Source organism: Mucilaginibacter sp. dw_454, assembly GCF_018449775.1.
Lineage (GTDB): Bacteria > Bacteroidota > Bacteroidia > Sphingobacteriales > Sphingobacteriaceae > Mucilaginibacter.
Map to the genome: position 1 here is coordinate 113,963 of NZ_JAAVVB010000004.1, position 115,343 is coordinate 229,305.

The 115,343-nt window shown below is 43.3% G+C and carries 88 protein-coding genes and 1 tRNA gene (2 of these 89 running past the window's edge); 42 read left to right on the forward strand and 47 right to left on the reverse strand.

Features of this window, described 5'->3' with window-relative positions:
• The 5 genes from HB679_RS13945 to HB679_RS13965 form a co-directional block, all read right to left on the reverse strand.
• A protein-coding gene (locus HB679_RS13945; protein WP_214072614.1) for a thioredoxin fold domain-containing protein crosses the window boundary here: on the reverse strand, positions 1-1,035 show its 5' portion. 768 nt of this gene lie to the left of the window's left edge; the window shows 1,035 of its 1,803 coding nt (coding positions 1-1,035); its start codon is at positions 1,033-1,035; the stop codon falls past the left edge of the window.
• A gap of 105 nt (positions 1,036-1,140) precedes the next feature.
• Complete coding sequence (locus HB679_RS13950; RefSeq protein ID WP_214072615.1) at positions 1,141-2,625, reverse strand: RagB/SusD family nutrient uptake outer membrane protein; 1,485 nt, start codon at positions 2,623-2,625, stop codon at positions 1,141-1,143.
• Between the two features lie 25 nt (positions 2,626-2,650).
• Positions 2,651-6,007 carry a SusC/RagA family TonB-linked outer membrane protein gene (locus tag HB679_RS13955; RefSeq protein ID WP_214072616.1) on the reverse strand — a complete coding sequence of 1,119 codons (3,357 nt, stop codon included), beginning with the start codon at positions 6,005-6,007 and terminating at the stop codon, positions 2,651-2,653.
• A 279-nt stretch (positions 6,008-6,286) separates the two neighbouring features.
• Positions 6,287-7,405 (reverse strand): FecR family protein, encoded by a 1,119-nt coding sequence (locus HB679_RS13960; RefSeq protein ID WP_214072617.1) that lies wholly within the window; start codon positions 7,403-7,405, stop codon positions 6,287-6,289.
• Positions 7,406-7,459: 54 nt separating this feature from the next.
• Entirely contained in the window at positions 7,460-8,023 is a 564-nt protein-coding gene (locus HB679_RS13965; RefSeq protein WP_214072618.1) for an RNA polymerase sigma-70 factor, read from the reverse strand.
• A 137-nt stretch (positions 8,024-8,160) separates the two neighbouring features.
• Here HB679_RS13965 and HB679_RS13970 point away from each other — a divergent pair, with 137 nt between their 5' ends.
• Both HB679_RS13970 and HB679_RS13975 read left to right on the forward strand, forming a co-directional pair.
• Positions 8,161-8,799 (forward strand): DUF998 domain-containing protein, encoded by a 639-nt coding sequence (locus HB679_RS13970; protein ID WP_214072619.1) that lies wholly within the window; start codon positions 8,161-8,163, stop codon positions 8,797-8,799.
• 82 nt (positions 8,800-8,881) lie between these two features.
• Positions 8,882-9,280, forward strand: coding sequence for a hypothetical protein (locus tag HB679_RS13975; RefSeq protein WP_214072620.1), 399 nt, complete (start codon positions 8,882-8,884; stop codon positions 9,278-9,280).
• Between the two features lie 81 nt (positions 9,281-9,361).
• Here the strand turns inward: HB679_RS13975 and HB679_RS13980 are convergent, their stop codons facing one another.
• The 3 genes from HB679_RS13980 to HB679_RS13990 all read right to left on the reverse strand — a co-directional run bounded on the left by HB679_RS13980 (position 9,362) and on the right by HB679_RS13990 (position 11,714).
• A complete protein-coding gene (locus HB679_RS13980) occupies positions 9,362-10,498 on the reverse strand; it encodes a S1/P1 nuclease (RefSeq protein WP_214072621.1) in 1,137 nt (378 codons plus the stop codon).
• Positions 10,499-10,741 carry a hypothetical protein gene (locus HB679_RS13985; protein WP_214072622.1) on the reverse strand — a complete coding sequence of 81 codons (243 nt, stop codon included), beginning with the start codon at positions 10,739-10,741 and terminating at the stop codon, positions 10,499-10,501.
• A 361-nt stretch (positions 10,742-11,102) separates the two neighbouring features.
• The gene (locus tag HB679_RS13990) at positions 11,103-11,714 is read right to left on the reverse strand and encodes an alpha-ketoglutarate-dependent dioxygenase AlkB (protein ID WP_214072623.1); all 612 of its coding nucleotides are present in this window, start codon (positions 11,712-11,714) and stop codon (positions 11,103-11,105) included.
• Positions 11,715-11,824: 110 nt separating this feature from the next.
• Between HB679_RS13990 and HB679_RS13995 the strand changes: the two genes are divergently transcribed.
• From HB679_RS13995 to HB679_RS14010, 4 genes are read left to right on the forward strand one after another with little or no spacing between them, the layout of a single operon-like run.
• The gene (locus HB679_RS13995) at positions 11,825-12,556 is read left to right on the forward strand and encodes an Error-prone repair protein ImuA (RefSeq protein ID WP_214072624.1); all 732 of its coding nucleotides are present in this window, start codon (positions 11,825-11,827) and stop codon (positions 12,554-12,556) included.
• An 18-nt stretch (positions 12,557-12,574) separates the two neighbouring features.
• On the forward strand, positions 12,575-14,056 hold the full coding sequence (locus HB679_RS14000) for a DNA polymerase Y family protein (RefSeq protein ID WP_346345155.1): 1,482 nt from the start codon (positions 12,575-12,577) through the stop codon (positions 14,054-14,056).
• A gap of 5 nt (positions 14,057-14,061) precedes the next feature.
• Positions 14,062-17,274, forward strand: a complete 3,213-nt coding sequence (locus HB679_RS14005) for an error-prone DNA polymerase (protein ID WP_214072626.1) — start codon at positions 14,062-14,064, stop codon at positions 17,272-17,274.
• A gap of 5 nt (positions 17,275-17,279) precedes the next feature.
• On the forward strand, positions 17,280-17,534 hold the full coding sequence (locus HB679_RS14010; RefSeq protein ID WP_214072627.1) for a hypothetical protein: 255 nt from the start codon (positions 17,280-17,282) through the stop codon (positions 17,532-17,534).
• A gap of 10 nt (positions 17,535-17,544) precedes the next feature.
• On the opposite strand, the gene HB679_RS14015 is transcribed toward HB679_RS14010, so the two are convergent.
• The 6 genes from HB679_RS14015 to HB679_RS14040 all read right to left on the reverse strand — a co-directional run bounded on the left by HB679_RS14015 (position 17,545) and on the right by HB679_RS14040 (position 26,473).
• Positions 17,545-20,334 (reverse strand): IS66 family transposase, encoded by a 2,790-nt coding sequence (locus HB679_RS14015; protein ID WP_214072628.1) that lies wholly within the window; start codon positions 20,332-20,334, stop codon positions 17,545-17,547.
• A 75-nt stretch (positions 20,335-20,409) separates the two neighbouring features.
• Positions 20,410-22,389: a conjugal transfer protein MobC gene (gene mobC / locus HB679_RS14020; protein WP_214072629.1), complete on the reverse strand. Its 1,980-nt coding sequence runs from the start codon at positions 22,387-22,389 to the stop codon at positions 20,410-20,412.
• 47 nt (positions 22,390-22,436) lie between these two features.
• Positions 22,437-23,687, reverse strand: coding sequence for a relaxase/mobilization nuclease domain-containing protein (locus HB679_RS14025; protein WP_214072630.1), 1,251 nt, complete (start codon positions 23,685-23,687; stop codon positions 22,437-22,439).
• Positions 23,672-24,079, reverse strand: a complete 408-nt coding sequence (locus HB679_RS14030) for a hypothetical protein (RefSeq protein ID WP_214072631.1) — start codon at positions 24,077-24,079, stop codon at positions 23,672-23,674. Before HB679_RS14030 ends, HB679_RS14025 begins: the two co-directional genes overlap by 16 nt.
• A 163-nt stretch (positions 24,080-24,242) precedes the next feature.
• Entirely contained in the window at positions 24,243-25,853 is a 1,611-nt protein-coding gene (locus HB679_RS14035; RefSeq protein ID WP_214072632.1) for a hypothetical protein, read from the reverse strand.
• A complete protein-coding gene (locus tag HB679_RS14040; protein ID WP_214072633.1) occupies positions 25,850-26,473 on the reverse strand; it encodes a hypothetical protein in 624 nt (207 codons plus the stop codon). Before HB679_RS14040 ends, HB679_RS14035 begins: the two co-directional genes overlap by 4 nt.
• 236 nt (positions 26,474-26,709) lie before the next feature.
• On the opposite strand from HB679_RS14040, the gene HB679_RS14045 reads away from it, so the two are divergent.
• The 8 genes from HB679_RS14045 to HB679_RS14080 all read left to right on the forward strand — a co-directional run bounded on the left by HB679_RS14045 (position 26,710) and on the right by HB679_RS14080 (position 38,049).
• Complete coding sequence (locus tag HB679_RS14045) at positions 26,710-27,885, forward strand: DNA cytosine methyltransferase (RefSeq protein WP_214072634.1); 1,176 nt, start codon at positions 26,710-26,712, stop codon at positions 27,883-27,885.
• Entirely contained in the window at positions 27,857-28,849 is a 993-nt protein-coding gene (locus HB679_RS14050; protein ID WP_214072635.1) for an HNH endonuclease signature motif containing protein, read from the forward strand. The genes HB679_RS14045 and HB679_RS14050 overlap by 29 nt, the downstream gene beginning before the upstream one ends.
• A 16-nt stretch (positions 28,850-28,865) precedes the next feature.
• Positions 28,866-29,285 carry a DNA mismatch endonuclease Vsr gene (gene vsr, locus HB679_RS14055; RefSeq protein WP_214072636.1) on the forward strand — a complete coding sequence of 140 codons (420 nt, stop codon included), beginning with the start codon at positions 28,866-28,868 and terminating at the stop codon, positions 29,283-29,285.
• Between the two features lie 112 nt (positions 29,286-29,397).
• On the forward strand, positions 29,398-30,852 hold the full coding sequence (locus HB679_RS14060) for a DNA cytosine methyltransferase (protein WP_214072637.1): 1,455 nt from the start codon (positions 29,398-29,400) through the stop codon (positions 30,850-30,852).
• Complete coding sequence (locus HB679_RS14065; RefSeq protein ID WP_214072638.1) at positions 30,822-32,300, forward strand: ATP-binding protein; 1,479 nt, start codon at positions 30,822-30,824, stop codon at positions 32,298-32,300. The genes HB679_RS14060 and HB679_RS14065 overlap by 31 nt, the downstream gene beginning before the upstream one ends.
• Before the next feature lies 1 nt (position 32,301).
• A complete protein-coding gene (locus HB679_RS14070; protein WP_214072639.1) occupies positions 32,302-32,829 on the forward strand; it encodes a hypothetical protein in 528 nt (175 codons plus the stop codon).
• Entirely contained in the window at positions 32,826-35,999 is a 3,174-nt protein-coding gene (locus tag HB679_RS14075; protein ID WP_214072640.1) for a Z1 domain-containing protein, read from the forward strand. Before HB679_RS14070 ends, HB679_RS14075 begins: the two co-directional genes overlap by 4 nt.
• Positions 36,000-36,003: 4 nt before the next feature.
• A complete protein-coding gene (locus HB679_RS14080) occupies positions 36,004-38,049 on the forward strand; it encodes an AIPR family protein (protein ID WP_214072641.1) in 2,046 nt (681 codons plus the stop codon).
• Here the strand turns inward: HB679_RS14080 and HB679_RS14085 are convergent.
• A complete protein-coding gene (locus HB679_RS14085) occupies positions 38,022-39,014 on the reverse strand; it encodes an HNH endonuclease signature motif containing protein (protein ID WP_214072642.1) in 993 nt (330 codons plus the stop codon). The genes HB679_RS14080 and HB679_RS14085 overlap by 28 nt on opposite strands.
• Positions 39,015-39,062: 48 nt before the next feature.
• A complete protein-coding gene (locus HB679_RS14090) occupies positions 39,063-39,296 on the reverse strand; it encodes a helix-turn-helix transcriptional regulator (RefSeq protein ID WP_214072643.1) in 234 nt (77 codons plus the stop codon).
• Positions 39,297-39,525: 229 nt separating this feature from the next.
• On the opposite strand from HB679_RS14090, the gene HB679_RS14095 reads away from it, so the two are divergent.
• The 4 genes from HB679_RS14095 to HB679_RS14110 are packed head-to-tail and all read left to right on the forward strand — an operon-like array spanning position 39,526 to position 47,607.
• Complete coding sequence (locus tag HB679_RS14095; RefSeq protein WP_214072644.1) at positions 39,526-40,671, forward strand: hypothetical protein; 1,146 nt, start codon at positions 39,526-39,528, stop codon at positions 40,669-40,671.
• Complete coding sequence (locus HB679_RS14100) at positions 40,672-42,621, forward strand: hypothetical protein (RefSeq protein WP_214072645.1); 1,950 nt, start codon at positions 40,672-40,674, stop codon at positions 42,619-42,621.
• Positions 42,614-45,628 (forward strand): DEAD/DEAH box helicase family protein, encoded by a 3,015-nt coding sequence (locus HB679_RS14105; RefSeq protein WP_214072646.1) that lies wholly within the window; start codon positions 42,614-42,616, stop codon positions 45,626-45,628. Before HB679_RS14100 ends, HB679_RS14105 begins: the two co-directional genes overlap by 8 nt.
• On the forward strand, positions 45,628-47,607 hold the full coding sequence (locus tag HB679_RS14110; RefSeq protein ID WP_214072647.1) for a DUF4365 domain-containing protein: 1,980 nt from the start codon (positions 45,628-45,630) through the stop codon (positions 47,605-47,607). Before HB679_RS14105 ends, HB679_RS14110 begins: the two co-directional genes overlap by 1 nt.
• A gap of 30 nt (positions 47,608-47,637) precedes the next feature.
• Here HB679_RS14110 and HB679_RS14115 read toward each other — a convergent pair whose 3' ends face one another.
• Positions 47,638-48,549 carry a hypothetical protein gene (locus HB679_RS14115; protein ID WP_214072648.1) on the reverse strand — a complete coding sequence of 304 codons (912 nt, stop codon included), beginning with the start codon at positions 48,547-48,549 and terminating at the stop codon, positions 47,638-47,640.
• A 173-nt stretch (positions 48,550-48,722) separates the two neighbouring features.
• Here HB679_RS14115 and HB679_RS14120 point away from each other — a divergent pair, with 173 nt between their 5' ends.
• Positions 48,723-50,210, forward strand: coding sequence for a hypothetical protein (locus HB679_RS14120; RefSeq protein ID WP_214072649.1), 1,488 nt, complete (start codon positions 48,723-48,725; stop codon positions 50,208-50,210).
• Positions 50,211-50,240: 30 nt separating this feature from the next.
• Here the strand turns inward: HB679_RS14120 and HB679_RS14125 are convergent, their stop codons facing one another.
• The 3 genes from HB679_RS14125 to HB679_RS14135 all read right to left on the reverse strand — a co-directional run bounded on the left by HB679_RS14125 (position 50,241) and on the right by HB679_RS14135 (position 55,156).
• A complete protein-coding gene (locus tag HB679_RS14125; protein WP_214072650.1) occupies positions 50,241-52,073 on the reverse strand; it encodes a UvrD-helicase domain-containing protein in 1,833 nt (610 codons plus the stop codon).
• The gene (locus HB679_RS14130; protein ID WP_214072651.1) at positions 52,058-54,286 is read right to left on the reverse strand and encodes an ATP-dependent endonuclease; all 2,229 of its coding nucleotides are present in this window, start codon (positions 54,284-54,286) and stop codon (positions 52,058-52,060) included. The genes HB679_RS14125 and HB679_RS14130 overlap by 16 nt, the downstream gene beginning before the upstream one ends.
• A gap of 796 nt (positions 54,287-55,082) precedes the next feature.
• A tRNA-Ala gene (locus HB679_RS14135) sits at positions 55,083-55,156 on the reverse strand.
• Between the two features lie 255 nt (positions 55,157-55,411).
• Here HB679_RS14135 and HB679_RS14140 point away from each other — a divergent pair.
• On the forward strand, positions 55,412-55,627 hold the full coding sequence (locus HB679_RS14140) for a hypothetical protein (protein WP_214072652.1): 216 nt from the start codon (positions 55,412-55,414) through the stop codon (positions 55,625-55,627).
• Positions 55,628-55,633: 6 nt separating this feature from the next.
• Here HB679_RS14140 and HB679_RS14145 read toward each other — a convergent pair whose 3' ends face one another.
• From HB679_RS14145 to HB679_RS14205, 12 genes are all read right to left on the reverse strand, one after another.
• Positions 55,634-57,391, reverse strand: a complete 1,758-nt coding sequence (locus HB679_RS14145; RefSeq protein ID WP_214072653.1) for an ATP-binding protein — start codon at positions 57,389-57,391, stop codon at positions 55,634-55,636.
• Positions 57,388-58,518 carry a sensor protein KdpD gene (locus tag HB679_RS14150; protein WP_214072654.1) on the reverse strand — a complete coding sequence of 377 codons (1,131 nt, stop codon included), beginning with the start codon at positions 58,516-58,518 and terminating at the stop codon, positions 57,388-57,390. Before HB679_RS14150 ends, HB679_RS14145 begins: the two co-directional genes overlap by 4 nt.
• Positions 58,519-58,622: 104 nt before the next feature.
• A complete protein-coding gene (locus HB679_RS14155) occupies positions 58,623-59,186 on the reverse strand; it encodes a K(+)-transporting ATPase subunit C (RefSeq protein WP_214072655.1) in 564 nt (187 codons plus the stop codon).
• A gap of 9 nt (positions 59,187-59,195) precedes the next feature.
• Positions 59,196-61,229 (reverse strand): potassium-transporting ATPase subunit KdpB, encoded by a 2,034-nt coding sequence (gene kdpB / locus HB679_RS14160; RefSeq protein ID WP_214072656.1) that lies wholly within the window; start codon positions 61,227-61,229, stop codon positions 59,196-59,198.
• Between the two features lie 10 nt (positions 61,230-61,239).
• Positions 61,240-62,958, reverse strand: coding sequence for a potassium-transporting ATPase subunit KdpA (gene kdpA / locus HB679_RS14165; RefSeq protein WP_214072657.1), 1,719 nt, complete (start codon positions 62,956-62,958; stop codon positions 61,240-61,242).
• Positions 62,959-63,571: 613 nt separating this feature from the next.
• Positions 63,572-64,921, reverse strand: coding sequence for a sigma-54 dependent transcriptional regulator (locus tag HB679_RS14175; RefSeq protein ID WP_214072659.1), 1,350 nt, complete (start codon positions 64,919-64,921; stop codon positions 63,572-63,574).
• A 178-nt stretch (positions 64,922-65,099) separates the two neighbouring features.
• Entirely contained in the window at positions 65,100-66,176 is a 1,077-nt protein-coding gene (locus HB679_RS14180) for an efflux RND transporter periplasmic adaptor subunit (RefSeq protein WP_214072660.1), read from the reverse strand.
• A gap of 4 nt (positions 66,177-66,180) precedes the next feature.
• A complete protein-coding gene (locus HB679_RS14185; RefSeq protein WP_214072661.1) occupies positions 66,181-69,423 on the reverse strand; it encodes an efflux RND transporter permease subunit in 3,243 nt (1,080 codons plus the stop codon).
• 6 nt (positions 69,424-69,429) lie between these two features.
• Positions 69,430-70,788, reverse strand: coding sequence for a TolC family protein (locus tag HB679_RS14190; RefSeq protein WP_255547615.1), 1,359 nt, complete (start codon positions 70,786-70,788; stop codon positions 69,430-69,432).
• 113 nt (positions 70,789-70,901) lie between these two features.
• On the reverse strand, positions 70,902-71,282 hold the full coding sequence (locus HB679_RS14195; RefSeq protein WP_214072662.1) for a hypothetical protein: 381 nt from the start codon (positions 71,280-71,282) through the stop codon (positions 70,902-70,904).
• Between the two features lie 131 nt (positions 71,283-71,413).
• Positions 71,414-72,814 (reverse strand): hypothetical protein, encoded by a 1,401-nt coding sequence (locus HB679_RS14200; RefSeq protein ID WP_214072663.1) that lies wholly within the window; start codon positions 72,812-72,814, stop codon positions 71,414-71,416.
• Positions 72,815-72,819: 5 nt separating this feature from the next.
• Positions 72,820-73,974 (reverse strand): glycosyltransferase family 4 protein, encoded by a 1,155-nt coding sequence (locus HB679_RS14205; protein WP_214072664.1) that lies wholly within the window; start codon positions 73,972-73,974, stop codon positions 72,820-72,822.
• 81 nt (positions 73,975-74,055) lie between these two features.
• Between HB679_RS14205 and HB679_RS14210 the strand changes: the two genes are divergently transcribed.
• The 10 genes from HB679_RS14210 (at position 74,056) to HB679_RS14255 (ending at position 88,326) form a co-directional block, all read left to right on the forward strand.
• On the forward strand, positions 74,056-74,757 hold the full coding sequence (locus HB679_RS14210; RefSeq protein WP_214072665.1) for a response regulator transcription factor: 702 nt from the start codon (positions 74,056-74,058) through the stop codon (positions 74,755-74,757).
• Between the two features lie 96 nt (positions 74,758-74,853).
• Positions 74,854-75,954 carry a DUF4856 domain-containing protein gene (locus HB679_RS14215; RefSeq protein ID WP_214072666.1) on the forward strand — a complete coding sequence of 367 codons (1,101 nt, stop codon included), beginning with the start codon at positions 74,854-74,856 and terminating at the stop codon, positions 75,952-75,954.
• Positions 75,955-76,034: 80 nt separating this feature from the next.
• On the forward strand, positions 76,035-77,144 hold the full coding sequence (locus HB679_RS14220; RefSeq protein WP_214072667.1) for an imelysin family protein: 1,110 nt from the start codon (positions 76,035-76,037) through the stop codon (positions 77,142-77,144).
• A gap of 3 nt (positions 77,145-77,147) precedes the next feature.
• Positions 77,148-78,512 (forward strand): HTTM domain-containing protein, encoded by a 1,365-nt coding sequence (locus HB679_RS14225; RefSeq protein ID WP_214072668.1) that lies wholly within the window; start codon positions 77,148-77,150, stop codon positions 78,510-78,512.
• A gap of 5 nt (positions 78,513-78,517) precedes the next feature.
• The gene (locus tag HB679_RS14230) at positions 78,518-80,947 is read left to right on the forward strand and encodes a TonB-dependent receptor (RefSeq protein WP_214072669.1); all 2,430 of its coding nucleotides are present in this window, start codon (positions 78,518-78,520) and stop codon (positions 80,945-80,947) included.
• 189 nt (positions 80,948-81,136) lie between these two features.
• Positions 81,137-85,744 (forward strand): PKD-like domain-containing protein, encoded by a 4,608-nt coding sequence (locus HB679_RS14235; RefSeq protein ID WP_214072670.1) that lies wholly within the window; start codon positions 81,137-81,139, stop codon positions 85,742-85,744.
• A gap of 624 nt (positions 85,745-86,368) precedes the next feature.
• Positions 86,369-87,580, forward strand: a complete 1,212-nt coding sequence (locus HB679_RS14240) for an MFS transporter (protein ID WP_214072671.1) — start codon at positions 86,369-86,371, stop codon at positions 87,578-87,580.
• Between the two features lie 203 nt (positions 87,581-87,783).
• On the forward strand, positions 87,784-87,963 hold the full coding sequence (locus tag HB679_RS14245) for a hypothetical protein (RefSeq protein WP_214072672.1): 180 nt from the start codon (positions 87,784-87,786) through the stop codon (positions 87,961-87,963).
• A gap of 22 nt (positions 87,964-87,985) precedes the next feature.
• On the forward strand, positions 87,986-88,141 hold the full coding sequence (locus tag HB679_RS14250; protein ID WP_214072673.1) for a hypothetical protein: 156 nt from the start codon (positions 87,986-87,988) through the stop codon (positions 88,139-88,141).
• 32 nt (positions 88,142-88,173) lie between these two features.
• A complete protein-coding gene (locus HB679_RS14255) occupies positions 88,174-88,326 on the forward strand; it encodes a hypothetical protein (RefSeq protein ID WP_214072674.1) in 153 nt (50 codons plus the stop codon).
• Between the two features lie 246 nt (positions 88,327-88,572).
• Here HB679_RS14255 and HB679_RS14260 read toward each other — a convergent pair whose 3' ends face one another.
• From HB679_RS14260 to acs, 5 genes are all read right to left on the reverse strand, one after another.
• On the reverse strand, positions 88,573-89,142 hold the full coding sequence (locus HB679_RS14260) for a dihydrofolate reductase family protein (protein WP_214072675.1): 570 nt from the start codon (positions 89,140-89,142) through the stop codon (positions 88,573-88,575).
• A 31-nt stretch (positions 89,143-89,173) separates the two neighbouring features.
• Complete coding sequence (locus HB679_RS14265) at positions 89,174-89,611, reverse strand: DUF1569 domain-containing protein (protein WP_214072676.1); 438 nt, start codon at positions 89,609-89,611, stop codon at positions 89,174-89,176.
• A gap of 457 nt (positions 89,612-90,068) precedes the next feature.
• Positions 90,069-91,178: a lipid-A-disaccharide synthase gene (gene lpxB / locus HB679_RS14270; protein ID WP_214072677.1), complete on the reverse strand. Its 1,110-nt coding sequence runs from the start codon at positions 91,176-91,178 to the stop codon at positions 90,069-90,071.
• Between the two features lie 2 nt (positions 91,179-91,180).
• Positions 91,181-91,954 carry a 5'/3'-nucleotidase SurE gene (gene surE / locus HB679_RS14275; protein ID WP_214072678.1) on the reverse strand — a complete coding sequence of 258 codons (774 nt, stop codon included), beginning with the start codon at positions 91,952-91,954 and terminating at the stop codon, positions 91,181-91,183.
• Positions 91,955-92,063: 109 nt separating this feature from the next.
• On the reverse strand, positions 92,064-93,965 hold the full coding sequence (gene acs / locus HB679_RS14280; RefSeq protein WP_214072679.1) for an acetate--CoA ligase: 1,902 nt from the start codon (positions 93,963-93,965) through the stop codon (positions 92,064-92,066).
• A gap of 230 nt (positions 93,966-94,195) precedes the next feature.
• Between acs and rpmB the strand changes: the two genes are divergently transcribed.
• From rpmB to HB679_RS14320, 8 genes are all read left to right on the forward strand, one after another.
• Positions 94,196-94,429: a 50S ribosomal protein L28 gene (rpmB, locus tag HB679_RS14285; RefSeq protein WP_144247620.1), complete on the forward strand. Its 234-nt coding sequence runs from the start codon at positions 94,196-94,198 to the stop codon at positions 94,427-94,429.
• A 106-nt stretch (positions 94,430-94,535) separates the two neighbouring features.
• Positions 94,536-94,718: a 50S ribosomal protein L33 gene (rpmG, locus tag HB679_RS14290; protein ID WP_214072680.1), complete on the forward strand. Its 183-nt coding sequence runs from the start codon at positions 94,536-94,538 to the stop codon at positions 94,716-94,718.
• 97 nt (positions 94,719-94,815) lie between these two features.
• Positions 94,816-94,977, forward strand: a complete 162-nt coding sequence (locus HB679_RS14295; protein ID WP_214072681.1) for a DUF4295 domain-containing protein — start codon at positions 94,816-94,818, stop codon at positions 94,975-94,977.
• Positions 94,978-95,157: 180 nt separating this feature from the next.
• Positions 95,158-96,123 carry a signal recognition particle-docking protein FtsY gene (gene ftsY, locus HB679_RS14300; protein WP_214072682.1) on the forward strand — a complete coding sequence of 322 codons (966 nt, stop codon included), beginning with the start codon at positions 95,158-95,160 and terminating at the stop codon, positions 96,121-96,123.
• Between the two features lie 116 nt (positions 96,124-96,239).
• A complete protein-coding gene (gene rimO, locus HB679_RS14305; RefSeq protein ID WP_214072683.1) occupies positions 96,240-97,574 on the forward strand; it encodes a 30S ribosomal protein S12 methylthiotransferase RimO in 1,335 nt (444 codons plus the stop codon).
• A gap of 46 nt (positions 97,575-97,620) precedes the next feature.
• A complete protein-coding gene (bshC, locus tag HB679_RS14310) occupies positions 97,621-99,240 on the forward strand; it encodes a bacillithiol biosynthesis cysteine-adding enzyme BshC (RefSeq protein WP_214072684.1) in 1,620 nt (539 codons plus the stop codon).
• Between the two features lie 66 nt (positions 99,241-99,306).
• Entirely contained in the window at positions 99,307-100,818 is a 1,512-nt protein-coding gene (locus HB679_RS14315) for an IPT/TIG domain-containing protein (protein ID WP_214072685.1), read from the forward strand.
• A 33-nt stretch (positions 100,819-100,851) separates the two neighbouring features.
• Positions 100,852-101,931: an Ldh family oxidoreductase gene (locus HB679_RS14320; protein ID WP_214072686.1), complete on the forward strand. Its 1,080-nt coding sequence runs from the start codon at positions 100,852-100,854 to the stop codon at positions 101,929-101,931.
• Between the two features lie 107 nt (positions 101,932-102,038).
• Here the strand turns inward: HB679_RS14320 and lepB are convergent, their stop codons facing one another.
• From lepB to HB679_RS14345, 5 genes are read right to left on the reverse strand one after another with little or no spacing between them, the layout of a single operon-like run.
• Positions 102,039-103,175, reverse strand: a complete 1,137-nt coding sequence (gene lepB, locus HB679_RS14325; protein WP_214072687.1) for a signal peptidase I — start codon at positions 103,173-103,175, stop codon at positions 102,039-102,041.
• 33 nt (positions 103,176-103,208) lie between these two features.
• Positions 103,209-103,955 carry a 4-hydroxy-tetrahydrodipicolinate reductase gene (gene dapB / locus HB679_RS14330; protein WP_214072688.1) on the reverse strand — a complete coding sequence of 249 codons (747 nt, stop codon included), beginning with the start codon at positions 103,953-103,955 and terminating at the stop codon, positions 103,209-103,211.
• Between the two features lie 37 nt (positions 103,956-103,992).
• Positions 103,993-104,685, reverse strand: a complete 693-nt coding sequence (locus HB679_RS14335) for a DUF5683 domain-containing protein (RefSeq protein WP_214072689.1) — start codon at positions 104,683-104,685, stop codon at positions 103,993-103,995.
• Between the two features lie 3 nt (positions 104,686-104,688).
• Positions 104,689-105,606 (reverse strand): ParB/RepB/Spo0J family partition protein, encoded by a 918-nt coding sequence (locus HB679_RS14340; RefSeq protein ID WP_214072690.1) that lies wholly within the window; start codon positions 105,604-105,606, stop codon positions 104,689-104,691.
• Between the two features lies 1 nt (position 105,607).
• A complete protein-coding gene (locus HB679_RS14345) occupies positions 105,608-106,411 on the reverse strand; it encodes an AAA family ATPase (RefSeq protein ID WP_214072691.1) in 804 nt (267 codons plus the stop codon).
• A 276-nt stretch (positions 106,412-106,687) separates the two neighbouring features.
• Here HB679_RS14345 and HB679_RS14350 point away from each other — a divergent pair, with 276 nt between their 5' ends.
• The 3 genes from HB679_RS14350 (at position 106,688) to HB679_RS14360 (ending at position 110,839) form a co-directional block, all read left to right on the forward strand.
• Entirely contained in the window at positions 106,688-107,209 is a 522-nt protein-coding gene (locus tag HB679_RS14350; protein ID WP_214072692.1) for an NADPH-dependent FMN reductase, read from the forward strand.
• 197 nt (positions 107,210-107,406) lie between these two features.
• The gene (locus HB679_RS14355; RefSeq protein ID WP_214072693.1) at positions 107,407-108,666 is read left to right on the forward strand and encodes a hypothetical protein; all 1,260 of its coding nucleotides are present in this window, start codon (positions 107,407-107,409) and stop codon (positions 108,664-108,666) included.
• A gap of 67 nt (positions 108,667-108,733) precedes the next feature.
• Positions 108,734-110,839 (forward strand): TonB-dependent receptor, encoded by a 2,106-nt coding sequence (locus tag HB679_RS14360; protein ID WP_255547616.1) that lies wholly within the window; start codon positions 108,734-108,736, stop codon positions 110,837-110,839.
• On the opposite strand, the gene HB679_RS14365 is transcribed toward HB679_RS14360, so the two are convergent.
• A complete protein-coding gene (locus HB679_RS14365; RefSeq protein WP_214072694.1) occupies positions 110,836-111,288 on the reverse strand; it encodes a hypothetical protein in 453 nt (150 codons plus the stop codon). The two genes, HB679_RS14360 and HB679_RS14365, sit on opposite strands and share 4 nt — an antisense overlap.
• Positions 111,289-111,421: 133 nt before the next feature.
• On the opposite strand from HB679_RS14365, the gene HB679_RS14370 reads away from it, so the two are divergent.
• Positions 111,422-112,066 (forward strand): LysE family transporter, encoded by a 645-nt coding sequence (locus tag HB679_RS14370; RefSeq protein ID WP_214072695.1) that lies wholly within the window; start codon positions 111,422-111,424, stop codon positions 112,064-112,066.
• Here HB679_RS14370 and HB679_RS14375 read toward each other — a convergent pair.
• The 4 genes in view from HB679_RS14375 to truB are tightly spaced (at most 58 nt apart) and all read right to left on the reverse strand, a layout consistent with a single transcriptional unit that may run on beyond the window.
• Complete coding sequence (locus tag HB679_RS14375) at positions 112,063-112,665, reverse strand: hypothetical protein (protein WP_214072696.1); 603 nt, start codon at positions 112,663-112,665, stop codon at positions 112,063-112,065. The two genes, HB679_RS14370 and HB679_RS14375, sit on opposite strands and share 4 nt — an antisense overlap.
• 20 nt (positions 112,666-112,685) lie before the next feature.
• The gene (locus HB679_RS14380) at positions 112,686-113,741 is read right to left on the reverse strand and encodes a DUF2157 domain-containing protein (RefSeq protein WP_214072697.1); all 1,056 of its coding nucleotides are present in this window, start codon (positions 113,739-113,741) and stop codon (positions 112,686-112,688) included.
• A 51-nt stretch (positions 113,742-113,792) separates the two neighbouring features.
• Positions 113,793-114,725: a bifunctional riboflavin kinase/FAD synthetase gene (locus HB679_RS14385; protein ID WP_214072698.1), complete on the reverse strand. Its 933-nt coding sequence runs from the start codon at positions 114,723-114,725 to the stop codon at positions 113,793-113,795.
• A 58-nt stretch (positions 114,726-114,783) separates the two neighbouring features.
• Positions 114,784-115,343, reverse strand: the 3' portion of a protein-coding gene (truB, locus tag HB679_RS14390; protein ID WP_346345156.1) for a tRNA pseudouridine(55) synthase TruB. 184 nt of this gene lie beyond the right edge of the window; the window shows 560 of its 744 coding nt (coding positions 185-744); its start codon lies off the right edge, out of view; its stop codon occupies positions 114,784-114,786.

Sequence of the window (115,343 nt, forward strand, 5' to 3'; positions counted from 1 at the left end):
ACAATTAACGATTAATTGAATCTCACTCTTTGTAAGTGTCCCGTTACAATATTTTAAATAAACCCCTCCTATAATTTTACCAATTTCTTTGTCTTCGGCTTGTTCCGCCGATGCAAGGAAATAAGAAAAAAAAGCAGAGTCTATTGAGGTTGCCTTCCATATAGCCAATTTAGGGTATCTAACCTTAACTATTCCTTCTAACTTTTTCCAATTTGTCTCAATACCGGTTTTCAGCACTTGTGGTTTTATATCTTCGCTATAAATAATAGGCGCAATAACAAAAAAAGTCGCCGCCGGGTTTTTCATTATAGCATTGATCTTTTCTTCATTACTAACAAAAATTTGGAAACCCGGGTCGTTACTAGAGGAAATGGTTTTGCGAATTGCAACCAGATTATCAATTGAGAAGGGGTCTTTTAAATTTTTTAAATATGCGTCACCTATCACCTTTGCCGCCCGTTCGTTGTAATTATCATGGGCCACATTCATTGCACGATATAAATAAGCAGAATCCGTAGTGTGTTCACTCCAATGCGCCATCATCGAATAATATTGTTTATCCGGATCTAATGCGTCTTTTGCCCGGCTGATAAATGTTTTCGTATCTCTTGCACCGACTACATAATGGACAGCATTCCCATCTGAAGAAAAAAATAAATAGCTGGGAAACGCGTGTATCTCGTATGTTGTTTCCAATTGCTTGGCGTCATTGTACCAAGCCTTTACGGCAGCGGCATCCTGTACAGTCCTGTCTATCTGTACCTTTACATTGATAAAATGAGCATTGAAATATTCACCTACTTCTTTTTTAGGGAAAACCTCTGCGTCCATAATTTTACAAGGTCCGCACCAAGTCGCATAACAATCAATAAATATGTATTTATTTTCAGCTTTTGCTTTGGCCTTTACCTGTTCCCAATTTAGACCAGTTTCAAACTTGATCCCGGTAGTTTGAGTTTGTGCCAGACTTAATGCTGGCAGCAGGAATACAATAAAAATTACTAAAATCCAACCACTTAATTTTTGCTGTTTCATCTTTTTAGTTTAAATTTTGAATAAAAAAGTTCCTATACCCATAAAATATAGGTGCTGTTTAGCTCAACATGCTAATAGCCTGCAGAACTGGTTAAAATGAATAATTTAGTATCCGGGATTCTGCTTTAAATTGGGATCAAGCAATAATTCCTGCTGTGGCAGAGGCACCAATATTGAATTGGAACTCCAGGTTCCACCTTTTGCAGCGCAAATATTACCCGGTGACCCCATAACGGAATTGATGTTTCCCGTACGGATAAGATCAAACCAACGATGGCCCCACTCTGTAAAAAGCTCGACCTGTCGCTCATGAAGCACCGCCGTCAACAAAGATGCCTGGTCGGTTGCTGTCGTATTCGGCAATCCTGCCCTTGTCCTGATAGTATTTAAATCCGCCTGTGCACCAGAAGCGTTGTTTTGTTGCGCTCGGGCTTCAGCACGGATGAGATATTGTTCTGCTAAACGCAAAATCACAAGATATTCGGACACTTGAGAACCTTGGACATTTGCCCGATACTTATAAGGATATAGATAAGTTTTTCCACCAGTTGTGAGCGAACCCACCCAATTACTGAAGCGCTTGTCATTGGGTTCGAAGGCATTTTGAAGCTGTGGACTCATGGCTACCCAAAAAACTCCAGTTCCGGGAGCTGAAGTTAATACAAAATAGTAAGCTAACTGCGTATTTGTAATGCCCGTTAAAACCGGATGAAATTGAAGTATAGCTTCTGAATTATTCATTTTAAATACTTGGGTCAAATCTGTGGGGAGACTAAAGGTTGTACTACCGATTACATTCGTAGCTTGAATTTCAGCATCTTTCCAGTCGCCTAAGTATAAATAAGCTCTTGCCAGAAGCGCAGTGGCTGCCCACTTATTTGGTCGGATTTTTTCTGTCGTTATATTTCCATTTTGATCAACATAATGGTCGCTTAAGGCTGACTGTGCATCCAAAAGATCTTGTATGATTTGTTTAAAAACATCGGTTTTTGATGCTCGACTGATCTGCTTATTAGTTTGATAATCAGTAGTTAATACCAAAGGCACATCACCGTATAGATTAACAGCATAGAAATAAAGAAAAGCCCGCATAAATTTGGCTTCACCGGTAAGTTGTTGTTTCATAGACTGAGTAACATTCGAAGATGCATTCAATCCTACCAATACAGCATTACAGGCGTATACTTCTTTGTATAACTCCGTCCAAAAATAGCCATTGGAACCTCCACCAATTGCTGCACTACTGGTAAGCGCGTTCTGATAAAATTGAACTTGAATTGTGTTGGTAGTATAATTAGTTAGTTCATCAGCCGCTAAACCATCAAGAAAACTGATGCTATTTGTTCCATCTGTTAATCCTGCTGAACTAATCATTTGATCGTATACACCAGTCATTACACTGGAGGCGCTTGCGTTGTTAGCATAAATACTGCCAGCAGACACTTGGGTAATCGGTGGATCAACTGCTATCCATTTTTTACAACCGGTAAAAGTTAGTGCTGTAAATAGCACGATTGATACGCGTTGTATATGTTTTTTAAGAATGCTTATTTGCTTTCGGACATTCTTACAAATAGAATAATTTTTCATAAATTACTTTTTAATTATTTATTATTTAAAACCTCACATCAAAACCTAAAGTAAAGATGCGCATAGGAGGAAGCGTAAATGCCTGGGTTTCTGGATCGATGCCGATATAGTTGGTAAACGTTAATAAGTTCTGCCCTTCTATAAATAATTGACCGCTTTGAAAATGTAAAGCTTTGTCCAGTTGTAGTGGTAATGTCCAGGAAAAGTGCAGAGTTTTCAACCGGATAAATGACGCGTCGCTATAACTAAAATCAGACTGTTGTGCATAGATAAAATCCCTATAAGCTTGGTTTGAACCACTTTGGCTCTGAGTATATAGTTCATATTTTGCCTGGTCGCCAGGTTTCTCCCAATGGTTTAAGAAATCTAAAGGCTGGTTGCTACCAAATTTACCTGGCATTATAGAGCCACTAAATAGGTTTTTTCCAGTTTGCTTGACAAATTGAAAAAGAAAATTTAAACTGAATCCTTTATAGTCAAAAGTATTGCCGAAGCCTCCAAAAAATTGAGGATTTGTATTAATATAACTTATTTTATCTACTGCAGAATTTGGATTATATGTCAGCTGGCCACTTGCATTTTCAAATTGATATAGTCCAGTCGCGGGATTGACCCCAATCATTTTAAATGCCTTGATAACAGTCAATGGTTCACCTATAACCAATTGACTAGAGTAAGTCGAAGTTGATAGACCGGGAAATGAAATTAATTTATTTCGATTTAATGTTATATTGAAAGAGCTTTGCCAGTTGAAACTACCTGATTTTATGTTAATGGTTTGCAATACATATTCCTGTCCGGTATTTTCGACTGATGCCGGTAAATTAGAATTGATTGTGCCAAAACCAGTCACAGAAGGCAGCGGAGTCGGTAATAATTGATTATTTGAACGATTGCGATAAAAGCTGGCTGATATATTGATCCGGTTATTAAAAAAACCCAATTCAATACCACCGTCCAGTTTTTTATCTATTTCCCACGCTAATGATGGATTTAAAATACCTGACGGATATGTACCTTTAACCCCATTGTAAGGACTCCCAGTAATACTATATAATTCTATGAAGCTATAGTCGGGTATTTGGTCGCTCCCGGTAACTGCATAGCTGCCTCTGATTTTACCAAAACTCAGAATAGGAAAATTATCTTCAATAAACTTTTCCTTTCCAAAGACCCAACCTGCGCCTATGGAACCAAAATTACCGAATTGCGAGGCTGGTCCAAAACGACTGCTACCATCCCTCCGAGCAGTTAAATTAATTAGGTATTTATCTTCTAATGTATATCCCAAACGAACATAAACCGATTCATACTTATATTGTGTTGCATTACTGCCAATGGTAGTTGTCCCAGCTGCCTGGGGATTTGCAAGCACAGCATCACTCGAAAAATTACTAGAGTTTAATTGATTTACAAACGCATTATTTGATTGAAATGTACCCCCAAGCAATGTATTAAGTCTACCATTCTTTATATTCAAATTATAATTAATTTGAGGTTCGATATTAAAAGAATGTGAATTGATTTCGTTAAATTTTGAGCTTCCTGAAGTCGGATTGGTGCCCGGGTCCATGCTTATTGTCGGCGTTGTTTGTACCTCATCTGTTTGGGTGTTTGTATAACCAATACTTGTACTTACTGTTAAGTTTTTCAATATCTGGTAACTTAAAACCGTATGGGCCACTAAACTAGATGTATTTCCCTTATAGCCAACATAAAGACCGGCATATGGATTAGTCCAAGTACCCGCTTGTCCGGGAATAAGCGGTGCCCAATTTAGAGTCCCATTGGAGTTAAATATCTCTGGTGCATTTGGTGGCAAAAGTCGGGACCCGCTTAGGTCGGCTGATTGCACTGTGTTTTTATCAGACACATAAGAGCCATTGAAAGTTATTTTTAACTTTTGATCAGACGAAGTGGTATTTAAGCCCAAATGGAAAGAAGCTTTTTGATCTGCACCGTCACCTGCGATTTGTGTTGGAAACGGGGTAGATTGACGGTAATAGTCTGTGCTGGCTATATACTGAGTGTTAGTATTGCCACCCGAAACTGAAGCTTGTGCGTTTAAATAAGGGGCTGGGTTTTGAGTCAACACTTTTTGCCAATTAGTGTAGCTGTTCATATCCCAATCCCCATTAATGTCATGGTCGGACGAAACGGGCAATGCGCCATCATTTTTGAATGCTTCCTGCCGCATCATTATATATTGTTGAGTGTTCATTACTGGTAAACTACGGGCTTGGCTGCTAAATCCGGAATTAAATGTGACGTCTGCCCGCATTGGGCCGGCCTTTCCACTTTTGGTTTTTATTAGAATTACACCGTTAGCTCCACGACTACCGTAAATCGCAGTTGCATCAGCATCTTTTAAAACTTCAACACTTTCTATATCGTAAGGATTAATGAAATTCAATGGATTGCCTTTATCAAGAGAATTATTTAATAGTCCATTACCGCTACTTGTAGTCGGCAAAGTTGAATCGAAAGGAACTCCATCAATTATATAATAAGGATTATTACCTTGTCTGATACTATTTTGACCCCGTATTTGTACTGTAAAACCTCCACCAGGCTGTCCATTTAATTGAGTGATTTGTAAACCTGGTACGCGACCTTCTAAGGCCTGTAATATATTGGTCACCGGTTGTTGTTCAATTTCTTTTGCTGTAACCCTGCTTGTGCTGCTGGTTGATAGTTCTTCTTTTTCGGTATAGGGTCCTTTATTTATATATACTTCGTGAAGGTTAGTTGCTGTTGCTTTCAGCATTATTGTAGAGCCGGATGAAATATCTCTTGCCCTTAGTTCTTGACTTTCAAAACCAATGAAGGAAAACACAATTACAGTATTATCATTAGGGACAGTGATGCTATAAACACCGTTTTTGTCGGTGGCAGTCGCTTGTTGGGTATCTTTGATCTTAATAGTGACACCGATCATCGGATTGCCCTGTTCGTCAGTGACTTTACCAGTAACGGCTACCTGAGCGAGTTCGGCTTTGATTTGATTTTTGAGTTTGTCAAGGAAGTTTGGTTCTGTTTTTTTTAATACGATATTATTGCCTACAATTTTATAGTCCACATCGGTATTGGTAAAGCAGGCTTTGAGTGCATCGTCGATGCTGGCATTATTTACCTGTACGGTGATGGTTTCTTTTTTGAGGTCCTGGTCAAGATACAGGAATTCATAGCCGGATTGTTGCTTGATGGTGGTGATGACCTTTTCTAAGGGCGCTTTAGTTTCATGAAGAGTAATCTTCTGACTGAAGCCTTTAGCGCTGGCCTGGACAAGGGCTATGATCAACAAAAATGTCGTTAGTTTCATAACCTTATAGATTTGGTGGGCACGCGATCGTATCGCTGCCTGAATAGCAGTAAAATTCATTACTTTTGTAACGTTTGGGTTAAAGCTGTAAATAGTTTGCACAAATTGTTTTCATCCACCTCGGTGGATAGGATTAACCCGGACTTTGCCGTAGGAGTGCTTCGAACCACTGCTGCGGCTTTTTTCGTTGTAGTCTCTTTTTCTCAAGGGTACTCAAGAGGGCTACGCCGTTTTTATGCGGGAAACCCTTAGTTTCGCCTTAGCCTTGTTGTCGTAAATATCTTTTCATTGTCTGGGGATTTAGGGTTCATCAATCTGTTTACTGCTATTTAGGTTATGTTATGGTTTAACCAGGATCTTCTTCTCTCCAGATCCTGCTACTATTTGAAAGTGTACTTTAAAGAAACTTAACAGGTCTAAGACCTGGGAGGCATTAATATTGCGGTGCATACCACCGCTGAATATTACGTTCTGCGGGATACCCTGCGGGTACTCGATCTTCACATCATACCAGCGCGATAACTGGCGCATGGCTTCAGCTACTGGCATATTGTCAAAATTGAACAAGCCATTTTTCCAGGCAATGGTTTGTGCGACATCTGCCTTCTCGATTTTAATATTGCCGTTAACAATAACGGCCTGTTGTCCCGGTGTTAAAGTTTTTTGGTCGTTAATTCTTACGCTACCTTCGATTAGCGTTGTTTTGATATTTGGCTCATCATCATAAGCATTGATATTGAAATGCGTACCCAAGTCTTCTATAGTCTGGCCCTTGACAATTACCTTAAATGGCATTTTTGAATTATGTGTTACTTCAAAATAGACCTGTCCTGTAATTTCTACCCGTCTTTCATTGCCTACAAAACTAACCGGATATTTAATTGATGAACCCGCATCCAGTATCGCTATCGTACCGTCCGAAAGCGTCAGCGGATAAAAATTACCGCGTTTGGTAGTCACCGTATTATAAACCAATTCGGTTGCCGGAGCACCCGCCTGGTAAATAATTTTATTATCAACCGTCTTGGTAATATTCGTATTACCCTGTTGGGCGATATTACCGGTCTTAGCGGTACTTAAATTAATTTGTTTACCACTCGACAATTGCAGTACCGCGGACTGGTTGCCCGGCAATACATCAACTTTTTGCACCTGTGCCACTTGCTCCGGCGCTTTGTCCTTATGTAGGATAAAATAACCGCCAGCCGAAAGGACCAGTAAAATGGAAGCTGCGGCGGCAATACGCGGCCATAAGGTAACTCGCTTAGCTTCCTGTTGAAGTGGCTGTACATTGTTACTGATGATTTGAAGATCCTCTGCAAGTTGCTCGGGTGAGAGTTTTATTGGAATTTTCTCATTCCATTGGGCATACCAGCTTTCCAGAAATGTCGCCTGTTCGGCTGAACACTCACCCGCATGGTATTTTTTCAATAAATCTTCAATGTCCTTTTGTTCCATATAGCCCTAAAGACGAAGAACCATGGCCCAGGGGGTAAAGGAAATTGAAAAAAATTAAAGGAGTGTGAACATTGTGCCTAACTTAACACGAAGCACTTTTAAGGCATTGTTTACGGTAGATTTAACCGTTTGCTCGGAAATCTCTAATTGTTCGGCAATTTCCCGATGGGTAAAGTGCCCTTTACGGCTTAATTCAAAAATCTCGCGGGTTCTCGGTGGCAGTAATTGGATCTCCTGTTCGATGATCGCGGCCAGTTGATTTTTTCTAACCCGGTAATCTGTAGTTACCTGACCATCCAACGCAAATTCCTGAATAGAAGTCAGATAAGATGATTTTATTTTTTTGCGTGCCAGCAAATCGAAAATACGGTTTCTTACGGAAGTATAAAGATAACCGGAAAGCTGACCGCTTAATTCGGTTTCTTCCCGCTTTAGCCAAAGATTAGTAAAAAGTTCCTGAATGATATCCCTGCACTCTTCTCTTTCCTGAAGGCGTTTAAAGGCATGGATGTAAAGGGCGGCATAATACCTGTTGTAAATCTCTTCATATGCAGCATGACTCCCAGACTTGAACAAGTCAAATAATTCTCCATCTGAAAGACTACTGAGCTTCGCCACGGTGCTTTTTTCTTAAAACGAATTTACATAAACTTCTGTGCAAAGTAAATAATCTATTGTAAATTAAGTGTTAAGACGTGGATTTTGAACAAACTTTTCAAATAAATCCAATGAGAAACAGGCTACCTTTGCGCAGTATGCAAGAACACATTACCACCGCATCCCGCCTGGCGGCCCTCATCTCGGGGGCTGCGGCATTGCTTTGGATGCTGCTTATCGTGCTGCTCCACTTCGTCAAGCCTCAGCTGAATCCGGCTGTCAGCATGTGTAGCGAATATGCGCGCGGAAAGCATGGTTGGATAATGCAGCTGGCTTTTTTAAGCATGGCGACGGGTTGTATTGTATTCGTCTTTGCCACGTGGCCGTATCTTCATCATTTTGGGTCAATCTTGCTTTCCATAATTGGCCTGAGCATTGCCGGTGCAGGAATATTTGTGACTGATCTTGTATTTACAGCCAATGAAAACACCACACGTAGTGGCAATTTGCATAACATTTTTGCCGCTATTGCTATATTGTTGTTTCCGGTAATGGTTACCGTTCTAAGTACAGATATGCTGCATACGGATATTTGGAGTCAAGCCCATAGCTGGATAATACTACTGGCGATATTGACATGGATTGGCTGCTTCGGCTTTATCGGGGCGACAGTCCGCACCGGACGTGGGCAAGGAGGACAAAACAAGCGCGTGCCGTTCGGGTATTACCAACGGTTTATGATTTTTACGCTTAGTTGCTGGCTTGTGAGCGTTACGTTCGCAATGGGATTGTATTGAAGTTCCCGCATTAGCTATTAGACAAACTTAGACAATACCTCTTTGGCTACTTCAGCATTTTGTGTAAATTTATGTCACAATCATGGATAGTTACTTTTCAACCATTGCCGAGGCGGCGGCGACATTGACCGGCCTGATCTTCGTCGGACTTTCGCTGAACCTGCAGCGGATCTTATCCATTAAACACTTACCCGCAAGAGCATTGAGTTCGCTGATGCTGATGACCAATATCCTGATCGTATCTTCCTTTTGCCTGATTAAAGAACAACCTTCGTTCTGGCTGGGGACTGAAGTGCTGGTTTGCGGGCTGATCATTTGGATCTCCGGTATCCGAATGGATATCCGGATGTACCCGGAAATGATCAAATTGTATAAAAACCATTTTTATCGCAACCTGGTCTTCACGCAGCTGGCCGTATTGCCTTATCTGGTGGCCGGTGTTTTTTTGCTCACCAGCGATCCTAATGGTTTTACTGGCTGATACCCGGCATTACCATGTCAATCATTAAGGCGCTGACCGATTCCTGGGTATTGCTGGTGGAAATCAACCGCTGAATTCCGGCTACCGGATGCTCAATTGGCTTTTATCCGTTACGACAATCTCCGGTTTGCCTTTATAATCAATCACCTGCCCGGTAACGGTGATGGCCTTGCCATCAATTTGTGTACTTAACGCTTTGGCGTCGCCTCTTAACACGACGGTTAAAGGGCTGTCCGGATAAGCTGCGCCTACGTTTACTAAGATCATGCTGCTGAAATCCTTAATGCCGTAAACCTTGGCGATAACCGTTACTGTTTCATTAAGATGATTAGCCACGTCTTTTAAATCGATAGTTTTTGCGGGGCCTCCGGTTTGAGCCGCTGGTTTTGCCTCTTCGCCCTGGGGCAATACAGGCGCTGCAAAAGTATAGCTATACACTTTGCCGCTGTAAATATCATTGAGGACACCCGCCAAGCGAATACCGCCCTGGTCGATCCGTTGTTCAATGATCCCAATATGAGTTTTATAGTAATCATCATCGGGGCTATTATTTTTTTCCACTTCTGCATAAAGTTTGGTGGTGATTTGATAGCTTTCCCATAGCCACTGCATGGGTTGATCGGCCTGCCATTGCTTAATCTCTGCTGGCGTGGCCTTATCGTATTGCTTGCTCATTTCGGTCACCGTTAAACCTTGATGATCGATCAGCTTGCTGTCCCAAAGCGAATGGAGATTGGTGCCCTGGTTATCAAAGCGTACCTGAATTGTGTTACCGCCTTTATCTTCCTTTCGGCTAACGTGCATGGGCTGGTGGGCATCGCCGACAAAATGGACGAGGAATTTCAGCGCTTCGATCTTTTGTTCTTTGGTGCTTTTCGGATGGGTTAAGATGATCCTTGCTTTTTGCATCGCTCCGTAAACATTATCCTCGCCCTGCCCTTTGACTTCGGCACTGAACTGCTCGAAGGTCAGTCCGAGCGGTAAATCCACAAAATGCCAGCCACCCGTGCTTTTAAAGGCAGGTTCATTCCTTACTTCATCGGCCCACGTAGCCACATCCGATAAGCTTTGCGTACCCAATAATTCTTTTACCGCGGCTTTCGCCTGCGGTGTTAAATGGTTTTCAGCAATGGTCGCTACGGCCTGGTGGCCTTTAAAGCCCCAGGAGATTAGAAATAAGGCGCCGATAGCCAGCGCATAAAAGAAAGTCTTTTTCATTCAGTGCAGATTAAATTTGATATGCGCCAGGTAAGGCGTGAGTAAATGCTTGGAAGTAAACGAACGAAATGACAATATCTTATTCGCTGCGGGATCATAAAAAACTTCGACGTAAAAGGTGGAAACGGCGTGCAATTGTATAATTAGCCCGTTTTCTTCGCGGTCAGCCAAAAAGCTACCCTGCCAAACGGCTTCAGCCTTTTCAGTTTCGGTAAGCGTATTAAAATCGTCGGGACTAAGCATAGAGCGAAAATACGGATAAGCTAACGTAGATTAACCACCATTTTATAAAACCAACCGAAAGAGCTTTGGGAAAGCAGTAGAGATTGCCAATGAAATATTATGAAAAAGCGGTGTTGAACGTGAAAAACTCTGAAGTCATCAACTTCAGGGAAATATTTACCACCACTCATGCTTTAGTGATGTTTCTTATTGTTCTTTAAAGGTGAGGACATCTGTTAGCATAAGCTATCTATTCGCAAACTTCAGTTGATCGTTCTGCTTTTAGATTAAATTGCAGGATAAACCATAAGTTATGGGAATGCAAAGGCCAGTTTTTCAGCATAAATAACTGCGAAGTAAGAAAAATAGCTGTTTCCCTGAATTAGATCACAACCCGGAAAGTAAGATTAACCCTTGCCTTCATCGGTTTAACGGATTTAGCGATCCGGTGTTCCCAATATTCCTGCAAACCCGCTTTCATGAGCAAAAAAGAGCCATGCTCCAGCCTGACTGAATATTTCTCACTGTGATCGGTTTTACTTCGGATATCAAAGCTGCGTACCTGTCCGAAACTCACCGAAGCAACGATTGGATTTCTGCCTAAAACACTTTCGCGGTCGCTGTGCCAGGCCACCGAATCATTACCATCTCGATAGTAATTCAGTAATACGCTGTTGAATCTGATACCTGCTAAGGGTTCGACTTTATTTTTGATCATCAATAATTCTTCCGTCCAGGGTAAGGGGTTGGATTTGCCGAGCACCGAATAATCGGTGCCGGGATCGCCGTACCAGGCGGTCAGCCGGGGCGTGATCACTTCCTTATCATATATTTTCTGTACCCTTTGTTTCCAGGGCGATCCCGCAATAAACTTTTGTAATAAATAGTCGCCTTCCTGTTTACCAAATAAGCCGGGATAGTATTCTAAAAAGTCGGTTGGCAAGCCCTTGCTTTGCCCGGCTTCGGGAAAAAAACATAATTGTTCTGCATTCATTTTCGCTGTTCCTTTCGATAAAACAATTTGCGCTGAATAATTTTTCAAATTTAATTAAAATACTAATATTTTTAGTATTATGTTTGTTGTCCGTTTTAGAATTAATGATAATGACCGCTGCGCCCGATAGAAAAGAACTGATCAGCCGGTTGCAAAAAGATATTTTGCAATGGGAAGGCTATAAGGCACCGGCTTCAGGTACACGGGAATTGGTAGGCTTAGGCCCGGTGGAAGGCGCTTTTCCGAATGGTGTATTTCCATTGGGCACTGTGCATGAACTGGTATGCGGCAATACCGAACAGGCAACAGCCTGCGGCGGCTTTGTAAGCGGATTGTTATCGGTATTGATGCAAAACGGCGGGGCCAGCTTATGGATAGGACTTTCAGGCAATGTTTTCCCTCAAACTTTAAAAGTATTCGGCGTTGACCCGGACAGGGTGATCTTTATAAATCTTTCAAAGGATAAGGATGTACTGTGGGTAATGGAAGAAGCGCTGAAGTGCGCGGGACTGGCGGCGGTTGTCGGTGAAGTACGGGAAATTGACTTTAAGCAATCACGGCGGTTACAGTTGGCGGTTGAGCAAAGCCATGTAACAGGGTTTATCCTGCGTAACTGGTCAAATAAAATGGGTACTACCGCTTGTGCCGCGCGATGGAAGATCAAGCCTTTGCCAAGCGAAACTTTGGACGGCCTACCGGGATTGGGTTTTCCCCGTTGGCAGATCGAATTATTACGGGTACGTAACGGCCAGCCGGGTAACTGGATCATGGAGTGGTCGCAGGGTAGGTTTAAGCCGGTGAGCAAGCCGGTAGTCAAACATCAGGAATTAATGGCCGGATGAGTTATGCAAAAACGCTTTATGGCTATATGGTTTCGTCATTTGACGACAGACTGGCTGACCCTGAAACAGCCGGAACTCAAAGACCTGCCTTTTGTTTTTGCCGCGCCCGAACGTAACCGGATCATCATTACCGCCGCTAACGCTGTTGCCGAAGCACAAGGCGTTTACAGATGCATGGCGGCGGCAGATGCCAAAGCGATTACCACCAATTTGCAGGTGTTGGATCATATTCCAGGCAAAGAAGCAAAGCTGTTACGGCAATTGGGTTTGTGGTGCATCCGCTATTCACCCATTGTGGCTGTTGACCTGCCGGATGGCCTGATCCTGGATATTTCCGGCTGTGCGCATCTTTGGGGCGGCGAAAGGGGCTATTTAAAAGAGATCGTTAACAAGTTGCGAGCATCGGGTTATGATGCCCGTGCAGCTATAGCCGATACCGTTGGCACTGCCTGGGCTGTGGCACGTTTTGGAAAAAAGACACCCATAATCGAAAGCGGTATGCAGGCACAGGCCCTGCTAAACCTGCCGCCCATTGCGCTTCGTTTGGAACCCATTATATTGGAAAAGCTGCAAAAGCTGGGTTTCAGCACTATTAAAAGTTTTATGCAGCTACCGCGTACCGTATTGCGCAGGCGTTTTGGTGAGGGATTTTTATTGAGGCTGGCCCAAGCATTAGGACTGGAAAATGAGCATATTACGCCTTTAGTGCCGCCGGTGCCTTATGCCGAACGGCTGCCATGCCTGGAACCCATCAGAACGGCAAAAGCGATAGAGATCGCTATCCAAAAACTATTGGAAGGCTTGTGTACCCGCTTGCAGTCCGAAGGCAAGGGTATTCGCAAAGCCACACTCAAATGTTACCGTATTGATGGCAAGTTGGTACAGGCTGGTATTAGCACCAACCGGGGATCGCATAGTGTATCCCATTTATTTAAGCTGTTTGAATTACAAATAAACAAGATTGAACCCGCTTTAGGTATCGAACTGTTTTTACTGGAAGCATACCGGGTCGAAGATGTTGATGTGCTCCAGGAGAAACTATGGGCAGGAAACCCCGGCCTGCAAGATACCGCACTCGCGGAACTATTGGACAAACTGGCGGGTAAGATCGGTGCCCATGCTATTCACCGTTACCTGCCTGCGGAACACTACTGGCCGGAACGCGCGGTTAAAGAAGCGGCTTCGTTAAAGGAAACGCCTGCAACCATATGGCGGACGGACCGGCTGCGACCGCTGCGAATGCTCCGTGAACCTGAACCCATTGAAGTGATGGCATTACTGCCGGATTACCCGCCAAAGGTCTTCACCTATAAAGGCAGGCGGCATGTAGTTGAAAAAGCGGACGGCCCGGAACGCATCGAGCGGGAATGGTGGCGGGATAAAGGCGAACACCGGGATTATTATGCGGTTGAAGATACCAGCGGCCAGCGTTACTGGCTGTTTCGTTTGGGGCATTATGATGCGGCGCCTCAATGGTATTTACACGGATTTTTAGCATAGACGATATGAGATACGCGGAATTACAGGCAACCAGCAACTTCAGCTTCCTAAGAGGCGGTTCACACCCCGGAGAACTCGTCGAACAGGCCGATTCCTATGGTTATGAAGCCATCGCTATTACTGACCGGAACAGCCTTGCCGGAATAGTACGGGCGCATGTGGCGGCAAAAAAATTGGCCGTTAAATTTATTCCGGCCTGCCGCCTGGATCTGTTAGACGGCCCAAGTTTACTGGCTTACCCGACCGACCGTGATGCTTACAGCAGACTCTCTGCTTTACTGACTGTAGGGAACCTGCGGGCCGAAAAGGGCAAATGCCATTTGTATAAAGCGGATGTTTACGCACACAAAGCGGGTATTCAATTTGTCGTTGTGCCGCCTGATGCGTTAAACGAGCTTTTTGACTATGAGGCCGATTTTAAACAGCAGGTAACCGAATACCGCGCAGCTTTCGGTAAAGCTCTTTATATAGCCGCAACCCGTTCTTATAGCGGGGATGATGCCAAAAGACTATACCGGCTATCGCAATTAAGGGTGCCAATGGTTGCCGTAGGCGACGTACATTACCATGAATCCGATCGCCGCGAATTGCAGGATATATTAACCTGTATCCGTGAAAAATGCACGATCCATGCCGCAGGTTTCCGACTTCATGGAAATGCAGAGCGGTTTATTAAACCGGTTGATGAGCTACACCGCTTATTCAGACAATATCCCGAAGCCATTGAAAACGCTTTAAAAATAGCCGAAGCCTGTACTTTTTCGCTGGATACGCTTAAATATATTGAGCCGGAAGAAAAAATGATGGATGGCCTGACACCGCAGGAACGGTTAATTAAATACACCTGGGCAGGTGCAAAAGAACGGTATGGCGAAAAAATACCAAAGAAAGTTGGCGACCAACTTGAATTTGAACTGGCTTTTATTGAGAAACGTAAGCTTGCACCATATTTTTTGCGGGTGTATAAATACACACAAAAAGCAGAGGAATTAGGTATTCTGCACCAGGGACGCGGTTCTGCGGCCAACTCAACGGTTTGTTATTGCCTCGATATTACCGCCGTTGACCCTATGAAGTCCCGGCTGTTGTTTTCCCGTTTTATGTCCGACGCGCGCGAAGAGTGGCCTGACATAGACGTTGACTTCGAGCATGAGCGGCGTGAGGAGATTATCCAATATATCTATGAAGATTACGGGCGTGAACATGCCGCTATTGTAGCTACGGTTACGCAGGAACGGCACCGGGGGGCGATCCGGGATGTAGGCAAAGCGATGGGTTTGTCAGAAGATACCATTAAACGTATTGGCGCCACCATTTGGGATTTCAGCGAGGAAGGCTTTGACGAAAAGCGGTTAATGGAACAGGGACTAAATCCGCGCGATCCGTTGATCTACAAGGTGCTGGAATTAACCTCGTTGTTGATGGGTTTTCCGAGACAATTAGGCCAACATACCGGCGGGTTCGTGATTACAGATAATAAGCTATCCGACCTTTGCCCGGTGATGAATGCGCGGATGGAAAACCGTACTCAACTGGAATGGAACAAAGATGATCTGGAAGATTTGGGCATCCTGAAAGTAGATGTATTGGGCCTGGGTATGTTGACCATGATCCGCAAGGCATTTGATACGGTTGAACAGCACTACGGTAAAAAGCTGACATTGGCCAATGTGCCGCAGGACGACCCGAAAGTTTACGAGATGATCTGCCATGCTGACACCATCGGGGTATTTCAGATTGAAAGCCGGGCGCAAATGTCCATGCTGCCACGCCTCAAACCAAACTGTTTTTATGACCTGGTTATTGAAGTGGCGATTGTACGACCAGGGCCGATACAGGGCGATATGGTGCATCCTTACCTGCGCCGCCGTAACGGTGAGGAGCCAGTAGAATATCCGTCCAAAGAACTGGAAGATATTTTGGGCCGGACATTGGGTGTACCGCTTTTTCAGGAGCAGGCGATGGAAATCGCCATTGTTGCCGCAGGTTTTACACCCGCCGAAGCAGACGAATTACGGCGAAGCATGGCCAGCTTTAAAGCCAATGGAAAATTAGGATTATATGAAAAGAAGCTGGTAGATGGCATGGTTGCGCGGGGTTACGAGAAAGGCTTTTCAAGGCGGGTTTTTAAGCAGTTGCAAGGATTTGAAGGTTATGGCTTCCCTGAAAGCCATGCGGCATCTTTTGCGCTGCTGGTGTATATTTCTTCATGGCTGAAATATTATTATCCCGATGTGTTCTGTGCTGCATTATTAAACAGCCAGCCTATGGGCTTTTACCAGCCTGCACAAATTGTCCGTGATGCAAGAGATCATCAGGTTAAAGTTGTGCCGGTGGATGTCAATTATTCTTTTTGGGATAATACATTGGAAGAAAAAGAAGGTGCTTATTATGTGGTACGTTTGGGTTTCCGGCAGGTCAAAGGTTTACGCGAGGAAGACATGCAGCTATTGATTGCGGGCCGGGATCAGCTTTATACGCATATCGATCAATTGCGGAGTGTTGGCGTTTCCGAAGCGACAATGGAGAAATTAACGGATGCCGATGCTTTCCGCTCATTGGGTGCCGACCGCCGACAAGCGTTATGGGAAGTGTCCGCTTTAGGTGACCGGCCCATAGCCTTGTTCGAGGGGCAACAATCAGAAACTGTAAAAGAAGTACAGATACAATTACCGTTAATGACCGAGGGTGAGCACGTAGTACAGGATTATTCGACTGTGGGATTATCCCTGAAAAACCACCCGGTAGCACTGGTGCGTGAAAAGCTGGAGTTGCTGCGCAATACAAAAATTAGTGATCTGAAAACGATGAAGGATGGAGATGCAGTTAGGGTTGCCGGTTTGATTACCGTTCGCCAACGGCCAGGCACTGCTAAAGGCATCTTGTTTATGACGCTGGAAGATGAAACAGGCGCGGCTAATATTGTTGTTTGGGAAAAGCTATTTGACAAATTCCGTAAAGAGATTATCCAGTCGCGGTTATTTATGGTGGAAGGCAAATTGCAGATCGAGGGAGAAGTGATCCATGTTGTGGCTAAACGTTGTTTTAATTTGAATAATTTGTTGTGTGGGTTGACTATTGCTAATGAAGATAATTTACCGTTGTTAACGCTGGCAAGGGCGGATGAAACAACAACGCCATCAGGTGGATCAAATAAAGGCGAGCAACAAGCCGTCAAACAAAAAGAAGTATTTTATAAAGGAAGGAATTTTAGATAATATTAATGAACACACCATATTTAAACAGGGTACTGATCTACTTACAGCAGGAATTACCGGAAATTTACCGGGAACATATCACATTAACAGGTGAAAAACTGGTGGTGTTTATTCCCGGCACCACAGATTTTAATAAGGCTTACGAAATTTTATATCAAACTATTGTAAGTTGTATTAACAGGGTCAGGAACCGGGAAATTGACCTGGAGTTCACCATCAAATCAAAAGTTCAGGAACGTGATTTTAAAGTTTTTAAATAATGACTTACTCTTAAAGACTACCTATGCCCAGGTAGTCTTTCAAACCGATCCATCCGGTATGCTGATACTCCTTTTCAGGTAATGTTGGGATAAATTTGGGCCGTTGGTCACTTGCTAACCATTCGCGGTAATCTTTCCCACTTTTTAATTGCTGTCTGCGTATAAATGTCCGTGCCTGTATAAAAGGAAGGAAGTCAAAACCGAGCCAGTCATGCCAATCCACCCAGCCATTATTTGAATAGGTTACCTGTGGATTTGAAGGTATAAATGGCGGGCGCTTACCCGATTGCTTCCATGCTGTCCATTGTATCTGCCGTTCAAAACCCTGGCGGTGAACATACAACTTAGCCTGTTCAAACGGCAAAAAACCCGTCATCACTTCCGGCGGCACATTTTCCCAAATACCTTTCTTTTTCTGCAAAAAGCTGAGAAAAGAAATATTACGGTAACGGCAAGTTTGCGCGACCGTTAACATTTCCAAATATTCTGTGATACCCCTAACGTGCATTTGACCCTTTACGCCCCGCCGGTGCTGGGCGAACGCTTTAACCGCAGCTTCCGCGTTGTTATTGTTCCACGGAACATTATCATGATGCAGAAAAGTCCATAGTTGCTCCCAATGCTTTTTAAATCGTCTGGCATATTTACCGGCTGTCTCGCTTTTGTAGTTCCTTTCAACAAACGCCCCATAAAAATACTCGGTATCCTTAATGTGCTTGTTCAAATGCGTTTGCTTTAGGCCATGCTTATCTATCGTCTCAACGATCCTGCGCATCAATTGATTAAAGGCAGGAACCAGTTTATTGTATTCCTGGTCAAATTGATTTTTAAAAAGATCATCATTCAAATCGCGGATCAGGTGGATAAGGCATTTCTGGCTTTTGACATTCAAGGTTTCATAGCCCGGATAAAAATCAGAAACGATGATGCCCTCGTAACCTTTTAATAGCTGCTGCAAAAAGCCGACCTCGCGGGTAGAGGCGTAATAATAAAATACGGTATGGGTAGTCGCAAATACCCATACATAACCCGATTCCCTGGAAAGCTTGATCGTGGTTTCATCAATATGGATAACCGGGCTGTTCAATACGATGCTCCGGATATAAGTTGCAACCGGTGCCCACGTTTTATTCCACCACCTGTTTTTATACATCACCAGGTACATCGGGCTTACCCAAATATGGTAGTGTTCCTGTATGAGTTTGCTGATTGCCTCGTTACTGATATGAAAATTGACATAGTAATCCAGTACCAGTGCAAACAAGTTATCGCCATAGTGCATGATGCGCAACGTTTTATTCATGGTTTTTTTGCCGCATTTCGCACACTTGGCCGTACCTGACCGGTATTCCGTTACGTGTGTCCTGATACCCGAAGCGGTAAACTTCAGGTCGGTTTGCAGAACCGAAGATTTGGTTTCATGGCTTTGATATAATTTATGGTGGCCACAACCAGGGCAGGCTTTAAGCGGCGGCATAATAACTACTTCGTTTATCTTTTTAGGCCGCCATGCCATGTGTCCCTGACCCAATTGTTCCGGTCTTTCCCTGGCCGAACTGCCAGACGGCGTTTGCTTTTTCAATTCGTTGCGCCAATATATTTTGTTGCGTTGGTAATCAAAATAAGATGCTTTGGTGATCAACTGGAAATCATCGCCAAACTCCTTGTTATGTTGCAGGCGGTAAGGGGTGTGTTTTTTCATTTGGGCGACCTGCTGCACATCGTCCCGGTTAGTGTCTGATGCCAATTTATCGAACCATTGATGAACAACACGCAATGCTCTGCAATCATCATGGTTATATTGAAGCAATTTATCTTTCCATTCGTCCAAGCCGGTTTCTTCCCATTTCTTTCGCCAGACCATGCTTAAGAACCCATCGGCTTGGGTATCGCTCCATTTAAAATCCAGGTAATCTCCCAACTCCTTTAAACCATTACCATAGGTCGGCGGGTAAACATGAGTTCGCAGAAAAGCCAGCAGGTTGACCATTCTTTTTTCAATGGCCGGCCAATATTTAAGAAACGGTGATTTTTTAACGGCCAGTCTCAGGACTTTGGTTTCGTAGCTTCCGTAATGATAAATTTCCGCATCTGGATATTCGTTAAATAGTTTGAAAAGCCGGTTAAAGTTGGCTTGTTCGCTTTCTTTAGTATACGACCAAAAGGAAAACTTTTCTTCCGGCTTTCCGTCTTGTATGACCAGGCCGCCTAACAGGTAAATATGTTGCTCATTCGCTGTACCCTCAAAGTCAAGGTAGATCGCGGTAGTGGTATTGTTCAATACCGGCGGCTCTATCACAAATGTTTTTTGTTCGCGGATCGCTAAAGCTTTCAGTTCCCATAAATAACTGCTTTGCGGGTTCGGCGCCCGCCGTCTTCGCGGTTTAAACAGATAGGAAAGTTGCGTTATAGTGGTAATTCCTTTGTTATGGTATTTTAATAACGACTTCAAACTCATGCTTGGCAGCAGGCTAATACAATCCCGTTCGACCAGCTTTCGATGGCAGTCATCCTTAAACCGGCATTCCGCACAATGGGATATTTTATAATAAGGCGGCGGCTGATCTTTGCTCAGAACAGCAATTGTATTATTTAATAATTGCTGAGCCTGAATGTGATTACGGGAAGATTTAATTAATTTACTTTGATCTGGTGAGTAACTCATCTCCCAGGCTGCTATGGCTATTGGATTATTTATTTTCGAGGGATCAGTATGCTGCTGAATTTCTTCCTTTGATATTTTCCATGCTTTGTATGAACAGTAAAGCATGGCCTCCAGGGCGTTGAATTGAAGTTCCATATTTTATCATTTGTGATAAAATAACGGCAACTGAGTTAATTATTTTATGTAAAAATTGGAAATTCCTGCCTGTATTTATTCTTCCCTGACCACTAACAGATGCGCCAGTTCCGGTGTATCATAAATCCTTTCCATTTCGGTATCGATGATCGCGACCACTTCCTGCTTGATGCGGATATAGTTCTCCTCTATCTCGGCTTGGCTGATCTCCCGAACCTTGGGAATGGGTACATAGGATTCTTCCTCGGCTTTTAAGGTTTCATGATCGTTTAATATTTCACAATGAAAGGTTTTTAATTCTATTTTTTCTGTGGGGTCATCCGCAACGGCACCCACAAACTCACCGGACGATAATGAGGCGATCCTCGATGGCGGTATGGCGGCTTCCAGCTGCTTTGAACGACTGATAGATGTGTCCTGGCTATTGATAGAGAGGCTTTCACGTTCCTGCATGATCTTGCCGAAACGTTCGCTTAATTGCTTGGCCGTATCACCAACGACCTGGCCGCTAATGATATTGCCGACGATATTGGCGATCACATCCGCCTGCTCGCGGCCGTAGTCCTTTCTGAGCTGCGAGAAATCCTGAACGCCCAGACAGGTAGCTACCTTATTGCTTCTGGCAGTTGCAATCAGACTGTCGATAGCATTAAAATAAATAGTGGGGAACTCATCAAATATCAGGCTGCTTTTAACCTGTTTCTTCCGGTTGACCAGCTTGATCATACGCGAGATATATAAAGATAGGACCGCACCATAAACCTGCTGCTTCTGCGGGTCATTGCCCGCGCAGATGATCTTAGGCGCTTCCGGATTATTCAGATCCAGCGTAAAATCATTGCCGCTCAGAACGTAGTAGAGTTTTGGCGAAGAAAGGCGAGCCATGCTGATCTTAGCGCTGGCGATCTGGCCTTCAAGCTGCTCCATCGCGCCGTTGACATAAGCGGTAACGAACGGGTTGATCAGCACTTCGATCTCCGGTTCGGTCCGCAATACCGGGAACAACTGCTCATAATTCATCTGCATCAGTTCAATAGCATGGGGCAGCGTACAGAACATGCCGTTCTTGTATTTTTTCAGAAACCAGATCACGCTGGTGACGAAGTTGATCGGAGACTCGACAAAGAAGTCGCCTTGTTTTTTAATCCACTCCCGGTTCAGACCAAGCATCGTTGTCCGGCTGCTTTCAGTGGCATCGGTGATATCTTCCATGCTTTCGGGGTACAGGGGGTTACAGCGGTGGTGGATGTCGTCAAAGTTGATCACATAGAATTTTGGCTCGACCGGGTACAGGTGTTTGTATTTTAAAAAGGTGTTATAGGCGATAATAGATAGGTCATCATACTTGAAATCATAGATGAACATCGTAAAACATTTTTTAATATGCTGGGTGATCACATGGCGGATGACGAAGTACGATTTACCGGCGCCGGGCGTGCCCGACACCAGCAATGCCCGGAAGGGATTAATGATATTGATCCAGGACTTCCTGATCTTGCCTTTAAGGTTATATTGCGCAGGCAGGTTAATGGAATATTCATTTTCCAGCAGCCGTTCTTCCTGCGGGAAGGTTTCCTGCAGGCGATTGAAGATGTCACCTGCTAATTGCTGTTTGATCAGCCGGGACAGCAATGCGCCGCCATTGAGCGTGAGCAGGAACCCAACAGAAGTTACCGTCATGTACAGCACAGCGATCAGTTCCGTCGGGCCGGATAATAACAACAGCAGATAACTCAGCCAGTAGGTCAGCAAACCGGAAATAAAGTAACGCAGCGCGGTAGCTAATTTCAGTTTCTCATCTTTTTTACCCCGCGTTCCGACCAGCGAGACCAGCAGCAGTATAAGCGCGGCGAGTTTGGAAATATAGAAATGTTTAAACAGGCCTGTCTTGGCCAGGTTTAATAAAATGCGCTGAACAAAAGGCTGCGTCAGATGCCAGCTTTCAAAAGCGGCGTAGCAGTAAATATAAAAGTGCAGGCATAATAAGATGATGCTGCATTTTCTCGTCAGGTCGGTTATCTTTCTTAAAGCTTCTGCGTTCTCTCCGGTATTCATAGCCCCTCCTATATCCTCCCCGGTAGGAAGGACTTGTTAAATGATTTTTACCCTGCCAATAATCTTCTTTTCTTTTTCCTGCGGAACGGGTCGGGCATGCTCTGTTCATTCCTGCTGCGGAATGCAGCATCGATCAGCCTTTGAATTACCGGCTGATCGTGGGCAGGATAGTTTTTCTGATCGGCAGGAATTGATTTTATCGTTGTGTCAGGCAGGATAGTCGCCTGTTGTTCTTTTTCTGTCGTGGCGCCGGATGGCAGTCTTCCCAGAAATGCTTTTGCACTGTAAGCTTTGCCGAGATCGGATCCGTTGTAAACTACCCGTGTGGCGTTGTCGATAAAGGTGACGCCATAAATATTGCCCTGCACGTTTTCATGCAGCAGGATGCGAATACCCTGCGCCTGCAATTGTGCTTTCAGTTCATCGGTACTACGAGCTTTTGCAATGGCTTTGTCCAGCAGATGTTTCAACCTTTGCCCGTATGGTTTCCGCGCGGTTTCATTCGGCGCAAACTTTTTTTCCAGGTTTTTGATAGTCGGGCTGCTGTAAATAGAACTGGCCTTGATCGGTACGCCGATCTTCTTTCCCTGTTCGTCCAGCAAGCTGTAAACCAATCCTTTGTTCTCATACATGCCGGTGCCCGGCGTTCCCCGGTCGGCCAGCACATTGAATTGCCGGAGCGCCGCGTTCAGCTCCGGCAGGGAGGTGAATTTATAACTGCCGGTCACCTCTCTGACAATAGCGGAGATGGCGGCTTTGGTCGCTGTTTTTCCGTACTCGATCTTTTGCAGGCTGACCGGCTTGAGCATATAAGCCATTTCTTTGTTCTGGTCTTCCGCTTTGATCAGCCCGTATTCAATCTCTAATTCCTTCCGCGCTTTCTCCGACTGGTTCCTGCCGATATTATGCGTTTCGATACGCTGTCCGCCATCGGCAATATTCACGGTCGCGATATGAATATGCGGGTGCGGGGCATCGAAATGCCGGTAGACGAGGAAAGGCTGACCGCCGAAACCGATACCCTTCATGTAATCGAATGCGATGCCTCTGAGCAGTGTATCGTCGAGCACATCATCCTTTGAAAAGTTAAGGCTGATGTGCACCGCGTTGGTTTTGGTCATGTCATTCTGCCGGGTTAGCTTTTCAAACCATTGTAGTTTGCTTTTAAAGGAAAGCTGTTCGGGTTGGTAAATGAAACCAGCGGCCAGTATTAATTCCGCTTCCGCGTTGGCTACCTTATTTTCATTATAACTGAGCACCCCCCTGATGCTTTTGCCGGTGATTATGCGGGCGACCATTTCCCGGAAAGATCAGCCATCATCTCAAACAGTTCGTTTGCTTTCCGCTCGTTTCGCAGCAAATGTTCGAGGACTTCTATGATCTTCGTTGCTTTATCTTCCGGCACATCTAGCTGGTGAATTGCCCGTGTGATCTGATTGATATTGACACCGGTGGCCTGCAGCTCTTTCTGGATGCCCGAGAATTTCTCGAGGATCTTGTCTATCGTAGCGTCATAATGCTGCACCACAATTTGCTGATGGTCGAGGATATGCCGCAGCAGTTCGCTGTGCGAACGTATGCCGGTACTCTGCTCCAGGATGGCGGATAGCTCATCATATTTCTCCTGCGTCAGCCGGGTATGGATCCGGCATGGTAACCGCTTCTCTGTTTCACTTGTTCCTTTGCTCATACGGTTAATTTTTATTGGTTAAAACTTGAAGAAACCGCGACTCCGAAGCGGTTTCCTATCCCGCACCCGTGGCGCGGGCCGGATGCGGTTGTCGACAACCGTACATCTGGCTAAACACACTGAAAAAAGGTGTTTGGTGCTTATAAACAGGCTTATTCCGGCTTTATAGTCCTCTTCCTTTTCGCTTTTGAGACCTTTTAACAGTCGGGTACTGGTTAGCTTTAATCGGCCTTGTTTGTTCGGTTTGTCTGATGTTCTTCTCTTCGTTTATTGCCGGTTTCCAGTCCGGATCAAGGCGAAGGTTAGCCGGCACCAGCCGCATATCCGGTGTGTACAGATTAAGCGTTTTCTGCTCCGGATTGGCTTCCATCAGCAGGCGGCTTCCGTTGCGTAAGGGAACGGAAGTGAGGTCGCCGCGCAATAGAGAATTTCTTACGCCATAATACCAGGATTGGTTGATCGGCAGCAGTCCTAACTGATCTTCCATATCCTGTTTGCTGAAGCCGGTGATCAGCTTTTCAGAGTACCTGCTCTGGTCATTTCTCCGGTTCAGATCGAGTCTCATCCACTCGTTGGACTCGTCTCGAGTCTCGCTCAGCGGCGTGGTCATGACCGCTCTTCCGCAGAGCAGATTAAACGCGGACCTGGCGTCCGTTTCAATTGGGAATTGATGTTCCCTTTTTGGAAAAGTTGTTTGTAAGTCCCATGCGCTCTCCAAAATATTATCGCTGAAAAATGTCGCATCCGACCAGTATTTTAACATTAACCGGTCTGCGATTTCTGCACCCACCATGTCCTGGCTTAACCGGTAGATCTGTTCCTGTACGTCATTAACCTTTGGTGGAAATTCCGGTTCGGCATCGCCACTGAAGATAAAGAGCTGCTTGTCATTATGCCAGTCAATCTGCTTCATCTGTTCCTCCAGCTTTTCACTGTCAATGCCATTGTAGGTTCCATGCACTATTGGCGGATGAGGTACGACGGTTACGTTGTATGGATGGACAGAATAATAACCATCCTTAAATGCAATAGGAATAAAGTATTCAACAGATGCTTCAGGTTCATTGCGGGGTATTATCAAATTGAATTGATCCGGTCTGCCTGACAGCGTACGTTCCAGTTGTCCGTATATATCTGCACCCGGATATTGCTCGAGTCCCAGGGGCGCTAATTTTTCGTGCAGGTCGTCAAGCTTGCCGGAAAGGAGATTGTAAGCTAAGTTAGTATTGCATACGCCATATTCCGATACAGTAAACGACCGGTTCCAGTCATATATCTGTTTTAAATCTCTCGCCGCGTCATCCCAGGCATGTTCAGGCCAGTAGCGGTATTGCAGCTGGTCCTGGATCTCTTTTCCTTTTTGCGATGGCTCGGCGGTCAGTTGCCAGAGATCGCTGAGCAGGGACTTGATCTCCTGCCTTTCATTTTCAGTCGACCTGCCCTTCGGATCGTTGAAATACTGGTCCCAGTTGACTGCTTTAAAACGTTGTTCCAGTTTCGCTGTGTCGATGCCATTGATGGCCGCATGTTCGATGGGCGGACCCTGCCGGAGCGTAGCCTGATAGCCGTCCAGGCGGTAGGCATCGAACTGCCGGTCTCTGCGGAACTGCAGGTTGAACAGCATCTTTTCCTCGCCGAAGGGTATCGTATGGCCCACGGTAAAGTTCGGTGTATCCAGCCTGATCTTCTCCTTCAGTTTATCTGTAAACTCCTGTCCGGCAAAACCAATACCTGCCAGGTAGTCGATCAGCTCCTTTTCCTGTTCGCTGTTCATATCCCACGTCCTTTCTTCCTTTGAATGTTTTTTTTCAGCGGCAGGGTTTCAGCTGGCTTTACATATCGTTCCGGCTTCAGTCCGGCATCCTGTAATACTTTTTCAGGAATATTGGTATTAAGTACCTGTTCCCTTTCCTTCAGATTCGGAATAATTTTCGTGGCGATCACATCTTTAAGGATATTCGGCCCGTTGGGATGAACCAGGAGCATGCCTATCGGCATTTTAAATGCCAGTGTGCGAAAGGAATGATCGGGTACACCGACCACAATGCTTTGTTCCATTGCTTTATCAACCTTCCTTCTGAATTTTTGCAGTTCCTTTTGTGACAGATGTTTATAAAGCAGGTTATCAATATACATGGTCAGGTTGTTATCCAGTGTGTATTCTTTTCCTGCTGATGTGAATTTTTCAGGCGGCAGGTTTTTACAATATTCTTCCGCCTCTTTGATCAGTTGTCTGTCGCGTTCATTGAAACCGTAATAATCTGTCGGGCCGCCATGGCCCTGGTTGGTAGCTGTTCCGACTTTGATATCATTAATATACAGCGTGGCGGAGAACGCATTGGTTTCCTGACTTAGCTGCTCACTGTGGTGTATGTTTTTTAATTCGATTTTCATAACCAGTACACGATTGTTCGACCCAAAATTGTACAACCTGAAAATCTGTTTTTGCTACTGCGGTATTAGCTAATAGTTTTTTTGCGTCAGGTATCAATAAGCCGCTTGCACGTCGTGGTATATTACAATATCAATATACTGCCTGGTATAAGGTTGGTTGTCATTCATTATTACTCATGGTTTTTAGCGATTAAATGACCGGATTTGCTTAGTTTTGAAGTTGGGATTGTTGTGAAATGAAATTAAAAATAATAGATTTATTTGCAGGTGCAGGTGGCTTTACGCTCGGATTCAGGCAGGTTAAAAACACGAGCGGAAAACCGGTTTTTGATACGGTCTGGGCAAATGATTTTAATAAAGATGCAGCTGAAACATATAACGCAAACTTTGGTGAGCATTGTGTGTACGGCGATATTGTCGATATACTGAACAATCCGCGGGTAAGGATACCCAGAGCAGATGTTGTAGTAGGAGGCCCTCCCTGTCAGGGCTTTAGTTTATTGAACCGGAACCGGGAACTGGATCCGCGGAAGGCGCTCTGGCTGCCTTTCATGGATATTGTTCAACGTTCACAGGCGTCGGTATTTGTAATGGAAAACGTACCGGAACTGCTGACTTCGGATGAATTTCTTGAAATAGAAAAGGTAGCGAACAGCCGCGGATTTACTATCCGGGCAGCTAAACTGATTGCCGCCAATTACGGTGTCCCCCAGTTAAGGACAAGGGCATTTATTATGGGTTCAAGACTTGCAGACCCTGAAAATGTTTTCCCGCCGTTACGGACTCATCGCGACCCCAGGAATACAAAAAAGACGGATGACAGTTTATATAAACAGAATGCAAGGCCGTGGAGAACAGTGCGGGATGCCATAGCTGATCTGCCTTTCCCGGAAGGAACGGATATCCGCGGAGAGAATGGTGCTGAAGCACTTCACTTTGGCCGTAACCCGACACAACTTAGTATAGACCGTTATCATGCTATTCCCGAAGAGGGAATGAATCGATTTGACCTTCAGCGGGTAGCGCCCGAACTTACACCCGACTGCTGGATAAATAAAAAAAGCGGCGGAACGGATCTGTTCGGCAGATTATGGTGGGATCGTCCGTCGGTTACTATCAGAACGGAATTTTTTAAACCCGAAAAAGGAAGGTACCTTCATCCGCAGCAGCACCGGCCGATAACACACCGCGAGGCAGCGAGGTTTCAGGAATTTCCGGATGATTTCATCTTTAAGGGAAGTAAAGTTGAGGTTGCCCGGCAGATAGGTAATGCCGTCGCTGTGGGAATGGCCCGGCAGATAGCCAATATCGTTTATGAACATTTTAAACGATACCGGCAGCAATTAAAGAAAAACAGAATTAATGCAAATACCGAGCAATTAAATGGCAAAAAAATCTCAGTCAGCGTTTGACCTGATCAAAATAAAGGAAGATCTGACCGATCTGCTGAATAACTTCAGTACCCTTGTTTCCTCTGAATCATCCGATATCAGGGAACGGGTATTAACGCTGATCCCTGCTTTTCACCTGCTGAGAAAGCTGGGTACTAATATTATTCCCCGCGGAGCTGCATTATCAGCGCGGGAGCGGATACTTGCTTATCTTCAGCGGTATCCGGAAAGAATTATCGACAGTGAGGAACTGCTGGTTGTTTCCGGAATTACCGATTATCAGCGACGTATAAGGGAATTGCGTTCGGAGATGGGCTGGCCGGTATTGAGCGGGAAAACCGTCAGGATGATGTTGAAGGAAGGTGAATGGGACAGCGCAACAACGGAAGACGTATCCGGAATGAAACCTGATCAGTATTTCTTTTTAACTTCGGGACAGGATAAGGAAGCGGCTTACCGCTGGAAACTCAGTAATGAGATACGCAATAAAGACATCTCCGTAAAAGATAAGTTGCTGGAGTATTTCAGAAAAAATACCGGAAGAAAAATAACCGGAGAGGAATTGAGCTACCTGGCGAAAGATGCCAAAGAATGGGCAAGACGTGTGCGGGAGCTGAGAACAGAGGAAGGCTGGCCGATAAAAACCAAAAATACCGGTAACCCTGAATTGCCAGTCGGAGTATACGTTCTGGAGGAAGATAAGCAGGCGGAAAAACATGACCGGAAAATTGATGATATAATCAGAGTAGCGGTGCTGGAGAGAGATGATTACAGTTGCAGAAAATGCGGATGGAGTCTGTCGATGCGAAGACCGGAAGATCCGAGACAGTTCCTGGAATTACATCATCTGGATTATCATGCAGATAAAGGCGCAAATGACCTTGACAACCTGATCACTATCTGCAATATGCATCATGATTATATTCATAAACACAAAATGAATAAAGCTGAAGTATTAAACTGGGTAAAGACCAGGGAGGATTAATAACGCGTGTTTGTATATGGCCGATGTTCATTCTAAGGAAACACGAAGTTATAATATGTCCCGGATACGCGGAAAGGATACCGGACCGGAAATCGTTGTAAGAAAATTTTTATTTGCGAAAGGTTTCAGGTACAGACTTTACGATAAACGGCTTCCCGGAAAGCCTGATATTGTCCTTCCGAAATATAAAACTGTCATTTTTATTCACGGCTGTTTCTGGCATGGCCATCAGGACTGCAGGTATTTTACAGTTCCTAAATCCAATACAGAGTGGTGGCTGAACAAAATACACAAGAATCAGCAAAACGATTTAAATGCCTTATCTTTACTGCAAGCGCAAGGTTATAAGGTAATTACGGTATGGGGGTGCCAGTTGAAAAAAAAGCAGATCGATACTACTTTACAGGATTTAATTATTACATTGCAATCAACCTGAATCCCGTATTTCATCGGGCACTGATTTTTTGTTAATTTTCAAAAAAATCAGAAAGCCCTTCTTATGCTCATTTTGAACGTAATGAAAGGTTTTTCATGGAAAAAATCTTTACATGCAATCTAAAATTAATCGTTTTATAAGTGGTGAAAAATTAAGAGTTCTTGATCTGTTCTCAGGTTGCGGCGGCCTGTCGCTTGGTTTTCAGCGGGCGGGTTACGACATTATCGGATCGGTGGAACTTGATAAGGAAGCTGCCAGATCACATGCTTTAAATTTCCACAAAGGGCACGAATTATTTGAGGAATATGCAAAATCACGCAATATAGAAGACACTTCTCCGGCAGATCTGTTTAAAGACCTTAAAATAAACGGAGCTATTGATGAACAGGTTGATATAATTATCGGCGGTCCCCCCTGCCAGGCATTCACACGTATAGGACGGGCCAAACTTCGCGAGGTCAAAGAAGATGCGATCGCTTTTTTGAATGATACAAGAAGCCAGCTTTATAAAAGATATCTTGAATACGTGAGAGAGCTGCGGCCGATGGCTATTCTGATGGAAAATGTTCCTGATATGCTTAATTATGGTGGTGCCAATATTGCCGAATTCGTATGTGCTGATCTGGAACAATATGGCTACAGATGTAAATACACCTTGCTGAATACTGCATATTTTGGTCTCCCGCAGATGCGTGAACGTATGTTTCTGGTCGCGGTACATAACACATTTAACGGAGAGATTTCTTTTCCTGTACCTACCACTTTCATTGAATTGCCAAGGGGGTATAACGGATCAAGAAATGTAGCATTGAAACATATAGATCTGGAGAATCCCGGTCATTTTGAAAATTTCCGGCCTGATGCAAATTTGCCTGTCGCAGTAAGCGCACAGGATGCGCTTTCCGATCTGCCTGTGATCACTGAACATCTGACGACAAAAATGAAGAGGGGTATCAAAAAACTGAATACTGAAGTTCCCTATTTATTGTGCGAACCGGCGAACGCTTATCAGCGGCTGTTGCGTAACTGGCCTGAGCACAGTGGCGGGCAAGGTGTTACAGCTTGCGTTACCCGTATTTTGCCTAGAGATTATCCGATATTCCGGATCATGGAGCCGGGAGACCAGTATCCGCAGGCGATTGCCCGTGCGGAACAGCTTCTGGCAGCAAAACTCGCCGAATCAGGTATTGCTGCAGACCCTGATTCTGATGAATATAAAAGAATCAGAAAGACTATAATACCTCCTTATGACGCCGGAAAATTCCCTAATAAATGGCGGAAAATGGAGCCGGACATGCCTTCCCGGACATTGATGGCACATCTGGGTAAAGACTGTTACTCACATATACATTACGACAGTGTTCAGGCCAGAACAATCACCGTCAGAGAAGCTGCCAGGTTGCAGTCTTTTCCGGATGGTTTTGAATTTTCAGGGGCAATGAACGCGGCGTTCCGGCAGATCGGTAACGCGGTACCTCCTCTTATGGCTGAAAAACTTGCTACCCGAATACTAAACCTTATTCAAACCGCAATCCCATGTCAGATACCGAACTGCCAGATGGTATAGGAGCTGAAATTGTAGCTCCGAAACCTGCCGCGCTTATTGAAACGTTCCGGGCAATTGGTTATAACCTGCCTTCTGCCATTGCTGATATTATTGATAACAGCATTTCGGCAGATTCAAAAAACGTATGGGTTAATTTTAACTGGGCCGCAGATAATTCCTCAGTTATGGTGAGGGATGATGGTAACGGAATGACAAAGGATGAACTTGTTGAGGCTTTAAGACCAGGGACCGACAATCCGCTCTCTGACCGCGATTCAGGTGATCTGGGCAGATTCGGTCTGGGACTGAAGACAGCGTCATTTTCGCAGTGCCGCAGATTAACTGTAATTTCTAAAAGTAAAATCACACAGGAAGTCAATTACCGCGCCTGGGATCTGAATTACGTTGAGAAGCATGATCAATGGCAGATTATAAAATATTTATCAGATCCGGGTCTGCTTGAAATATTAAGCCCGTATGCAGGTGGTACCATTATTCACTGGCAACTTCTGGACAGAATTGTTTATGATCAGAATAAGCAGGTAATAACTCAAAAAAAATTCTGGGAGTCAGTACGTGAGGTTGAACAGCATCTGTCGATGGTTTTTCACCGCTTTATTGAAAAAGGGAAATTAACACTCTTACTTAATGGTAATACTGTAGCGGCCTGGAATCCTTTTCTTACCACTGAACAGGCAACACAATCATTTCCTACGGAAACCTATGATAACGGAAGGATCAGTCTGACGGGATTTGTACTGCCTCATGTTTCAAAAATAGACACCGAAAAATGGAATGAAGCTGCCGGCAGTATGGGCTGGACGGCACAACAGGGTTTCTACATTTACCGGAAAGACCGTATACTGCTTGCTGGTGACTGGCTCGGCTTATTTAAGAAGGATGATTTTACCCGTCTTGCCAGGATCATGGTAGAAATAGATTCCTCGCTTGATTTCAGCTGGCAGCTTGATATCAGAAAATCCCGTGCCATTCCGCCTAAAATGTTTCAGGATATTCTTAAAAGATATGGTGCTGAAATCAGAAAGCTTGCTATTGATGTTTATCGCCACAGGGGCAAACAGAAACAGAGAAAAATAAACCACTCCCATTTTGAATTTGTATGGGTCACTGTAGAAGAAGGCGGCCGGGAGTATTTCAGGATTAACAGAAAGCACCCCTCTTACAGGATCGTAAAGGAACAGCTCGGTGCTGAAGCCAAAGATTTTGTGAAGTTCGCCAGGCTGCTGGAAATGACACTGCCTGTACCGGCCATTGTCTTTAATGAAAATCAATATGCAGACCAGCCTGTCCCGGCACTCTCTGCTGGTGATGCCCTTGTCCTTGACATGATGAGATCCGTTTACAAAAGGTTGTTGAAAGACGGGCTGACGCCTGAAAAAGCGGTTGAGGAATTATATTTTATTGAACCATTCAGCAACTACCCCCATCTTGTTGAACAATTGAACTGATATGAAACTGATCAATTTAAATATGCTTGAGGACGGTTCGACTGGTTTATCCCGGCGAAACGGCGCTTTTCTTGGCGAAGCTGCATCCGTCTGCCTTAAGCATAACGGGCACCCCGTTACCATTGCCATGCCGTCCGGCGGCCATTTTCAGGAAACTTATGAGCTTACCTGCTATGAGGTAGGCGATGATGCGGTGAGCAGCTTTGCCGATATGCAGGAAACGACCGAATATGGTGCCTGCGGAATTGCACTCTCTATCATCGCAACGGAATTATCTCTTCAGGCAGAAAGATCATGGAAGGGGACAGGCTTCGATTACTGGCTCGGCAATAAGGATGACGGCCTGCCGTTCCAGAACAGCGCACGACTGGAGGTCAGCGGTATAATAAGCGGCACCGAGGAGCAGGCCGTATACCGATTAGGGAAGAAGCTCGATCAGACCAAACTATCCGATGCTGATCCTTATCTTCCGGCATACGCTATTATTGTAGAATTCAGTAACCCAAGAACTTTAACCGGAAAAAGATGAACGAACTTGAAAACAAGGTAAACAGCCGTCACGGTGAGTCCATGGAGTTCGCGGAGATGGCATTCTTTGCGAAAAGGAGAAATGAATTTTATAATTACTGGAAATTTATTCAAAAGGCGCTCAATCTGGAAAAAGCTGCTGCGAGAGCATTGGAAAATGTCCGCGATGCAGAGCCCAGCCGCTCTGTTCTGTATAAAAGTGCGGCTTATCTGGCGCTGAGTCTGGACTCTTTTGACGAGGCCGAAAAATTACTGGAGGAAGGTCTCAACGGTAATCCGCCGGCCGAGATCCGGGTAGAGATGGAGGGGCTCCTGGCGACCATAGCCCGTAAAAAACGCATCAGGAAAAAAGTATTACATGATGCACAGGGATTTCTGGAATTGGAAGAAGAAGAACCCATCGATGATACAGGTCTCAGGCGGGCGCTCTATTCTTCTTTCAGAGGGATAGAAAATTATTTTCCGGGAGAAAACATAGATGATCTGCTGAACAGAATTGCGCTCGAAGTAACATTTGAAAGGATAAACAAGGTTAATGTTCCGGACTATCAGATATTTGACAGCATCAGTTTAACAGACCGCTGGGCAGATCAGCGGCCAAGTCAGGAGGGCGACTTCTGGGAAAGTTATAAAACTTTTCTGAGCGATAAGGAAATCGCCCAGCCTACTATAAAAAAGCTGGATTTGCTTACCAACGACATCCTGAACCGGCTTGGTAACCCGTTACAAGGCGGCTCCTGGGACAAAAGGGGTATGATAGTAGGAGATGTACAATCAGGTAAAACCAGTAATTATATCGGCCTGATCAATAAAGCCGCAGATGCAGGTTACCGGATCATTATCGTACTTTCAGGTCTGTATGAAACGCTGAGAAAACAGACCCAGCAACGGATAGATGAAGGCTTTACAGGTCATCATTCCATGACAGATAAACCGGGTCTGATCGGTTCCGGTAAATACAGAAAAACGACTTTGCCCCCGGTACACCCGATCACACACAGTGGCGAAGACGGCGATCTGAAATTACGGAACCTGCGTAACCATCCGCTGAACACCAATGATTATTATGCTCTGGTGATCAAAAAAAACCCGACAGTGCTGAAAAGCCTGCTGACCTGGTTCTGCAATAGTACCAATGCTGAAAAGGCTGGCGATACGTTGCTGATAAGAAACATCCCGCTGCTGGTAATTGATGACGAAGCCGACTATGCTTCTTTAAATATCAGCAAGGATTTTGTATCAACAATCAATGGTCAGATACGCGCGTTACTTGGATTATTTGACCAGAGTGCATTTGTGGGGTATACTGCAACTCCGTTTGCAAATATTTTCATTACTGACATTAATGAAACCCGCGAAAAGACTATTACCGTAAACGGTAACAGGATCAGACTCGGAGATGAACTTTTTCCGAAAGATTTTATTATTAATATTCCCCCGCCGTCGAATTATATCGGTTATACAAAAATATTCGGTACAGAACTGGATGAAGCAGAGGAAGGTGAAGATAAATTGCTTACGGTTAATATTATCGGTGGCGATGATGCCAGTATTCCAAAAAGCCACCGTAAGAACGATGAACTTCCCGTCAGTATTCCTGATGATCTGAAAACCGCTGTATGCTGCTTTGTAATTGTCTGCGCGACCAGAATGGCACGTGGCCAGGAAAAGGACCACAATTCAATGCTGGTCCATGTTTCCTGGTATGTGCGCTGGATCAATCACATCGCCGGCCTGGTAAATGAATACATGGAGGAGGTGCGTAATCTGATACGATATGACACCGATGGTGAATTCTCTGACAGAATGCGGCAGATATGGTCTGCCGAATTCTCCGGAAAAAGCGATGCCGTTATGAAGCAGATGGGCTACAGCGATCCCCGGGTAATGGAACATACCTGGGAGGAGATCAGCCAGTATCTGACTGCGGCGGCGGAAAAAATCGAAGTAAGGGCCGTACATGGTCCTCAAAAAGGCCTTTCCTACGAAAATATGCAGCCGTTGAATTATGAGGACCATGAAAATGGTCTTTGGGTCATCGCAGTCGGCGGCAACAAACTTTCACGCGGGCTGACGCTTGAAAGTCTTTCGATCAGCTATTTTCTGCGGGCCACCAAATTTTACGACACGCTGCTGCAGATGGGACGGTGGTTCGGTTACAGGCCCGGCTACGCCGATCTTTGCCGGCTGTTCACAACCAGTGAGCTTATTCTCTGGTATCAGTATATTGCCGGTGCTACCGAGGAGCTGAAAGAGCAGTTTGATGTTATGGAGCTGGCGGAGCGTACACCGCAGAACTACGGACTCAAGGTCAGAAAAACTCCCGGGAAAATGCTGATGATATCTTCAGCCATAAAAACCAGGGGCGCAACGGATCTTGAAATGAGTTTTTCCGGCGAACTTCTGGAAACTTATATCTTATCCAAGTCACCAGGTGTACTCTCACGGAATCTCGAAACAGCAGGAACGCTGCTCAAAAACCTCGGATTGCCCCCCGGAAAAGAACGTCAGGGGCAAAAGCTGATATGGGAGAATATACATGTTGATCTCGTGGACCAGTTCCTGCTGGCCTACAGAACGGAACAAACCAATATTTATCCGCAGTTTCTGCGGGGGTATTTCGCATTACAGGCGACCAGAGGACATCTGATCAACTGGACCGTGGTGTTTATCAGCAATACTCAGGATGAGGCTGCTTATCAGTTCCGGACGGATCACGGGAACTATAATATCGGCAGAACACTTCGTCAGCAAAGGGTTTTTGAAGATGCTGATGGCCGTGAATTCACTGATCCTGATATCTACTGGATCAGAAAATCTCATATTATCAGCCCGCCGCATGAATACCTTGATATGGATGCTGACGACAACAGATGGCAGCAGGCAAAAAAGCAGGCCGACACAGACGGAACCCGTTCGATAGGTAAATACGTGCGTAAGCATCGCGGCCCCCGGTACGGTTTATTGCTTGTCTATGTGCTGGACCCATCGGGCTTTACGGGGACCGATGATCTGCCAGCAATCGGATATGCTATCAGTCTGCCGGTTATTGACCATGACAAGGGAGTTTCTTATATGGTTAATCAACAGTATATTGATGAACTGACAACTATGTTCGGCGCGCCAGAAGATGCACAGGAAGATCCGGAAGCTTTAACAGACCAGCAATAACAGAATGGCAGCAGAGAATTTTGAGATCATTAATTTCAGTACACTTCTTTTTCAGGGAGTAGGAGAAATTATGGAAACCAGCCAGGACGGTGTATTCCGCGAAGCTGCCTTCACACAACTTGTTCTCGAATATCTTTCCGATGCGGATGAAACCGGTAACTGCCAGGTCTGCACGAGCATCAACAGGAATAAGGCAGGCAACCGGGTACGACAGATAAACGCATATGCGCTATGGGATGATTACGAAACACTCGATCTGTTTATTACTGACTACAGAGGTACCGGAGAAATTTATACGCTTGAAAAGAGCCGGATAGCCGGGTCATTCAATCTCGCTTTTAAATACCTGAAGTATTTGCAGAAAGGAGAGTTCAGCAACGTGGAAGAATCCGCCGCAGAAATGGAATTTATCAGCAATTTTAAAGAATTCAGCGGAAAGATCTTAAGGACCAGGATTATTCTGGTTACAGACGGCATTATCCGAACCGAATTACCTTCTGCCCCGACCCAGACCGATGGTCAGTTACTGATTTATGAAGTCTGGGATCTGCAACGCATTTATCAGGTCTGGTCATCACAGGGTAAAAGAGAGCCGATTGAAATTGATATTCCACATCAGTTTGGCCATCATATAGAATGTTTGTCCATAGGACAGCAGGAGGATCATTATTCTGCTTATCTGGCGGTGGTTCCGGCTGACCTCCTTGCAGATCTCTATAATATATACGGAACCCGGCTCCTGGAACAGAATGTACGCGTATACCTCCAGAATCTCGGAAAAGTTAACCGTGAGATAAGAAAAACCATTCTTGATAGCCCTGGGATGTTTATGGCGTACAACAACGGCATCTCCGCTACGGCCACTGATGTAATTTTTGAAACAAATAAGATCACCGGGAAGGTCTTTATCAGACATATAAAAGGTTTGCAGATCGTCAACGGCGGACAGACGACCTCATCAATTTATTATGCCCGGAAAAAAGATCGTGCAGATCTTTCGAAGATTCACGTTCAGATGAAAATTACCCAGGTCCACGACGACAGGCAAATGGAAGGGTTGGTTTCCCGCATATCAAAATATGCAAACAGTCAGAATAAAGTGAGCGAAATTGACCTGACCTCGAATCAGCCATTTCAGATTAAACTGGAAGAGTTGTCGAGAACAACCTGGGCCAATCCGGCAGGGAGTGGTAATCAGCAGACACGCTGGTTTTATGAACGGGTAAAAGGCCAGTATAAAGAAGAGCTGAATAAAGAGCATACCAATACCCGGAAAACCGCATTCAAAACAAAAAACCCGTCAGGACAGGTACTCCTGAAAGAGGAATTTGCGAAATACCGGAACAGCTGGAAGCTTTTACCTTACTGGGTGGCCAGAGGAAGTCAGAAGAACTATCTTCAGTTTATAGGTCAGGAAAAAGAGACAGAGCCCTCACGTCAGTATTTCAAGGAAAATGTCGCCATAGCCATTTTTTTTAAAGCTGCCGAGGTTATTTATGGAAAAAAACCAAACTCTATGGGTGACCTGCGTTATCTCGTGGTGCCCTATGCGGTGGCATGGATAAACCATCATACCGAAAACAGGTTGAACCTTTCAAAGATTTGGGATAACCAGCAGTTGTCCGGACCTTTTAAGCAATTAATACGGAGCGTATTACTGAAAGTAAATGAATTCTTTCAGCAGAAACCGGAAGAGTTTGCGCTGATCAGCGAATGGGCAAAACGCGAAGAGTGCTGGAACTCACTTTCCTCGATCGGGCCCGAAGAAATGGAAATTGACTTTGATCTTATTACTGCAGACCTTCATGACGCCGGCGTATCAGGAACAGTTATGAATAAGAGCGTGGATAGTCTGAATGGGTTGAAGATCGCAGACTGGGAAAGAATAGAAACAGAGGGCAGGGAAAGACTGGGCTTTGACCTGTTTCAGATTAATATCATAAGAAATGTGATCCGGCGCCTGAAACTTGGCCGGCCATTTACGGAACAATTGAGCGAACAGGCAGCCACTCTGCTGGAAATTTATCGTAATGCAGTCGTTTCTTCATGATTTTTTTCCTGAAACACATCCCAGCGTATTTGTAACGCCGCAATTGACGGCCTGCAGCCTGAGTTGTTAAAATCTAATGCTTTTCCCTGAAATTCCGCATATTCGGTATTCTGCAGTTCTGTATTAAGCACAATTGTTAGATCTGCGGGACATATTCCAAGCAGGTCTGCATCGAACAAAGAATGGACATCCCGACGGAGTAAGATACCATTTTCACAATGATTATCATCGGGGCCGCGATAATGACAGATATGACTGGCCTCAATCGCAGTTGCAACCGTGCAGCCGGTAAGCATACATTTTTCGCCGTAACGGTTAAAAAGATCATTTCTGAATTTGCTTTGCTCAGGTCTGTAATAGGATCTGCCTGTGCGGAAATCCCTTTCATCCTTTGCTGATGGTACATAGGGAGGACCATTACCTGGTCCGGTTAAACTAATCCCTGCAGGTGAACCGAGTTGGGTCAGCAGATCAGGAAACTTGTCCATGAGAAAGGACGCATTCGCCTGCTGAATAGAATAGTATGGGTTGCGGTTGATATAATAATTTTCAAGGAGATGCACACTGGTTTTCTCAGGCACACTTATAAATTTTCTGCTGTAATCGGCTGTGTATTCCTGAATTTCTGTTTCCACCTCTATAGGATTATCAAACTCATGTCCTTTCCTGCATTTATATTTCGGGGTTTTATTTTTCCTGGCCGAATGTTCTTTTATACCACAGATCGGGCAACTGTAGCGCTTCTTTTGCAATCCTCCTTTAATTTCTATCTGATCAACAATGCCAAATCCGCTGATATACATTTTATCAGCAATAACGACGTAATCACCCCGTTTTAATTTATTGTGATTTTTAACGAAATTATCATAGATATAATACGCATCCGGCTTATCAGCATACCCATCATTGCCTCCGAAGGCGCTTTTTTCTCCTTTTGACTTCAATATCCATAGTTTTTGTTCCATAAATGAGTGCAGATGATGTGTTTTGGATGGCCTATGATCGAATGATTATTAAACTATATTTTCATTTATTTTTCCTTCTACGATGGCAATAATTTCTGATGGCGTTTTATTTAAAGAGGGTGCCATTTTGAAAAGAGTAGTTATAGTTGGAGTTCTCAGGCCCCTTTCAAGTAAGGAAATATATGTGCGGTCAAGTTCACTGCTTAAAGCAAGTGCTTCCTGCGTAATACCTGCTTCTTCACGAACATTTTTTAAAACTTGACCGAATATTTTTTCCAGCATAATCTGTACAAGTTGAAGTTTTTAATCAAGCTCTTCAACGGACTATAGTCTGCAAGCTTCGATAGTGCCTATGGATCGTATTTTGATGATTGAACTTTGATCGAGCTGTATTTTGCGGATATTATTCCTAAGTAAGTGACGTTCACTTCTATGCTGCCCGGGAGATGTGATATATAATGACCGTAAGAATGAGGTATTTTGTTGTTATTTTAGCAGATATCTTTATCACATGTATTTTTTAACGCTGCAGGACCCTAATTATTTGGTTAAAGGATCCCGTGATCCGCTCGGCTTCCAGGTATTATGGCAAGATGCCGGGCGGGAGCTTATTCCGCATTTGTCGACCGTTTCGGGCAATATCCGTGACTTTCAGGTTATGGCCCTGGCTGACTATTGCCGGCAGGTTTTTCGCATTAATGACCGCGATTATCTTCCCTTTTTTTTGTGTTTCGAGCAGCTGATGGCCTATACCCGTTTTATTGAATCTAAGGGTTATGATGGGTTTAATGGCATCGACAAAGTCCGTCGGGTTATGTCAGGCAACGATAAACAACTATCGCTGTCATTAAACAACCGTGATCAGCTGCTATCCAGTCAAAAAAGCTACGGGATATGGGGTAAGTATAACCGGCCGTTCAGGGATATGGGTATCAGCTCGGATTTGCGCTTCTTCCAGACCCAGGAGGCAAAGCTGGAGACAAGCAAAGATTTCAAACAGACTGTAGAAAAACTGGTGGCGAAGAAAGGAGCTCCTTTGACTATAGCCAGAGAATGGCCGGGAGAATTTGAGTTTCTGTTTGCAAAGCCGGCCAATGACGAAAAAATCTGTTATATTCAATATCTGCTGGCAGACAATTCGCGTGGCGAATTGTTACGTTTAACCAACGAATCACCCGAGTTAGCCGGTATGGGTTTTTATGAACAGCTGGATATATTGGGCGTCCGTACAACTGATCCGGCGTTTCTTGAGCAGCTGGCTTCGTTAAGAAATACAGAACGGGTCTTAAGTCCGTTGAACAGGATATTTCGCTATTTGCAGAATAAGTCTCACTGGACATTTGCTGAATTAGATGAAGATATGCTCATAACTAACTGGTCAAAAAGTGCCCCGCTTAATGGCCCTGTTCCTTTAACCGCTGAACTGGCGGGTTTGCTTGATCTGGATAACCGGGAACTTGTGATAGGCTTGGTTAAAAGAAACAGTGAGGTCTGTGCACGCAGAGGTTCAGAACCCTGGATAACGGTCACCTCGGACGGTATAGATATTAATCATTTTGAAGGCGCGTTTACACACGAAGGTTATGACCCTCTTACTGATAATGATTATGGCTATTTCCTTAATACCTGGTTCCACATATACCGTCAACTGAATTAAATGGAAAGACATGTATTAAAGGAACAGCTCAAAACGCTTATCGGGGACCGGAAAGTCAAAGCTGCGTTGTTTTATACTTTCAATTTTGACCCCTATTTCTTTGAGAACTATGTGATGCCACTACTGCTGCCTGGTAAAGTTTTTCGGGATGAGGCGATCTACAATCATATTTTATGGCGTCGCTGTGCAAAAGAAGGACTTATCCCACCTGTAACGGTCTATTGTGACCATTACGCAAAAAACAACACCATGGCGCCCACATTAGGCTACCAGGTACGTTGCGTACGCTTAAAAGGTAAAAGAAACCTTGTGAATTTTCATCCGAAAGAGTGTTGGCTGCTACTGGAGGGAGGCGAGCTGATCCAGGTTAATGGTTCAGCGAACCTCACCTCATCCGGATGGTGCGACAATCTCGAATGTTGTGCGGTACAGCGATTTTATAAAAACTCTTTCCCAAAAACAGTTGCTCAGAATCAAAGGCAACGGATGCTGCAAAATATTTCCGACTTGTCCGCCGAACAACAATTAAGCGAAGCGGAGGCAGAGATCCAATATTTCTTACGTTACACGGATGAAACCGATGACTTTTTTTCCAGCCTGGAAACTTCTTTCCGGGAACGGATCAATGAGTTGGTTGACCGTTACCAGCCGGAACGAATCGAGGTCATTGCGCCCTATATGTATGGAGAGGGTGAGCTGATCGATGAGCTATGGCAAAAAGGGTTCAAACAGATTTGTTGCCTGGTGCCCTCCATGAAAACCAATGAAGTACTGTTAAGTAAAGAGGTTTTTACGGGCATGATGGAAAAAGGTGTGGCCTGGTGCGCCTGGAAAGATCAGGTTCTGGCACATGAACCGAGGAACCTGCATGCCAAAATCTACAGACTATACGGTTCCAGGAAAACAATTACGGTCACGGGTTCTGTTAATTTTACAGGGCCAGCCTGGCGCAAATGTACTAGTGACGATTTTAATGAAGCCAACGTCGAATCCGCCATGATACATGTTGAAGACTTTAAAACTCATTGGCTGGAACCACTGCACAATATCGATCTGGATTTGTTTCTTTTCCTTACTAAGGAAGATCTGGAAACAACAGAAAAAACTGACCATGCCGGTAGAAATGCCCCTTTACTGAATTTTACGATCAACTGGAAGACCAATCACTTGTCCTGTACAGGAAAGCTGCAAAAAGGGCAGCGGATACGTTTCAAAAGCCTGCTGCTGGAGCGGGAATTGACCAGGGCAAAGGAAACATTCACCTTGCAATCTGCAGATATTAAACAACTCTCTAAAAATGCTCTTATAGAATTAGTTGACTTGGCCGATCCGGGTCAGATATTTGCCTATTATCCCTGTCAGCTGGAGATCGAGCGCCGGCCGCTCAATTTCAAGCTCGATCCTGACACGATCCTCAATTTTTGGTTGTCGGGAGATGACCCTTATGTGGAAGACGAGTTAAGCGGCACGGTCGCTGAAGCGGTAACAGATGAGTCCGGAAATATCGATCCGGAGAAATTTGAAACACCTTCCCTCCTTAATATGATGGCGCGGCATTTTACAGCACTGATCAGCCTGGAGAAGCGGCTTTTTGATCAACAACACCGGGACCGGACTGAACAGTTTCATGCCTTACGATATTATTTACTGACTGAGAACCTTGACACATTGCCGTTTTACCTCAAGGGAATTCGGGAAATGGCTGAAAAGCAACAAGGGGTCAGTTTCCTCTGGATGATTCAACAATTACTGATGATTCGTTTTTATGAGCGGGCACTGGCCTGGCCTTACAAAAATGCCGCCGGAGGAGCATGGCGTTCTTTTAAAACGGCAGTAGCGGAAAAGCGCGCCGGATTGCTTTCGGAAACTGACCGGATTGCAGGGTCTGTAACGGGTTTAAAAGAAAAAGCAGAGTGGTTTACTGAACAAATACGAATCGATCATGGCTAAACAACGCGAAGAAATTAATGCGGTGATCGACCTGCAGTCTGAAGGAATCGCTGCTGTGATCGCCAACCGGCAACTGGCAGTCATCAGTAAGGCGTATGCCTATCTTTCACAGCCTGGCAACAATATCATCTATATTGCGGATGAAGTAGGTTTAGGTAAGACCTATATCGGCCTGGGTATCGCCGCCCTGCTCCGGCATTCCGGTCGAAATCCTGCAAAACATGTCGACCTGATGATCGTGCCTAAAAAAAATCTGCAGGATAAATGGTTAAAAGAGCTGCGGAACTTTGCACAAAACAATTATAAAGGCGGGGATTATTTCAGGAACGCTGCCAGTATTGATAATGTGATTCATAACCGGCTGAGACCAATATCTCCTGAACAGTTGTTCACTATTTTCAGGATGACATCCTTTAGCAGCCTGATCACTTCCAGGCACCGTGTCAGGGAATATTTACAGGATGAGGTTTTCAGTAATGATCCTTTTTGTAAAGGAATACTTTGGCAGGCTTATGACCAGGGATATTTCAACAAGCCAAATAAAGGCTTGTTAGTGCGACTGGTAGCGTGTCTGTTAAACGCGGTTTCTTCCAAAGTCGATTGCCTGATCGTCGATGAGGCACACAACTTCAAATACGGGCCAGGTGGAGAAAATGGTGACGGCGCTGTCCGCAACCAGGTCACCGCCCGCTTCCTGGGGGCGATAAAAGATAAGGATATCCTGAAAGCCTTTCCGGATTTGCAGGGAAAAATGAAATATCCATTGGCAAAAAAAATTATCTGCTTATCTGCCACGCCTAAAGACAGGCAGCTGTGGGAGATTAAGAATCAACTGGATTGTCTTATGTCCAGACATCTTTTAAAAGATGTCGCCACAACGGAAGATATCAAAGCTTTGCTCCCATCGTTTTTGATCCGCGGAAATATGGAATATCGGTTAAACGGAATAGATTATTCGCGCAATCAATGTCGACACGAACACCGTCAAGGCAATGTAACTAAGGACCCGGAAGGCAAGCCGATTACTTTAGAAGATAATTTGGATAATGTTTTCTGGCAACTATTGCAATATAAGTCAATCCGGCATCTTTCACAGAAAGCCAATGCCTCTTTTGAGATCGGGATGCTTGCAGGGTTTGAAAGTTATCAATTGGATATGGATAAGCGGGTCGCTGAACAGGGAGATGACGAGGACTCTGTCGATCCGGGCAAAGAATATGAGATATTACAAAGCCGTAGTCAAAAAATCAGCCAGGATGCCAATGTGGTAAGATCTCTGGTAGGATCTTATAAGGATGCTTTTGGCAATGAACCCCCACCGCATCCCAAACTGTCAAAGCTGGAAACGGAGTTGCTGCGACAGTTTGCAAATCAGGAAAAGGCCCTGATCTTCGTCCGTCGTATTGCGACTGTAGATGAGCTTTTAAGACATCTGCTGCAACGTTACGATCAGGAACTGGTTAATAGCGGCTATTTATCACTGGGAGGAAAATGGACGCGTTATCTGACCGAAAAGGTCAGAGCGTTACGAAAAGCATGCCAGAAATTTTATAATGACCGAAAACGTTCCGATACCCTGACTCTCTTGAATGAATCAGGGGAGCTGGATGCCTGGTGGCGAAAATTGGACCTGCCTGCATATCTGGAAAGGATCGAACTGCTTCGTTATGCATATGCTAATGAGAACGTGCCGTTAATTAACCTTCTGGATGACCATCTGGTCCATGGCAAATTCAGGCGGAGTCAGAAACAAACAGCATTGAACAGCCTTAAAGCATTGCTACCGGTCTGGCGGGAACAACTTGGCAGGACGGATGAAGATATCTCGGAAGATGAAGAATCAGAGATCCGCGCAGATTCCTTTTTTAAAGATTATTTTAAAAAAGGACGTCCCGGAGATGGATTTAATTTCAGAAAAAAAATATACCGGGAAAATTGGTATGACTTTAATTTTTACCAATTGCTTTTGGCCGACCAAAACTGGAAAACAGCTGCTCTTTCAGCTAAAAAAAGTCTTGGTACATTCCTTCCGGAACTGGAGGGAAAAAGGCCTCATCAGGTTTTTACAGCCTATCAGGATGCCTTCAATATCGCGCTTACAAAACCGGAAACACCGGCCTATCGGCTGAAAACGCACAAAGGTGGCAACCCTTTGTCGAAAGCAACCTTTTTAACAGAGTTACTTCTCAATTGCTGCCAGGAGGAATGGGAAGAGTGGAAAAATAAACACCGCAATAAAGAATGGCCTGAGCTTCTGAATGAACTCGCCGTACTTAACAGCTTGTTACAATCCGTTTTTCAGCATGGCAGCGGGTTGTTGCCCTCTTTTGTGGCCGACGCAAAAGAGGGAGATTTTACAAGAGATCTGATCGGTCTGTTGAAAGAGCCGGAAGCTCCGTTTCACTTTGTGTTGCAAGAGGTGAAGACGATCATTAAGGATTTCAGCCTCATCGTTTCGGTCAACTTCCAGGAAAGAGATCCCAAAAAGGTAATCGACAGGCTAAAAAACAGTTCTCCGGTAATCGGAGCCAGTGGTCAGGATAAAAACCGCAGTGCTATCGCTGCACGGTTCAGGATGCCGGGTTTCCCGTACGCCCTGGTCGCTACGGATATTTTCCACGAAGGTGAAGATCTCCATACTTATTGTCAGTCAGTTTATCATTACGGCATCGCATGGAATCCGAGCAGCATAGAACAAAGAACGGGTAGGGTCGACCGGATCAATTCGCTGAGCTACCGAAGGCTTATAGCAAGCCAGGATCTTAATTTCTCAAATAAAGTGCAGGTATTCTACCCTTACCTCAGTCGTTCGGTAGAAGTCAATCAGATTGTGAAATTACTTGGACATGTAAATCGCTTTCTTGAAGACTTTAATAAAATTGATTCGGTGCAACGGTACGATAGCGAAGTCAACATAGCTGAAGAAGTTACCGAAAGCGATATACCCAAAGCCATCACTTCGCGTATTTATTCGAAATATGATGTTGAACATTTTAAAGGAATATAATGGATAAGCCACAGCGACCCGAGACTCATATAACTGACACCAAAGCGAAGAAATATCTGGAGTATCAGATACCCGATGAATGGCACTACAATGTACCACAGCATGACTATGGAATCGATTATCAGGTCGAAATATCATTAGGGCATCAGGTAACAGGATTGAACTTTTCGATACAGCTGAAAGGCCAGTCTGAAGGAACTGCAGGCAATCTCGCCAAGACAGTAATCAAGCATACCACGCTAAGTTATTATCAGGTCAGATTAGAGCCGGTAATGGTCGTGATCTATGAAGATAATTGTAAAAAAGCGTATTGGGCCTGGATCGACGATCTGAATATTGATTTGTCAAAAGGTCAGGAGACATATACGTTAAGCATTCCTAAAACAAATTTATTGAGCTCGATCAATTGGGATGAGATCAGGATACATGTTCAGACCATATTCAATAACCGTTCTTTTATCGGTGACTTTGATTTGTCAAAGATCCATGATAATGTAGAATTAGCTGCGTGGAAAGTTTACAATGACGGTGATTATGAACAAGCTGTATATCTTTTCCGACGTCTGATAATCGATAGTAAAGATAACCTTAATATCAGGCAGGCATTAGCCTGGAGTCTTTACAGATGTTACCGGTATGCAGATGCGCTTGTCATAATCAATCAACTTTTGAATTTACGCACATCACTTAACTATCTTCAGATTAAAGCTTGCATTTTGGCCGAATTCGGATTTAGTGACCGGGATAAAGGCAAGATCATTCAGGCAAGGGATCTGTTCAGGCAATCACTCGAAAAATCTCCGAGTGCCATAATGCATTATAATTATGCAAATACATTGAGCGAACTGAGCGATTATGAAGCAGCTGTAACGGAATACCTGAAAAGTATCGAATCGGACCCGAATGTTGCAGAATGCTGGAAGAATTTAGGAACAGCTCAAGGACATCTGGAGAAGTTTAGTGAGGAATTGAGATGCTACGATGTCGCCTTATCTATCAATCCCGATCTCCCGCAGGCTTTATTCAGTAAGGGTATTACGTTAGCTCAACGCTTCCAACGCTATGATGATGCTCTCGTTCTGTTCAACCGCGTTTTGTCTCAGGGTGATGATCTGATAAAAGGTTATATTTTAGGCTTGACATGGGTAGCTGAGGCTTATCAACAAACAGGAGACCTGACGTCAGCCTTGTACTGGATTGACTATGGTTTGAATTTCAGAGGAACAGATCTTAGCTTTTTAAACTTTAAATCCAATTTGCTCGCAAAAAACTGGAGATACCATCCCGAGTTCAAACAAATCGCCGAAGATTTTTTTAATTACCGTCTTGAACTGGAGAATGATTTGAGGAGTTTGTATCATTTGATTGAGCTGCTCGGGCTTGATCTTGGGGAAGCTTTGCCTTTGCTTCAAAAGCATACTCCTTTATTTCAGCGCATTACTAACGAACAACTTGTATCGATTGACTTTGATCTGGAGACAGCGTCTTCGACATTATTGCAAATGAATTTTTACGGGGCTTTCCGCAGCACCTATTTTACTACCAGGTATGTCGATCACTTAATTACACCATACTTTTCCATACCAGGAACGTTCTGGGATTTAATGGACTTAGTTTGTGCTGCCGCTTTTACCGGCGCGATCAAGGAGTACAGCGAAACAGGGAAGGCTGAATTATTGGCGGGTAAAATATTCGACGGACTGTCAGACGGATTTCCAAAGCTCATCCCGTATCTTGTGCCATTTGATCAGCGATGGTCATTCGATGACAAGACCGCAGTTTTCGCCACTGTCTACTCCGGCATGGAAACCATCGTTTATCGCGAAACAGGAGCTCAATCCGGCCACATTGCTTTCGGCCTGAAGTTGCGGCAAGTAGATCCCGAAGAATACATTACAGCAAAAAGAAAAGAGCAATTGTCATATAATCTTTATCATGCACTAATAGCGCATTTAAGGCTGGCAGAAAGCCAGAAGTAAATAAATCTTCGCCGATGATATTAAGTAATACTATTCCTCAGGAAAATTTTCTTTCACATAGTTTAGCCAATCATCGTTAGTTGGATCCCTGTTATGATCCCTGATAAAATCGGCAACAAACTTATTCATCAGGCCAGGCACCTTCTTCTCAACTAATTTGTTTCTCTCGCGCTCAAGTATCGCTTTCCAATTTTCCTCGGCAATAATCAACGTTTTAATTTTGTCGCCCGGAGCATTCGTAATAGCGGTGATATCATGGCTATCTAAGACTTTAAAATAATCGAGATATCTCGCGCCCGCTCTTGGCTTTTCAAAAAAGAAGAAAACAATTATCTGGCCCAACATGATATTATACGGAAGGCGAAATTCAGGATGCGCCAGATTATATCCTTCAGTTGGATTTTCTAAATGGTCATAGGTACAAATAATGTAATATAGGCCCTCGAAAAGCTCCCGTTTCTGATTGAGTTCAGAAATGTATTTATTGTTCTTTATCTTAACCTTAAAATTTTCATATGCAGGTAACGCTTCATTTATTAAAACTCTCAATTGCTCCTGCTCATCCGGCCTAAGTTCAAATTCCCTGAAAAGCTTAGATGAGGAAAGAGAAATCCTGAATAAAAGAGTAGCAATTAATAAGGTAAAGACAAGCGGGTCAACATTTTTTGCTTCTCTGATAAAATCCTGCTGCTCGGGTAAGTGAATGTCTCTGAATCCCTGAGCAAATCTTTCGGTCTTAATCTTATCGCGATATTCACGGCAGATATAACCTTCAATATATGACATACGTTGCTCACATCCCCTGCAAAAAAGATAATCTTCGACAACAGGTGCTGCCCCTGTGTTATTTCGATAGTCAAAATTTGGCTCATCGTCAATCAAGTATCCTTTTTCCTTACCCCGTTCACCAACGGTGCTTTCAATGATAAAAGCAGAAAGCATATGAGAACCGGTTTGGTCAGCTTCTCTTTGAAGGCATATCGCGCATAGTGGCATTTATATATGTTTATATTATAATATACTAATTTCTTGCGCAATAAAAAAATGTATTAATTTTCTGCTATCGCAAAAACGTAAACCCAATTACGTTTGGGTATCTTTAACAAAGAATTATTATGTCAGGATCTGAAACAGTTTTCCCTGTATTATCATATGGCTTGCAGGATGAACATATAGCAAACGGGAGTGCCTTTTTTATTAATAATAAAGGGGTATTTATAACTGCGGCACATACATTTAAAAACTCGCAACGCCAGATGCTTGCCAGCTTAAATGGCAAAGTTTACACTATAACTGAAATCTGGCAGGAGTATTTACCAAACGACGATCAGTCGGCACCACTTTATAGAGATTTGTTTATCGGAATGGTAGATTCTTATGTGCCGAATGATATTTTGGAACTCGGCAGTGATGTCGATATGAAAACCGGACAAAGCCTGGAGGTAAGCGGCTGGAACACGACCGATTACAGTAAACCGACGGCACCTGTTCATGCCAATGACCTGTTCGAATCTGTAATTTCCGACTATCAAGAAGATGATGACGAACATGTCTTACAGTCGACCGACAATGAGAATGATTTAAATTTAAACTTAGTTGAACAAGACAAACTGACTACAATTGACGATCTGCATTCATACCTGCATTCAGATAATGACGGCAACTACACAGTGAGCACTAATGAAATGGTTAAAATTTCAAAATTAATACCTGATGTTCTGGACGCTAAATTTGTAAGATATAATTTCAGACATATTAACAAATACTCAGAGTATCCGTATGAGTTTCTAAATGGATTCACAATAAAACTGGATGTACCTGAACCCCATGGCTATAGCGGAGGCCCCTTGTTACTTGATAATAAAGTTGTGGGTATGTTAATAGGGGAAGAAGGGGCAATATCAGTAAGTTATATAAAAGAGCGGCTTAATGAACCGGCGATAAAAAACATTGTAGAAAATATGTCACCACAATTCGCATTGCCTGAAACAGACGAAAGAATGTGGGCATATCAAGTAATTAAAAATGTTCATTCAGTATTACTTAGTCCTGGAAGCAGCTATACGTCTCAAGCGTCCAACATTCTGTATGTACTTAAAAAGGATATTCATTTGCTTCTAACACCTGTTCCCTCGTTAATATTGGAAGGTTTCGGTGGGACTGAAGGTAATCACTATTGGAAAGAGAAGCATAAACTAGTCAATCTGATTGTAATCGATGATGACCTGATACGCGCAGCAAATTTAACTGATGAGGAAGCGGAGGCAGTGGTAGTTCATGAACTTGGGCATGTCCTGAATATGTATGAGGTGAAACATGTCCCTAATCCACTTGACAGTGTCTGTACACAAATCCCATACGATCCAAACGTGGCGGCTAAAGTGAACGCTGAGAATAACTTAAATAAAGAATTATACGCAGATAATTATGCTCATCAGACTGGATGGAAATTATCCTTACTTAGAAGTTTTGAAAAGTACCTGACAATTGGCGGCGCTAAAAATAAAGAAATGTTTGAGAGCCGTTCCGAAGCTCTGGAAAATGCATTTTCAAAATTGCCAGGTGTTATCCGGCCTCTCAGGCAGATATCGGATCTTAATTGAGCCATATTTTTAAAATACGTCACATCGAAATTATATGAGCCTTCGGACATTATCTTCCCCAAACCATGTTCGTGCTTTACTTATTACACCCGCATCAGGTTGATGGTAAAACACAACCAAGTTCTCTTTAGCGCGTGTACAACATACATAAAACAGCTTCTCAGTATCAGCAAGAACGTTTGGATTGCCATTTTTCAGGAATAGGTTCTGAAAATTATACTTGTTCCATCTTCCATTATCAAGAACAATGAATACATTATTAAATTCTGCACCCTTGATATTGTGTTGGGTTGAGAATGGCGTAAAGCCCTCAACATAGGCATAACAGTTATAAAATTCCCGATAACTTACTGCTTTTACCCGATTATATACATAAGAATAACTGGCGATATATTCTGTCAATTGTTCATTAATATACCAAATACCATGCGTATGGGCATAAGTTATCATTTCTTCGATTGGACTGTTAATCAGGGCATGCAACCCATCCATTATTTCTTTCAATTCCCTTTTATTTTTCAGGGAAAAAATCCTGTAATCGGTCTTCCTTATAAAATCATTGTACTGTTTCCTTTCATAAAAATGAATACAGTCCTGAATATGAAAAAGATGTCTAATGATGGGATTGCGTAATGTGCCCTTTTTTCGCTCCTCTTCTTCCGAACCCTTTTTGTCACCAAGTAACTGATCGGTTTCTAAGTAGATGCTTTTGAACGTATCGAATGGATATTGCCTTGCTTCCTCATATAACACTGGATTTTCTTCTACGAACGCCCTTACCACCGGAGCCATACGCAAACCTACAAAGTCAACAGCTTGCCCAAAAGTTATATTTTCAGGTATATCGGTATTGTTATCATTTATATTACGCAGTATTGCATTTTTATACTCAATTATCCTGTCCCTTGCAAAAACAGCCATTAAATTAGGAAATCCAGCTTTTGGCGCTATCAGGTTATGGGTTAAATATAACTCCTTGGTTTCTTTATTATCTGAAAAATCCCATCCCTGAAAGTATTCAGAAGCTTTTATTACTTCAAAATCGGTGTGATCAGCGTATAAAAATTTAATATTGCCGACCTTATTATAATTGGGGGCCTTATCATCATCGGCGGGTTCCTGACGCAAAGTATCTGTACGAAGGAAGTTCGCGAGATCGACAACCTGCTTAGGGTTTCGCCTATTATCCTTCTTGACAACTTCGGTTACGATGCCCTGATCAATATAGGATTGAATATCCCCGTTCCCGCCATAAATTGCTTGCATAGAATCCCCGAAAAAACCTAATACATTTTTCCTTTCAGATTTTTGTAAATGGTCAAGAAGTATTCTGATAACACTTGACGAAGTATCCTGATATTCATCAATGAATATAAAGTCATATTTATCTTTGACTATATCACATAGCAAAGGAAAATGTTCAAACATATATTCAGCGATCAATAACACCTCATCATGAGAAATAATGCCATCACTTATTTTTCTCCACTCTCGGTAATCAATATTCTTATCATCAAAATATTCAGCCGATGTTGCTAACCCACTGCTATCTGTGATCTTTTCTGATTCGATCAGTTTAAATAAACTTGTTCTTAAATTCTTTTGAAAAGACTTGATCGTATCCCATAGAAAATCGTGAATGGTAAGTACCCTTAAATTCTCAAATGCAGTTCTTTCAAGAATTTCCTTGACTGCTACGTTAGTAAATGTAATACAGGCCACTTCAGCTAATGGATCTTTAAGGAATATGGCTTTAAGAACCTGTACTAACGTATGGGTCTTGCCGCTTCCGGCACCACCACTCAACAGGAAATTTTTGCTTTCCGATATAACGTCAAAAATCTCGTCTATTTCCTTAGCCATAATAATCCTTCTGTAATGTATCCTGGAATTTGCCAATTGCTATAGGTGCCATCGCTGTTGTATATGACATCCAGCGCAAACGATGTTTTTTTATCAATGCAGTTCGCAGCAATATCATAAGCATCTAAATCGTCGTCATCCAAATCATCGACATTTTTAAGGCTCCTGAAATTGTCTTTGTTATCCTTTATAAATTGTTTATTGAGCGATATAAACGCGTCCTCGTAACTTCGCGCATGGTATTCATTTTCATGGGTTTGAAAAACGATGCACAATTTACCATCTTCGTTCACATTCCAGGCATCATTCAGTTTGCTATGAACTTTCCCGGCAAGAGTCAACCCTTTTAAATCATCAAGGCTTTTACCTGCATAAAAACTATTAATCGCAGCATTGGATGATAATGTCCCTTCGGCAACACGACATTTATTTCGCGCCATTTTAGGTGATCCGTCGTTGTTAAAAGCCGGTGCTCCTTTTTTAATAACCTGTTCCATTTTACAGGTATCAATATCTGTTATGATTAAGCACCTGATACCCAAAAAATGGATAAATTTTTCAAAGACGTGTGAATGTGCACCAACCTCAACGACCGAAATGTTTTGAGAGAGCAGTGGGATAATTTCATCTGCTTTATGTTCAATGTCAATCTTTTTCATGATTGCAGATAACAACAAACGTTCCGTGTCTCCCTCGATAAGTATCGCTTTATCAGCAAAAAACAATTCTGTTCTGTTCAGGGTAAGGTATTGCGCGAGAAAATCATATTGATCAATATTTTCCCCGTATTCTTCCCTTAGTTTTTTTAGATTCTTAGCAACGACACGGTTTTTAGATTCCTTTAAAAAATATTTAATGTCATCAAACTCACTTTCCGCAGTAATGTGAGAAGAATGGGTAGTAATGATTGTCTGTAAATTAAAGGTTATGCCGTCCGCATCTTTTCCAGTACTGGCCTCGTGCAGCAAATTTTTAATGTTTTTAATAAAGATATATTGCATTTGAGGATGGGTGTGGGCTTCCGGCTCTTCTATAAACAGAATATTAATATCAGCCGGCTTTGAGTCTGGATCTTTAATCTTCTTAAAATCGTTCAGCAACACCTCTATCTCAAAAATCATAGCTATCAAATTCATATAACCAAGGCCGTTATAATCTTCAGGCAACGAAAACGCATTGTGATTATACATCACTGTGGTATTTTCCTTCAAAATATTTTTCTCTTCAAGCGTAGAAATAATATTTATGATCGAATCTTCAGCCCCAATACCGCCAAACCTTTTTACTTTGCTAATCAGATTTGCAAACACTTTCTCATATATCCCGGTAAGATGCACATCCGTTTTACCAAGCTGATCGATCAGCTCACGTATACTTTCCGATTCATTAATGGGATTGGAGATTTTTTCATAGTATTTGGAAGACATCCTGGATAAAGTCTTATCAGATCTATTTACGTTACCCTCTTGATTAGCAACATCCCTTTTTGCTTTTATTCTTTTGAAATTGATTACTTTATCAAGTTTGATTAGTTGTTTAGTTAGGTCAATAAAGTTTGTCTCGTTGTTGTATTCAAGCGACTTTTTAAAGATTTTAAAATAATTCTTATGATATTTTTTTAAATAATAAATGGAATCTTTTTTTGCTAAATCATCGAGCGTTTCGGCTTCTGTAACGAGTGCTTCTGCGACAGGTACAGCTTCTAAATCTGCTACGGCCATTGCCACGGCTGGTTCGGCAATAGCTTCATCTTCTTGTTTAGTGGCAGTAACAGCATTTAAACTGGCTCTGAATATTGTGTAGTCCGACCTAAGCAACATTAGTTTCTCCGTACTTAACGAATACTCAAAAGACAATATGATTTTGTTTACCTCTGGATCAAGATCTAACATTAATTGGCTGATGTTACTTAAATCATCACTTTCTTCATATTGAATATAAAGCTTGAGCACAATTCCAAATGGGTCGGGTAGTTCCTGTAAGTGATCCGCCTCTACAATTGCCTTAATTTGTTGCTGAAATTCAATATTAAAATCATCAAAAGCAAATTCGGCCTGGTACACATCGTTGCTTAAAAACTTCTCCAGAACCGAAAGAAGGGATGTTTTACCACAGTTGTTTTTTCCTATTACTAAAGAAAGCTTGTCCTCTAAATCCAGATTAAAGCTTTGCAACAATCTATAATTTTCAATATGTGCATTAACGATTTTCATGTTGTATAAGGTCGTAAGGTTAAATGTATGTATTATTTTTGAAGGGAATACCATTATTTACGCAAGCAGGATCACTTATCGCTTTCACCTTGGTCGGGTGGACATGAATCATTTATAAATGAAATTAGCCCCTTAAAGTCATTTTAACTGACTTTGGAGGTCTCTGTGAGGTCACGAAAAAAAATGGTATAAAAATTAAATAGATCGAAACCTAGCGAAAGGCATAGTTATAGATGCCCAAATTGTATGAAAAATTATGCCCTTTTTGGTGTTTCGGATGTGTACTATTAGTAAACTTGTCAAATCACAATATCACATATCAGCCGTAAATCGTCAAGAAAGCGACGTGAGCTACGCGCCGTCTGGGCTGCCCGTTAGGACTTAGCATTGAGCGTTCTGAATGGCAATAATATTAATATTCCATAGAAATCTTGTATGCTTTGCTAATACTATACAACTTAAAAGCTTGGCATCGTTTGTTATAAACATAACCTTCTTTTTGTCTTACCTTACAGGTTTCACCTTCATTTGTTGTCCGTAAATGGCATCATACTTCCCCGCTTTATTTTCAATTATTTTATTTAAATCAATACTTCCAATAAAGGTCAAAAGTGGAACAAGGGGTCGATCCCCGTTGACCCTTACAATAAATTTTTAACTAAATGGTATTCATTTAAACTCTCCTTAAAACCAGTTTGTACCGGGTTAAATGACTTTTGGAGGTTACTGGGAGGTTACTGAAAAAAAATCGCACAAAAAAGGCACTTACTTGCTTTGTAAGTACCTTATTATCAGGTGGAGAATATCGGAGTCGAACCGATGACCTCTTGCATGCCATGCAAGCGCTCTAGCCAGCTGAGCTAATCCCCCTTTTATTTTATTTATAATGTCGGCCTCTTGACCTTCCCGATTTCCATCGGGACACTCTAGGCAGCTGAGCTAATCCCCGTTTGCGGGATGGCAAAACTAATAAAAAGTTGTGGATTAACAATAGCTGCAATTGAAACCTGTACTATTTTTCAAATTCTGATCCATCACCTCATCATTTGTCAACAAATTAAACAAATGTTAATAACTATTGATTTTCAACAAAATATACTTATATTGCTTTTAAATATTAAGGCTATGAAAATTCTTACTCTTTTAAATATCGTCCTGATTATCGATGCGGTTGTTGTTTTAACACTGGTACTGATTACAGTTTTTGGTTCAGCAAGCGACTATACCAAACTGATAGTCCCGGTTACCAGTTTGATTAGTTTATCTTTAATACGCACCATGCAAGTAAACAAGCAAAAAACGCTGAGCCAACTGCAAGCTGTTAGAATCAACAAACAGTAAATTTAGCTAGCTTGTTGCAAACGGCAAGTGAAAGTAAAATCTGCTGCCTACGCCTATTTCGCTTTCTACGCCAATATCGCCGCCTTGTGCGGTAATAAACTCCTTCGATATAGCCAATCCCAGGCCTGAGCCCGATTTATTTTGCCCGTCTGTTGGTACCTGGAAATACCGGTCAAACAAACGTTGCTGGTATTGCGCATCAATGCCTTTCCCAAAATCCTGCACAGAAAATTCAACCACGTTTGCTTTAACACCTACGTTAACCAATATTTTTGATTTGGCGTGGCTATATCTCAAAGCATTCGATAACAAATTAATCATAACCCAGGCTGTTTTTTCTACATCAACATGTAATTGAGGAGCATTGTCTGCAACCTTTTGTTCAATAACAATGTCTTTTTGGTCTGCCTCAAATTTTACGGCTTTAATGGCATATTCCAATATCTGCTCTGCGTGGGTTGGCACAAAGTTTAGTTGGATATTGCCGGTTTCTACCTGCGAAAGATCCAGCAGTTCATAAGTAATCTTTAACAAACGCTCGGCATCGCCGGTGATGTGCTGCACCAATTCGGATTGCTCATTATTCAACTCGCCAACCCGATTATCTGCCAATAATTTCGCGCTCATTTTTATAGCTGCTATCGGGGTTTTAAGCTCATGCGATATCGTGGCGATGAAGTTGGTTTTTGCTTCATCCAGTTCTTTAAACTCGGTTATATTACGCAGGATATATACTTTTCCGGCCGATCTTTGCGCTGTTATAACAGGCGATGATCTGTCGGGTGACAGATCTGGGATAACAATCTCTCTCGTCTCCAATTGAAAATGAGAGTCTTTACCATCGGCATAAATTTTAAACGGCTCGCCTGTTTTTTTATCTTCGGTGATGGACTTGAACAGGTCATTGTTCTTAGTAATGGCAGTTACCAATTTACCTTTAGGCTGATCGTCATTCAAACCCAATATACTTTTGGCGGCTGTATTGATAAAAAGGATTTCCTGCTTTTCGTTGATACCAATAATAGCATCGTGCATTTGCTCAATAATGGTTTCAATACGTTGTTTCTCGGATAGTATTTTTGACAGGTTACTATTTTCCCAATCATCCAATCGCGAAGCCATGTCGTTAAAAGCATTTGCCACTTCTGCAAACTCATCGCTTTGGTCAAAGTGTATGCGCTGACTATAGTTTTTGTTAGCAATTTCACGGATACCATCTAACAAAGAGTTTAACGGATTAGAAATGATACTCGGAAAATTTACACTGAAACTAAAAAGTATCAAAAAAGTTAGTGTACCCGCTAAACCCAGATACAAGCTCGCATCCTTAACCGACTCATGGGCTTTATCGTTCTTAATAACAATTGCCCGCATATTAACCACATCAATTGTACGCAAATATTTACGCGCGTTTCTTTCGGCTAATTTAAGCTGTGCACCATTCGCTGTTTTATTTTGGAGCTGATTAAAAGCTTCCCTTAAATTTCCAACGGCTAGTCGCTCTCCTACCTCGGTTATGTTATGCTCTTCTTTGACCAACTGGGTGTTGAATTGGTTTGCGGCCTGCGCATTTAGCGGAAAATCCTGCTCATCCAGTATAGTGCGCATATCCCGGGTAAAATTAAGCGACTCGTAATTATCCTTCAAAATCACTTTGGCGCTGTTAGAGATCTCGTTGATGTAAAACAACGATACCAAACCAAAAAATAGGACGACCACAAACAAGAAGCCAAATCCTAAACGGAGTTTATTTTTTACTTTCATGACAGTATTACTAAATCAATTTCTGTGGATGCTATATTTTTAAGCAATCCGTTAAAAACAGGGGTTCTTAAAATTAACTGGAACAGGCTTAAATGGGGTTTACCAATACAGATTGTGGTTATCTCCCGGTCTTTCGCTACCTGCATAATAGTTTGTGTTATCTGGTCGCTTTTAACTTTCAAAACTTCGCCCCCTAATTCGGTAGCCAATTTAAAGTTATTAATCAAATGCCTTTGTTTATCCAGCTTAATCTTATCTAAACTTTCACCGCTGCTCTGTACATATAAAACAATCCATGGCGAGCGGTAATAAGATGCCAAACGTGCAGTTTTTCTGATAACCACTTTTGACGTTTCGGCGTTAGATGAGATACAAGCCAGAAATTTTTCTGGCCGAAGTTTAATTTGCTTTGGAACTTCAATATTGATTTTTCGCTCCAGGTGATGCGCAACTTCTTTAAGCGCAATTTCCCTTAACTGCAATATCTTTTCGCTGCGAAAAAAATTGTCCAAAGCTCTTTCAACTTTCGATTTATCATAGATCTTGCCATCTTTCAACCGGTCTATCAGCTCATCTGCAGTCAAATCAATATTTACTATTTCGTCGGCGGCTTCCAAAATCTTATCGGGTATACGCTCGGTAATACTTATCCCGGTTATCTTTTCTATTTCCTCGTTAAGGCTCTCCAGGTGTTGAATATTTACTGCAGAAATTACATTAATACCTGCGTTTAAAATATCCATCACATCCTGCCAGCGTTTGCTGTTTTTGCTGCCTTCGATATTACTATGCGCCAACTCGTCCACTATAACTACCTCGGGGTGCCGGTTAAGAATGGCTTTCAAATCCATCTCCTCCAATTCTTTACCCTTGTAGAATATTTTACGCCGGGCGATCATGGGTAAACCAGCCAGCAAAGCATGCGTTTCAGCCCTGTTGTGGGTTTCAATATAACCTATTTGTATATCGATGCCATTACGCAACAAAGAATGAGCTTCCTGCAGCATACGATAGCTTTTACCTACGCCGGCACTCATACCAATGTAGATTTTAAACTTACCACGCCTTGAACTTTTAATCAGTTCAAGGAAATGCGTTACCGATTGCTCCTTATTATCTTCAGCCATAATTTTAACCTATAAAAGGGGATGCCATAAACATCCCCTTTGCATGCGCCCGCTCGCCAAATCAACAAACAAGTTAACGATAAAGCACATGCATATCTTGAATATTATTTCAATTGATCAAGCGCCACATTCAATTTAAGTACATTGATTTTTGACGGACCAAACATACCCAAAAGTGGGCTTTCGGTATGATCGGCAACCAATTTGGCTACTTTATTCTCGTCCAGTTTGCGAAATGCAGCAACCCGTTTAACTTGTATTTGTGCAGCTTCGGGTGATATGTCTGGGTCAAGGCCGCTACCTGATGCAGTAACCATTTCTGAAGGGATATCACTACGTTTTAAATACGGATGATATTTTAAAAGTGTATCGATGCGTTTTTGCACGTCTTTTAAATAATCAGGATTGGTTGGCCCTTTGTTTGAACCGGCAGAACCGGCAGCGTTATAAGCTACAGCAGACGGCCTGCCCCAAAAATATTGTGGTTTGGTAAAGCTTTGACCAACTGCAGCATAGCCAACCACTTTACCATTTACAATAATGGTTTCGCCATTGCCGCCACCCTTTGATAATTTGCCCACAAAGCTGATGAAGACAGGATAGATGACACATAACAGTACAGTTAGTACTAATGTAAGCCTTATGGCTTGTAAAATGTAAGTTTTCATGATTTCTTATTATATCATTAATGAAACAACCAGATCAATTAATTTGATACCGATAAAAGGCGCTACGATACCGCCCAAACCATAGATCAACAGGTTACGGCGTAATAAAGCGCTGGCACCGATAGGTACATATTCTACGCCTTTTAATGCCAGCGGTATCAGCATCGGGATAATGATGGCGTTAAATATTACTGCCGAAAGGATAGCACTTTCAGGACTGTGCAGGCCCATGATATTGATACTGGCCAAGGCCGGTATTGATGCCATAAACAAGGCCGGAACGATGGCGAAATATTTCGCAACGTCATTAGCAATAGAGAAGGTTGTTAATGTTCCTCTGGTAATGAGCAACTGTTTACCGATCTCTACGATCTCAATCAGCTTGGTAGGGTCATTATCCAAATCTACCATGTTACCGGCTTCTTTGGCGGCTTGTGTACCGCTGTTCATGGCAACACCTACGTCGGCCTGGGCCAATGCCGGTGCGTCGTTGGTACCGTCACCCATCATCGCTACCAGTTTACCTGCAGCCTGTTCTTCTTTAATGTAACGCATTTTATCTTCCGGCTTAGCCTCTGCAATAAAATCGTCTACACCTGCTTTTTCGGCAATAAACTTAGCGGTCAGCGGGTTATCACCGGTTACCATTACCGTTTTAATACCCATTTTGCGCAAGCGTTCAAAACGTTCGGCAATACCGGGTTTAATAATGTCTTGCAACTCTATAGTACCCAAAACCTTTTCGTTTTGTGAAACTACCAGTGGTGTACCGCCGTTAGATGCAATTATTTTTACGCGCTCTGTCACGTCTTCAGGAAACGCATGTCCGGCGTTTACAGATAAGTTACGGATAGAGTCGAACGCTCCTTTGCGTATGCGCAAACCGTCGGGCGTATTAATACCACTTGAACGTGTCTCGGCGGTAAATTTTATAAATTCTGCACCGTCTGGTGGAGTAAGTGTGATGTTTGCTTTGCTTTGTGAAGCCAGTTCAACAATAGATTTACCTTCAGGCGTTTCATCAGCTAAAGAAGATAATACCGCGGCTTTTACCAGATCGTCCGGAGCAATATCTAAAGCCGGCCAAAAATGAGTGGCTTTACGGTTACCAATAGTGATGGTACCGGTTTTATCCAACAGCAATACATCAATATCGCCTGCAGTTTCAACCGCTTTACCAGATTTGGTGATGACGTTAGCGCGTAGCGCTCTGTCCATCCCCGCAATACCGATGGCTGATAATAAGCCGCCGATGGTTGTTGGTATCAAACAAACGAATAGCGAGATCAACGCCGCGATGGTAATAGGCGTATTGGCATAATCTGCAAATGGTTTAAGCGTAACACACACAATGATGAAGATCACGGTAAAGCTGGCCAACAAAATAGTTAAGGCTATCTCATTCGGCGTTTTTTGGCGTGATGCACCTTCAACCAGGGCAATCATTTTATCAAGGAAGCTTTCGCCGGGTTCGGTGGTTACTTTAACCTTAATTTGGTCAGACAGAACTTTGGTACCGCCGGTAACCGATGATTTATCGCCGCCTGCCTCGCGGATAACCGGGGCCGACTCACCGGTAATGGCCGACTCGTCAATAGTTGCCAAACCTTCAATGATTTCACCGTCAGTAGGGATGGTGTCGCCGGTTTCGCAAGTAAAAATATCGCCTTTAACCAATTGGTTAGATGAACGGTTGACGATAGTACCGTCTGCTAATACCACTTTAGCCGGTGTGTCTTCCCTGGTTTTACGCAAACTGTCAGCTTGAGCTTTACCACGCGCTTCGGCAATCGCTTCAGCAAAATTGGCAAACAACACGGTAAGCAATAGGATGATAAAAATAGCCAGGTTATAGATAAATGAACCCTGATCACGATGACCGTAGCTATAAATGCTCATATAAAGCATAATAGCAGTGCCTATCTCCACGGTAAACATTACCGGGTTACGCAGCATGACCTTAGGGTTAAGTTTTACGAACGACTGTACCAATGCGGTTTGCACTAAAGCCGGTTCGAATAATTTATTAGATTGATTTTTCATTGTATATCAATTATTTAAGCATTGAAAAATATTCAGCTATCGGACCAAGAGCCAATGCCGGGAAATAAGACAACGCGTTTAAAACTAAGATCACGGCAAACGTCATTAAACCGAAGGTTACGGTATCTACTTTTAAAGTACCTGCCGATTCGGGAACGTATTTCTTTTGCGCAAGCAAACCTGCTATGGCTACAGGGCCGATGATTGGTAAGAACCTGCCAAAAAATATAACCAGCCCGGCCGATACGTTCCAGAAGATATTGTTGTCGCCCAGACCTTCAAATCCCGAGCCGTTATTGGCATTGGATGAGGTGTATTGGTACAACATTTCAGAAAACCCATGGAAGCCGGGATTATTGAGCCAGGTGGAAGGTTTAACGGCCCAGTTGATATTAGGATGAGCAGTTAATACCCAGGTCGATACAGCGGTACCTGCCATGATGAGGAAAGGACTGAGCAGTGTAATTAAAGCTGCGATCTTAACTTCGCGGGCCTCAACCTTATGACCTAAAAACTCAGGCGTACGGCCAACCATTAAACCCGAAATAAACACGGCTATAATGAGGTAGATAAAGTAGTTAAGCAAACCTACACCACAACCACCGAAGAAGCCGTTTATCATCATGGCTAATATTTGCCATAAGCCGGTAAGCGGCATAAAACTGTCGTGCATACCATTTACAGAGCCGGTAGAGGTAACGGTGGTTAGGGTACTCCAGTAAGCCGTAGCAGCCGGGCCAAACCGCACTTCTTTGCCTTCCATGGCACCGGTATGTTGGGTAACGCCCATTTTTGCGATCAGCGGATTACCGCCCAGTTCGCTGGTTATCGAAGGGATCATCAACATCATCACGCCCAGCATCATTACCCCAAAAATTATCCAGCCCAATTTTTTTCGGCGGATGTAATAGCCGAAAGCCAATATCATAGCCACAGGAATAATAAACTGCGCTATAATTTCGGTCATGTTTGTCATATAGTTAGGGTTTTCCAGCGGATGCGCAGAGTTAGCGCCAAACCAGCCACCACCATTAGTGCCCAAGTGTTTTATGGCTACCATTGGCGCTGCCGGGCCGCGTGACATATGCACCGTATCGCCTTGCAACGACATAAACTGATCTTTACCTGCGTAGCTTGAAGTTGTGCCGTTAAAGGTTAGTATCAACGCTATCACCATAGCTATTGGTAGTAATAAACGGGTAATTGTTTTTACAAAATAATTCCAGAAATTCCCCAGATCTGTAGTGGTTTTATCCCTAAATGCTTTAAACACCGCAACACCACAGGCTATGCCCGTTGCTGCACTTGCAAAGTGTAAAAACATGAAAATAAAATGCTGTATCAAGTAAGTGGCACCTGTCTCGCCTGAATAATCCTGCAAGTTACAGTTAGCAACGAAGCTGATAATGGTGTTAAAAGCAAGGTCGGCGGTCATACCCGGGTTTCCGTCCGGATTTAACGGTAATTTATCCTGGTATATCAATACAAAAAAGCCGTACGCCAACCAAAACAAGTTGATGGTCATCATGGCCTTTAAAAACTGTTTCCAGTTCATCGGGGCATCGGGGTTAATGCCAGACAACTTGAAGATCCCCCGTTCAAGAGGTTTCAAAAAATCAGTCCAAACCTTTTCGCCGGCAAACATTTTAGCCAGGTACTTACCCAGAGGGACAGCAATTAAAAGCGTGATGACGAAGGTTGCAATGATTCCAAATAATTCTGTGTTCATTGTGTGTTTGATTAAAAGTTTTCGGGTTTAAGCAGTACATATATCATGTATATGAAAACCGCAATTGAGATGATGAATAATGCTAACATAGTTTCTAGATTTTTTCGAACCAGTCGATTGATTTGAAAGTAAACCACCAGCTAAGCATGATGGCCAGGAAAAGAATTATTGTGTTCATATTATTTATTTGTTGTTTTGAATTATGTAGTGCATAAATCTTTGAAAATCGTTTAGTTTATTAAATGTCAACGATCACTTAAAAAACTTTGATCTGCATATCTATATCTCAGATCACTATTTTATCGAAAAGGGAATATGCCAAACAAATGCCAGCATTTTACCCGTTTAACTAAATTACTTATTTTCAGCAACTTATCATTATACATACGACTACCAATGGTTGAAAAACAAAAAACCCTACCAAAATGGAAGGGTTCTTTTACCAAATAAGTAGGGTATTAAGCAATGGTATAAATTAAGTAATTTGTCATCTAGAACGATTTGAGAGATCTATACACAGAAATGTTGTCGACCTGTCTTGTATAGATTTCTTCCTCGTACCTCGGTCGACAAATTTTATTTTTTGATGCCATAAACCTAATGACGTTAGGTGCTAAGCGATGGTATATTGATCTAGTTTTCGGTAAAGGGTAGTTAAACCGATGTTCAATAAGCGGGCAGCCTCGGTTTTATTGCCGTGCGCGTAGCTCAATACCTTATAGATGTGTTGTTTTTCTATCGATTCAAGATCAAGCGCATCAGCCTCTACATGGGTAGTTCTAAATTCTATGGGTAGCAATTCCACGCCGATGGTATCTTTTTCTGCAAGAATTACAACCCGTTCAATAACATTTTTTAATTCGCGCACATTACCTTTCCATTGATGTTGGGTCAGCACATGGATAAACTCGTCGCTCATGCGCTCTATGCGCGCGTTCACTTTACCCGCAAACTGTTTAAGATAATGCCTGGCAATAATCTCTATATCGGCCTTGCGTTCATTTAACGAGGGTAGATTGACGGTAAAAACAGATAAACGGTAAAACAGATCAAGCCTGAAATGGCCGTTTTCTGCTTCTTTTTGTAAATCGCGGTTAGTTGCCGCCAGTATGCGGATATCTACTTTAGTGGTTTGTGTATCGCCTATTTTAATAAAGGTATGGCTTTCCAACACGCGCAACAATTTGGCCTGAAGTTCGAGGCTCATCTCGCCTATCTCATCTAAAAATATGGTGCCTGTGTTGGCTTCCTCAAAAAGGCCTTTTTTATCTTTCACCGCCCCGGTAAATGCACCCGCTTTGTAGCCAAACAGTTCGCTTTCCAATAATTCTGGCGAAAAGCTGCTGCAATTAATAGCCACAAAAGGTTGCAGCCGACGTTTACTTTCATAATGGATAGCTTCGGCAAATACCTCTTTGCCTGTTCCGGTTTCGCCAAGCAGCAAAACAGTGGTATCAGTAGGTGCAACCTTCCTGGCAGAATCAATAGCTTCTCTGATTGGTTTTGATTTCCCTAAGATGTTGTCGAAGTTATATTTGCCGGTAATGCGTGTTTCCAGGTTAAACACCCGTAATTGTAAAAGCGCCTTCTCGGCAGCCTTATAAACCAGCGGAATGATCTTATCGTTGTCGTCGCCTTTGGTAATGTAGTCAAAACCACCATTTTTAATAGCCTGCACACCATCTGCAATGGTACCGTGCGCCGTAAGGCTGATGATCTCAACATAGGGTTTCTTTTCTTTAATGAGTTTAACCAGTTCTATGCCGTTAATATCCGGTAGTTTCACGTCGCTTATCACCACATGGATATCTTCCAGCATCAATGTTTTTAAGCCTTCTTTAGCCGTATAACATTTAAACAGGTGAAAGCCCTCTAATTCCAATATGCGCGATATCAATCCGGCCAAACCTTGTTCATCATCTATAATCAGAACGTTTGCCGATGAGGTGTTTTTAGTTTCCATATAAAGCTGTTAACTAAAGATATGCCTATTTTATATTAAATGTTTAAATAGCTGTTTTAGAGTATAATTGTTTTTTTGGCAGACATTATCAACATCATAATATTTTCAAAATGATAGCATCGATTATCAATTTGAGGTGATGTAAAAAGCCGCTTAGCATTAACTAAGCGGCTTACAATTAGCGGACGGTGTCCCCATCCTTCACCTCATCATTGGCATTGTTGAGTATTTTATCGCCCGGCGATAAATTGCCGAACACTGCTGTCGAATCTTTACCGGCCATACCTTCTTTGACATCCACGAGTTTAGCTTTGCCATTATTTGCTGTAACAACATAATGGCGTTCGGTTGAGCGCACTATGGCATTATTAGGTACCAGTAACGATTTTGCCCCCGATCGCATGGGTATTTTAACCTCGGCATACATGCCCGGTTTCAAATCGTTTTTGCTGTCTACATCAATCTCAATAGTTTCTGAACGCATGCTGCTTAAACTATTGGCCGATCGGCTGATCCTGGCGCTATGCTCAACTCCAGGCATCGCATTAAAAGTAAATACGACATTTTGTGTAAGGTCGACGTTATCGACATAATCCTCTGGAATTGCCACTTCTAAACGCATTTTGTGTGCATCTTGCAGTACCAGCATAGGCTGGTCTGTAGCTTTACCGGGCGCAACCAAAGCACCTGGCGAAACATTACGCTCGGTGATGGTGCCATCAAACGGCGCATACACACGCAGGTAGCCTTGCAGGGTTCTTACCGATTGCACATTGGATTTTTCTGCTTGCGTTAAGGCATCATCCGCACGCATTTTTGCCGACGCGTTATCCAGATCTAAAGGAGATACAGATCCCGGCTCGGCAGCGGCTTCTTTTAAACGGGCATATTTTTCTTTACTGGCTGTGGCCGTTTCTTGTGCCTGCAAATACCGTGAATTAGCCGCTTGTAACTGCGACTCCATTTCGGGTGCTTCTAACACCAGTAACAATTGCCCTTTTTTAACTACCGAGCCGCGGTCAACAAAAATTTGCTTCACAAAGCCGTTAGCTTTCGGGAACAGGTTCACCGAGTTAAAAGGTACCAGTAGCCCCGGTAAACGGGCATAACTGGAGAGTGCTTTTTCTGTAATTATACCGATATCCGCCTTTTTGGGGCTGGCTGATTTAGTTTCGGTTAGGTCTACCGGCTTATTGCCGCCGCAAGCTGCCAGAAAACAGCTTAGCGTACCTAATATGATCAATTTACTTTTCATGTCTTTATATAGTTGAGGGGTTAAGGGATGTAGTATCGTCTTCGGGCATTAATGATGATGATTCGTAGGTTGTTTTTCCCTGGATCCAGGCGAAAACCATAGGCAGAATAAACAATGCTGCCAAAGTTGAGGCAAACAAACCGCCAATCACCGCGCGGCCTAACGGTGCCGATTGCTCTCCGGCTTCACCCATTCCAGACGCCATAGGAATCATCCCGGCAATCATGGCAAAACTTGTCATCAGGATTGGGCGCAAGCGGATAGCTGCGCTGGTGATAGCGGCCCGCGTAGCATCTCTGTAATCTAACCGGAGCTTCTCGCCATTGGTTACAATCAAAATCGCATTAGCAACAGATACCCCTGTGGACATGATCATACCCATATAAGACTGCAGGTTGAGTGTAGAACCCGTGATCAGCAACATTAGCAATGATCCTAAAATTACCGCAGGCACGGTAGACAGCACCGTTAAGGATAATTTGAACGATTGGTAGTTAGCCGCCAGGAGCAGGAATATCACCAGGATAGCCAATGTTAATCCATTCTGTAAGCTACTCAATGTTTCAGTCAGCAGGTTTGACATACCATTAAGCGAGGCCACTAAACCCTTTGGCGGCGCACCTAATGAGTTGATGGCTTTTTGCACATCGGCAGTAGCTGTGCCCAGATCTTTTTTATAAATATTAGCGCTGATGGTTACAAAACGACGCGGGCCTGAGCGGTCGTATTCTCCGGGAACATAACTCGTATTAAAAGTCGCAATGTCGCTTAACACCGGTGTGCTCTGCCCCTGAACCAGCGGAATCTCTTTCAATTCATCCATCGTATTCATCACGTATTCGGGAATCTGTACCTGCACCTGGTAAGTATAAGCGCCTTTTTCATCCAACCAAAGGTTTTTATCAGTAAAGCGACTTGACGATGTACTGGCGGTAACAGACCGGGCAATGTCTTTAATATTAAGCCCCAATTGCGCCGCCTTTAAACGATCAAGTGTAATGTTAATCACCGGGAATTTAAGGGGCTGGGCAATCTGTACATCCCGCAGGTAGTTGATGCCTTTTAATTTGCCAACTACCTTATCGGCATAGGTTTCAATCTGCTGCATGTCCTTGCCCGCCACCTGCACCTCGATAGGCGACGACGCTCCCTGGCTCATGATCTTTTCGGTTAAATCTATCGGTTCAAAAGAAATAGTTAACTCGGGCAGTTTGTAATGGATATTTTTACGCAAAGCATCTTTCAGATCATCCATATTTACCTTGTATTTCTCGTCAAGGTTTACCTGCAATACAGCTTCCTGCGTGCCGGTATTAAATACGTACAAGTTACTGGTACCGTAGGCAGTAGGCACCAAACCCACATAGCCGGAAGTAATTTGAACATGATTACTAACCGTTTGATTAATAACCTGCAATACCTGTTTAAAAGCATCTTCCGTGCGCTCCAAGCGGGTGCCATCAGGTTCTTTAATACGGATCTGGAACTGACCGTTATTGAGCTTGGGCATCATATCCTTACCAATAAAAACAAAGCATAAACCCGCCAGTGCAATTACGCTAACCAGGTAAACCAGTATGATGCCTTTTTTGCGCGGCATACACTTATTCAACAGCTCAATGAGCCAAAGCTTCACCCGTTCAAAGAAGTCGTTTTTTTCAGGCTCCGTGTTTTCTTTTTGAAGATGAGTTTTCACCTGATCCTTTTCGGCTTCATCCAAAGCCTCGCCGGCATGGGCATGTACACCTTCATGATGATAGTGCTGGTATTGCTCGGCCTTGATTAACCAGTTACTTAAGATAGGCACCACGGTTTGTGCCAGCACATAAGACACAATCATGGTTAAACCGATAGACAACGACAGTGGCAAAAACATAGCTTTTGGCACACCCGACATCATGAACGACGGTGCGAACACCGCCAGGATGCACAGTAAGATCAATAATAGCGGGAAGGCAATTTCCTCGCAAGCATCATAAATAGCCTGCCGTTTGGGTTTGCCCATTTCCAGATGCTGGTGTATATTTTCAATCGTCACCGTAGCCTGATCAACCAGGATGCCTATTGCCAAAGCCAACCCGCTTAGGGTCATGATATTAATGGTTTGCCCAAACATCCCCAGCAAAAACACCCCGATTAAAATGGAAACGGGAATGGTGATTACCACTACCAAACTACTGCGCCAGTCGCGCAGAAAGAGCAGCACCATTAAACCGGTCAATATGGCACCCAAGCCGCCTTCAGTCATTAAGCTTTTCACGGCGTTTACCACAAACACAGACTGGTCAAATTCATAACTCAGCTTTACATCGTCGGGCAACAGGCTCTGCATTTCGGGCAGTTTGCTTTTCAAATCGTTAACCACTGTCCAGGTAGAAGCATCGGCGGTTTTAACTATGGGGATATAAACTGAACGTTTACCGTTCACCAGGGCGTAGTCGACCGTAACGTCGGCTGCATCTGCAACGCGGGCAACGTCTTTAATAAAAACAGGTACGCCATTTTTAGTTTTTACGGGGATATCGCCAAATTCGTCCGACCGCTTGACGAGCGTATTCATCGTCGTCAGAAACATCGTGTTGTTGAGCCTGAGGTTACCAGATGGCGAGGTTACGTTAAACTTGGCCAGCGCGTCAACAACCTGATCTGGGGTGAGATCATAACTGCGTAATTTATCCGGATCAAGGTTAACCGTAATGGAACGTGCGTTTGCGCCAAATGGAGGCGATGGTGACAAACCGGGCACTGTTGCAAACATGGGGCGGATTTTGGTGGCTGCCATGTCATAAATATCTTTCAAAGAACGGGTTGGGCTTGAGAATACCAATTGACCAACCGGCAATGAAGAAGCATCAAAACGCACCACCTGCGGCGGCAATGCACCCGGTGGAAAGAAGCTTGAAGCGCGATTTACCTGCAAAGCAACCTGTGCCGAAGCTTCGGCCATGTTGGTACTTTCATAGAAGGATAGCTTAATTAAGGTTAAGCCTTGTATGTTTTTACTGGTGATACTTTTTATACCGTTGATGTACAGAAATTGATCCTGAAACCGGGTGGAGAAAAAGCCCTCCATTTGCTGCGCTGACATACCGCCGTACGATTCGATAACATATATGGTGGGCAGATTAAGCTGCGGGAATATATCTATCGGTATTTTTATTGCACTAAGCACTGAAAATATCAGCAAACTCATCGTAATCACAATTGTGGTGATGGGCCTTTTAAGTGCAGATGTGACCATTGACATTTTAGATTAATTTAAAAGGTTTAAAACTGACGGTAACTGATTACCGGTGATAGCTTTTTGGAACAGCGCATTGGTGTAAGCATATTTAGCCTGTGCGTAATCAGTCTCTGCCCGGTACAAAATATTTAGCGCTGCGTTTAGTTCAATGATATCGGTTAAGCCACTTTTATAAAGCGATAGTTTTTGGCGATATCCGGCCGTAGCCGCTTTAAGCTGGTGAGGAATTTCCTGCAAACGCTGACGGGCGGTACTCAGCTCGACATCGGCCTGGTTAATACTTAACGTTAATAGAGAGCGCTGCTCATCGAGTTTTTTCCGGGCATAATCTGTAGCTGTTTTTTGAGTGCGTAGTTTCAGTTGCCTGCGGCGCAGGTCGAACAGATTGTAGGATATCCCTACCCCTACCAGGTAGTTATTACGGTCAAAACCCCAACCGTTTGATAAGGCGCCAAACTGATCATTTTCTATACTCGAGCCGCGGCCCCAGGCTGCTGCCTCTACCAATATTTTAGGGTTATATTGCTTGCGCACCAGGTCCTCGCGTTGTTGGCTGTTTTGTACTACTGATTTATAGTAGTTGAGGTAAGGGTGATTAGCAGTATCGGCATTGATGGTAAGTGGCGCGCCGGCTTCGTCAATCAACCTATCCCCGGCCAAGGTGTCCGGAATGATGGTTTGATACGGTAAACCGCTGATTGCTGATAGCTGCAATTGTACCTGTTTATATTGATTATCCAGTTCGATATAATTTAAACGGGCCTTTGATAGCTCGGCTTCGGCAATGCTGGTATCTACACCGGGGCGTACGCCGCTTTCGGCTAATGATTGTATTGATTTCCTGATCTGCTCATTACGCTGTATGTTGCGCGATTGTATGGTCAGATAATCCTGCAAACGCATTAGTTGCAGGTATCCGTCAATGGCATAAGTCTGCAGTTGATATTTTGAACTTTGAAATTGATTTTGCTCTATCATTACGTCAGATCCGGCCACCTTATTCTGGGCAGCATAAGCGCCAAAATTGTAAGCCTCCCAATCCAGTGCGGCTACACCCAGGTTTACCAGGGCAGCGCTGGTGTTGCTTTGATTGCGCACACCGCTTGTATTTGATGGAACTACGCCGAAACCAAAATAAGGCCCGGCAGTATTATTATTTGTGCCGACATCGGCCTGGTAGTTTAATTTAAGATTTGGCAGCCAGTTGCTGCGTACCTCATTGGCCTGCGCCAGTTTAGTGCTGATAGCAGCCGAGTCTGTTAAAAGCGCGGGCGCTTTTTGGCCGACCGTAGTTAGCAAGGCCTTTAAACCCAGGGGAGGCGATTGCTGTGCATAGGCAGATATCATACAAAAACATAATATCGCCATGCACTTATACTTTAAATAGTGCATTATTTAATAGCTTAAAATTTAAAAATGAAATGACAGGGCATAGCAAAACCGTTCTGGCAGCTATGCAGATTTAAAAAGATGCGGGAAGTTTAAATGGTGAGCTTGCCGCCAAGCAGGTAAAGCGGTTGCGGCGGATACAGACTGTATATTATAGCAGCTAAAGCGCTATGGGTAGTTGCTTTTACAGATTTGAAAAGGCGTGGTAAAAATACGTTAAGCGCAAGGGCCAGCAAGGCAATAACAGGCAATGCCGGGTCGGCCAGTTTTTTGCTGATGTTAACCGGGTTATGCTCACTATCTTCAGAAAATTCTTGTTTGCGTTTGGTGAATGATTTAACCAGGATACTTGGTGTACCACTATGGCTGGCTCTAAAATACTGCTCATATCGTAAAGTAAAACCTACAAAAGGTTTAGCAACCAGCATAACCAGTGCTAAAAATAGTAAGTATTTAATTTTTGTTGCAGACATGATTAGCTAACACAATTATTACAAAGGTGATGATGATATGCTTAATAAAATGTAGTGTAACAGAAAACTTGCAGAGTGGTTGACAGGGTGTATTGTAAGATAAAAGCACCCACGTTTCTGGTCTATATTAATCAGGCAGGCTGCAAAATATTCATTCGTCTTAAAATCCCAGCTAATACAAGCATGCTTATATAGCCCCAAAAAATGTTATTTGCCAAAAATTCAAAACTTAATCCGCGCCAAAATATTTGAAACAGCCCGGAAAACACTAGTGCGGTGCCTAAAATATATCCCCCAAAAAGCGACTCGGCTTTTCGCGAAATAATTTGTGCAGCAGCTCCGTATAAAAAAAGAAATATAAATACCCCCCACCCACCCCACGATAAATAAGCATCGACAACAAAAGCCGGTTTTGCCGAAACTTTAGAGTACTGATTAATTACACCAGCATCATAAACACGTTGCATTACTACTTGCTCGGTACTGGCTTTTCCCGGCCAAAAAATCCTTGGTATCAGGGCAATTGCAGATTGCTCCAGTAACTGAAAATGATAATAGTCAACTTTATCTGGCGTACTCTCTATAAAGAGCGTAAACATATCTATTTCACTTAGCCGGTTCGTTAAGAATTGCCAGGTGGTCTCATCGGCTGTCGCTCCTCTGTCAATAGCCACGTCCAGGGCTTCAGAGGCTGCAACATCCGTATCCTCCTCGCCCGACCAGCTATTCTGCCTGATAACGTTTACATAGGTGGGCAACACCAAAAAAAGCAACAATAACATCGGCACAAAAACTATAAGCACTATTTTTTTATATACAGGATATAAAAAAAGGCCGAGCACCAGGATACTCAATATAATAGGTTCTTTAAAACCCGACGTTAGCGCGATATAGAAATTGAGCGAATAAAAGAAAAAACATACCGCAATATTAAATGCCTTTTTTTGCGGTATAACAAATGCTAACCCCAGTGCAGACGACATAAAACTAAGCGAGCTAAATTGAGTAGAAAACTGGCCCAAACCCGGAAATTCAAGGAAAAAAATAGCTAAAGGGAACGAAAGGATAGTTGTATAAAATAGCAGGCTGGTTAATTTCGCCGTTTCAATTTTATATTTGGGTTTGGGGTATCGCATAAAAGCCAACATACCGGTAACTACAGCGGCATGACCCAGGCAATAATATCTTTGGCACTGCGCTGTTAACTGCAGTTTATGCTCATCGACTAAATAATAAGGAACCGCCTGGAAATTATTATAGCCAAAAAGCGACATAAAATAAAATATCGACGTACAGCACATATAACCTGCAAAGATGATTTGCACCAGGACTATAGGCCGCATTATTTGATTGGCAAAGCTACGGTCATCAGGCAGTGGCACTATTTGCCCGGTTAAGGTCATGAAGAAAATAAAGAAAGAACCCAACCAGGCTGCGAGGTAGGAAAAAACCAAATCATGCTGAAAAATAGTGGCAATAAGCCAGGGCAGGTAAAGCAAAATAAATTTTTCAACAACAAAGTTCCGCTTCATTTACCTTATTTCTCCAATACTTTATTTTCCAGGGCAAGCGCAATAGCCTCGAAGTTCCACCTGGCTATTAGTTGTGAAGAGTGCTCACCCATTTGTTTTAATTTTTCTTTATCAGCCGTTAAACGTTGCAAGGCTTTAGTGAGCGCTGCTTCATCCTCATTTTTAAAAATCTCACCATTTGCCGCATCATTAACCAGGTCTATTGCACAGCCAACCTTGTCTGATACCAGCACAGCTCTACCAGCCGCCATAGCCTCATTAACAGCCAGCCCCCAACTCTCACCCGGACCCGAAGAAGGCAGGCAAAAAAGATCTGCCGATTGATAAATTACCGGCATAGCCAATTGGTTCTGAAAATCCATAAAATGGATGTTTTTATTAGCCTTGGCCATTTGCTTAAGTTCTGTTTCAAGAACCCCGTTACCTACAAGCAGTAAATGTGTATTCGCCCCTTCTAGCTGCCGAAACGCATTTACTAACATGATGGGATTTTTTTTCTTTTCAAACTTACCGGCAAATGTTAGCAGTATATCATTTGGCGCCACTTTTAATTTATCCCTTAAAGCCAACGCCTCTTCGGTCCTATCTAACTTAAAACGGTCATTGTCTACTGCATGTGGTGCAAATATTAACCGCTCATCGCTCAGTCCATATTTTTTAAAGTATGCTTTATTGTTGGTACCTGTATAAAATGCATAATCAATGTGCCGGTACACCCAGCGTAAAAATAACTTTTTTAAGCTCGATTTGAACCCTGTCTGTTCATCGAGCAATGTAGAATCGCCCCGAAAAAAAACAGGGATCTTTCCTTTAAAATATCTGATTGCTAATAAGTGCCCAATATACGCCCAACCTATAACCAATACTGCATCGGCGTGCCAATCGACTATTTGCTGATTGAGATATGGATTTACAATACCGCCAAAATGATGCGATCCCGGATCATTAGCCACATTTCGAACCCATTCGTAAGGATATCCGTCAAGCAAGGGCAAATCCCATTTAATCTGCTTCCCAAATCCGGGGTCGAAATTATTTTGTGCGCCTTCACCCCAGGTATAAAAAACTTTGATCTCCACATGGCCACGTTCATGCAGCAGCTTAAAAACCGGCGCGTAGTATTGGATAGGATGTGTGGTGATAATGGCTAAACGCGGCATTCTCGTAAAAGTACAAAGAGATATACAACAAATTCAAATACGCCGGTAAACCTTTTTCAAAAATGTCCCATAATATGGTCCATGATTATTAGTCGCTTACAAAATATTTTTGCGATACTGGATATTTTCGCACCTTTGTTTAGATTAAGACTAAATAAGTTGATAGATATTTTATTAGCCGATAACCAGAATTTAACGCGCGAGGGTTTGAAAACCACCCTGGCCGGTATCGTTGATATGAATGTTGTTGGGTATGCCGGCTATATGATTGAGCTTGAACAATTAATCACCAGCCGCAAACCCAGGGTCATTATTCTGGACCCCAACTACAGCCAGCGTTTTACGGCTGATGATATAAAGACAATCTTGGCTAAGCACAAAACGGTGCGTATCCTGATATTGTCAAACCGGCAAAGCCGCGAGCGTATACAAGAGATCATAGACCTGGGTATTAAAAACTATGTTGTTAAAGAGTGCAGCCGCGAAGAACTGATCAACGCCGTTTATTCTACCGCTAAAGGCGAGCAGTTTTTTTGTAAGAAGACATTCGAAGCCTTGTTTGGCAATACGCTTATCCCCGAAAAAGAGGAATCCCTGCCACAATTATCACCTCGCGAAACCGAGTTAATTCACTTAATAGCCGAGGGGTTAACCAATAAAGAAATTGCCGATAAGCTATTTTTAAGCATACATACCATTAAAACGCATCGTAAAAATATCATTAAAAAACTGGGCTTTAGCTTTAAAAACACCGCCGAACTTGCCCAGTTACTGAAAAAGTAGGTTTATTTAGACTTATTATAAATTACCTCTTTGGGGGTATTGCCTGCCATGGGGCGGCCCTGTACTTTTGCGATGTAAATAAAATCTTAATACAACATGAAAAAATATCTATCAATTGCATGCATAGTAATTACGGCATCAATGTTAATGGCAAGCTGCTCAAAAAACAGTACGCCTTCGCCGATTGTTGATCCGCCAACCTATTCTGTACCTACCACCTATAACTTCAGTAATGCAAACTTTGCCGACGCAACTACCCGCCTGGGCATGTATACCGAAATTTCAAACCTGATGAAAAATGCCCTTACCGGCACTTTTGATGCTACTAAAGCAAAAGCCATGTTAACTAATACCGGCGCGCCATTTGCTACTGCAGCTTATAATACATCAAACATTCAGTTAGCAGATCAATTTTCTTCGGGTTTTAAAGCTGATGTTAATAATTTTATTGATAGCCTGGCTAAAGCAAGCAATGCTTACCCAACCGCCGCAAGCCGCGGTGTTGCAGGTGTAGGTGTAAGTAACGCAAATGCTGCTACCATATATGCCGAAACCAGCCTTGGCCTTAACTACGCACAAGTATTTAATAAAGGCCTGATGGGCGGTTTGGTTACTTACCAGATTGTTACCACCATGGATGCAATAGCTAATCAAACTATAGACAACAAAACCGTTGTAAACGGCGAAACTGCTATGGAACATGCCTGGGATATGGCTTTCGGTTACTGGGGCGTGCCTATAGATTTCCCTACCAACAAAACCGGCGCAAAACTTTGGGGCAGCTACAGCACCCAGGTTGATGCAGGTTATCATGCCAATCAAATCTTAATGGATGCTTTCCTTAAAGGTCGTGCAGCTATCAGCGCAAAAGACAATGCAACTTTCGTTGCGCAGGCTAAGATCATCATCACTACCATGGAAAGACTAACCGGTGCTGCAGCTTTACAAGAAGTTCAGGAAACTAAAGCAGCTATCAGCGACCCGGTAGTAAGAAACAGCCGTATGTCTGAAATGTATGGATTTGTTTATTCATTAAAATACAACCCGAAACGTGTAATCACTGACGCACAATACAATGCCTTGTTAGCCTTGTTCCCTGCTAAAACATTCTGGGACCTGACGCTTGACCAGGTGAATGCTATCCGCGATGCGGTAGCTAACCAATACGGATTTAACGACGTGAAGGACATATTATAAGTCGACGTCAAAACATATCATAAAAACGAGACCATCCGCACCTAAAACGTACGGATGGTTTTACTGTAAATAACAACACTATGAAAAAAATTGCATTCCTGGTTTTAATAGCCGCCTCAACATTTACGTTAATTCAATCCTGCTCAAAGTCGGGCAACAGTACGCCCGATAAAAATAACGGTTCGTCTTTTGATCGCGGGGCCATGCTGACCAACATCAGCACCAACATTATTTTACCCGGCTACACTGCTTACCAGGCCGACGCCGTTACCCTTGATGCAGCGGTAACAACTTTTAATACAACCCCGAATGCTATTAACTTAACAGCCGCTCAAAATGCGTTTATTGCAACGTATAAAGCGTGGCAATCAGTTTCGATGTACGAGTTTGGCCCGGCAGCAGCTATACAGTTGCAGGTTAACACCAACACCTTCCCCGCTTCTGTCGATGTTATTAATGCCAACATAACCTCGGGAACTTATAATCCGGCTTTATTATCTAACCTGCCTGCAAAAGGTTTACCGGCTTTAGATTATTTGCTTTTTGGCACAGGCGCCGACAATACCGCTATCCTGGCTCAATACACTACAGATAGCCAGGCCGCGCATCGTAAAACATACCTGGCTACTTTAACTACCGAGGTTAAAACCAATGCCACGACTGTGCTTAACCAATGGACTGCCTCATACAAAACCACCTTTGCAAGCAATACCGGTACTGATGCAGGCAGCTCTACCAGCCTGTTAGTAAATCAGTTGATCTATGATTACGAAAATCTTAAAAATTATGAAATAGGGGTACCAGCCGGCGTGCAAACCAGTGGTCAAGCCTTACCTGCTAAGGTTCAGGCTTATTATTCAAAAATATCATTAGCTTTAGCTAAATTGCACCTGCAAGCTGTACAAAACCTGTATATGGGTGCCAGCGGCCAGGGTTTAGATGATTATTTGGTGTTCGTTAAAGCACAATATAATGGCGGCAGCTTAAATGATGCTATTACGGCACAATTTGCTACCTCGCTTGCTAAACTTAACGGGCTAACGGACCCATTGTCGGCAAATATTATCAGCAATCAAGCTGCAGTAACCGCAACCTATACCGAGTTGCAGAAACTAACGGTATTGCTAAAAACCGATATGACCTCAAGCTTAGGCATTTTGATAACCTTCGGTGATAACGACGGCGACTAATTCATGTCCAACTCTGCCAGCGCATACTTTAACCGGTGGGTAAAAGCACCGGTGCATATTGCTCCCCTTGCTGTATTAAGAATAGCATTCGGGAGCATTATGCTTGTTAGCACTATCCGTTTTATTTTAAAAGGATGGATAGAATCCTTTTATATCAAACCAACTTTTCACTTTACATTTTACGGGTTCGATTGGGTAAAAGTACCACCGGGCGTTGGTATGTATCTGCTGTTCGGGCTGCTGGTTGCAACAGCCATTATGGTAACCATCGGCTTATGCTACCGCTTTGCCATTACCGCTTTCTTTTTGTGCTTTACCTATGTAGAGCTGCTTGACAAAACAACTTATCTGAACCATTACTACTTTATTAGTGTAATGGCCTTTTTAATGATCTGGGTACCTGCGCATCGTTATTTTTCTGTCGATGTTTTAATATCGCCCAACAAAACCATTTCGCGCGTACCGGCCTGGACCATCAATATTTTCAAGCTTCAATTGCTGATGGTTTATTTCTTTGCCGGCCTATCTAAATTAAATTACGACTGGATGATAGCAGCCATGCCCTTAAGAATCTGGCTGCCGGCCAGTAGCTCATTACCTATTATTGGCGGCTTACTGGCGCAAACCTGGGTGGCTTATGCTTTCAGTTGGTTTGGGGCGATGTTTGATATTTTTATTGGCTTTTTATTACTGAGTAAACGCTATCGTAAGTTAGGTTATGCTTTAGTGGTAGTTTTCCATTTGGCTACCGGGCTGTTATTTAAGATCGGCATGTTCCCATACATCATGATCTTTGTCACCATTATTTTCTTTTCAGAGAAGACGCATATCAAGCTCATTAACTTCCTGAAAATGCTTTTGCCAAAGGCCGGGCATTACGTTGCAGCTAAAGATTACCGCCTGCCTGCTTTTCAATCCCGATTTATTTATACGGTATTGGTGATCCATTTCATCATCCAAACCATCTTACCATTTAGGTTTTTGCTTTATCCCGGTAAGTTATATTGGACAGAAGAGGGCTATCGCTTTTCGTGGCGGGTAATGCTGATGGAAAAGGGAGGCACCATATTTTTTCACGTAAAAGATCCGGCTACGGGCCGAAGATCAGAGATCATCAACGCACAATATTTAAACAATTTCCAGGAAACGCAAATGTCTACCCAGCCGGATATGATTTTGCAGTTTGCTCATTTCCTGGCGGCCGAGTATGAAAAGAAAGGCATCAAAAACCCAATTGTCACCGCCGATAGTTATGTGACTTTAAACGGCAGCGGCAGTAAATTATACATAGACAGTACCGTAAATCTGGCTACCCAGCAAGAAGGTTTCGGTCATAAAAAATGGATCCGTCCATTTAACAGCAAATAAAAAACATGAAATACCTGCTTATATCTTTTTTCCTGATTTCAATCGCGTTACATACGTCGGCACAAACCTATTCCATTAGCGGTAGCGTAAAAAATGCCTCGGGCGAAGTCGTAGCCAATGCGAGCGTTACTTTGAAAGGCACAAACTATGGCGCTCATGCTGACACTACTGGCGATTTTAGCCTGCAAGCTTCTACAGGTAAATACAACCTGGTAATTAGCGCTGTAGGTTATAAATCGGCAAGTCATGAAATCAGGCTGGAGAAAAATATCAGTGTAAATATTGTGCTGGTTGCAGATATTCAGCAGTTGAAAAATGTGGACGTTAAAGCCGCAAAACAAAACAGTTTTGGCATTACCCGCATGAAAGCGGTTGAGGGTACCACTATTAACGCCGGCAAAAAAAGCGAGGTGATTATTTTGGACGATATCACGGCCAATAAAGCCACCAATAATACCCGCCAGATCTACTCGAAAGTAGCCGGACTAAACATCTGGGAAAGCGACGGCGGTGCCGGTATACAATTGGGTATAGGCGGGCGTGGATTGAATCCTAACCGGGTAACCAATTTTAACACCCGCCAAAACGGTTATGACATTAGTGCCGACGCATTGGGTTATCCGGAAAGCTATTACACCCCTCCTGCTGAAATGACCGACCGTATAGAAATTTTACGTGGCGCATCGTCTTTACAATATGGCACCCAATTTGGCGGCATCATCAACTTCAAACTAAAAGAAGGCACTACCGATAAACCTTTCGAGCTAACCGCTAACGAAACTGCAGGCTCATGGAACTTCTTTAACACCGCTACCAGCATTGGCGGCACCAGCGGCAAATTGCAGTATTATGGCTATTACCAGCACAAGCAAGGTGATGGCTGGCGACCAAATGGCCATTTTAACGATAACACAGCCTATACTTCATTAACTTATAAAGTGAGCGATAAATTTTCTGTTACGCTGCAATACACTTACATGGGTTATTTGGCACAGCAATCGGGCGGCTTAACTGATGATGAATTTTATACAGACCCTGGTCAGTCTACCCGTGCGCGCAACTGGTTTAAAGTAAACTGGAACCTGGGCGCAGCCATAGTTGATTATAAGATAAGCGACAACCTGAAGTTTAATTCGCGCTTTTTTGGTTTATATGCAGGGCGCGACGCAGTAGGCAAAATAGATTATGCTAACCGGTCTGACAATGGTACTGATCCACGTAATTTATATATGGATACTTATCATAACTATGGCAACGAAAGCCGTTTGCTATACAACTACAAACTGGGTAATGAGCAGCAAAATTTATTGGTGGGGATGAGGTTTTACAGCGGCCATACCGACCGCCAGCAAGGCTATGGCGACAACGGCAGTGCCGCGACGTTTAATTATAACCCGACGTTTAATTATCAAAACAATTATTACTCGCACTACCTGTTCCCTAACTACAACCTGGCTTTCTTTGCCGAGAACATTTTCCGTTTGACGCCAAAGCTGAGTATCATTCCCGGGGTGAGATTTGAGGACATTGTAACCAAAGCCAACGGATCATACACCCAGGCTAATACAGATTTGGCGCATAATGTCATCGGATTAGTGGATAGTACCGATCATCGCAACAGTACCCGCCACTTTGTTATAGGCGGATTAGGTTTGGGTTATTACCAAAGCCAGGCGCTGCAGTTTTACGCCAACATTTCACAAAATTACCGGGCCATCAATTTTAATGACCTTAACTCAAGTATAAAAGGCTTACGGGTAGATCCTAATCTTAAAGACGAAACCGGTTATTCGGCAGATGCGGGTATCAGAGGAAATATTGATGGTGTGCTGGATTACGACTTAAGTGTATTTATGATCCATTACAATAACCGCATAGGCAGTGTAGAAAAAGCCGATTCGAGCTTTAACGATTTCAGATACCGCACCAACATTGGCGCTTCAAGAAACTTAGGCATCGAATCGTTTGCAGAGTTGGAGCTATTACATTTTATAACCGGCGCGGTGTCTGATACCAAATTGTCGCTATTCAGCAACCTGGCTTTTATTGATGCAAAATATACCGGCAATATCCAGGAAACTGCTTTCGCAGGCAAAAAAGTGGAGTTTGCACCCGATGTGGTTTTAAAAACCGGCTTAACGTATCGCCAGCCTAAATTTTCCATCAGCTACCAACTGTCTTACACGAGCCAGCAATTTACTGATGCCACTAACGCCCCGGCTTCAGCAGATGCTATTATAGGAGAGATCCCGGCTTATACGGTAATGGATCTCTCTGCCAGTTATCGAATTAATAAAACTTTTTCGGTATCAGGCTCATGCAACAACCTGGCAAATGCAAGCTATTTTACCCGCCGCGCAGAAAGTTACCCTGGCCCGGGCATTATACCTGCCGATGCCAGGGGCTACTACTTAACTTTGCAAGTAAAATTATAATTAAAACTATCAACTTACGTTTGTAAGCCGGTGGCAAATAATTTACTTTTTAGCAGTATCTTTATGCGCTTTTATAATATAAATGATTATCAGTTAGCAAATTAAGGCATTATTAACTGTATTAATTAATACGCAACGGGCCGGTATTCGCTTTGCAGATAATCCTCCTATGGTTAAGCTGTTGGCATAATGAAATTTAAAATACTGGTTCTCTTATTTCTGGCGATTACTATCCGGCTATATGGCCAAACTGCACCTGCCCCAACGGCGTCTAACACCAGTACCTGTTATGGTACCGGTGCTGCGCTGCATGCCTCGGGGCCGGCGGGCGCCATTTTTAATTGGTACACTACACCAACCGGCGGCACGTCTATCATATCGAGTCCTGACTATACAACACCGCCGCTAACGGCAAACACAACTTATTATGTAGAGCTTACCGCGACAGATGGCTCCGTAAGTAGTCGTACAGCGGTAAATATTACCATAAACCCTTTACCGGCTACACCAACAGTTGCCGATGTAACTATCTGCTCGGGCAACGTAGCTACATTAACAGCCACGGCGCCTGGCGGTTCATACAATTGGTACGCTACGCCAACCAGTACAGCAGTTTTAAGTAGCACCAACACCTATGTTACCCCTGTGCTGAACGTTAATACCGATTTTTATGTCGAATCTGTTAGCGGAACCTGCACCAGTGCGCGCACTGTGGTACACGTAATTGTAAACCCAACCCCCACAGCGCCAACAGTGTCAGATCAAACTATTTGTTCAGGCTCTGTCGCGATGCTAACGGCATTGGGCCCGGGTGGCACTTATTCCTGGTATGCAGGCGCAACAGCGGTTACCCCACTCTTTACCGGCGACACCTACACCACGCCGGCCCTTACGGCCAGTCAAACCTATTACGTAGAAACCACAGTAGGCAATTGCACCAGCCCGCGAATAGCGGTTAAAGTAATTGTAAATCCTATCCCTGCCGCACCGACAGCAACAGGCATCCCGGTATGCTCAGGCTCATCAACATCGCTTACGGCAACGGGTACCGGCAGTTCATTTGAGTGGTATAAGGCAGCTACGGGCGGCATAGCAGTGGCTACAACAGCTACCTTTAATACGCCCGCATTAACAACAACTACCACCTATTATGTGCAAACCATCGCTAACGGCTGTATAAGCCCGCGTACACCGGTAATTGTAACGGTTAATCCATTGCCTGCCGCGCCGACAGTTTCAGGCACTACACCAATTTGCGCAGGCACAACAGCAACCTTGACTGCCAGCGGCACCGGCACTATCAATTGGTACAGCGCGGCAAGCGGCGGTACCCCGTTAGCTTCAAACACATCTACCTTTACCACACCAGCCTTAGGCTCCACTAAAACCTACTATGTAGGAAGCGATAACGGAACCTGCGCAAGTACGCTTACGCCTGTAACCGTTAATGTTATTCCAGGCGGTAATCAATTTAGTTATTCGTCGGGTACGTATTGTAAATCGGGCACCAATCCGGTTCCTACGATCACTATGCCGGGCGGTACATTTAGTGCTGCTCCGGCGGGTTTAGTTATCAATGCCGGCACCGGCGAAATCGATCTTACAGCCAGCACCGTTAGGCATTATACCATCACTTACACCAACGGTTGTGCCATATCCACCCAAAGAATTGCAATTGTAGTTACCCCCGATGCCGGGTTTAGCTATAGCGCGCCAGATTTTTGTCAAAACGGAGCCAACCCCGCGCCTGTTTTTACAGCAACCGGCAGTGCAGGTATATTTAGCTCGTCGGCCGGGTTGGTTTTTGTTAACGCGCAGAGCGGCGTTATCGATATAAAAAATAGCACACCAGGCCCTTATCTGGTAACCAATACTATTAATAGCGGTGGTTGTGCACCGGTTTCTGTATCAACCAATATAACTATTGATGAAGGTGTTATAGTTAGTGCAGGCTCCAATCAAACCGTCGCCATAGGCACACCGGCTCAATTAGCCGGTACCATAACCGGGGCGGTAAGTACCGGCACCTGGTCTGGCGGCACGGGCAATTTTTCAAGCTATACAGATTTAAACGCAACTTATACCGGCGGTCCCGGCGAAACTACCGCTGTGTTAACCCTAACGTCAGACAATCCAGGTACCGCATGCGGATCGCAGTTTAAAACTGTCACTATAACATTCGCGCCCAAACCGGCAGCACCAATTGTCGCTCCCGTATTACCTATCTGCTCAGGCAGTTCAACCGTTTTATCGGTGAACCCGCCTTATGCCGGTAACTATAAATGGTATAATGCGGCGGTCGGCGGTACGCCGTTAGGTAGCAATACTACGCTTAATGTGAGGGCCTTAACAGCCACGACCATTTATTACGTGCAAACCACGGTTGGCGGCGTTGCCAGCGACCGTACAGCGGTGACAGTGACAGTTAACCCAATCCCCGCTGCACCGACCGTTGCCCCGGTGGCTCCTATTTGTTACGGCACACAAGCTACGGTAACGGCCACCGGGCCGGGTGGCACTTATGATTGGTATGATAAGCCTACGGGCGGAAACTTATTATTTACCGGCGATACTTATACCAGCCCTTTACCTCTCACCGCAAATACCTCGTACTATGTGCAAACAACATCTGCAACTTGTACCAGCACTACACGCACCCAGGTAGACGTAGTAGTAAACCCTTTGCCAAGTGTAACCAGCGCCACTACAGGCACTGTGTGTAGCGGCAATGCGCTTAACTACTTACCTACTGCAAATATTACCGGCACTACATTTACTTTCAGCCGGGCCGCGGTAACCGGTATCAGCAACGCTGCGGTGGCTAATCAGCCGGTTACCACTTTATCAGAAACTTTGATCAATACCACCGCATCAAGCGTTAATGTCACCTACGTTATCACACCAAACTCAAATGGCTGCGACGGCGTTCCGTTTAATTATGTGGTAACGGTTTACCCAACGCCGGTTGTTACCAGCGCAAACAGCGGTGTTGTTTGTAGCGGCACCAGCCCTAATTACACTATACAATTTAACACGGCAGGTACATCTGCCAGCTGGAGCAGGGCAGTGCAGCCCGGCATTAGTAATGCCGGCATCGCCTCACAAGCCAGCAATACCATATATGAAGCTTTAATTAACACTACCAACGTACCTGTTGATGTGAACTATATTTTTAACTATAGCGCTAACGGTTGCAGCGGTTCAACGTTTATATATACACTTACCGTTAATCCTTCCGTTGTAATATCCAGCCCGGCAACGGGTACCATTTGTAGCGGTGTTCCGCAAAGTTATGTCATCACATCGCAGTTATCTACAGCTACTTATAGCTGGAGCCGGCCTGCGGTGGCGGGCAATGCCGCGGTTACCAACAACACATCCGGCATAATAAACGAGGCGTTGGTCAATACCACCGCTGCGGCTATATCGGTACCCTATACTATAACGGTCACTAACGGATGTATGATTGGTACATTTACTTATACGGTTACCGTTAACCCGCAACCGCCTACCCCTATTGTTAGCAGTAATTCGCCGGTTTGTACGGGCAGTACTATTAAGCTGACCACGCCTACCGTGTTCCCGGGCGCTACGTATGTGTGGGCGGGGCCAAATGGCTTTACATCTAACCAGCAAAACCCGGTTATTACCAATGTTACCGCGGCAAATCAGGGGGTTTATACCTTATCTATACTGGCAAATTCCTGCACAAGCAATGCTACCCCAACAACAGTTTTGGTTGATGCACTTCCGGTAGCCAATGCAGGGCCGGATACTGTGTCTTGCCCGGGTGTGCCGGCCGTGCAACTTGCCGGAAACGTTAGCGGTGGCACCACTACCGGCGTTTGGACCACATCTGGCACCGGCACATTTTCGCCATCGGCTACAACTTTGCCCGGACAGTATCTGCCCTCGGCGCAAGATTTTGCAACAGGTTCTGTTAAACTTACCCTGGCATCAACCAGCAATGATGATTGTACTATATCTACCGATGATATGACCATCACATTTAAGCAATCGCCTGCGGCAGATGCGGGGCCGGATCAGACCATATGCTCACAAAACCCTGTTATCACTTTTAACGCCAAAATGCTGGCGCCTTACAATGGCACCTGGACAAGTAGCGGCACAGGTACGTTTAATCCCCCATCGGCTATACAAACAGGTACTACCAGCCCAACCTATATTTTAAGCGCTGCCGATCAAAAATTATCATCCATTAAATTTACGCTAACCAGTAATACCGCCGACCCATGTTATATGCCGGCTGATGACATGACCGTCACCCTTGCCCCGCCGCCAACCGTTGATGCCGGGCCTGATAAATTTGTATTAAAAGGTAATACCACCACGCTTACACCCACGGTGAGCAATCCGGCGGTAACCTATCAATGGTCGCCAAATGTTGATATTAATGATGTAAACGTTAAAAATCCAGTTATTACCGGCAATGTAGACCGGGTTTACAAATTGACAATTACCGATGCGTTGGGTTGTATAGCGACAGATTCGGTAAAGATTAAAATAGCGCCGAAGATTGTTATAACTAACACTTTCACCCCCAATAATGATGGCGTAAATGATTATTGGGTTATTCCGGGCCTTACTGCTTATGCCAATGCTACCGTAGATGTATTTGACCGTAACGGCCAAAAGGTATTTCACAGCGTAGGTTACGGCACCCCGTGGGATGGCACATTTAATGGCAAACCCCTGCCATTTGGCACCTATTATTACATAGTAGATACCAAAATATTAAAACCTCCATTTTCGGGCTTTGTAGTTATTATTAAATAACCAGCGCATTTACAAATCATTTTCCAGGGAGTTAATTACAAAAAGGTATAAAACAAGTAAGGTCCCTGATGGGCAGGGACCTTTACTAAACCAATTATAAACCTAAATTATGAGAAGACTTTTTTATGTTGCTCTCAGGATGTTATCCCGTTTGCATGGTGTAAAGGTAACACTAACATTTTAACTGTGCAAATTTATTTTTGTAATTTTTTTGTAAAATCGAGATTGACACCTATCACATTCCTAATTTATCCATCTAAACGTTAACATTGTTACAATAATAACTCAAAATTAACCTTTTAGACACATTACAAAACAAATTTTGCCTGAAAAATATTTTTTCAGGCTTTTTATTTGATAAAATTTAAGTCTTTTTTGAAAAAACACTTAAAAAATTACACCATTTATATCTTTTTTGATTTTTAACGTGATTTCTTAACCAATTTGATTAAAAAACAACCCCCACTAATAAGAAAAAATATTTTCGTAATGCTTTTTTTATAGATCATTACATCAAATGCTTATTTTTCTAAAAAGCTTTTTTTAACGCGGCGCTAAATTATTACTTAAAGCCTACATCCATATTAAATTGCTTTTACATTTTTGTAAACTTATATTAACATAATGACACCTACTGCCGCGTCTGCACAAAAACCGCATTTAACTACAACTACTTTATGGGTAATGACCATTGCTACGGGGCTGGTGGTTGCCAATCTATATTATAACCAGCCATTATTAGTAGAGATTGAGCGTACATTTAAAGTAAGCGCCGCAAAAGCAGGGCAGGTTTCGGTATTTACGCAGATTGGTTATGCGGTAGGTATGTTCTTTATCATCCCCCTGGCAGATATGTTTAAACGCAAACGGCTAATGCTGATTGATTTTGCGTTTGTGGTAACCGCTTTATTATTAGCCGCTATTGCGCCCAACATCACCACATTAATTATAGCCAGCTTACTCATAGGCGCGTCGTCCATGATACCGCAGTTATTAATACCCATGGCAGCGCACCTGGCACATCCCACAGAAAGAGGAAAAAAAATAGGCGTGGTAATGAGCGGCCTGCTCATTGGTATATTATTATCAAGAACATTTGCCGGCATTATAGGCGCGCATTTTGGCTGGCGAGCCATGTTTTATATAGCAGCCGGCTTAATGTTATTAATGTGGGCGCTCATTTATTTTTTATTGCCCGAGGTTGAACCCGACTATAAAGGCACCTACAAAAACCTGATGCTATCGCTGGTACATCTAATTCGCGATGAGCCTAAATTGCGTTTGGCGGCCGTGCGCGGCGCATTGTGCTTCGCCTGTTTCAGCGCATTTTGGAGTACATTGACCTTTTTACTGGAGCAAAATTTCCAAATGGGTAGTGATGTGGCCGGGTTATTTGGCTTAGTGGGTGCCTTTGGTGCCCTGGCTGTTGGCGCCATGGGCCGATTGAGCGATAAAATGGATCCTTATCACTTATCCACCTTTACTTTAGTCCTTGTTATTATATCATTCATTGTATTTCAATTTTCGGCGCATAGTATGGTTGGCTTAATCATCGGTGTTGTTGTAATGGACATGGGCGTACAAGCCACCCATATATCTAACCAGGCTATTATATTCTCTATAAATGCCGGGGCACGCAACCGTATTAATACAATATATATGGTAACCTATTTTGTGGGCGGCGCGCTGGGTACTTTTATAGCCACCCAGCTTTGGCACCTGTATCAATGGAACGGCGTATGTATACTAGGTATCGTTGTATCAACCATTGCCACTGTTTTGCACCTGGCTAATCGCAAAAAGATACAGAATAAGCCTACAGTTGTACAGTCTTAAGTACTTTGTAAAATTTCAATATTCTGTTTTTCCAGACACTTTTATCTTCTCACCTTTTTTGTTACAATTTAACAAGGAGCTAATTTTCAACATTTTACACAGCATTGTAAAATATTTCTGAAGTACAGATGACTTTTTTTGGCTGATTTGAAATTCTTGGCACTTAATTGGAATAGTATTGAGCAACCATCAACTATTACATCATGATTGTTGAAGATAAAAAACCCCGAGAGGGTAAAGAAAAGGAATGGGAAGATCCAACGGACCCGAACAAACCGACTGACGAGCGAGACAAGGAACAATTGTTAAGACAATACAAAGAAGCCAAACGCCGCCACGACAACCTGAATGAGGATGATGACCAAAAAGACAAAACGAAATAACAAGATATTTAAAACATACATTATGAAAACTATTAATCAGAAGCCAGCAGTAAGTAAGTTAGTTGCTCAGTTTGACAACCAGCTAAGAGAGATCATAATGAATGATCTGAAAATGTTAAAAGGTGCTAAAAATCAATTTTTAAGAGCTATTAAAAACGAGCAATTATCTGTTGCTTAATTAAAAATATCACCCCCTAAAGACATCTACCTATGAAAACTTCACAAAAACCAGCAACCAGCAAATTATTGATCCGTTTTGATAACGAGTTAAAAGCACTGTTAATGCAAGACCTTAAAGCTTTCAGAAATAAAGGTCAGTTCACCAGCAACAACCAGTCGGCCCCACAACAACAAGCCGCCTGATCAACATATACATCTACCTATAAAAATCTATTACCTATGAAAACGATAGAGCCCCGCAATTTGCGAGGCTCTATTTTTTTGTGGTGGATTTTGAGTGAGATAATTTGTCATTGCGAGGAGGAACGACGAAGCAATCGCACGCTGCAAAGTCCGCGATTGCCGCGCTACGCTCGCAATGACAAATCAGGTTTTACGTTCGTACAGGCGATAATTTAGGTGGAGACACAAACTATTGCGTATCTACGTTTATTCCACTACGTAACTCAACGCCGTTACACCACAACTAAATTGTTTTGGAGCAATAACCGGTTGCAGTTTTACTTTGTCTTTGATGCCTGTAAACAACGGGATGCCCTGCCCAAGAATAACCGGGTTAACAAACAGCCAGTAACCGTCAATCAAATTTTGTTGAATAAGTGCGTGTGTAGCTGTCGGGCTGCCAAAAAGCAGAATTTCGCTGCCTTGCTGTTGTCTGAGTTTATTTATGCTATCAACAAGATCGTCGCTAATAATTGTTGTGTTAGGCAAACTCTGGCCTTTTAGTGTTTTTGACAACACCACTTTGTGAGCCTTTTTATACCAGGCCGAATGCTCAATGTCGTGCTTGCTCGCGTCCGGCCCATCGCCTGCAGTGGGCCAATAACCTTCCATCATGTCGTAAGTTACACGGCCGTATAGTGCGGTGTCCGATTCGCCTATTCGCTTACCTACGTAGTCAAAAATTTCTTCATCAACTTTAATCCAGTTCATTTCGCCGTTCGGTCCTGCCACAAAACCGTCAAGCGATACGTGCATAAATGAAATTATTTTTCTCATATAATTCTGTTTTTATGTGCTTTAAAATGTTTTAAACACCAAATTGGTGTAAGTGATGATCAGCATGTTTGTAAGCCATGCGACTTGCCTCTTCGGCAGTAAGTTTACCAAAAAATGGATGCAAAAAGCCTTTAGGGTAATCTATATGGGCTTTAATCAAGTCGATTAATTTACTTTTTTCGGGGCCGATATCTCCATCGCCACTCATTTTGAAACTCGGAACTGTAGGCATACTTTGTTTCAAGGGGCCTTCTTTCAACATATCTTTTAATGCAAATTTTCCAATCAGGCGACCAAGAAACGCTTGTTTGTACAGCGTTTTGTTCATGGCCATTTCTTCCCACATGGTTAAATGCTTTAGCATTTGGTAAACATTCATTTTACCCCATTGCGGCTTAGTGTCTTGCTGTAATAGGTTTATGCGGTTAATTAACTGGTCTGCAATAAGTTTATCGGTAATTAGTTCCATGGCTTCAAAAATTTGAAATCAAAAATAAAATGTTCTATTAACTTAATCAGGGTATTTCAAGACAATTTAAACGGGCAAATGCGACAATAAAAGTTATCCTATTGCTTCCGCTACGATGACGAGGAAAAACCAAGACATCATCTCGAACGAGGTATGGGTGTGGCGATATCTGAAATCAATCCTACTACGTCATCGTGAGCGAGGTACGAGCGTGACGATCTCCCGAGCGCTTCGCCTGTCCTTTGTACAGAGATCCTCACGCTACGCTCAGGATGACGTGGCGGAGAGGGCAAAAAACTCCCCCCCGGGTGAAACAAAAAATGACTTAAAAGTATGGATTTGTGTTTTATTTTGTTTCACTAAATTCTCATAACTATCTAATTATAAGATAATTAATCAAAAATAGTGTTTCACTTGTTTCAACTGTTGCATACGCACGTGAAACAAAACAGGGGAGTTATTGCGTACTGTACTTCCTGATCAGCGCAGCGGTTTTGGCAGATGCGCCGGGTTGGCCCATCTTTTCGTCTAACGTGTCGTAATTAGCCAGCATGGTTTGGCGGTAGGCGGCATCGTTCAAGATCAGGTCCATTTCAGCACCGATTGCAGTAGGGTTGCAGTCTTGCTGGATGAGTTCTTTAACAATCCCCTCATTAACAATAAGGTTAACCAGCGATATGAACTTGATTTTAACCACTACACGGGCTATACCTATAGACACCGGGTTACCTTTATAAACCACCACCTGTGGCACGTTAAACAAGGCCGTCTCTAAAGTAGCCGTGCCCGATGCTACGATAGCTGCATAGGCATTATTGAGGATGTCGTAAGTTGAATTAAACAGCACGGGAATGTCGCGTTCTTTCAGGTATTGGTGATAGTAATCGGCGTTAAAGGACGGTGCACCGGCAATGACGAACTGATAACCGGGGAACTGATCGGCGACGGCCAGCATATCAGGCAACAAGTAGTTGATCTCTTGTCGGCGGCTGCCGGGCAATAGGGCGATGATGCGCTTACTACCTAAATTGTGCCTTTGCAGGAAGTCGGCGTCTGGTTTGAAGGCAGCAACGGCATCCAGCAGTGGGTTACCTACATAGTCTACTTCCATGCCCCAGTCCTTATAAAAGTCGACCTCAAATGGCAGGATGCAGAACAGGTGATCGACCACCTTCTTGATCTTGAGCACCCGCTTCTGGTTCCAGGCCCAAACCTTGGGCGATATATAGTAGTATACCGGCAGTCCCTGCTGTTTGGCAAAGGCCGCTATCTTTAGGTTGAAGCCCGGGAAGTCGATCAGTATCAGGATATCTGGGTGATAGGCAGCTATGTCCTGCTTGCAGAAGGCCAGGTTCTTTAATATGCTACGCAGGTTAGCCACAACCTCCAGGAAACCCATAAAGGCCATATCGGCATAGTGCTTTACCAGGGTGCCACCTTCGGCCTGCATGAGGTCGCCGCCAAAGAAGCGGAACTCGGCCTGAGGGTCAAGCTTCTTGAGTTCCTTCATCAAATTAGCTCCGTGCAGATCGCCCGAAGCCTCGCCGGCTACCAGGTAGTATCTCATAGTTAAACGTTAAACTTCCAGCTATTCAAAACCGGTATGGCATAATGCGCCGTCATATCAAATTGAATAGGCACTACCGATACATAGTTGTTATCCAGCGCCCATGAATCAGTGTCCTCGCCATGGTCATTCAGTTGAAACACGCCGCTTAACCAGTAGTAGGGACGTTTGTATGGGTCCATGCGTTCGTCAAAGTCCTCGGCCCATTTGGCGTTAGCCTGCCGGCAGATCTTGACACCTTTTAAATGCGCACCAGCCGGGAAGTTGACGTTGAGCAAGGTGGCGGGAGGTAAACCGTTCGCCAATACCTGCTGCGCTATCTCCTTAACATATTTGATGCAATGGCTAAAGTCGGCCTGCATGGTGTAATCATCCAATGAGAACCCGATAGACGGAATGCTCTCAATAGCACCCTCAACCGCTGCCGACATGGTGCCTGAGTATAGCACATTGATACCATTATTCAAGCCATGGTTAATGCCTGACACACACAGATCAGGCTTCTTGCCTTTAAAGATCTTGGTAACCGCCAGCTTCACACAATCTACCGGGGTGCCCGAGCAGCTGTACATCTCTATACCTTCGTAAATGTCGACCTTATCCAACCTTAAGGGTTTACCAATAGTAATGGCATGCCCCATTCCAGATTGCGGACTATCCGGTGCTACCACCACCACACGACCCAGTTCTTTCATGGCATGCATGAGCACTTTGATACCGGGGGCAGTTATACCGTCGTCGTTTACTACTAATATGTTGGGTTTGGCGTTTGTCATGATGGTTCAAAATTAAGAAAACGCTGTCAGCATTTAAGCTTATATCATAAAAAAGCCCCTAAAAGGGGCTTGGAATCTTAATTCTTGACTCTTGGTTCTCGACTCTATCTTAAAGAGCACCCTCTTTAATCTCGTCAACAACACCCGGGTCAAGCAATGTCGAAGTATCGCCTAAGTTAGAGGTATCACCTTCAGCTATCTTCCGTAGTATGCGTCGCATGATCTTGCCTGAACGGGTTTTAGGCAAGCCTGTCACAAACTGGATCTTATCGGGTTTAGCTATTGCACCTATAATGCGCGATACGGTCATCATGATATCCTTACGGGTAAGCTCTTCATCATCGTTTTTAGTAGGCGACACCACAAAGGCGTAAACTCCCTGCCCCTTTATATCGTGTGGATAGCCTACCACAGCCGATTCAACCACGGTACTATGCATATTGATGGCATTCTCCACTTCAGCAGTACCAATACGGTGGCCAGATACGTTCAATACATCGTCCACGCGGCCGGTAATTCGATAGTAGCCATCCTCGTCGCGTAAGCAACCATCGCCGGTAAAGTACATATCCGGATAGGTTGCAAAGTAGGTTTGGCGGCAACGCTCATGGTCGCCATAAGTGGTGCGCAGCATACCCGGCCACGGAAACTTGATACACAAGTTACCGCTTACGCCGTTACCTTCAATTTCTTTTCCAGCCTCGTCAAAAAGCGCGGGCTGTACACCCGGCAGTGGCAAACTGGCATAGCCGGGCTTAAGCGGTGTAATGCCGGCTATAGGAGTAATCATGTGGCCGCCATTTTCGGTTTGCCACCAGGTATCAACTATCGGGCAATGGCCATGTCCAATCTTTTCATCAAACCAGTGCCAGGCTTCTTCGTTAATCGGTTCGCCTACTGATCCTAGCTTGGTCAATGAACTCAGGTCCTTACCTTTCAGGAAGTCGTCGCCATAACTCATTAATGAGCGTATAGCCGTTGGCGCTGTATATAAAATGTTAACTTTAAACTTATCTACAATATCCCAGAAACGACCTGCATCCGGATAGGTTGGTACGCCCTCGAACATCAATGACGTAGCGCCTTGCGACAGCGGGCCGTATACAATGTAAGAGTGCCCGGTTATCCAGCCGATATCTGCAGTGCAGAAGTAAACCTCTTCAGGTTGATATTGAAACGTGGTGTCAAATGTAAATCCCGCATAAACCATATAGCCACCGCAGGTATGTACCACCCCCTTAGGTTTGCCGGTGGAGCCAGATGTATAAAGGATAAACAGCATATCCTCGGCATCCATTTCTTCTATCGGGCATTCTTTGGTTCCCTGGGTTTCTACTTTCTTAACTTCGTCTTCCCACCAAACATCGCGGCCCTTTATCATCGCCACAGGTGTGCGGGTACGGGTTAACACAATGACCCTTTGTACCGATGGGCAGCGTACCAGCGCATCATCTATAATTGATTTGAGTGGGGTTTCTTTAGTACCCCGAAAACCACCATCGGCAGTGATTACGATATTGCATTCGGCGTCTTGAATCCGATCGGCTATGGATTGTGCCGAGAATCCCCCAAAAACTACTGAATGTATAGCCCCTATCCTGGCGCAGGCCAGCAAAGCAATAGCCAGCTCAGGCACCATGGGCATATAGATACAGATGCGATCGCCTTTTTTGGCACCGTTATTTTTAAGTACATTGGCAAACTGGCAAACTTTATCGTGCAGCTGCCGATAAGTCAATATGCGATGATCTTCTTTTGGATCATTCGGTTCCCAGATAATGGCAGGCTTATCGCCAATGGTATCTAAGTGCCGGTCAAGGCAGTTTTCAGCAATGTTCAACTTTCCACCTTGAAACCATTTGATGTTGGGCTCTTTAAAGTTCCATTCCAAAACCGTATCCCATTTCTTCCGCCATTTAAATGTATTGGCAATACCGGCCCAAAACTCTTCGGGCTGGTCGACACTATGTTTATAGACTTCTTTATAATGGTCGAACGAGGTGATTTTCATAACTGGGTAAATTGGTGAGCGAAAATTAAGTATTTCTATATAAAAACGGCATTTTATCTTTAAAAGTTTAGTTTTTTCAACATATTAAACGGCGCTGCAACTTGAGTATTAGGCCTTAAACGGAACCATCAAGATATTTTTTAAAATATTTTGAAAACAGTATTGTCTATTCCACTTAAAATCCTGATATTTGCAATCCCTTTAATAAAAGGGTTTTAAAAACAATTGTCATGTCAAGAATTTGTGATCTAACAGGAAAGGCGTCAATAGTTGGTAACAACGTTTCTAACTCAAACCGCAAAACTAAACGCAGGTTTCATCCAAACCTTAAGCTTAAAAAGTTTTATATCCCTGAAGAAGATAAATGGATAACTTTAAAAGTATCTACATCAGCTGTTAAAACTATCAGCAAAAACGGGATAACAGCTTGTATCAACAAGTTTGTAAAAAAAGGATACATATAGTAGTTATACGTTAAACGTTTTACGTAATACGTAACACTGCTAACAGATAACATCAATTTGAAAATAACGTAATACGTATACCGTAGTACGTATAACAATAAAGAAGATGGCTAAGAAAGGTAATAGAGTTCAGGTAATTTTAGAATGTACAGAGCATAAAACAACTGGTTTACCAGGTATGTCTCGTTACATCACTACCAAGAACAAAAAGAACACAACTGAAAGATTAGAGTTGAAAAAATTCAACCCGGTTTTAAAGAAAGTTACTGTTCATAAAGAAATTAAATAGGTTATACGTTGGACGTTTTACGTTATACGTAACCAGCAATAATTCATTTAAAAACACAGCGTAAACGGTTAACGTATTACGTACAACACTAAAGACAATGGCAAAGAAAGTAGTTGCAACCCTTAAAGTTGCCGGTAAAGGCAAAGATTATTCAAAAGTTATTACAATGACTAAGTCTCCAAAAACTGGTGCTTATTCATTCAAAGAGCAAATCGTAGCTAACGATTTTGTTAAAGACGCAATCGCCGGAAAATTATAATTCCACGAGGAATAATCTATTATAATATTAAAGCCATCTTGTTTACGCGAGAAGGCTTTTTTTGTATTTGCAGATGTGTGGATATACAGATGTGCAAATGAATTAGAATAAAAGTACTTTTAGCTGATGTTTATTAATCTGCACATCCGCATATTTGCATATCTGCACATCTAAAAACACATGGGACTATTTGATTTTTTCAAGAAAAAGGAAAGCACGCCGGAAGAACAGGAAGTGCTTGATACCGGTTTAGAAAAAACCAAGGATAACTTTTTTTCAAAAATTACCAAAGTAATTGCCGGTAAATCAACCGTTGATGATGATGTGCTGGATGAGTTGGAAGAGGTACTGGTAACGTCAGACGTTGGCGTACAAACCACACTCAAGATTATTGACCGCATCCAGGCCCGCGTTGCGCGCGATAAATATGTAAGCACTGCCGATTTAAACGGTTTGCTGCGCAATGAAATACAACAATTACTAGCCGAAAATAACAGCAACGATTTTTCAAGTTTTGAATATGGCACGCACAAACCCTATGTAATTATGGTGGTTGGTGTTAACGGTGTGGGTAAAACTACTACCATTGGCAAACTGGCATATAAACTAAAACAAGCAGGCAATAAAGTAGTATTAGGCGCCGCCGATACTTTTCGCGCTGCCGCTGTGGACCAGATTAAACTTTGGGGTGAACGTGTAGACGTTAAAGTTGTGGCTCAGGCAATGGGGTCTGACCCGGCGTCTGTGGCTTATGATACCCTAAAATCTGCAGTTGCTAGTGGCGACGACGTGGCTATTATAGATACCGCAGGCCGCTTACATAACAAAGTTGGGCTGATGAACGAGCTAACCAAGATCAAAAACGTGATGCAAAAGGTAGTACCCGGCGCGCCGCATGAGATCTTGCTGGTACTTGATGCATCAACTGGTCAAAACGCTATTGAGCAATGCAAGCAATTTACCGAGGCCACTGCGGTTAATGCTTTGGCACTAACCAAACTGGATGGCACCGCTAAAGGTGGTGTAGTGATAGGTATATCAGATCAATTTAAAATACCCGTAAAATATATAGGCGTTGGCGAAGGCGTAGATCATTTACAATTGTTTGATCGGAAGGCGTTCGTAGATTCGCTATTTAAAGATTAATTTTTGTCATTGCGAGGAGGAACGACGAAGCAATCGCGAGCATTGCAGTCGAACACTTTTCTCCTTGTCCCGAACGTTCGGGACCACGCTATCGCTCGCAATGACACACATGAGATATGAGGACGAAAGAAATAAGCAAGCCGATACTAACTAAGAAGCCCCGTGTAAACGTGGTGACTTTAGGTTGTTCTAAAAACACCTATGATTCTGAGATTTTGATGGGTCAGCTTAAAGGCAATGCTTTTGATGTGGTGCATGAATCTAATAAAGTAGGTAAAGACGATATCATCGTGATCAACACCTGTGGCTTTATTGACAATGCCAAGCAAGAATCTATCGATACCATTCTTCAATATAGTGAGCTGAAAGAACAAGGTAAAGTTGGCAAAGTTATCGTTACCGGATGTTTATCTGAACGTTACAAGCCTGAATTGGAGGCAGAGATCACTAATGTGGACGCCTATTTCGGCACTAATGATCTGCAAAACTTATTAGCCTCTATTGGTGCCAACTACAAGCATGAGCTAATTGGTGAGCGTTTGCTGACCACTCCATCTCACTTTGCTTATTTTAAAATTGCCGAGGGTTGTAATCGCCCTTGCTCTTTCTGTGCCATCCCGTTGATGCGTGGCAAGCACTTAACCACACCGATGGAAGATTTGGTTAAGGCTGCTGAAAAATTAGCTAAAAACGGTACGAAAGAACTGATATTAATTGCCCAGGACCTTACCTATTACGGTCTTGACCTATACGGCAAACGTAATCTGGACGAGTTGCTTCGCCGTATTTCTGATGTTAACGGCATCGAATGGATCCGCCTGCAATATGCTTATCCTTCAGGTTTCCCGATGGAGATTTTAGATGTAATGAATGAACGTTCTAACATCTGCAAATACATGGATATGCCCTTACAGCATATTACTGACAATATGCTTAAATCTATGCGCCGCGGTATCACCAAACAAAAAACTATCGATGTGGTAAACGAGATCCGCGACCGCGTGCCGGGCATTGCCATGCGCACCACGCTGATTACCGGTTATCCGGGCGAAACTGAGCAAGATTTCGAAGAAATGCAACACTGGGTTGAAGACACCAAATTTGATCGCCTGGGATGTTTTACCTATTCGCACGAAGAAAAAACGCATGCACATTCTTTGGTTGACGATGTACCGGAAGAAGTAAAGCAGGAACGCGCTGATGCCATCATGGAAATACAGCAAGGCATCTCTTTCGAAAAAAACCAGGAGAAGATTGGCGAGACATTCAAAGTACTCATAGACAAAAAAGACGGACCATATTTTGTGGGCCGTACAGAATTTGATTCGCCTGAAGTTGATAACGAGGTTTTGTTGGCCGCTTCGATTGATTACGCTACTGTTGGTACGTTTGTGAATGTAAAGATCGACTCGGCCGAAGATTTTGATCTTTATGGACATATTGTAAAATAAACGAAAGCCATTGCGTAAAAGGTTAAATGATTTTTACATTTGACCAATGGACGTTGATTGTATAAGCTATAAAGAAACGGGATTCTTTTCCCCTACGGTTGTTGATTACCTGGAAGACAAGCCGGAATTAAAACCTTTTTATAGCTATCGCCCTACTTTTGACGGCTTTGCCGAATTTCTTAAGAACAAGAAAGTTATTGCCGACCGCAACCTACTGGCCGATACTTTAACTGATCAATACCAAATTATTGTTAAATACGCCCGCATCTGGGACCCACTATTTGGTATAGCCGAACCGGTAAGGAAAAATATTGAATGCTTAAGGAACGATAATACTTATACCATTACCACCGGCCACCAATTGAATATCTTTGCCGGCCCGCTATATTTTATTTATAAGATAGTTACGGCGATAAAACTCTCCCAGCAACTCAAAGAAAAGTTTCCCAATAAAAATTTTGTGCCCGTTTATTGGATGGCTTCGGAGGATCATGACTTCGCCGAGATCAACTACACTACCATTGGTGGCAAAAAAGTGCATTGGTGGCACGAGGCATCCGGTGCAACAGGTCGGATAAACCCCGAGACCCTGCGCCAGGCATTGAACCAATACAAAGGCGTATTAGGCACTGCTGGTTTTTCGGCAGATTTGGGCAAGATAGTTGAAACAGCTTATACCAACTTCGACCGTCTTGCTGACGCCACCCGCTACATGGTAAACGCTTTATTTGGCCGGTACGGCTTAGTGATCATAGATGCTGACAACAAGCAACTGAAACAGCAATTTGCGCCTATCATCGAGCGAGACATCATCGAACAAAACAGCTTCAAAAATATAAGTGCCACCAACGAAGAGTTGGTAAAGCTTGGCGTACATATCCAGGTAAACCCGCGGGAGATTAATTTCTTTTACCTAAAAAATGCATTGCGCGAACGTTTGGTTTTTGAAGATGGTCAATATAAAGTATTAAACACAGAGATTAGCTTTACAGAAGCCGAGATCAAAAAAGAAATTGCAACTTATCCTGAAAGATTCAGTCCGAATGTGGTGATGCGCCCTTTGTACCAGGAATGTATCTTACCTAACATTGCTTACATAGGCGGCGGTGCCGAGGTGGTTTACTGGTTGGAGCTGAAATCGAACTTTGATTATTATCAAGTTGATTTTCCTGTGCTGATCCTGCGTAATTCAGGTTTGATCATCCGCAAGGAATCGGCAGCAAAAATAAAACGCATGGAGCTGGCTCCTGCCGATCTTTTTAAATCAACCGACGCACTCAAAAACTACTGGATCAAAAAACATAGTGATCACGAGCTTTCTTTACAAACCGAGTGGGCCGAGTTAAATGCAATATTTGATCAGCTTAAACAAAAAGCCGCTAAGATCGACCCAACGCTTGGACCATCAACAGAAGCGGTACAAACCCGTTTAAAAAAGGCTATTGATAACCTGGAGAAAAAGTTAATCAGGGCCGAAAAGCAAAACTATCACACCCGCTTAGAACAGATAGACCAGATCAAAGCCGAACTTTTCCCCGGCGAAAGCTTACAGGAGCGTAATGAAAATTTTGGTTTATTGTACGTAAAATGGGGGCAGTATTTTATTGATGAATTGATTCGCAATTTCCAACCCCTGGATTTTGAATTTGCGGTATTGACAGAGTAGAAAAAACCTAAGCCGAATTTGAACTTCTCAGGTAAGAAAGCTACTTTAGTGTACTATTCTTATCACATGACACACACTTATCTTAGAACTGCTGTTTCAGCTTTTATATTTGTTTTTATTTGTGCTTGTTCAAAACAAAGCAATCCTAACCCGAACAGTAACACAAATACCGGCCAACAAACACCTCCGGATCAGACAAATATTGCACCTACAATAACTTCTTTTAGTCCAACATCTGGCGAGGCTGATGCTGTGATAACTCTCACAGGCACCAATTTTAGCACAACATTAGCTGATGACAAGGTTTATTTTAACGCTTTCCCTGCAACAGTTACTGCAGCCACGGCAACTCAGTTAACAGTTAAAGTCCCACAAAATGCCGGCACAGGGAATATTATTGTAACTATTAATAATAAATCGGCAACAGGCTCAATTTTTACGTACCTACAACCGTTGGCTGCCAATTTAATAGACAAAAATGAAGGGCCGGCTGGCACCATAGTAAATATCACAGGATCAGGTTTTAGTACGACACCAACCAATAACCAAGTGTTTTTTAATGGCACCGCAGCAACCGTTACTGCTGCAACAGGTACGCAGCTGACGGTTAAAGTACCCAGCGATGCAGGTGTAGGCAAAATCACTGTAACCGTAGACGGGAAGACAGTTGATGGACCGGTATTTACTTATTATCTGTCTGCTACTGTTACCACAATTGCAGGAAATAGTAATAGCGGTGCTGTAAACGGAAGCGGGTCTCAGGCCTTCTTTAATACTCCTATCGGCTTAGCAGTTGACAATGTCGGAAATGTTTATGTTGCCGAGTTTCAAAATGCCAGAATACGTAAAATCACGCCGGGCGGCGTAGTTACCACGTTTGCTGGAAATGGAGATTTTTCGGGCGGCGTGTCAAACCCACAAGGAATAACAATCGGTAAAGATGGTTTAGTTTTATTCTCAGCCGGGGGATCTATATATAAAATCACGCCAAGTGGTATAGTACCTTATATTGGGGAACCATCGGCAACATATCCATCAGCAATACAAAATTATGATATCAGTGACATGTGCTTCGACAAAAGTGGCAATTTGTATTATACTGACAATGTTCGTGGATGGGTAAATAGACTAACTGATACGGGTTTGGAGATGGTCGTTGGCAATCCTAGTGGTTTTCCAATTTATCAATCCCCCGATCCATCTGTTTTTGCTCAGCTCTCGGCTTTAGCTGTTGATCTAAACGGTAATATCTACGTAGCTGAAGATAACAGTTATTCTATCAAAAAAATCACTCCAACAAAACAAGTGAGTGTTTTCTTTAAGGAATATCCTTTCGGGATGGCATTCGATAAAAATAATAATTTGCTAATCACAGAAGCCGGAAATGACAACAGAATAAAATTGATTAATCCAACTACGGGTAAGGTCAGTATAATAGCGGGCGATCTCAAATCCGGTCATGTTGATGGAGATCAAACCACAGCCAGATTTAGTGCGTTGCAACGTATCGCAATAGATGCTGCCGGCAATATTTATGTGACTGACGGTAATTATATCAGAAAAATCGTTCTGAAATAGACTACCGCTTTATCATGGTACGTATCTTTGCGAATGATTGTAACAGAATCTGATTTAAGACATTTTACTGAGAACGTATTCCTGTCAATAGGTTGCAGTAAAGAACACGCAGTGCTTGCCGCCGATGTTTTACTATTGTCTGATCTGCGTGGCATAGACTCGCATGGGGTGGCCCGTTTAACCGGCTACGTACGCCTTTGGGAAAAGAAACGTATCAATGCGACACCCAATATCCGCATAGTGCATGAAACACCTACTACGGCTACTATTGATGGCGATGCCGGTTTGGGTTTGGTAGTTGCGCCTTTTGCCATGCAGGTGGCTATGCAAAAAGCTGAGCAGTATGGTTCGGGCTGGATCTCTATCCGCAACTCCAACCACTTTGGGATTGCCGGGTATCATGCACTGATGGCTGTGCAAAAAGACATGATAGGTTTTGCCATGACCAACGCCAGCCCGCTGGTGGCGCCCACTTTTTCGAACGAACGTATGTTGGGCACCAACCCGATGTGTTATGCTTTCCCGGCAGGTAAATACCCGCCGGTTATTATTGATATGGCAACATCGGCGGCGGCCAATGGCAAATTAGAAATTGCTCAGCGAGCAGGTAAACCGGTGCCCGAAGGTTGGATCCAGGATGCAGAAGGCAATTACACTACCGATCCACATGCTCTAAAAAATGGCGGTTCGCTTTTGCCTTTAGGCAGCGACCGCGATCATGGCAGTCATAAAGGCTTTGGCTTGAGTGCTACTGTTGACATTTTATCTGCTGTGCTATCAGGTGCTAATTATGGGCCCTGGGTTCCGCCGTTTGTGTCGTTCCTTGAACCACCTGCCGATCCGGTAGGTTCCGGCATTGGGCACTTTCTAGGCGCTATGCGCGTGGATGGTTTCCGACCCGTAAATGAGTTTAAAGATCATCTGGATAATTGGGTAACGCGCTTTAAATCGGCTTCAACTGTTCATCCTGATCAAAAAGTGATCATACCCGGCGAGCCTGAATATGAGGCGGAACAAGATAGACGTAAAAATGGCATACCGATAGTTAACGCGGTAGTGAAGGATTTAAATGAGGTGGCGCAGAAACTAAATGTTGACCCCCTAGCTCCCTGAAGGGGAAATTTTTGAAGCGCTAGTTTTCTTAACTTCATAAAAAAAATGGCCCGAAGTTTCGGGCCATTTTTTTTATGCTAATCACTCGGCCTTTAGGGGCCGGGGGCTTAATGTATAATCTTAAAGAATCTGCTCCATCTGATCTTACCCAGGAAAGTACCCTGGTCGTCCAGACTTAACCATATAAACAAGGCCTTGCCTACGATATGATCCTCGGGCACAAAACCCCAGAAACGCGAGTCGTCAGAGTCATGACGATTATCGCCCATCATCCAGTAATAGTTCATTTTAAAGGTGTAGGTGTCTGCTTTTTTACCATTAATCAAAATATCATTACCAACAATCTGTACTTTATTGTTTTCATAAACCGCGATACAACGCTCATACAACGGGTACGTAACGCTATCCAGTTTTACGGTCCAGCCTTTTTTAGGGATGATGATTGGGCCGTAGTTATCTACGTTCCAATGAAAATCATGCTGCTTACCCGGCAACTGCAAACTTAGCGGCCCAACCGGGTGCTGCGGATTGGTTGGATAAACATAATCAGGTTCTTGCGGCTTCCTGATATTTGGGGTAACGGTAACCCCAGAATAAGCTTTAAGGGCATTATATGAATCCTTAGTCATAAACGGATAAGGATTTTCATCATACCGTGTAATATGAAGCTGATCTTCGATATCCGGATTTAAAGTGGTTTTAGAAGTAATGGTATAATCTAACTGGCTCTCTGGCGGGTTTAGAGCAGCCTTGCCATTGATATAAACTTGTGCCTGCACAACGCTTAACGTGTCGCCCGGTGCGCCCTGGCAACGTTTAATGTAATTCTCTCTTTTGTCGACCGGACGATAGTATGGCGAATCGGCATCCATCGGGTAATTAAATACCACAACATCACCTTTTTTAACCTCGCTGAAACCCGGCAGGCGGTGATAGCCCAGTTCCCAACCGTCCCAATAAGCTTTAGTATTAATCAGTGGCATGGTATGGTGCGCAAACGGGAAAGCTATTGGTGTCATTGGTGTCCGTGCCCCGTAATTCACCTTACTTACAAACAGAAAATCGCCTACCAATAATGATCTTTCCATTGATGGCGTAGGGATAGTATAGGCCTCAATAAAAAAGGTTCTGATCAGTGTAGCGGCAATCACCGCAAAAACAACGGCATCAACCCATTCGCGGGTTTTAGTTTTCTTTTTAGCCTTAGTTTTGGTGCTGTTCTTATTCCAGAATTTCCAGTTCATTATCTTTTAAATATCGCTTAGTTAATTTATTATTTAGGATAAATCAAACATGTCTGCCACAGAGAAGAAGCCTTTCTTTTCTTTAACCCATTCGGCAGCTAAAACAGCGCCTAAAGCAAAGCCATTGCGGTTATGTGCAGTATGTTTAATTTCTATAGTGTCAACTTCAGAGTCGTAGATCACAGTGTGAGTACCTGGTACACTGTCAATGCGGAGCGATTCGATCAGTACGTCCTCAGCTTTTGCATTATCATCAACAGGGTTACCGGCATCGGTCAAAATATTAACCCAGTGCTTTTTCTGATCCAGGTGTTCAATAATACCTTCGGCTATCGTAATAGCAGTACCACTCGGCGAATCCAGCTTTTGAGTATGGTGAATCTCTTCAACCTGCACATCATAATACGGCTGGTTATTCATCAGCTTTGCTAAAACCTTATTAATATGGAAAAATATATTTACGCCAACGCTAAAGTTAGTGCCGTAGATAAGCGCTTTATCACTTTCCTGGTAGCGCTCTTTAATTTCGTCTATCTGTTCATACCAACCGGTAGTACCAACCACAATAGGGACACCTGCTTTAAAACAATGCTCAATATTGCCAAGTACGGTGCCCGGTGTACTAAACTCAATAGCTACGTCTGCTTGTTGCAGGTTTTCTGTAGTTAGATCGTGTTGGTTGTCCTGGTCAATTTTTAATACAATTTCATGTTTACGATCAAGTGCAATCTTTTCAATGATCTTACCCATTTTGCCGTAACCCAGTAATGCAATCTTCATTCGTTTTATTTTTATATACAGATAAATATAACCCGCTTTATCGAAGTGTAAAGGTAAGTTTTATACCCGGAATAAATGCACTGCTTAAATTTTGCGCGTAAACCGGATTGTTCATTAGTGTAGGGCGGATACCGACATTGAAATCATTATCCATCGAGTAAGAATGTTGAAACTTAGCATCGACGTATGCATCGATAGTTTGTATGCCCCAGCTTGCTGCAAATAGCAAGACTGCCAGGTCGCGGTAACGCTCATAACTTCTTACAGCATTACCAACGGTTACATCGGTAACACCGTGTGTGGAGTATAGATTATAAAGATCGTAATATTTATCGCCTAATTTGGGCGCTGTGCCTGTATGCAGGTACCGGTATAAAGTCAAATCTTCGGAGTAGGCATTTTCATTGTACCGATACATAATCGCCAATAAAGTTAAACCTGTATAAATTATAGGCACTTTCCAATATTGATGGTTATAAACCTGGCCCCACCCCGGCACAAAAACAGAGCGATTCCAGGCTTTTGTAGGACTGTGCGTACTATCGGGGTGATAAATTCTGGGGATACTGTTAATCTTAGGCACGAATGGTTTTGATTTCACCGAGTCGCGCTTTTCTTGTAAACTATCTTTCTTAGTTTTTACAGGCATAGTGGGATTAACAGGTGCTTGTGCACTTGCCGAAAAACTAAAAACTATGATAAAGCCAACTATAAAAAGGTATTTCTGCATTTGTTACCAGTCCAACATTTCAAGTATGCGGCCAAGATCATCTTCTGATAAAAAAGGAATTTCAATACTACCCTTGCCCTGGCCGTTTACCTTAAGTTTAACTTGCGAGCTAAACCTGGTAGCCAGATCGTCTTGTATCTTTTGAAAATGAAATGATACTTCATCAGGCTGTTTGCCTTCCTTTTTAGTACGTGATTTTTGCAGATCGCGCACCATCTCTTCCACCTTACGAACGGATAAACCCTGTTCAATGATATGTTTATGCAAATATAATTGTTGTGCAGGGTCATCCATAGTTATTAATGCCCTGGCATGGCCCATACTCAACTCGCCATCGCGAATAGAGGCTTGTATGGTTGGGGGTAATTTCAATAAACGTAGATAGTTATTAACAGTAGAACGGTTTTTGCTTACACGCTCACCTAATTCTTCCTGTTTAAGGCCTACCTCGTCCAACATCCGTTGAAAGCTTAGCGCTACCTCGATAGCATTCAGGTTTTCTCGCTGGATGTTTTCAATCAACGCCATTTCCAGCATCTGCTGGTCGTTTGCGGTACGTATGTAAGCCGGGATCTGGGTTAAACCAGCCAATTTTGACGCACGCAAACGGCGTTCGCCAGATATCAGCTGGTAGTTATTGGCGCTAACACGTCTAACGGTAATAGGCTGTATCAAACCTTGCAGCTTTATCGAAGCCGATAAGTCGGCTAATGCCTGCTCGTCAAACTCGGTACGTGGCTGGAAAGGGTTAACCTCAATCTCAGAAATCTTGATTTCATTTACCGAGCCAAGACTGTTAACGTCACCTATATTGTTACCGTTATTACTACTACTTGTTTTTTTATAGGGAAGAACGTTTTCAGAATCATTCAATAGTGCACTTAATCCCTTGCCTAAAGCATTCCTTTTTTCTGCACTCATTTTATGCTGTTTCTGTAGTTTCCGCTAATTCATCTTTCACTAAACCATTTTTACGTATCACTTCGCGGGCCAGATTAAGGTAGTTAATGGCTCCCTTACAAGTTGCATCGTGCATAATTACCGATAAGCCAAAGCTTGGCGCTTCGCTTAAACGGGTGTTACGTTGTATGATGGTATCAAACACCATGTCTTCAAAATGATTTCTCACTTCTTCAACAACCTGGTTTGAAAGGCGCAGCCTTACATCATACATGGTTAGTAATATACCCTCTATCTCTAACTGAGGATTTAAGCGGTTTTGTACAATTTTAATAGTGTTTAATAGTTTACCCAATCCTTCTAACGCAAAATATTCGCACTGTACCGGTACAATTACCGAGTCGGCTGCGGTTAAAGCGTTAATGGTGATTAAACCTAAAGATGGCGAGCAGTCAATTATAATGAAATCATAATTATCGCGGATCTTGTTGAAAACCTCCTGCATTTTATACTCGCGGTTTTCCAGGTTAATCATCTCAATCTCGGCACCTACCAGGTCAATATGCGCAGGTAGCAGGTCAAGGTTTGGGGTTTCGGTTTTTATAATAGCCTCGCTCGGATCTACTTCGTTGATGATACACTCATAAATACTGTTCTTTACATTGCGCGGATCAAAACCAATACCAGATGTGGCGTTGGCCTGCGGATCGGCATCAACTAATAGCGTTCTGTACTCTAATACGGCTAAACTTGCGGCCAGATTTATGGATGACGTGGTTTTACCGACACCACCTTTTTGATTGGCTAATGCAATTATCTTACTCATTATCTATCTCCAAAATTTATAACAGTGTTTATTACAACGGAAAATAGAAATTTTAATTTCTACCTTCGGGAAACTTTTTACCAGCGCTAAGATATAGATTAAAACGTTGTAGAAATCCACAGTTTTAGCCGATTTACAAACATATTGTGTGGAAATGAGTGATTGAGTGAATTAGCGAATGAGTGAATAAACCCATTGCAATTCACTACAAACTGGTAGCACGACCAGCTACATTCACTCATTCATACAATCGCTAATTCACTCATTATAAAGAGCATGATCACCATTATATCATCTACCAATCGCCCCGGCAGTTCGACGCTGAAAGTGGCGCGTTACTACCAGAAGCAGCTGGCTGAAAAAGGTGTCGAGGCACAAATTTTGTCACTTGAACAGTTGCCACCCAATTTATTAATTACAGATCTGTACGGCAAACGCAGCGCCGAATTCCAGGTTATCCAGAATATCGTTACCGCTACAGATAAATTCATTTTTATAATACCTGAATATAATGGCAGTTTCCCGGGCGCTCTAAAGGTATTTATTGACGCCTGCTCCTTTCCGGACAGTTTCTACGACAAAAAAGCAGCATTGGTGGGTATATCATCCGGCAAATATGGCAACATTCGCGGTATTGATCATTTTACCGGGGTTTGCCATTACGTGCACTTAAACATTATGGCACTGAAACTTCACATTGCCAATATTAAAACTGAATTTGATGAGCAAGGCTCTTTCTTTAAAGAGGATACTTTAAAGTTTACCGACGAACAAATAGATAAGCTTATAAAGTTCTAATCACTCCATTTAATTCAAACAAAATTGGCTGGCAAGTTGCTTATATTACCAAACATCTGTAACTGCGATGAAAACCAATGCATTATTTTATTATTGGCTGGGGCAGCGCTTATATTTAACAAATATTTTCGCCAATAGCACTTTCAGATTTTAAAGAAAATTCTTTTTGATTAGCTTAGCAAAGCTAAACAGTCACAATGAATTATTTTAAGAAGGCGCTAATTGCCTTGCTTTTTTTTCCGGTGCTTTTGAAAGCACAAAGCAATTTCCATAAAGGTTATGTAGTTACTCTAACCGGCGATACTATCAAAGGCTCGATTGATTTTAAGGAATGGTACCGCAACCCACGACAAATTAAATTCAAGGCAGATGGTGCGCCCAAAGTCAATCAATATAATGTTTTAAATAGTACAGGATTTGGCGTTACCGGCTATGATCGTTTTCAGCGTTTTGTTGTACCTATAGCTCAGGATAAAATAAATCTTTCTGAGTTGTCGCACAGTATAGATACCACTGTAATTATTGATACCGTATTTTTGAAAGTGGTTGCAACAGGCAATCATGTCAGCTTATATTCTTACAACGATAAAAAGGAAGAGCTATTTATTCAGCAGGGTAATGAGCCGCCAAAATCATTGATCAGGCATTTTTACCTGGTGGGTGAGGATAGAATATTAACTGATGCCCGCTACGTATTTCAACTACAAAAATCGGCCAAAACCTACCAACCGGGCGACAGTAAGCTTTTTAAAGACATTGAAAGGGTAAGGTATGATGCAGACGATATCGCCAAATTGGTATACAGAATAAATGGATCAGCTGGCATAGTTAAAGCACCTGCTATATCACACCTGGCAAACCGATTTTATTTAGGAGCGGGCATAAACGATGCTTCGATAAGTACGACTGAGCAAAATAACCTAATTACCGACAGAGCGGCTTCATCGGTTTTACCGGCGATAAATGTTGGGTATGATATTTATCTCAAAAACAACATCGGCAAACTAATTTTCAGGACAGAGTTAAACTTCTCAGGTACCAAAGGCGATATCGATCGCACTTATACCGCATCTTCCGAAACAGAAAAACTCAAGTACAATCAGTATGTCTTCTCTGCAAATCCGCAGCTTGTTTTCAATATTTACAATGGCGAAAACTTTAAATTTTTTATTGATGGTGGTTTTGCCGCCAATCTGTGCTCATACAGTAATAAACAATATGTACACAATATATATCTTGGTGGCCAATTATCAACCAGTTACGACGTAATTTTCCCCAACGCAGTGTCTTCTTACTTTGGCTTTACTACCAAAGCGGGTATAGTACTCAATAACCGGGTAGAAATATACGCCGGGTATTACCCGTCAAGCCAAATTATAACTGCCGAACAATACACGGTAAGCTATGCAAGTTATCGGGCGGGCATCAATTTATTGCTTAGCAAAAAGGCTAATTAACAAAGCATCCATTCGTATCTAACATCTTACAATAAAAATAGTCCTTTTACTTAACAAAGGACTATTTTTGATCGTACCTAATGCTATTTACGTGTTCAAAATCCCCTTCGTTATAACTCTATTTTTGTTTGGCGCTACTGTCGCCATGGCTCAAAGCAATAACAATACTTCAAAAACCGATACCACCAGGTTAAAACCTGTTACAGTTAAAGGTTATCTTTCTGAAAAGCCTTTACTAAGCGTTCCGGCTTCGGTAAGTGTGATAACGCCCGACCAACTTAAGGTACAGCCGGATGCCTCGCCCATATCAACTTTAAATACGGTACCGGGGGTGCGCATGGAAGAGCGCTCGCCGGGTAGTTATCGATTATCTATAAGAGGTAGTTTACTGCGTTCGCCATTCGGTATACGCGATGTTAAAATCTATTACGACGAATTGCCCTTAACAGATGCGGGAGGTAATACTTACCTGAACTCTGTTGATTTTACCAGCGTAAAAGGTATCGAAGTTTTAAAAGGACCCGATGGCAGTTTATTTGGCGCAAACTCAGGAGGTGTGGTTTTAATTAGCCCGGTTGATCCCCTTGATAAAACCAATTTTGCGACAGCAGGATTTAGCGCCGGCTCTTATGGCTTGGTACATGAAAACGTCGGCCTTCAAAACGTCACCAAAAACAATCAATTTGATTTTAATCAGTCTTACGAAACTGCTCATGGGTACCGCGTACATAGCGATATGTATCGCCATTATTTTCAGTTAAGCGATAAGCTGACTTACGGCGGCGTCAATTCCATCAAAGTACTGGGATTTTACTCAGATCTGAGCTACGAAACACCGGGTGGCTTAACATTAGCTCAGGTAGCTGTAGATCCAACCCAGGCTCGCCCGTCAACGCCAGCCGTTCCCGGTTCAATTGCTCAGCATGCCAGCATTACCAACAAAATGACTTATGGCGGCGCGGTAAACGAGTGGCACCTAAACGATCATATCCGTAATATTTTCGCGGTTTACGGTACTTATGTCGACTTTACCAACCCTTTCATTACCAATTACGAACAACGTTACGAATACACTTATGGCATGCGTACCTATTTTGAGTTTACCGGCGAAAAGAAAGACAATTTTAACTGGAAAGCCAATGTGGGCATGGAATGGTCGCAAACCAATGCCGACAATAATGATTACGGCAACCGCCGCGGCGTGCGTGACACGGCCCAAAGCCTGGATAAAGTAAATACCGGTACGCACTTTTTCTTTGCCCGATATGAAGAAACCATAGCCAACCATTTGCATGTAGAAGCGGCAGCTAGTTTAAACTTCTATGGGTATGATTTTGAGAATATATATCCTAAAATGCAGACTTCATTTACGAAGCAAACTTTTTCTCCGCAGATCATGCCGCGCTTAGCCTTGTCTTACGAGATCAACAATAACTTTGTATGGCGCATATCGAGCAGCCGTGGTTATTCAACCCCTACTTCTGCCGAAATCCGTCCATCCGACAATATCATTAACACGACATTACAGGCGCAGTATGGCTGGAACTATGAAACCGGTTTCCGATTGCGAAGTAATGACGAAAGCTTTTTGCTGGATATATCCGCATTTTATTACCGCTTGAATAATGCTATTGTACGCCGCCTAAATGCCGACGAAACAGAATATTATGTCAACTCGGGCGACATCAAACAACCTGGCCTGGAGCTTTATTTTAGTGATTGGTTGATTAAACAAAACAGCAGCGACTTTATTCGTGGTCTGCAAATAGGCGAGTCGTTTACTTTAAGCAAGTTTACTTTTGGTAACTACGCTGATGCTACTACAGCCTATGCGGGTAATGAATTAACCGGCGTACCGCGTGATGTAAGCGTAGCTAGTGTGCAAGTTAAATTTCCACAGTCGCTTTATCTGTATGCTCAATATAATGCCACTGCCCGTATTCCATTAAACGAGGCAAATACCTTCTATGCGCCGCGCTATAATTTAGTGCAGGCTAAAGTTGGTTGGCAACACCAGTTAAACAATAAATCGCATCTTGAAATTTTTGCGGGGGTAGATAACCTGTTGAATGAATATTATAACCTGGGGGCCGATTTAGATGCGGTAGGCAATCGCTTTTACAACCCGTCGGCGCTTCGTAATTATTACGCCGGATTTAATGTAAAATTTTAGATTGTAAACTTAATCCAGCGGGTGCCTTCGTAACCAAACATGAATTGTTTGGGGTAGATCATTTCAGCCAGCATTTCAATGGTTTCGACTGTACTTTCCGCCGCATCATCATTGTCGGTTTCGCTATCAACAATGTACAGGCGATTATTTTTTACCGCACTTAAATCGGTAAAACCCGGCAATTGCAATAACTGATCTATGCTGGCCATAATTTGGGCAATTGGCGTTTCATCAGGCATTAAAACAAGCACATCCGAGTTAAGTGACAATAACGTTTGTTCGTCCCCCTCAATTAACACGCCGCCGGCCATGTTAATTAGCTTAGTCATATCATCCGCAGCCAAGACTATCGGATCCAACGATCTTATCACCGCAACCGTCGGCCTTTGCTCCGTAAATTTGAGCTTATGGTTAATAATGTCGAGGCGTTCCTGTTGTTCTTCGGTCAATGCTGTCATATTGCAAAGGTGCGTATTTTTTTAGGTGTGCTCAAGCCTGTTATTAAATCCTTAACATTAAAATAACTATAACTACATAGGGCTATACTTGTATCTAAGCACCTAAAAGCTATCTTTGGGGTTAATGATATTCCTAACTTTTTTTATTGGATTCATCGCCAACTTTATTGGCTATATCCCTCCCGGAAACATCAATCTTACACTGGTTCGCATCACCATTAACCGTGGCTTAAAAGAGGCGCTGCAGTTTACGATTGCCTTTTCTTGTGTAGAGTTTTTCTTTACGTTTTTTATTATGCACGCGGCCAAATGGTTGTCAGAACAGGTGCATTTAGATGTGGTGATTGATTGGATAATGTTCGCCCTGTTTTTAGTGTTAGGAACCATCACCTGGCTAAATCGCAAGAAACCACCCGAAACCAAATATAGCGAACACGCCAGTATAAAGTATGGCATATTGCTGGGCTTTTTAAACCCCATGCAAGTTCCTTTCTGGATGATATGCGGAACTTACGTGATAGCCCACCAGTGGATATTGGATGGTAACTTAGCGTTGGTAATATTCAGTATTGGCTCAGCCGGCGGGGCATTTATATGCCTGATGTTGTATGCAAGATTTGCTAAATATATTCAGAGCAAGTTTGCATTGAGTACCAGAGTTATCAATACAGCTATTGCTATTTTATTTTTCAGCTTCGCCGGATATCACCTGGTAAAAAGAATTTACCTGGCTGTCAAGCCAAAGCAAGCTACCCAAGTGAAGGCTTAGTGTTTATCGGCCCATTTTGCATTGGCCTTTTTGTAAGCAATTTTAATCTCTGCTACCATAGCCTCGTCATTCTTTTGGGTTATAGCAACAATTTCTCTGTATACCTTCTTCCGGTAGCCTTCATTTGGCTGATCGAAATAGAACTTCCACACAGAAATGATATCTTTTTTGCTAAAGGCTTGCAGTACGCGAACAAATTGTGCGTTGTGCGCGAGAGCAAGCTGAAAACAATCTTGTTGAAACCTGCCTATCGCACCTTCGCGTAACTCTCCATTTACCGAAATTCTAATGATCTTTTTTAACATTTTAGCCCGGCTATAAGCTTTTGAGTAAAAGATATTAGGGAAATAATGCGGGCCGGTGGCGGTTAATGGCCTACCCACGTGAGCCACCTCGTCCCAACCGTATAAATTATCAAACGATTTAAAGTCTGATGGGAGAGCTTCAAAGAGCAATCGCTGGTAATACAGCGAATCTTTAGTTTTAGTGATAAAACCTTTGTTATAGGCATCTTTGAAATAGCTGGGGTAAAATTTTTGAGCATGTAGCAGATTGGTAAACAAACAAAATAACACGAAGAAAATAACACACCTTTTCATTGATTTAATTGATCATTAAGTTATTGTACAGAAGAATTTTTACTTTTTAGGTTCCAGATCTTTTCGGCTTTACGGCCTATGAGCCAAAATGAAGCTGCTAGTATCGCAAAGAAAAGCGTCTTATTGGTACTCTCCCAAAAATATTCAAAATATTTGGTATAGATGAATATGATCAGGAAAGTGATACCAAACTCGCGAGAGATATCATCCTTGCTTTTTAACCCGTAAAACAGGAAGGCACCGGCTACGCACAGGGATATGATGCCCCAGTAAAATAAAGTAATCTGCTTGATTTGATACCATACGTCTAAATTGCCAAGGTTACCAAATATACTCAATAGCCATAGCGACATGAACAAGTATAGCAACCCCACTACATAGGTCTGTTCCCAAAAATAGGCAAACCATTTGCGGTTTTTAAGTATTGCACAACCTACTATAAGCACTACCCCGAAGATTACGAAGCGCAGGGGATAGTTCATCCCCAGGAAGTAATCTGTCCAATGCGTTTGATAACCCGTTTCGGTGCCGAACCAACTGCCCAGCGATATGAGTGCAAATAGCCAGATCAGTCTCGAATCCATTCGCCAGCCCAAAAAGCCATAGACGAATACAGATAGCAGGAAAAGTAATGAATAATGCCCTGAATGATGATCCAACGCTTTACCAAGGTAAGCAATACAACAGGCGGTAAACAGTATGCCGGTAAAGATCACAGCCTCGTTACTGAAGATCTTTTCGGGATGCAGCTTTTCGCGGCGGCGGCCCCAGTAGAACAGAAAGATGGCAAGTGCGGCAGAGATAATACTGATGACAATGTCGGGCGTATAGTACAGATGCTTGAGCCAGTTAACCACCGCATCGTTGACTATCAGGAAGGCAAACGACGCACCGCCACAGATCAACGCTACCCAGAAAGAATACTTAGCCAACCGCATCCAATCAAAACCCTTCACTTCGTACGAGCTGCGAAGCTTATCAGCGGTGTCATCGCCCAGCATACCCTCCTTTTGCCAATGGGCAATGGTTTTGTTCAGGAATTCGCTATCGCTTTTGTCGATGTTTAACTTTGGCATGCGTATGCTGGTTTTGCAGTTTGCAATTATAACAAAGTTTGAACCAACTTATCAAGCATCGGCCATTAGACGTAACACATCCTCCTTATCACGAGCTATTTGAGCCGTTAATTCGTCGAGACCGTTGAACTTTATATCGCCTCGCACAAAGTGGTAGAACGCCATACGGATAGTCTCGTTATAGATCTCTTTATTAAAGCCGAACAGGTTAACCTCTATGTTGCGGGTCATACCGTTTATGGTAGGCCTGCTGCCAATATAAGCCATGCCGGTATACTCCTGCCCGTCATGGGTCACCTTTACGGCGAAGATGCCATCGGCAGGGATGAGCTTGTATTTCTCTTCTATCTGGATGTTAGCGGTTGGGTAACCTATCTGCCGACCGATCTGGTCGCCACGAATAACCTTGCCGGTAATGAAGAAAGGGTAGCCCAGGAAGGTCTTAGCCAAGTCAATATCGGCAACCAGCAATGCTTCGCGGATACGGGTTGAGCTAACGGCTACGTCATTGATATCCTGCTCGGGTATCTCAATTACCTCAAAGCCATACACCGGCGACAGGCGTAGTAAATCATCCAGTCCTCCGCGGCGGTCTTTACCGAAACGGTGGTCATAGCCAATCACAATCTTGTGGGTGCCTATCTTATTCACCAATATATCGCGGATGTAGTCCTCGGCGCTTTGGTTAGAGAAGTCACGCGAGAATGGCGTGATAATCAGGTGGTCAACGCCCAATTGCTCCAGCAGCTCGGCCTTTTCATTAATGGTATTGATCAGCTTGATACGCTCATCCTCCGGGTGCAGTATCATCCGCGGATGCGGGAAGAAGGTAAGAATCACGGTTTCGCCGTCGCAGGCCGCTGCCAGCTCCTTAATGCGCGCTATGATCTTGCGGTGGCCCAGATGTACCCCGTCAAACGTGCCAATGGTAACCACGGCGTTCTTAACGGGCTTAAAGTCATCAATATGATGATATGTCTTCATTGTTATTAAGCTTAGAGCGAAAAGCATAAAGCTAAAAGCCCTTAAGTGTCTATGTCTATTATAAGCTTTCAGCTTTTGGCTTTGCGCTTTCTGCTCTTATCACCTGCACTAAGTCCATCACCTCCCAGGCGTCGGCCAGCTTGAAGCTGCCGCTGCGGGTGCGGGTAAGTTTAGACAGGTATGCGCCATTGTTCAGCGACTTGCCAAAGTCATGCACCAGCGAGCGGATGTAAGTGCCCTTGCTGCACACTACCCTAAAGTCAACCTCGGGCAGGGCAATGCGGGTTATCTCAAACTCGCTGATGGTAACGCTGCGTAGCCTTAACTCCACCTCTTCACCTCTGCGCGCCTTCTCGTACAATCGCTCACCATCAATCTTAATGGCCGAGTGCGCGGGCGGATACTGTTGTATGTCGCCGGTAAACTGCACACAGGCATTACGTAGCTGCTCGTCGGTTAGGTTGCTTGTGTCGAAAGTTTCGTTGGCTTCGGTCTCCATATCGTACGACGGCGTGATAGCACCCAGCACCATGGTACCGGTGTACTCCTTCTCTTCGGCCTGGAAACTGTCAATCTGCTTGGTCATCTTACCTGTGCAGATAATCAGCAAGCCCGTAG

Coding starts and splice junctions, on each gene's coding strand:
- HB679_RS13950 (WP_214072615.1), bottom strand. CDS start 2,625: ATGAAAAATTATTCTATTTGTAAGAATGTCCGAAAGCAAATAAGCATT.
- HB679_RS13955 (WP_214072616.1), bottom strand. CDS start 6,007: ATGAATTTTACTGCTATTCAGGCAGCGATACGATCGCGTGCCCACCAA.
- HB679_RS13960 (WP_214072617.1), bottom strand. CDS start 7,405: ATGGAACAAAAGGACATTGAAGATTTATTGAAAAAATACCATGCGGGT.
- HB679_RS13970 (WP_214072619.1), top strand. CDS start 8,161: ATGCAAGAACACATTACCACCGCATCCCGCCTGGCGGCCCTCATCTCG.
- HB679_RS13975 (WP_214072620.1), top strand. CDS start 8,882: ATGGATAGTTACTTTTCAACCATTGCCGAGGCGGCGGCGACATTGACC.
- HB679_RS13980 (WP_214072621.1), bottom strand. CDS start 10,498: ATGAAAAAGACTTTCTTTTATGCGCTGGCTATCGGCGCCTTATTTCTA.
- HB679_RS13985 (WP_214072622.1), bottom strand. CDS start 10,741: ATGCTTAGTCCCGACGATTTTAATACGCTTACCGAAACTGAAAAGGCT.
- HB679_RS13990 (WP_214072623.1), bottom strand. CDS start 11,714: ATGAATGCAGAACAATTATGTTTTTTTCCCGAAGCCGGGCAAAGCAAG.
- HB679_RS13995 (WP_214072624.1), top strand. CDS start 11,825: ATGACCGCTGCGCCCGATAGAAAAGAACTGATCAGCCGGTTGCAAAAA.
- HB679_RS14000 (WP_346345155.1), top strand. CDS start 12,575: ATGGCTATATGGTTTCGTCATTTGACGACAGACTGGCTGACCCTGAAA.
- HB679_RS14005 (WP_214072626.1), top strand. CDS start 14,062: ATGAGATACGCGGAATTACAGGCAACCAGCAACTTCAGCTTCCTAAGA.
- HB679_RS14010 (WP_214072627.1), top strand. CDS start 17,280: ATGAACACACCATATTTAAACAGGGTACTGATCTACTTACAGCAGGAA.
- HB679_RS14015 (WP_214072628.1), bottom strand. CDS start 20,334: ATGGAACTTCAATTCAACGCCCTGGAGGCCATGCTTTACTGTTCATAC.
- mobC (WP_214072629.1), bottom strand. CDS start 22,389: ATGAATACCGGAGAGAACGCAGAAGCTTTAAGAAAGATAACCGACCTG.
- HB679_RS14025 (WP_214072630.1), bottom strand. CDS start 23,687: ATGGTCGCCCGCATAATCACCGGCAAAAGCATCAGGGGGGTGCTCAGT.
- HB679_RS14030 (WP_214072631.1), bottom strand. CDS start 24,079: ATGAGCAAAGGAACAAGTGAAACAGAGAAGCGGTTACCATGCCGGATC.
- HB679_RS14035 (WP_214072632.1), bottom strand. CDS start 25,853: ATGAACAGCGAACAGGAAAAGGAGCTGATCGACTACCTGGCAGGTATT.
- HB679_RS14040 (WP_214072633.1), bottom strand. CDS start 26,473: ATGAAAATCGAATTAAAAAACATACACCACAGTGAGCAGCTAAGTCAG.
- HB679_RS14045 (WP_214072634.1), top strand. CDS start 26,710: ATGAAATTAAAAATAATAGATTTATTTGCAGGTGCAGGTGGCTTTACG.
- HB679_RS14050 (WP_214072635.1), top strand. CDS start 27,857: ATGGCAAAAAAATCTCAGTCAGCGTTTGACCTGATCAAAATAAAGGAA.
- vsr (WP_214072636.1), top strand. CDS start 28,866: ATGGCCGATGTTCATTCTAAGGAAACACGAAGTTATAATATGTCCCGG.
- HB679_RS14060 (WP_214072637.1), top strand. CDS start 29,398: ATGCAATCTAAAATTAATCGTTTTATAAGTGGTGAAAAATTAAGAGTT.
- HB679_RS14065 (WP_214072638.1), top strand. CDS start 30,822: ATGTCAGATACCGAACTGCCAGATGGTATAGGAGCTGAAATTGTAGCT.
- HB679_RS14070 (WP_214072639.1), top strand. CDS start 32,302: ATGAAACTGATCAATTTAAATATGCTTGAGGACGGTTCGACTGGTTTA.
- HB679_RS14075 (WP_214072640.1), top strand. CDS start 32,826: ATGAACGAACTTGAAAACAAGGTAAACAGCCGTCACGGTGAGTCCATG.
- HB679_RS14080 (WP_214072641.1), top strand. CDS start 36,004: ATGGCAGCAGAGAATTTTGAGATCATTAATTTCAGTACACTTCTTTTT.
- HB679_RS14085 (WP_214072642.1), bottom strand. CDS start 39,014: ATGGAACAAAAACTATGGATATTGAAGTCAAAAGGAGAAAAAAGCGCC.
- HB679_RS14090 (WP_214072643.1), bottom strand. CDS start 39,296: ATGCTGGAAAAAATATTCGGTCAAGTTTTAAAAAATGTTCGTGAAGAA.
- HB679_RS14095 (WP_214072644.1), top strand. CDS start 39,526: ATGTATTTTTTAACGCTGCAGGACCCTAATTATTTGGTTAAAGGATCC.
- HB679_RS14100 (WP_214072645.1), top strand. CDS start 40,672: ATGGAAAGACATGTATTAAAGGAACAGCTCAAAACGCTTATCGGGGAC.
- HB679_RS14105 (WP_214072646.1), top strand. CDS start 42,614: ATGGCTAAACAACGCGAAGAAATTAATGCGGTGATCGACCTGCAGTCT.
- HB679_RS14110 (WP_214072647.1), top strand. CDS start 45,628: ATGGATAAGCCACAGCGACCCGAGACTCATATAACTGACACCAAAGCG.
- HB679_RS14115 (WP_214072648.1), bottom strand. CDS start 48,549: ATGCTTTCTGCTTTTATCATTGAAAGCACCGTTGGTGAACGGGGTAAG.
- HB679_RS14120 (WP_214072649.1), top strand. CDS start 48,723: ATGTCAGGATCTGAAACAGTTTTCCCTGTATTATCATATGGCTTGCAG.
- HB679_RS14125 (WP_214072650.1), bottom strand. CDS start 52,073: ATGGCTAAGGAAATAGACGAGATTTTTGACGTTATATCGGAAAGCAAA.
- HB679_RS14130 (WP_214072651.1), bottom strand. CDS start 54,286: ATGAAAATCGTTAATGCACATATTGAAAATTATAGATTGTTGCAAAGC.
- HB679_RS14140 (WP_214072652.1), top strand. CDS start 55,412: ATGAAAATTCTTACTCTTTTAAATATCGTCCTGATTATCGATGCGGTT.
- HB679_RS14145 (WP_214072653.1), bottom strand. CDS start 57,391: ATGAAAGTAAAAAATAAACTCCGTTTAGGATTTGGCTTCTTGTTTGTG.
- HB679_RS14150 (WP_214072654.1), bottom strand. CDS start 58,518: ATGGCTGAAGATAATAAGGAGCAATCGGTAACGCATTTCCTTGAACTG.
- HB679_RS14155 (WP_214072655.1), bottom strand. CDS start 59,186: ATGAAAACTTACATTTTACAAGCCATAAGGCTTACATTAGTACTAACT.
- kdpB (WP_214072656.1), bottom strand. CDS start 61,229: ATGAAAAATCAATCTAATAAATTATTCGAACCGGCTTTAGTGCAAACC.
- kdpA (WP_214072657.1), bottom strand. CDS start 62,958: ATGAACACAGAATTATTTGGAATCATTGCAACCTTCGTCATCACGCTT.
- HB679_RS14175 (WP_214072659.1), bottom strand. CDS start 64,921: ATGGAAACTAAAAACACCTCATCGGCAAACGTTCTGATTATAGATGAT.
- HB679_RS14180 (WP_214072660.1), bottom strand. CDS start 66,176: ATGAAAAGTAAATTGATCATATTAGGTACGCTAAGCTGTTTTCTGGCA.
- HB679_RS14185 (WP_214072661.1), bottom strand. CDS start 69,423: ATGTCAATGGTCACATCTGCACTTAAAAGGCCCATCACCACAATTGTG.
- HB679_RS14190 (WP_255547615.1), bottom strand. CDS start 70,788: ATGGCGATATTATGTTTTTGTATGATATCTGCCTATGCACAGCAATCG.
- HB679_RS14195 (WP_214072662.1), bottom strand. CDS start 71,282: ATGTCTGCAACAAAAATTAAATACTTACTATTTTTAGCACTGGTTATG.
- HB679_RS14200 (WP_214072663.1), bottom strand. CDS start 72,814: ATGAAGCGGAACTTTGTTGTTGAAAAATTTATTTTGCTTTACCTGCCC.
- HB679_RS14205 (WP_214072664.1), bottom strand. CDS start 73,974: ATGCCGCGTTTAGCCATTATCACCACACATCCTATCCAATACTACGCG.
- HB679_RS14210 (WP_214072665.1), top strand. CDS start 74,056: ATGATTATTAGTCGCTTACAAAATATTTTTGCGATACTGGATATTTTC.
- HB679_RS14215 (WP_214072666.1), top strand. CDS start 74,854: ATGAAAAAATATCTATCAATTGCATGCATAGTAATTACGGCATCAATG.
- HB679_RS14220 (WP_214072667.1), top strand. CDS start 76,035: ATGAAAAAAATTGCATTCCTGGTTTTAATAGCCGCCTCAACATTTACG.
- HB679_RS14225 (WP_214072668.1), top strand. CDS start 77,148: ATGTCCAACTCTGCCAGCGCATACTTTAACCGGTGGGTAAAAGCACCG.
- HB679_RS14230 (WP_214072669.1), top strand. CDS start 78,518: ATGAAATACCTGCTTATATCTTTTTTCCTGATTTCAATCGCGTTACAT.
- HB679_RS14235 (WP_214072670.1), top strand. CDS start 81,137: ATGAAATTTAAAATACTGGTTCTCTTATTTCTGGCGATTACTATCCGG.
- HB679_RS14240 (WP_214072671.1), top strand. CDS start 86,369: ATGACACCTACTGCCGCGTCTGCACAAAAACCGCATTTAACTACAACT.
- HB679_RS14245 (WP_214072672.1), top strand. CDS start 87,784: ATGATTGTTGAAGATAAAAAACCCCGAGAGGGTAAAGAAAAGGAATGG.
- HB679_RS14250 (WP_214072673.1), top strand. CDS start 87,986: ATGAAAACTATTAATCAGAAGCCAGCAGTAAGTAAGTTAGTTGCTCAG.
- HB679_RS14255 (WP_214072674.1), top strand. CDS start 88,174: ATGAAAACTTCACAAAAACCAGCAACCAGCAAATTATTGATCCGTTTT.
- HB679_RS14260 (WP_214072675.1), bottom strand. CDS start 89,142: ATGAGAAAAATAATTTCATTTATGCACGTATCGCTTGACGGTTTTGTG.
- HB679_RS14265 (WP_214072676.1), bottom strand. CDS start 89,611: ATGGAACTAATTACCGATAAACTTATTGCAGACCAGTTAATTAACCGC.
- lpxB (WP_214072677.1), bottom strand. CDS start 91,178: ATGAGATACTACCTGGTAGCCGGCGAGGCTTCGGGCGATCTGCACGGA.
- surE (WP_214072678.1), bottom strand. CDS start 91,954: ATGACAAACGCCAAACCCAACATATTAGTAGTAAACGACGACGGTATA.
- acs (WP_214072679.1), bottom strand. CDS start 93,965: ATGAAAATCACCTCGTTCGACCATTATAAAGAAGTCTATAAACATAGT.
- rpmB (WP_144247620.1), top strand. CDS start 94,196: ATGTCAAGAATTTGTGATCTAACAGGAAAGGCGTCAATAGTTGGTAAC.
- rpmG (WP_214072680.1), top strand. CDS start 94,536: ATGGCTAAGAAAGGTAATAGAGTTCAGGTAATTTTAGAATGTACAGAG.
- HB679_RS14295 (WP_214072681.1), top strand. CDS start 94,816: ATGGCAAAGAAAGTAGTTGCAACCCTTAAAGTTGCCGGTAAAGGCAAA.
- ftsY (WP_214072682.1), top strand. CDS start 95,158: ATGGGACTATTTGATTTTTTCAAGAAAAAGGAAAGCACGCCGGAAGAA.
- rimO (WP_214072683.1), top strand. CDS start 96,240: ATGAGGACGAAAGAAATAAGCAAGCCGATACTAACTAAGAAGCCCCGT.
- bshC (WP_214072684.1), top strand. CDS start 97,621: ATGGACGTTGATTGTATAAGCTATAAAGAAACGGGATTCTTTTCCCCT.
- HB679_RS14315 (WP_214072685.1), top strand. CDS start 99,307: ATGACACACACTTATCTTAGAACTGCTGTTTCAGCTTTTATATTTGTT.
- HB679_RS14320 (WP_214072686.1), top strand. CDS start 100,852: ATGATTGTAACAGAATCTGATTTAAGACATTTTACTGAGAACGTATTC.
- lepB (WP_214072687.1), bottom strand. CDS start 103,175: ATGAACTGGAAATTCTGGAATAAGAACAGCACCAAAACTAAGGCTAAA.
- dapB (WP_214072688.1), bottom strand. CDS start 103,955: ATGAAGATTGCATTACTGGGTTACGGCAAAATGGGTAAGATCATTGAA.
- HB679_RS14335 (WP_214072689.1), bottom strand. CDS start 104,685: ATGCAGAAATACCTTTTTATAGTTGGCTTTATCATAGTTTTTAGTTTT.
- HB679_RS14340 (WP_214072690.1), bottom strand. CDS start 105,606: ATGAGTGCAGAAAAAAGGAATGCTTTAGGCAAGGGATTAAGTGCACTA.
- HB679_RS14345 (WP_214072691.1), bottom strand. CDS start 106,411: ATGAGTAAGATAATTGCATTAGCCAATCAAAAAGGTGGTGTCGGTAAA.
- HB679_RS14350 (WP_214072692.1), top strand. CDS start 106,688: ATGATCACCATTATATCATCTACCAATCGCCCCGGCAGTTCGACGCTG.
- HB679_RS14355 (WP_214072693.1), top strand. CDS start 107,407: ATGAATTATTTTAAGAAGGCGCTAATTGCCTTGCTTTTTTTTCCGGTG.
- HB679_RS14370 (WP_214072695.1), top strand. CDS start 111,422: ATGATATTCCTAACTTTTTTTATTGGATTCATCGCCAACTTTATTGGC.
- HB679_RS14375 (WP_214072696.1), bottom strand. CDS start 112,665: ATGAAAAGGTGTGTTATTTTCTTCGTGTTATTTTGTTTGTTTACCAAT.
- HB679_RS14380 (WP_214072697.1), bottom strand. CDS start 113,741: ATGCCAAAGTTAAACATCGACAAAAGCGATAGCGAATTCCTGAACAAA.
- HB679_RS14385 (WP_214072698.1), bottom strand. CDS start 114,725: ATGAAGACATATCATCATATTGATGACTTTAAGCCCGTTAAGAACGCC.